The organism is uncultured Lactobacillus sp. (genome assembly GCF_946477725.1).
Taxonomy (GTDB): Bacteria; Bacillota; Bacilli; order Lactobacillales; family Lactobacillaceae; genus Lactobacillus.
Genome location: NZ_CAMKZC010000006.1, coordinates 1 through 86,630, shown reverse-complemented (window position 1 = coordinate 86,630; position 86,630 = coordinate 1). Strand labels below are relative to the sequence as shown.

General features: G+C 35.5%; 95 protein-coding genes, 1 other RNA gene, 2 pseudogenes and 1 other annotated feature. Of the genes and pseudogenes, 16 read left to right on the top strand and 82 right to left on the bottom strand.

The features are described from left to right. Window positions 1-71 precede the first annotated feature (71 nt). The 5 genes from Q0R51_RS04400 to Q0R51_RS04380 form a co-directional block, all read right to left on the bottom strand. Window positions 72-995, bottom strand: coding sequence for a DUF979 domain-containing protein (locus Q0R51_RS04400; RefSeq protein ID WP_294756997.1), 924 nt, complete (start codon window positions 993-995; stop codon window positions 72-74). An 8-nt stretch (window positions 996-1,003) separates the two neighbouring features. Next, a complete protein-coding gene (locus Q0R51_RS04395) occupies window positions 1,004-1,672 on the bottom strand; it encodes a DUF969 domain-containing protein (RefSeq protein WP_294756995.1) in 669 nt (222 codons plus the stop codon). 131 nt (window positions 1,673-1,803) lie between these two features. After that, on the bottom strand, window positions 1,804-3,429 hold the full coding sequence (groL, locus tag Q0R51_RS04390; protein ID WP_265666535.1) for a chaperonin GroEL: 1,626 nt from the start codon (window positions 3,427-3,429) through the stop codon (window positions 1,804-1,806). A 19-nt stretch (window positions 3,430-3,448) separates the two neighbouring features. After that, the gene (gene groES / locus Q0R51_RS04385) at window positions 3,449-3,733 is read right to left on the bottom strand and encodes a co-chaperone GroES (RefSeq protein WP_122026291.1); all 285 of its coding nucleotides are present in this window, start codon (window positions 3,731-3,733) and stop codon (window positions 3,449-3,451) included. A gap of 160 nt (window positions 3,734-3,893) precedes the next feature. After that, complete coding sequence (locus tag Q0R51_RS04380) at window positions 3,894-4,529, bottom strand: redox-sensing transcriptional repressor Rex (protein WP_046325257.1); 636 nt, start codon at window positions 4,527-4,529, stop codon at window positions 3,894-3,896. Between the two features lie 279 nt (window positions 4,530-4,808). Here Q0R51_RS04380 and Q0R51_RS04375 point away from each other — a divergent pair, with 279 nt between their 5' ends. After that, window positions 4,809-6,731, top strand: a complete 1,923-nt coding sequence (locus tag Q0R51_RS04375; protein ID WP_294756991.1) for an ABC-F family ATP-binding cassette domain-containing protein — start codon at window positions 4,809-4,811, stop codon at window positions 6,729-6,731. A gap of 1,035 nt (window positions 6,732-7,766) precedes the next feature. On the opposite strand, the gene Q0R51_RS04370 is transcribed toward Q0R51_RS04375, so the two are convergent. The 42 genes from Q0R51_RS04370 to Q0R51_RS04165 form a co-directional block, all read right to left on the bottom strand. Then, window positions 7,767-8,936, bottom strand: coding sequence for a hypothetical protein (locus Q0R51_RS04370; protein WP_294756989.1), 1,170 nt, complete (start codon window positions 8,934-8,936; stop codon window positions 7,767-7,769). Then, complete coding sequence (locus tag Q0R51_RS04365; protein ID WP_294756987.1) at window positions 8,936-10,105, bottom strand: hypothetical protein; 1,170 nt, start codon at window positions 10,103-10,105, stop codon at window positions 8,936-8,938. The genes Q0R51_RS04370 and Q0R51_RS04365 overlap by 1 nt, the downstream gene beginning before the upstream one ends. Further along, entirely contained in the window at window positions 10,102-10,722 is a 621-nt protein-coding gene (locus tag Q0R51_RS04360; RefSeq protein ID WP_294756986.1) for an ABC transporter ATP-binding protein, read from the bottom strand. The genes Q0R51_RS04365 and Q0R51_RS04360 overlap by 4 nt, the downstream gene beginning before the upstream one ends. Window positions 10,723-11,325: 603 nt before the next feature. Next, a complete protein-coding gene (gene tsaD / locus Q0R51_RS04355; protein ID WP_294756985.1) occupies window positions 11,326-12,375 on the bottom strand; it encodes a tRNA (adenosine(37)-N6)-threonylcarbamoyltransferase complex transferase subunit TsaD in 1,050 nt (349 codons plus the stop codon). Between the two features lie 16 nt (window positions 12,376-12,391). After that, window positions 12,392-12,943: a ribosomal protein S18-alanine N-acetyltransferase gene (gene rimI / locus Q0R51_RS04350; protein WP_294756983.1), complete on the bottom strand. Its 552-nt coding sequence runs from the start codon at window positions 12,941-12,943 to the stop codon at window positions 12,392-12,394. After that, window positions 12,927-13,673 (bottom strand): tRNA (adenosine(37)-N6)-threonylcarbamoyltransferase complex dimerization subunit type 1 TsaB, encoded by a 747-nt coding sequence (tsaB, locus tag Q0R51_RS04345; protein ID WP_294756981.1) that lies wholly within the window; start codon window positions 13,671-13,673, stop codon window positions 12,927-12,929. The genes rimI and tsaB overlap by 17 nt, the downstream gene beginning before the upstream one ends. 28 nt (window positions 13,674-13,701) lie before the next feature. Beyond that, window positions 13,702-14,220, bottom strand: coding sequence for a folate family ECF transporter S component (locus Q0R51_RS04340; RefSeq protein ID WP_294756980.1), 519 nt, complete (start codon window positions 14,218-14,220; stop codon window positions 13,702-13,704). Window positions 14,221-14,275: 55 nt separating this feature from the next. Continuing rightward, window positions 14,276-15,013, bottom strand: coding sequence for an acyl-[acyl-carrier-protein] thioesterase (locus tag Q0R51_RS04335; RefSeq protein WP_294756979.1), 738 nt, complete (start codon window positions 15,011-15,013; stop codon window positions 14,276-14,278). Window positions 15,014-15,021: 8 nt separating this feature from the next. Further along, a complete protein-coding gene (gene rsmI, locus Q0R51_RS04330; protein ID WP_294756978.1) occupies window positions 15,022-15,876 on the bottom strand; it encodes a 16S rRNA (cytidine(1402)-2'-O)-methyltransferase in 855 nt (284 codons plus the stop codon). A 12-nt stretch (window positions 15,877-15,888) separates the two neighbouring features. Beyond that, window positions 15,889-16,224, bottom strand: a complete 336-nt coding sequence (gene yabA / locus Q0R51_RS04325; protein ID WP_294756976.1) for a DNA replication initiation control protein YabA — start codon at window positions 16,222-16,224, stop codon at window positions 15,889-15,891. 9 nt (window positions 16,225-16,233) lie between these two features. Next, window positions 16,234-17,094 (bottom strand): DNA polymerase III subunit delta, encoded by an 861-nt coding sequence (locus Q0R51_RS04320; RefSeq protein ID WP_294756974.1) that lies wholly within the window; start codon window positions 17,092-17,094, stop codon window positions 16,234-16,236. Then, window positions 17,094-17,417, bottom strand: a complete 324-nt coding sequence (locus Q0R51_RS04315; RefSeq protein ID WP_046325268.1) for a cyclic-di-AMP receptor — start codon at window positions 17,415-17,417, stop codon at window positions 17,094-17,096. Before Q0R51_RS04315 ends, Q0R51_RS04320 begins: the two co-directional genes overlap by 1 nt. Before the next feature lie 5 nt (window positions 17,418-17,422). Further along, window positions 17,423-18,070 carry a dTMP kinase gene (tmk, locus tag Q0R51_RS04310; protein ID WP_294756972.1) on the bottom strand — a complete coding sequence of 216 codons (648 nt, stop codon included), beginning with the start codon at window positions 18,068-18,070 and terminating at the stop codon, window positions 17,423-17,425. Window positions 18,071-18,173: 103 nt separating this feature from the next. After that, complete coding sequence (locus tag Q0R51_RS04305; protein WP_122026303.1) at window positions 18,174-18,404, bottom strand: YaaL family protein; 231 nt, start codon at window positions 18,402-18,404, stop codon at window positions 18,174-18,176. Beyond that, the gene (gene recR / locus Q0R51_RS04300) at window positions 18,404-19,003 is read right to left on the bottom strand and encodes a recombination mediator RecR (RefSeq protein ID WP_046325271.1); all 600 of its coding nucleotides are present in this window, start codon (window positions 19,001-19,003) and stop codon (window positions 18,404-18,406) included. The genes Q0R51_RS04305 and recR overlap by 1 nt, the downstream gene beginning before the upstream one ends. After that, window positions 19,004-19,333 (bottom strand): YbaB/EbfC family nucleoid-associated protein, encoded by a 330-nt coding sequence (locus Q0R51_RS04295; RefSeq protein WP_046325272.1) that lies wholly within the window; start codon window positions 19,331-19,333, stop codon window positions 19,004-19,006. Between the two features lie 19 nt (window positions 19,334-19,352). Then, on the bottom strand, window positions 19,353-21,158 hold the full coding sequence (gene dnaX / locus Q0R51_RS04290; protein ID WP_294756967.1) for a DNA polymerase III subunit gamma/tau: 1,806 nt from the start codon (window positions 21,156-21,158) through the stop codon (window positions 19,353-19,355). A 54-nt stretch (window positions 21,159-21,212) separates the two neighbouring features. Beyond that, an RNA gene (ffs, locus tag Q0R51_RS04285) (signal recognition particle sRNA small type) lies at window positions 21,213-21,310 on the bottom strand. Window positions 21,311-21,337: 27 nt separating this feature from the next. Continuing rightward, a complete protein-coding gene (gene tadA, locus Q0R51_RS04280; protein ID WP_294756965.1) occupies window positions 21,338-21,847 on the bottom strand; it encodes a tRNA adenosine(34) deaminase TadA in 510 nt (169 codons plus the stop codon). Beyond that, window positions 21,847-22,467: a class I SAM-dependent methyltransferase gene (locus tag Q0R51_RS04275; protein ID WP_294756963.1), complete on the bottom strand. Its 621-nt coding sequence runs from the start codon at window positions 22,465-22,467 to the stop codon at window positions 21,847-21,849. Before Q0R51_RS04275 ends, tadA begins: the two co-directional genes overlap by 1 nt. 154 nt (window positions 22,468-22,621) lie before the next feature. Next, window positions 22,622-23,551, bottom strand: a complete 930-nt coding sequence (locus Q0R51_RS04270) for an SLAP domain-containing protein (RefSeq protein ID WP_294756962.1) — start codon at window positions 23,549-23,551, stop codon at window positions 22,622-22,624. A gap of 228 nt (window positions 23,552-23,779) precedes the next feature. Continuing rightward, window positions 23,780-24,145, bottom strand: a complete 366-nt coding sequence (gene rplL / locus Q0R51_RS04265; RefSeq protein WP_046325276.1) for a 50S ribosomal protein L7/L12 — start codon at window positions 24,143-24,145, stop codon at window positions 23,780-23,782. A 43-nt stretch (window positions 24,146-24,188) separates the two neighbouring features. Next, entirely contained in the window at window positions 24,189-24,698 is a 510-nt protein-coding gene (gene rplJ / locus Q0R51_RS04260; protein ID WP_046325277.1) for a 50S ribosomal protein L10, read from the bottom strand. 38 nt (window positions 24,699-24,736) lie between these two features. Further along, window positions 24,737-24,860 (bottom strand) — a sequence feature (ribosomal protein L10 leader region). Window positions 24,861-24,893: 33 nt separating this feature from the next. Further along, complete coding sequence (gene phoU, locus Q0R51_RS04255; protein WP_294756956.1) at window positions 24,894-25,568, bottom strand: phosphate signaling complex protein PhoU; 675 nt, start codon at window positions 25,566-25,568, stop codon at window positions 24,894-24,896. A 15-nt stretch (window positions 25,569-25,583) separates the two neighbouring features. Beyond that, window positions 25,584-26,339, bottom strand: a complete 756-nt coding sequence (gene pstB / locus Q0R51_RS04250) for a phosphate ABC transporter ATP-binding protein PstB (RefSeq protein ID WP_046325279.1) — start codon at window positions 26,337-26,339, stop codon at window positions 25,584-25,586. Window positions 26,340-26,353: 14 nt separating this feature from the next. After that, entirely contained in the window at window positions 26,354-27,154 is an 801-nt protein-coding gene (pstB, locus tag Q0R51_RS04245) for a phosphate ABC transporter ATP-binding protein PstB (protein ID WP_046325280.1), read from the bottom strand. 10 nt (window positions 27,155-27,164) lie between these two features. Further along, window positions 27,165-28,058: a phosphate ABC transporter permease PstA gene (gene pstA / locus Q0R51_RS04240; RefSeq protein WP_046325281.1), complete on the bottom strand. Its 894-nt coding sequence runs from the start codon at window positions 28,056-28,058 to the stop codon at window positions 27,165-27,167. Between the two features lie 7 nt (window positions 28,059-28,065). Then, the gene (pstC, locus tag Q0R51_RS04235) at window positions 28,066-29,058 is read right to left on the bottom strand and encodes a phosphate ABC transporter permease subunit PstC (protein WP_046325282.1); all 993 of its coding nucleotides are present in this window, start codon (window positions 29,056-29,058) and stop codon (window positions 28,066-28,068) included. 1 nt (window position 29,059) lies between these two features. Then, complete coding sequence (locus tag Q0R51_RS04230) at window positions 29,060-29,926, bottom strand: phosphate ABC transporter substrate-binding protein (RefSeq protein ID WP_294756949.1); 867 nt, start codon at window positions 29,924-29,926, stop codon at window positions 29,060-29,062. 137 nt (window positions 29,927-30,063) lie between these two features. After that, the gene (gene rplA, locus Q0R51_RS04225) at window positions 30,064-30,756 is read right to left on the bottom strand and encodes a 50S ribosomal protein L1 (protein ID WP_038523574.1); all 693 of its coding nucleotides are present in this window, start codon (window positions 30,754-30,756) and stop codon (window positions 30,064-30,066) included. Between the two features lie 70 nt (window positions 30,757-30,826). Continuing rightward, window positions 30,827-31,252, bottom strand: a complete 426-nt coding sequence (gene rplK / locus Q0R51_RS04220; RefSeq protein ID WP_046325284.1) for a 50S ribosomal protein L11 — start codon at window positions 31,250-31,252, stop codon at window positions 30,827-30,829. Window positions 31,253-31,379: 127 nt separating this feature from the next. Continuing rightward, window positions 31,380-31,928 (bottom strand): transcription termination/antitermination protein NusG, encoded by a 549-nt coding sequence (nusG, locus tag Q0R51_RS04215; protein WP_038523578.1) that lies wholly within the window; start codon window positions 31,926-31,928, stop codon window positions 31,380-31,382. 102 nt (window positions 31,929-32,030) lie between these two features. Next, on the bottom strand, window positions 32,031-32,201 hold the full coding sequence (gene secE, locus Q0R51_RS04210) for a preprotein translocase subunit SecE (protein WP_110446374.1): 171 nt from the start codon (window positions 32,199-32,201) through the stop codon (window positions 32,031-32,033). Window positions 32,202-32,204: 3 nt separating this feature from the next. Next, window positions 32,205-32,354, bottom strand: coding sequence for a 50S ribosomal protein L33 (gene rpmG / locus Q0R51_RS04205; protein WP_110446375.1), 150 nt, complete (start codon window positions 32,352-32,354; stop codon window positions 32,205-32,207). 192 nt (window positions 32,355-32,546) lie between these two features. After that, entirely contained in the window at window positions 32,547-32,765 is a 219-nt protein-coding gene (locus Q0R51_RS04200; protein ID WP_110446376.1) for a hypothetical protein, read from the bottom strand. A 72-nt stretch (window positions 32,766-32,837) separates the two neighbouring features. Continuing rightward, window positions 32,838-33,413 carry a sigma-70 family RNA polymerase sigma factor gene (locus Q0R51_RS04195; RefSeq protein ID WP_294756941.1) on the bottom strand — a complete coding sequence of 192 codons (576 nt, stop codon included), beginning with the start codon at window positions 33,411-33,413 and terminating at the stop codon, window positions 32,838-32,840. 209 nt (window positions 33,414-33,622) lie between these two features. After that, window positions 33,623-34,378, bottom strand: coding sequence for a 23S rRNA (guanosine(2251)-2'-O)-methyltransferase RlmB (rlmB, locus tag Q0R51_RS04190; protein ID WP_294756939.1), 756 nt, complete (start codon window positions 34,376-34,378; stop codon window positions 33,623-33,625). Then, a complete protein-coding gene (locus Q0R51_RS04185) occupies window positions 34,365-34,808 on the bottom strand; it encodes a Mini-ribonuclease 3 (protein ID WP_046325289.1) in 444 nt (147 codons plus the stop codon). The genes rlmB and Q0R51_RS04185 overlap by 14 nt, the downstream gene beginning before the upstream one ends. After that, the gene (gene cysS, locus Q0R51_RS04180) at window positions 34,801-36,225 is read right to left on the bottom strand and encodes a cysteine--tRNA ligase (RefSeq protein ID WP_294756936.1); all 1,425 of its coding nucleotides are present in this window, start codon (window positions 36,223-36,225) and stop codon (window positions 34,801-34,803) included. The genes Q0R51_RS04185 and cysS overlap by 8 nt, the downstream gene beginning before the upstream one ends. Before the next feature lie 164 nt (window positions 36,226-36,389). Next, a complete protein-coding gene (gene gltX, locus Q0R51_RS04175; protein WP_294756933.1) occupies window positions 36,390-37,889 on the bottom strand; it encodes a glutamate--tRNA ligase in 1,500 nt (499 codons plus the stop codon). Between the two features lie 74 nt (window positions 37,890-37,963). Further along, window positions 37,964-39,340 carry a DNA repair protein RadA gene (gene radA, locus Q0R51_RS04170; protein ID WP_122052719.1) on the bottom strand — a complete coding sequence of 459 codons (1,377 nt, stop codon included), beginning with the start codon at window positions 39,338-39,340 and terminating at the stop codon, window positions 37,964-37,966. Next, complete coding sequence (locus Q0R51_RS04165) at window positions 39,341-39,892, bottom strand: dUTP diphosphatase (RefSeq protein ID WP_046325293.1); 552 nt, start codon at window positions 39,890-39,892, stop codon at window positions 39,341-39,343. A 119-nt stretch (window positions 39,893-40,011) separates the two neighbouring features. On the opposite strand from Q0R51_RS04165, the gene Q0R51_RS04160 reads away from it, so the two are divergent. Further along, window positions 40,012-40,326 carry a hypothetical protein gene (locus Q0R51_RS04160; RefSeq protein WP_122052720.1) on the top strand — a complete coding sequence of 105 codons (315 nt, stop codon included), beginning with the start codon at window positions 40,012-40,014 and terminating at the stop codon, window positions 40,324-40,326. 129 nt (window positions 40,327-40,455) lie between these two features. Next, complete coding sequence (gene pepC / locus Q0R51_RS04155; RefSeq protein ID WP_122052721.1) at window positions 40,456-41,802, top strand: aminopeptidase C; 1,347 nt, start codon at window positions 40,456-40,458, stop codon at window positions 41,800-41,802. Between the two features lie 115 nt (window positions 41,803-41,917). Here the strand turns inward: pepC and Q0R51_RS04150 are convergent, their stop codons facing one another. From Q0R51_RS04150 to Q0R51_RS04095, 12 genes are all read right to left on the bottom strand, one after another. Continuing rightward, entirely contained in the window at window positions 41,918-42,523 is a 606-nt protein-coding gene (locus Q0R51_RS04150; protein ID WP_122052722.1) for an ATP-binding cassette domain-containing protein, read from the bottom strand. Window positions 42,524-43,119: 596 nt separating this feature from the next. Further along, a complete protein-coding gene (locus Q0R51_RS04145) occupies window positions 43,120-43,947 on the bottom strand; it encodes a hypothetical protein (RefSeq protein ID WP_122052724.1) in 828 nt (275 codons plus the stop codon). Window positions 43,948-44,117: 170 nt separating this feature from the next. Then, window positions 44,118-45,596: a UDP-glucose--hexose-1-phosphate uridylyltransferase gene (gene galT / locus Q0R51_RS04140; protein WP_122052725.1), complete on the bottom strand. Its 1,479-nt coding sequence runs from the start codon at window positions 45,594-45,596 to the stop codon at window positions 44,118-44,120. Window positions 45,597-45,611: 15 nt separating this feature from the next. Then, the gene (locus tag Q0R51_RS04135) at window positions 45,612-46,775 is read right to left on the bottom strand and encodes a galactokinase (protein WP_122052726.1); all 1,164 of its coding nucleotides are present in this window, start codon (window positions 46,773-46,775) and stop codon (window positions 45,612-45,614) included. Window positions 46,776-46,915: 140 nt separating this feature from the next. Next, a complete protein-coding gene (locus Q0R51_RS04130; protein WP_046325301.1) occupies window positions 46,916-47,851 on the bottom strand; it encodes an AAA family ATPase in 936 nt (311 codons plus the stop codon). 85 nt (window positions 47,852-47,936) lie between these two features. Next, window positions 47,937-48,617: a 2,3-diphosphoglycerate-dependent phosphoglycerate mutase gene (locus tag Q0R51_RS04125; protein WP_122052727.1), complete on the bottom strand. Its 681-nt coding sequence runs from the start codon at window positions 48,615-48,617 to the stop codon at window positions 47,937-47,939. Between the two features lies 1 nt (window position 48,618). Next, window positions 48,619-48,795, bottom strand: coding sequence for a hypothetical protein (locus Q0R51_RS04120; protein ID WP_233558047.1), 177 nt, complete (start codon window positions 48,793-48,795; stop codon window positions 48,619-48,621). Window positions 48,796-48,812: 17 nt separating this feature from the next. Next, entirely contained in the window at window positions 48,813-49,694 is an 882-nt protein-coding gene (locus tag Q0R51_RS04115; RefSeq protein ID WP_122052728.1) for a cation diffusion facilitator family transporter, read from the bottom strand. Window positions 49,695-49,747: 53 nt separating this feature from the next. Further along, window positions 49,748-50,428, bottom strand: coding sequence for a histidine phosphatase family protein (locus Q0R51_RS04110; protein ID WP_122052729.1), 681 nt, complete (start codon window positions 50,426-50,428; stop codon window positions 49,748-49,750). Between the two features lie 34 nt (window positions 50,429-50,462). Beyond that, the gene (locus Q0R51_RS04105) at window positions 50,463-51,224 is read right to left on the bottom strand and encodes a sulfite exporter TauE/SafE family protein (RefSeq protein ID WP_122052730.1); all 762 of its coding nucleotides are present in this window, start codon (window positions 51,222-51,224) and stop codon (window positions 50,463-50,465) included. Between the two features lie 254 nt (window positions 51,225-51,478). Continuing rightward, a complete protein-coding gene (locus Q0R51_RS04100; protein ID WP_158595206.1) occupies window positions 51,479-52,114 on the bottom strand; it encodes an SdpI family protein in 636 nt (211 codons plus the stop codon). Then, complete coding sequence (locus tag Q0R51_RS04095) at window positions 52,101-52,379, bottom strand: autorepressor SdpR family transcription factor (protein WP_034980372.1); 279 nt, start codon at window positions 52,377-52,379, stop codon at window positions 52,101-52,103. The genes Q0R51_RS04100 and Q0R51_RS04095 overlap by 14 nt, the downstream gene beginning before the upstream one ends. A 240-nt stretch (window positions 52,380-52,619) precedes the next feature. Here Q0R51_RS04095 and Q0R51_RS04090 point away from each other — a divergent pair, with 240 nt between their 5' ends. The 5 genes from Q0R51_RS04090 (at window position 52,620) to Q0R51_RS04070 (ending at window position 55,130) form a co-directional block, all read left to right on the top strand. After that, complete coding sequence (locus tag Q0R51_RS04090; RefSeq protein WP_367178615.1) at window positions 52,620-53,294, top strand: HAD family hydrolase; 675 nt, start codon at window positions 52,620-52,622, stop codon at window positions 53,292-53,294. Window positions 53,295-53,330: 36 nt separating this feature from the next. After that, window positions 53,331-53,915: a DJ-1 family glyoxalase III gene (locus tag Q0R51_RS04085; protein ID WP_294756908.1), complete on the top strand. Its 585-nt coding sequence runs from the start codon at window positions 53,331-53,333 to the stop codon at window positions 53,913-53,915. Window positions 53,916-54,096: 181 nt separating this feature from the next. Then, window positions 54,097-54,225: a hypothetical protein gene (locus Q0R51_RS04080; RefSeq protein ID WP_294756907.1), complete on the top strand. Its 129-nt coding sequence runs from the start codon at window positions 54,097-54,099 to the stop codon at window positions 54,223-54,225. A 24-nt stretch (window positions 54,226-54,249) separates the two neighbouring features. Further along, window positions 54,250-54,372, top strand: a complete 123-nt coding sequence (locus Q0R51_RS04075; protein ID WP_294756904.1) for a hypothetical protein — start codon at window positions 54,250-54,252, stop codon at window positions 54,370-54,372. Beyond that, complete coding sequence (locus Q0R51_RS04070; RefSeq protein WP_367178617.1) at window positions 54,342-55,130, top strand: linear amide C-N hydrolase; 789 nt, start codon at window positions 54,342-54,344, stop codon at window positions 55,128-55,130. The genes Q0R51_RS04075 and Q0R51_RS04070 overlap by 31 nt, the downstream gene beginning before the upstream one ends. A gap of 339 nt (window positions 55,131-55,469) precedes the next feature. Here the strand turns inward: Q0R51_RS04070 and Q0R51_RS04065 are convergent, their stop codons facing one another. The 3 genes from Q0R51_RS04065 to Q0R51_RS04055 form a co-directional block, all read right to left on the bottom strand. Further along, entirely contained in the window at window positions 55,470-55,871 is a 402-nt protein-coding gene (locus Q0R51_RS04065; protein ID WP_294756903.1) for a hypothetical protein, read from the bottom strand. A gap of 181 nt (window positions 55,872-56,052) precedes the next feature. Beyond that, on the bottom strand, window positions 56,053-58,656 hold the full coding sequence (locus Q0R51_RS04060; RefSeq protein WP_294756901.1) for a cation-translocating P-type ATPase: 2,604 nt from the start codon (window positions 58,654-58,656) through the stop codon (window positions 56,053-56,055). Between the two features lie 635 nt (window positions 58,657-59,291). Continuing rightward, the gene (locus tag Q0R51_RS04055) at window positions 59,292-60,053 is read right to left on the bottom strand and encodes a DeoR/GlpR family DNA-binding transcription regulator (RefSeq protein WP_294756898.1); all 762 of its coding nucleotides are present in this window, start codon (window positions 60,051-60,053) and stop codon (window positions 59,292-59,294) included. 192 nt (window positions 60,054-60,245) lie between these two features. Here Q0R51_RS04055 and Q0R51_RS04050 point away from each other — a divergent pair, with 192 nt between their 5' ends. The 5 genes from Q0R51_RS04050 to hxlB are packed head-to-tail and all read left to right on the top strand — an operon-like array spanning window position 60,246 to window position 63,432. Beyond that, window positions 60,246-60,761: an RpiB/LacA/LacB family sugar-phosphate isomerase gene (locus Q0R51_RS04050; RefSeq protein WP_046325313.1), complete on the top strand. Its 516-nt coding sequence runs from the start codon at window positions 60,246-60,248 to the stop codon at window positions 60,759-60,761. Window positions 60,762-60,770: 9 nt separating this feature from the next. Further along, entirely contained in the window at window positions 60,771-62,129 is a 1,359-nt protein-coding gene (locus tag Q0R51_RS04045) for a PTS galactitol transporter subunit IIC (protein ID WP_265667616.1), read from the top strand. A gap of 18 nt (window positions 62,130-62,147) precedes the next feature. After that, the gene (locus tag Q0R51_RS04040) at window positions 62,148-62,435 is read left to right on the top strand and encodes a PTS galactitol transporter subunit IIB (protein ID WP_046325315.1); all 288 of its coding nucleotides are present in this window, start codon (window positions 62,148-62,150) and stop codon (window positions 62,433-62,435) included. Further along, window positions 62,435-62,881 carry a PTS sugar transporter subunit IIA gene (locus Q0R51_RS04035; RefSeq protein ID WP_046325316.1) on the top strand — a complete coding sequence of 149 codons (447 nt, stop codon included), beginning with the start codon at window positions 62,435-62,437 and terminating at the stop codon, window positions 62,879-62,881. The genes Q0R51_RS04040 and Q0R51_RS04035 overlap by 1 nt, the downstream gene beginning before the upstream one ends. An 8-nt stretch (window positions 62,882-62,889) precedes the next feature. After that, entirely contained in the window at window positions 62,890-63,432 is a 543-nt protein-coding gene (hxlB, locus tag Q0R51_RS04030) for a 6-phospho-3-hexuloisomerase (RefSeq protein WP_046325317.1), read from the top strand. 467 nt (window positions 63,433-63,899) lie between these two features. Here the strand turns inward: hxlB and Q0R51_RS04025 are convergent, their stop codons facing one another. From Q0R51_RS04025 to Q0R51_RS03985, 9 genes are all read right to left on the bottom strand, one after another. Continuing rightward, window positions 63,900-65,831, bottom strand: a complete 1,932-nt coding sequence (locus tag Q0R51_RS04025) for a PTS sugar transporter subunit IIA (protein WP_294756890.1) — start codon at window positions 65,829-65,831, stop codon at window positions 63,900-63,902. A 52-nt stretch (window positions 65,832-65,883) separates the two neighbouring features. Next, on the bottom strand, window positions 65,884-68,505 hold the full coding sequence (locus tag Q0R51_RS04020) for a glycoside hydrolase family 38 C-terminal domain-containing protein (protein ID WP_294756887.1): 2,622 nt from the start codon (window positions 68,503-68,505) through the stop codon (window positions 65,884-65,886). 8 nt (window positions 68,506-68,513) lie between these two features. Then, window positions 68,514-71,186, bottom strand: a complete 2,673-nt coding sequence (locus Q0R51_RS04015; protein ID WP_294756885.1) for a glycoside hydrolase family 38 C-terminal domain-containing protein — start codon at window positions 71,184-71,186, stop codon at window positions 68,514-68,516. A gap of 64 nt (window positions 71,187-71,250) precedes the next feature. Further along, the gene (locus Q0R51_RS04010; RefSeq protein ID WP_046325321.1) at window positions 71,251-72,348 is read right to left on the bottom strand and encodes a PTS fructose transporter subunit IIC; all 1,098 of its coding nucleotides are present in this window, start codon (window positions 72,346-72,348) and stop codon (window positions 71,251-71,253) included. Between the two features lies 1 nt (window position 72,349). Next, window positions 72,350-72,667, bottom strand: a complete 318-nt coding sequence (locus Q0R51_RS04005; protein WP_046325322.1) for a PTS fructose transporter subunit IIB — start codon at window positions 72,665-72,667, stop codon at window positions 72,350-72,352. Between the two features lie 3 nt (window positions 72,668-72,670). Further along, window positions 72,671-73,120: a PTS sugar transporter subunit IIA gene (locus tag Q0R51_RS04000; protein WP_294756882.1), complete on the bottom strand. Its 450-nt coding sequence runs from the start codon at window positions 73,118-73,120 to the stop codon at window positions 72,671-72,673. A 262-nt stretch (window positions 73,121-73,382) separates the two neighbouring features. Beyond that, window positions 73,383-74,249, bottom strand: a complete 867-nt coding sequence (locus tag Q0R51_RS03995) for a DUF4097 family beta strand repeat-containing protein (RefSeq protein WP_294756880.1) — start codon at window positions 74,247-74,249, stop codon at window positions 73,383-73,385. A gap of 25 nt (window positions 74,250-74,274) precedes the next feature. After that, a complete protein-coding gene (locus Q0R51_RS03990; RefSeq protein ID WP_122026336.1) occupies window positions 74,275-74,898 on the bottom strand; it encodes a DUF1700 domain-containing protein in 624 nt (207 codons plus the stop codon). Further along, window positions 74,891-75,205 (bottom strand): PadR family transcriptional regulator, encoded by a 315-nt coding sequence (locus Q0R51_RS03985; protein ID WP_158593819.1) that lies wholly within the window; start codon window positions 75,203-75,205, stop codon window positions 74,891-74,893. The genes Q0R51_RS03990 and Q0R51_RS03985 overlap by 8 nt, the downstream gene beginning before the upstream one ends. 228 nt (window positions 75,206-75,433) lie before the next feature. Here Q0R51_RS03985 and Q0R51_RS03980 point away from each other — a divergent pair, with 228 nt between their 5' ends. From Q0R51_RS03980 to Q0R51_RS03970, 3 genes are all read left to right on the top strand, one after another. Then, window positions 75,434-76,507 carry a S66 peptidase family protein gene (locus Q0R51_RS03980; RefSeq protein WP_294756875.1) on the top strand — a complete coding sequence of 358 codons (1,074 nt, stop codon included), beginning with the start codon at window positions 75,434-75,436 and terminating at the stop codon, window positions 76,505-76,507. 90 nt (window positions 76,508-76,597) lie between these two features. Next, window positions 76,598-77,281 carry an ABC transporter ATP-binding protein gene (locus Q0R51_RS03975; protein ID WP_294756872.1) on the top strand — a complete coding sequence of 228 codons (684 nt, stop codon included), beginning with the start codon at window positions 76,598-76,600 and terminating at the stop codon, window positions 77,279-77,281. Next, window positions 77,278-78,543, top strand: a complete 1,266-nt coding sequence (locus Q0R51_RS03970) for an ABC transporter permease (RefSeq protein ID WP_294756871.1) — start codon at window positions 77,278-77,280, stop codon at window positions 78,541-78,543. Before Q0R51_RS03975 ends, Q0R51_RS03970 begins: the two co-directional genes overlap by 4 nt. Before the next feature lie 68 nt (window positions 78,544-78,611). On the opposite strand, the pseudogene Q0R51_RS03965 reads toward Q0R51_RS03970, so the two are convergent. The 11 genes and pseudogenes from Q0R51_RS03965 to Q0R51_RS03915 form a co-directional block, all read right to left on the bottom strand. Beyond that, window positions 78,612-78,822, bottom strand: a pseudogene (locus Q0R51_RS03965) (IS3 family transposase); the annotation flags it as partial. Window positions 78,823-79,379: 557 nt separating this feature from the next. Continuing rightward, window positions 79,380-79,701, bottom strand: a pseudogene (locus Q0R51_RS03960) (hypothetical protein); the annotation flags it as partial. Continuing rightward, window positions 79,628-79,801, bottom strand: a complete 174-nt coding sequence (locus Q0R51_RS03955; protein ID WP_294757004.1) for a hypothetical protein — start codon at window positions 79,799-79,801, stop codon at window positions 79,628-79,630. The pseudogene Q0R51_RS03960 and the gene Q0R51_RS03955, both read right to left, overlap by 74 nt. Window positions 79,802-79,988: 187 nt before the next feature. Further along, a complete protein-coding gene (locus Q0R51_RS03950) occupies window positions 79,989-81,188 on the bottom strand; it encodes a hypothetical protein (RefSeq protein WP_294756868.1) in 1,200 nt (399 codons plus the stop codon). 94 nt (window positions 81,189-81,282) lie between these two features. Next, the gene (locus Q0R51_RS03945; RefSeq protein WP_294756867.1) at window positions 81,283-81,933 is read right to left on the bottom strand and encodes a hypothetical protein; all 651 of its coding nucleotides are present in this window, start codon (window positions 81,931-81,933) and stop codon (window positions 81,283-81,285) included. Between the two features lie 116 nt (window positions 81,934-82,049). Continuing rightward, a complete protein-coding gene (gene rpsI / locus Q0R51_RS03940) occupies window positions 82,050-82,445 on the bottom strand; it encodes a 30S ribosomal protein S9 (RefSeq protein WP_034980394.1) in 396 nt (131 codons plus the stop codon). 11 nt (window positions 82,446-82,456) lie between these two features. After that, the gene (rplM, locus tag Q0R51_RS03935) at window positions 82,457-82,900 is read right to left on the bottom strand and encodes a 50S ribosomal protein L13 (RefSeq protein ID WP_294756864.1); all 444 of its coding nucleotides are present in this window, start codon (window positions 82,898-82,900) and stop codon (window positions 82,457-82,459) included. A gap of 106 nt (window positions 82,901-83,006) precedes the next feature. Next, complete coding sequence (gene truA / locus Q0R51_RS03930) at window positions 83,007-83,792, bottom strand: tRNA pseudouridine(38-40) synthase TruA (RefSeq protein WP_294756862.1); 786 nt, start codon at window positions 83,790-83,792, stop codon at window positions 83,007-83,009. Further along, on the bottom strand, window positions 83,792-84,589 hold the full coding sequence (locus Q0R51_RS03925; protein WP_046325338.1) for an energy-coupling factor transporter transmembrane protein EcfT: 798 nt from the start codon (window positions 84,587-84,589) through the stop codon (window positions 83,792-83,794). Before Q0R51_RS03925 ends, truA begins: the two co-directional genes overlap by 1 nt. Before the next feature lie 4 nt (window positions 84,590-84,593). Beyond that, complete coding sequence (locus tag Q0R51_RS03920; RefSeq protein WP_294756860.1) at window positions 84,594-85,439, bottom strand: energy-coupling factor transporter ATPase; 846 nt, start codon at window positions 85,437-85,439, stop codon at window positions 84,594-84,596. After that, the gene (locus Q0R51_RS03915) at window positions 85,415-86,266 is read right to left on the bottom strand and encodes an energy-coupling factor transporter ATPase (protein WP_294756858.1); all 852 of its coding nucleotides are present in this window, start codon (window positions 86,264-86,266) and stop codon (window positions 85,415-85,417) included. Before Q0R51_RS03915 ends, Q0R51_RS03920 begins: the two co-directional genes overlap by 25 nt. Window positions 86,267-86,630: the final 364 nt, after the last annotated feature.

Below are 86,630 nucleotides of genomic sequence, written 5' to 3'. Positions count from 1 at the left end.
GATTAATTTTATCTTCACCAAATGGATCAAAACCTGTTACAAGAATTTTCATTATATTTCTCCTTACTATCTTAAAATGCCAAAAAATACATTAGCATAATTTGAATAAGCAACATGCTGATTGCGATCGGAAATTGTTGTTTAATTACGCCTAGTTGATCTTTCATTTCCATAAGAGCAACGGGCAGGGTATTAAAGTTTGCCGCCATTGGTGTTAACAGTGTACCGCAATAACCCGAAGTCATCCCTAAAGCTGCAACTACAACCGGTGAACCTCCTTGTGCCACAACAAAAGGGATGCCAATCCCAGCAGTAATAACTGCAAAGGCCGCAAACGCATTACCCATGATGGCTGTAAACAAAGCCATGGCAACACAATAGAGTGTAACTCCCAATAAATGGTTTCCAATAGGAAAAAGTCCAGAAATAGCTTTAGCAGTCACTTGCCCCACACCGGAAGCTGTAAACACCACACCCAGAGTAGCAAGCAGCTGTGGTAAGATTCCCGCTGACCCTACCGAACGCACCATTCTCTGAGTATCCTCATACACAACTTTCACATTTGCTTTTGTCAAAATTTGTGCGCAAATAAGTGAAACAATTGCTGCCACACCTATACCTACTTGGCCACCTAGATTAGTAAATTGGGCTATTAATAAAGCTAAAACTGCTAGCAAGATACTTGGCAAAAAGATCCAGTTGCCAATGCGTTTAACCGTTTGTTGAGCAACTTTTTCATCCAAATCTTTTATGTGACCTACGCGAACCTGTTTAAATAGAGATAACAAGGCAATAATTATAATAATTGCACCGTTAATTGTATCCGACAGCCATTGCCCGCAGCAAAATAGTATTGCAAACAAAAACCAGAAAAGCCCGGTACCCCAACGCACAGGATTTGATTGATCACGCCAAGACTCAATTGCTGCAGCCAAGAAAAACAGCCCGATTAAGATATAGAACGCTAATAAAATATTATTGATTAAAGTATCCATTATTTCTCCTACTTTTCTTGCTGTTTGAATAATTTTTGGTCAAACACATGATTGTAACCCACACATAAAATATAACTGATGATTGCAACTGGAAAAGTATATAAAACTATGCCACTAGGATCCACCGGGTGACCCAGTGATTTCATAGTACTTGCAATAAGTAGAACACTTGAAGAAGCTACGAACAAATTTTGGGCAAAAAAATTACCAAAATTTTCTGTTGCAGCCGCCCTACCCTTAATTTGGTCAACTTCTAAAGAGGTCAATTCGCTGTTAACCTTACCTGCAGCTTGTGCCATTGGATTAATCAAAGGAGCAATAAACTGTACGTGTCCTTGTAATGAAATGCCGAAAGCACCAGCAATTTCACGAATGGCTTGGTAAATATCGAAAATACGACCTGGCGTCAATTTTTTCATTTTTTTAATCAAATTAACAGCAGCTTGCTTTAAGCCATGTCTTTCTAAAATGCCAATTGTCGGTAAAGTCAGAAAAAACAGGGAAACCATGCGATTATCCATAAATCCTTTACCCAAAATTGTCAAAAACGAGACAAAATCAATTCCTGAAACTAAGGCTGTAATTAAAGCAGCAATAATAACAACGGCTATGGTATCAAGTCCCAGCGCAAAGCCAATCACTATAACTACAATACCTAGTAAACTTAAATATTCCACTAATATTCCTTCCTATGTAAAGGCAGCAATTACTTATCAAATTCTGTAAGCAAAATTTCAAAGCAAAAATCCTACCAGCAAGCCCCACAGGATTGCTAGTAGGATTTATTAATTAACTAATAAAAACTAAATTACATCACACCTGGATTGCCAGCACCTGCATTTGGATCAGCGGCAGGTTTATCTTCTGGTATTTCGGCAACAACGGCTTCAGTAGTCAATAACAAGGCAGCAATAGACGCAGCATTTTGTAAAGCAGTACGGGTTACCTTAGTTGGGTCGATAATTCCGGCTTCAACCATGTTTTCCCATTTACCGTTAGCTGCATTGTAACCAACTTCATTTTCTTGACCTTCAAGCTTATTCAAGATAACTGAACCATCTTCACCAGCATTTTCAGCAATTTGACGAACTGGAGCAGTCAAAGCTTCTAAGACAATGTTAATACCTGTTTGTTCATCAGCATTGTCACCTTTAAGGTCCTTAACAGCGTCCTTAACATCTACTAAAGCAGTACCACCACCAGCAACATAGCCTTCATCAACGGCTGCACGAGTGGAGTTCAAAGCATCTTCAATGCGGTATCTGCGCTCTTTTAATTCAGTTTCCGTAGCAGCACCAACATGAATAACAGCAACGCCACCAGTTAATTTAGCCAGACGCTCTTGTAATTTCTTCTTGTCAAAGTCAGAAGTAGTTTCTGCAATTTGCTTTCTAATTGAGTCCTCACGGTCTTTAATTGCTTCATCTGAACCTGAACCATCAACAATAGTAGTTGAGTCCTTAGTTACAGTAATCCGGCGAGCTTGACCTAGTTGGTCAATCTTAGTGTCCTTTAATTCGAGCCCTAAGTCCTCAGTAATTACTGTACCACCAGTTAAAGCGGCAATATCTTGCAATTGTTCTTTACGACGGTCGCCAAAGCCAGGAGCCTTAACAGCAACAACATTGAATGTACCACGAATCTTGTTCAAAACTAATGTTGGCAAAGCTTCACCAGAAACATCATCGGCAATAATTAAAAGTGATTTACCTTGTTGCACAATTTCTTGTAACAATGGCAAGATGTCTTGAATATTAGAAATCTTCTTATCAGTAATTAAGATATATGGATTGTCAAGATCAGCTTCCATCTTGTCATTATCAGTTACCATGTATTGTGACAGGTAACCACGGTCAAATTGCATACCTTCAACTACTGATAATTCAGTTTCAATACCACGTGAGTCTTCAATAGTGATAACACCATCATTACCAACTTTTTCCATTGCGTCAGCGATTAAATCACCAACTTCTTTTGAAGCTGAAGAAACTGAAGCAACTTGAGCAATTTGGTCTTTTGAAGAAACAGTATGACTAATCTTGTGTAATTCATTTACTACAGCTTTTGTGGCTTTTTCAATACCGCGACGAACACCAACAGGGTTAGCACCAGCAGTAACATTCTTCATACCTTCACGAATAATTGCTTGGGTTAAAACAACCGCAGTAGTAGTACCATCACCGGCAATATCATTGGTCTTTTGTGCTGCTTCTGCAACTAACTTAGCACCCATATTCTCATAGTGGTCTTTTAATTCAATTGCCTTGGCAATTGTCACACCATCGTTAGTAATGTCTGGGTTGCCGTAAGATTGCTCCAAAACAACGTTTCTACCCTTAGGACCAATAGTAGCCTTAACAGTATCAGCTAATTTGTCAACGCCCTTTAACAGGGAACGTCTTGCTTTTTCTGAAAATTTAATTTCTTTTGCCATATTTTTATACGCTCCTTAATTACTTAACAATTGCTAAAATATCTTTTTCGTGAAGGACTAAATATTTTTGACCATCGTATTTAACATCTGTACCAGAATACTTGTCGTATAAAACAACGTCGCCTTCCTTAACAGTCATAGGTATTTTGTTGCCATTTTCAGCAAAGTTACCTTCACCAACAGCAACTACTTCACCTTCTGTCGGCTTTTGTTTAGCATTAGAAGCCAGGACGATTCCGCCTACAGTCTTTTCTTCTTCTTCTTTAACTTTTACGATCACGCGATCACCTATTGGTTGTAACACGTTTGTCCCTCCTAAAATTAAATTTTAATCTCTTTTATGTGCCATTAGCACTCCTATTTGTCAAGTGCTAACTTACATTTACGATAATAACCCCTTTTATGAAAAAATGCAAGAAAAAATTAGCACTTTGAGTAAAAAAGTGCTAATTTGCTTTTTAAAACTATTTTTTCTTATCCGAATCAAGAAAGTAAATAAGTGTCTGCAACTCAGTAGCCAAATCAACGTTTTGAATTCTAATGCCACTTGGTGCAGATAAACGAATTGGGGTGAAATTCATGATTCCCTTAATTCCAGCTTCTACCATATCATCAGCAGTTTTTTGAGCAGCCGCAGATGGCACCGTTAAAATCGCAATAGAAATTTGTTGGTCACTAAGCTGCTTTTTAAGTTCACTCATATCATAGACAGGCACACCGCTTAGAATTCTGCCGGTAATTTTCTCATCAATATCAAAAGCACAAGAAATGCGAATATTATTTGAGCGTTTAAAATTGTAATTTAATAAAGCATGACCCAAGTTACCTACGCCAACCAAAGCAACATTTGTTAAAGTGTCTTGGTTTAAAATCTTTTTAAAAAAAGAAAGTAAACTTTTTACATCGTAGCCATAACCCCTTTTGCCCAAAGCGCCGAAATAAGAAAAATCACGTCTGATTGAAGCACTGTCTACCTGAACAGCTTCAGACAATTCAGTCGAAGAAACTTTTTCTTTGCCAGCCTCATTTAAGATAATAAGATAACGGTAATATAACGGCAACCTTTTAGCCGTTGCCGTTGGTATTTTGATTTTTTCCATTTAAGAAGCCTCCAACTTAATTAAGTAACCATAATTCGTTCTTGTGAATTTCTCAGCAATCAATTCTATTTTACCTATAAATTTACGTCATTTGCAAACATTTTTTTCACAATCTTTTAAATTTTAGCAAAATGGTAACAGGCTTGATAATAGAAACTGGTATTTTTATTCATTCACGCTTAAAAAGCTGTATTTTTGCTCATTTTCTTTCATATATCCGTCAAACTCTCACACAAGAAATTCAATACGTATGCTAAAATGGTTTTTAGGTGAAAAATTATGATAATTGCACAAGGACACGATTTAGAAAAACAATTTGGTGCCAACACATTATTTAAAAATGTCAATTTTTCAATTGACGCAAATGCCAGAATAGGTCTTATTGGACCAAATGGTGTCGGTAAAACGACCCTGCTTAAGATTATGACCGGTGAAGAAGAAGCCACACATGGTGACTTCACCATCAATAAAAATATAGATGTCGGCTATATTGCCCAAGAAAATGGCTTAAATGAAAGTAAAACAATTTGGGAAGAAATGTTGTCTGTTTTTACTTCATTAATTAATATGAGCAAAAAAATTACAAGTTTACAGCAAGACATCGCTGCTAACCCTAAAAGAAGTGATTTGTTAAAACAGTATGACCAGCTACAATTCAACTTTGAGCAGCAAGGGGGCTATACCTACCAGGCTGATATCAAGAGTATTTTGAATGGCTTTAACTTTCCTGAAGCAACTTGGTCAAAAAAAATCGCAAGTCTTTCCGGAGGAGAAAAGACCAGACTTTCATTTGTTAAATTGCTACTGCGCAAACCTGCTCTGCTATTACTCGATGAGCCTACCAACTACCTTGATTTAGACACTCTGGACTGGCTGGAGAGTTATCTTAAAAATTATTCTGGTGCTATTTTAGTTGTTTCCCACGACCAGTATTTTTTAGATAATTTAGCCACACAGATTTTTGAATTGCAATTTGGCAAATTAACTGTCTTTAAGGGGAATTATTCCGCATACGTTGCTGAACGGCAGCTGCGTGATCGTCAGCAAGAAGAAGCGTATGAAAAGCAGCAAGAGCAAATCAAAAAAGACGAAGAATTTATTCAAAAAAATATTGTCAGAGCCAAAACTACTAAACGAGCACAAAGCCGCCGCAAGCAATTGGAGAAAATGGATAGGATCACTCCCCCAAAGCACAAAAATAAAGTGCGCATTAATTTCCAAAGCGAAAGGCCTTCAGGTAAAGAAGTACTAATTTTACGTGATTTAACAATTGGCTATCCAACAAAAACAATGGTGCACGATATTTCTCTGCAAATAAATAAAGGCGACCGCGTAGCCGTAATTGGTCAAAATGGTATTGGTAAATCAACTTTACTAAAAACCGTGATGAAGGAATTAAAGCCAAAAAAAGGCTCAATTAAGTACGGTGCATCCCTTGATATCGGCTACTATGATCAAGAACTGCAGGGACTTGATCCAACTAAAACGGTGATTGACACCGTTTGGGACCGTCATAAAACAATGCCTGAAAAAGATGTGAGATCGATTTTAGCCAGTTTTTTGTTTACGGCAAAAGATATTGATAAAACTGTCGGACAATTATCTGGTGGTCAAAAAGCGAGATTAACATTAACGGTTTTGTCACTTGAACATAACAACTTTCTGCTGATGGATGAACCTACTAACCATTTGGATCTTGAGGCGAAAGAAGTATTAGAAAAAGCTTTGCAGGATTTTGACGGTACTTTGTTGTTTGTGTCACATGATCGCTATTTCATTAATCAGTTAGCTAACAAAATTGTGGAGATCAAAGATAGTACTGCCCAAGTTTACGAGGGTGATTATAGCTATTATCTAGATGAAAAAAATAAGCAAAATATTGTTTCAGAGAACGAGTCGGCAGCAAATAATACGGCAGCAAAAGTAGACGAAAATAAAAATAAACTTTCTTATCAAGAGCAAAAATTGCGCGATTCACAAAAGCGTAAGTTGCAAAGAGAAGTTGAAAATACTGAAAATAAGATTGAACAGCTGGAAAAAGAGCAGGAAGACATTCAGTCTCAAATGGCTGATCCTGAAATTGCTACCAACTTCGACAAATTAGGCCCTTTGCAGGAACAGCTCACTGAAGTGCAAAATCAGCTCACTGAGGCAAATGTTGCTTGGGAAAATGCATTGACTGAACTGGATAGCTTTGACTAAAATAATCTATATTTTGGAAACGCAACAAAAATAGGAATAAATCTGCCTTCTTGTTTACTATTTCTATATTTCAACTTACAGTAAATTACCTTGTTAACTATTAATTGATTTTTTGTTTGCAAAACTTGATAAATTTCTGGCTCTATAAAAAATAAATTGGAAAGGTGTACATGGGAAAATCACGTATTACTCTTTAATTATCAATTAGTTAAGGAGGAATAAAAATGAAATATATAGCTGACTAAAATATTGCTTTAGACCAACTCATCGATTTATACACCAGCTTCGGTTGGAGTTCTTATACACAAAATTCTCGGGCAACTACAAAAGGCTGTTGCAAATTTGCTTTTTGCTATTGGCGCTTAGGATCATAGTCAATTAGTTGGATTAATCAGAGTAGTTGGTAATGGTCTGACATTCATTTATGTCCAAGAGTTACTGGTTATTCCGCTTATCAAAGACGGGGAATTGGTACGAAATTAATGAATAGCGTATTACAGAATATAATTCTGTCAGACAGAAGGTTTTGTTGACAGAAAATACCCTTAAAATGCACATGTATTATGAAAGTTGTAATTTTAATCCGTGTGACAAATAAAATTTGATTGCTTTCTACAAAGATTTTTAAGGGATATAAAGAGACTGGGAAAAAACTATCTTTTCCCAGTCTCCTTTGCTCAATATTTTATCTTTTAGTATTAAGAAGAGCTTACATCAATCTAATTAACTTTATCATGGTATGTACCTTATTACCTAGTTAGAATAGATGAGACTTTAGCACTAAAATTTACACAGCAAGGCAAGATATTATTGAATATTAAATCTGTAAATACTTGTTTAATCAAAATGGGAGACTATTTTGAAAAGAGTCTCCTATTGTGTAATGGTAAGTATGTTATTACTTGTTATATATTTTTACACTTAGTTTTAAAAGACTTTTTAGGTAAGTATAATTTAAATAAAACAAATGAACGATTTAAAGTCATGATAATACTAAATTAGAAGTAAAAACGTTGATTTAAGAAATATAAAATTTTATTCTTTATATTTTATATGACTGGATAGTGAAATCATAATAGTAATTATTAAAATTGAGCAGCACAGTGTTAAAAGCCCTGTCGTATAGTTCAATTGCACATTTTGATAATTCATTCCTAAATTGCCAGATACTATGTCAACTGCGTTCAGGTAAGTCATTGGCAACCAGGCGCAAATCTTACGCAGCGGCTCAACGATCATAGTTGCAATGTTAAGCCCAGGAACAAGTAAAATAGCGATAAGTAATGCTGATAATTTATCACGAAAAATTCGGGCAAGTAATTGAACTAAGACAACCTCGAAGATCAAGGTAAGTGCCTGCAATACAATTACTTTAATAATAAAACTGCCAGTAGATACACATTCAATAAGAGTCCTACCACCTGTATATTGACCAACGATATAAGGAAAGAACAAACTACCTGTACCAGAAATAAGGGAAGCTACAATAAATAATACTAAATTAATCGCTAAAAAACTACCAAGAGTCAGGACTATTCCTGCTATGGTATTCGAAATCATTAAATTATTTTTTTCAAGCGGTAATAACTGCGCCGTATCTAATTTTTGGTGGTAAGAATCAGTTAAAAGCAAAGTTAATAAAAACAGAGCAACAAGAGTAAATACGTAAGGCAAATATTGCTGATTTAATTGCAGTAAGAACTGCCAGCCTGTTACTGGCATATCCTGACTTTCATAAGGCAAAGGCTCATGACGTAAATAGTTAAAGAATTGCAGTTTTTTCTCTACATTTATTCTTGAATTTAGGCCTGCTAAATCTTGGCCATTTGATGAAATAGTTTGTTCTTGCTTTTTTTGTTGCCACATAATCGTGTAGGCTTTGCGCCAATTACCTTTATTTGCCGCATTTAGAACTTGTTTATCTTGCTTAACTACTTCTTGGTTTTGCTTAATAGTAGATTTAGTATCATTGTAAATCTCAGTTTTCGATTTTTGTTTATCGTGTTTAAGTAATCTTTGCTGCCGGTTAATTTCTTTTTGGCGGTATGCAATCTCTGATTTAGACAACGCCTGCAAGGAAAATTGGGAATTAGTGCGTATATTCATGAATAAGACAATACCCATTAATAAGAGTATAATTGCTAAGCAAACTGGGGTTAGCTTATTCTTAAATACTTTTTTAAGCTGAAAAGCCAGATAGGACATTATGCCAGTCTCCCATTTCTATGTGTAACAGTTGTAAGGCGATCAATTAAAAGTACCAACAACAACAATAATATAGAACTTAGTGTTAAGGTAAACACACCATTTGAAAAGTTAATAGCAGAATTGTTCATTGTATAGGCTGTTTGGTTTGAAACAATGTTTAATACTCCTAAATAAGTACCAGGAAGCCACTGCGCAATCTTCTCCAGCGGAATAATAAAAACTGTAACAAAATGACCGCCTAATAAAAGCAATAGCGAAACTAACAGAGTCGGTAACTGGTTATGAAAAATTTTAGCAATTAGCTGTACAAGCAAAACCATAAATATGAAATTTAAGAGCTGCAGTACAACTGCTTGGGGCAACAATTTGGCAGTCGGAACAATTCCCGGCACCAAGTGGTCGCTAACCAGATGGTGAATGATGTAAGGATAGTCACTGCGACCAGTACCAAAAATGCTCGCTGCTCCCCCGAAAACTAATAAGTTTAGTAAAAGAAAAATAAAGCTGACGACCACTAACCCAGCAATATTATTAGTCAAGGTATTTTGCAAGCGATTAATTGGCAAGACAGTGGAAATGTCAAGACCATTTTTATAAGAACCAGTAAATAAATAAGTCAAAATAAATATCATTACCAAACTAAATAAGATGGGCCAATAGTTTGCATTCAAATCTAACAAAAATTGTATTCCGGTAACTGCGTTATCGCTTTCATAAGGCATAGGGTGAGCTATGAGATACTTTAAACGCAGTATTACGCTTTTATATCCATCTTTTTCATCCGAGCTTAGATCAGTCAATTTGCCTTTTTGTTCCCTTTTTAATTTGGTCTCATAAACTCGCTTCCAGTGATTATGATTAATATTATCAACAAAGGCTTGATCTTTTCTTAATCCTATTTCAGTTTGTTTGATATCTTTTTCAATGGCCTTATATGATTTTCCTTGCGGTGAATATCGTTTGAGTGCTTGACGATCGGCTTGTAAAGCTTGCTTTTTCATGGCAATCTGACCCTGAGCATCTCCTTTTAAAGAACCTGTACCCATGAGCTGCGTAGACTTCATGTATAGTAAGCCAAAAGAAATTAATAATAAAATAACCAGTGAAATAATTGATAGATTGTGTTTAGTAACTTTTTTAAGTTGCAATGAAAAATATGAGCTCATTGTTCTACCTCGTGCATCATTTGTTTTTGTAAAACGAGCCGGTGTAAGTTATTCACTTTAATCTCGCTGCTATAGTGAGAGGTTAGAATAATACATTTATTATGCTGAGCTACCTCATCATTTAGTCTCTTATAAAGAATTGCGCGACTTTCTTCATCAAGACCGTTAGTGATCTCGTCCATCAAGTAATATTCGGCGCCACTAACTAGGTACATGGCTACAATCAATTTTTGTTTCATTCCAAGCGAATACTTTTTAATCGGGACTTTGACATACTTACGTACACCCAAGAAATCAAGTTCTTGATCAAGGTCGACATTAGAATGCCATTGTCTTTTCACGAATTTTAAGTAATCAAGGCTGGTTAAATTGACATTCAACCATTCATTGCTTTCAAAGAAAAAGAGCTTACGCTTATTTTTGGCATACGGCTTTCCGTCCAATAAGACTTTACCAGAAGAAGCTGGAATTAGATCCGTAACAGTACGCAAGAAACTTGTTTTACCAGAACCGTTTTCTGCGGCAATTTGATAAAATTGACCGGGTGCAAATTGATAAGAAAAATCGTGCAGGATTGGCTGCCTGGTTTTGAGCGATAGGTTTTGGACTGTTAACATCATTGTCTCCTTTTTTGAGTGGTGAATTAATTTAAAAATGATAGGGTTACTATAATTTAGCCTACCATAATTTTATTGTTTTTTGATTAGAAATTTAAACGTATCCCTATTTATTGATAGAAACTTGTTTGTATTTGAGTTTTATTAATAGTCTATCCGTATAAAATTCATAATCAAAGTGATTATCAAATTTTGTATTTTTGAACTCTTTAAAATATGCTAACAGCTAGGATCATCAATGAATGAAATAAACTAACCATTTGATTTTCTCCCTTACCTGTTTGACTTTATTATATTCAGGTAGGAAAACTAAATTAAAAAATGTCACATATGACTTTTTAAAAACATATGTGACATTTTTTATTTCTTAATACTACTGTCTAAAAGTTCTTGCAATCCGATACTGTAGCTATTCACCAGCTGTCATTTTGTATACTCTGATCATTTAGTAAGATACATAAACTTAATATTTAAGATAGTTGAACTCAAAACACATAATGATAAAAAAGAGTCTGGGAAAAACTATTTCCAGAACAACAAAAAGGCGTTGAGTTCAACGCCTTTTTTCGTAGGGATTTGGTCTTGATCCTGATATTATTTACTTTATTGCAGCATTTCGGATGCATAAGGTAGTTCTAATGATGCATCAGCATCTAAAGTTAGATCAGCAAATTTTCCTTCTTGATACAAATTGTAGGCCGCTGCACCAATCATCGCAGCATTGTCACCGCAAAGCTTTAAATCAGGCAAAATGACTTTGGGCTGAATATTTTGCGGTAAACTTGCTATTTCACTATTCATTCTGTCCCGTAAACCATGGTTAGCGGCTACACCACCCCCCATGATGAAAGTCTGCGGCTGATACTGCTTAATTGCCCTAATTGTTTTAGTTGCTAAAACATCAATCACTGCAGCTTGGAAACTAGCAGCCAAATCATATTTATTTAGGTCTTTATGAATTTGTTCGGCATGATGATAAGTATTAATAAACGCACTCTTTAAACCAGAAAAAGAAAAATCATAATCATCTTCTTTAATCATTGCCCGAGGAAAATCAAAGGTATCCTGCCCCTGGTGAGCCCATTCATCAATAGTTTTACCAGCCGGATAATTGACCCCGAGCACACGGCCGATTTTATCATAAGCCTCTCCTGCCGCGTCATCTCTAGTATCACCAACTATTTCAAAATGGGTCGGGTCTTTTAGTAAAACAATTTCAGTATGTCCACCAGAAACTTGCAGTGCAAGAGCCGGATAAGTAATCTCTTCTTTTAATTGTGCTGCCATAATGTGACCCATAATATGATCGACACCAATTAGGGGGATGCCTGTAGCCATGGAAGCAGCTTTAGCTGCACTGACACCAATTAACAGGGCTCCGACTAATCCAGGTCCATAAGTTACGGCAATAGCATCGATATCATTCCAGGTTACTTTTGCTTCACTTAACGCTTCCCTGGTAATTTGCGTTATCACTTCAATGTGATGGCGACTGGCTACTTCGGGAACGACCCCTCCAAAACGCTGGTGACTTTTAATTTGAGTTGCCACTATCAAGCTTTCAACTTCTCTGCCATTTTTAACAACAGAAGCCGAAGTCTCATCACAAGAACTTTCAAAAGCTAAAATCCGGATGTCTTTTTTATTTACCAATTTAATTTCCTTTCTTTTAGTCACTTGCCAATTTAAGCACCATGTTAAACGCGTTTTGCTTAGAGTCCTGATAATAATTGGGCCAGACGAAAGTTGTAACAAAACCTAATTTTTGATATAACTTTTGGGCATTCAAATTATCCTCTCTTACTTCCAGGCTAAGTTCCTCACAGCCTTTTTCTTGGGCAATTTCAATTACTTTTCTGATTAAATAAGTACCTATGCCTCTTTTTTGCCAAGCGGAATCAACCATTAAATTGGTAATGTGCGCCTTCCTATTATCAATTCGGACACCAATTAGCCCAACTACCAATTGCGACTGCAGCACAAGTAAATAAAGTGAATTCTTTTTGCCCAATTCAGTTTGAAAAATTGCTCCGCTCCAAGGCTCCTCTCCTTGATATAAACTTTGCTCAAGTAACAATATCGCAGAAATGTCCTCAAATTGCGCTTGTCTAATATCCAGAATAGAGTGATTGATAATGAATTTTTCAGGAATAAAGTTAACAAACTTTTTCTTTTGCGCCACAAATAAAAAAGGCCAGAAACACTTAAACTTCTTCCACATAGTTACTGTCAGGTTTGTATGCTTCTCCGGTCTTTTTATGCCAATCAATTTCAGCTTGTGTGCGCCGTAAATAGTTTGGCAACAACTGGTCAGGATCATCGGGTTGAACATCCACAGCCAGCTTGCCTATTAAGCCGCCATGAACAACATTTTGTTTTTCTGTCCCAAAATTAAAGGGAATATTTATCTTTTTGATGGCCTCTTTTTGTTTTTCAAAGCCAGAACCAACATAAATAACATTTTCCAGATTGTTATTTGCACAATATTCTGCTACTGCGCTTAAAAGTGTGTCAATATGATAGTGCCCATCAGGTATTACACATTCAGGACCCCAATCATCTTGCTTATTGACATAAGCACCCGCAAAGTAATTGTCATTACGAGCATCAATTCCAGCCACTATTAAAGTGCCTTCTTCTGCACAACTTGCAGCCAGTGCTTGTAAAGTAGATATGCCTACTACCTCTTTATGTAAAATGCTGGCAAACATTTTTACTGTCGTAACACCAATCCGTAAACCAGTGTATGAACCTGGTCCAATTGCAACGGCAAAACGGTCGATTTCTGCCAATCTTAAATTATTTTCTTTTAAAATTTCGGCAATTAATGGATCCAAATGCGCGCTGTGATTGCGCTGGTCAAATTCATTCTTTTCCTTAATTATTTTAGCATCGTCATTTAAAGCCACACTTAAATTATTTGTCGCGGTCGACATACTCAAAATTTTCATTCTAAAATATTTTTACTCTTTTCGAAAATTACCTGTTAATCCTAACTCTTGAAATTGCGTTTAAAACAAAATAACTAACAACCATTTCCACCCAGGGGGTAATGGCTTCCTTCGGAATTCGCTGAATAAGCGCGGCAGAGTAGTCCATACCATATAAAAGATGAACCCAAAGTGTATTTAAGCCTATATTAACAACAACTGTCACTAATAAAGTTGCCAAAATAATCCGCCAAATTTTGACTGGTTTTTGATAAAAAACTAAGCCATAAATAAACGGACCAATCATTGCACTGAGGGTAAAGCCGATAAAAAAGCCACCCTGATTACCAAATAGAGCCGATGAAACCAAATCACTGATTCCACCGCCAACGCTGCCCCATATAGGTCCAAATAAGTATCCCAGCATCACGCTTCCGATGAAACCCAAACTTACATGAACAACAGCTGATCCAACTGTGAAACGACTAAGAATAATCTTCATTGCGACAATAATTCCTAAGAGTACAAGATCACGCAATTCGACCTTGAATAGTTCTTTAATAGTCATTTGCAGCACTTTCTTTCTTTAATTAAATTGTGTTAGAACACAAAAAATAATTATATTATATTTTGCGCCAAGTTAGTTCACAAACAGCTTTATCATTTTTATCATCGTCTGCAATCGCATGAAATGATTTTATAATGTCTCCGTCTTCAATTACACTTACACATGCATATGGTGTTTGGGCATAACGGACTTCAAGGTTAAATTTAATATCAATAGTCTTGACAATATGATTTTTTAAAAAATCGCGGTCAAGCGTATCAAGAAACCAATTAAAATAGTGACCATTAGTCATGTGATGGTTGGTATCCAAATCATCATAGCGTACGCGATACTGCCGTTTTTTCTCGTAATTTTCCTGGACCCGCAGTCTTGGAAAACGAGGCAGCTTTTTCAAGAGGGGTATTCCCAATTCAGCCATCATTTCTTTATCAGTTGATACTAATTTGCGGGTCTTTAAATCAAATAAAACCCATTCACTTTTTACTGCTATCAACTCATTTCCAGTCTGATCGGTAAATACATAATTTCTATATTCCAAAAAACGGTTATAGCCAAATGGCTCAGTTGTAAGTATAATTTCTTCATTTGGATGGGGCAGGCGGGCAATTTCCATATGATATTGCGTCACGACCCAACCTAATCCCCTCTTGGTCAAAGCGTTAGTACTACCATTACCTGAATCTAATTGATGCTCCGAAACACTCATCATCAAATCAATCATCGCAGGTAATTTTAAATTTTTATTTTCATCACATTCATAATAATTTACAATATGTTTTTCACTGTACTTCATAATTTCACCTACTTTTGATGATAACGTTCATATAACTCATTTTTTGAAACGTGATTTTCCTGAGCAATCTCCTTAATTGCCATTTTTTTGCTTTTTCCTTTAGCAACCAACTGCTCTACTAACGCAATTAGTGCAGTCCAAGATAATTTTTCAGCTTGCTTGGTATTTGGTGAAACCAAAATCACAAATTCACCTCTTGGCGCATTTTGCTCAAAATAAGTAGTTACTTCACTGATTGTACCACGAACAAACTCCTCGTGAATCTTAGTCAGTTCTCTGGCGACAACAATTTTACGCTCAGAATCTAGAATTTCAGACAAATTATTAAGAGTTTTAACCAACCTATGTGGTGCTTCATAAAAAACAGAAGTTGCGCGTGCTTTATTCATTTGTTCAAAAAAGGACTTTTGCTCACTCTTTTTACGCGGTAAAAAGCCATAATAAGTAAATGGCTGAGCATCAAAGCCAGAGGCAATCAAGGCAGTAGTAAAGGCGGAAGCACCTGGTAAAGGGACAACTGGAATATTATTTTTGATACACTCTTGCACCAAGATATATCCCGGATCAGAAATGACGGGCATTCCAGCGTCACTAATTTCTGCGATAACTGCACCCTTCGTCATTAATTTAATCAATTCGGGCGCTCTTTCCTTTGAATTATACTTATGAAAGGAAAGCATATGATTATGGACCCCAATTTTTTCAAGTAGGATGCCACTTGTTCTGGTATCTTCAGCTGCGATATAATCAGCTTCCTGTAAAACTTTTTTTGCTCTAATCGTAATGTCTTCCAAATTACCAATCGGAGTTGGCACTAGATAAAGCTTACCATTTTCTTGGGCATAACTACTTTGCCTCTGCATTTGATCAGTCCTTTAATGTTTCTTATTTTTTTCACCGAAATTATCAAGAATATCCAGGCAAAACATGCAGTCTGTATTAGGATCACGGTGAGAGCCATAGTACATATTGCAAATATGATAACCTGAGCTGTAAATTTGCCGCAAAGATTCAAGGCCACTTTGAGTTTTTACGGTACTATTGTGGGCATTATTCATTTTGTCCATTTTTTCGCGCAGCAATTGATTCTCTACTTTTAATTCAGTATTTTCTTTTAAAGTCTCTAAAATACTATTCTCTAAACTTTCGATTGTTTTGGTCATGCTGACCATCGAATCGTGAAGCTGCTCTAACTTTGAATATGAATCCACCACGAACACCTACCGTTTCCACTGCAAAGCAAGAAAATCAAGTAAATTACGAAAACTAACATTGCTGTACTGCATCTTATCAACTTCAAGCAAATACTTTAGCATTCTTGCTCCATCATCTTGATGATTATTTTCTAATTCCTCTTGTGCCCATTTCTTAAGTAAAAAGAGAATATAATTTTGTTCACTTTTACTTCTCGCTATTTCTGCTAACTGGTGCGCACTGACAAGTGCTAATGAATTGTGCTCAATCATTTCTTGATAAAAATATTTAGTATCTTTATCTAATTTAGCCGTATCTTCCAGCTCGCTAACTTCACTGGGACTGAAGCCATTTGCTAATAATTCCGCACTTTTACCATTCTCTTTGTCATTATTCGCAAAATTAATAATCTGAGTACGTGACCGAATTGTTGGCAAAATTTGATCAGTATTATTGGTGATTAAAATTGTAACGACAGGTGCAATAGGCTCTTCTAGTAAATTAAGCAAAGCATTAGCTGCAGGCAAAGTTAACTTTTGTGCTTCATTAATAAAAAAGAAACGGACACTGCTTTGAACCGGACTTTTAGCCAATTCTTCTTTTAAAATGCGCACTTGATCGATGCCCAAAGTTTGCTTGCCTTCGGGCTTTACCAGCAAAACATCCGGGTGATTGCCTGAAATAATCTGCCGGCAGTTCTGACAAGTACCATCTGGTTTTTTACTACCACTACAATTAAAAAGACAGGCTAACCAATAGGCTGTATTTAAAGCCTGAATTTCATTAGCATCAACGAATAAGTAACTGTGCGCCAGTTTATTTTGTTCAAATGCCTGACGCAAAAATTCAGTTTGCTTCTGGCCCGCTTCCTTAATATTGACAGACATTAGAATTGCTTAAATTCTTCAACAGGCAAGACAAAGCAAGTAGCCCCACCAACTGTAATTTTTATCGGTTGACTACTAATATCAAAGCCTGTCATTACCATATTCGGATTCATATATTCTTCACGTGATTTGGATTCATCCTTGATAATACGCAAAACTTGTTTAACATGCTTATCATCTATACCGATAAGAAAGGTCGTATTACCTTCACTAAGAAATCCACCTGTTGTAGCAAGTTTAGTTGCGCGAATACTCTCTTTAACAAAGGTACGCTGCAAACGGTTAGCATCTTCTTTTTGAACAATTGCAACTATTAATTTCATCTTAATCAGTCCTTTAACAAATCTGCTGGTAATCGGTTTGCAATTATTTTAACACAATCCTCTACAACCAAATTGAGTGGTTTATTTGCATTAACTACCACTATTCTTTTAGGATAAGCTTGATTTACTTCTTGATAGCCCCAGTAAACTTTTTGATGAAAAATTAATTTTTCCTGTTCCAAACGGTCTTCTTGACCAGCTCGCTCTTTAGCAATTCTGTCTAAGCCAACTTGCGGTTTAACGTCGAGAAAAATAGTGAGATCGGGTTCAATTTTACTGGTGGCAAAATCATTAATCTGTTTCACAGCGGCAATACCCAAATCTCGTCCTGCTCCTTGATAAGCAAGTGAACTATCAACAAATCGATCAGAGAAAACTACCTTACCAGCTTTAAGAGCCGGTATCACAGTTTCAAACATGTGTTGGCTGCGAGACGCTGCATAAAGCAATGCTTCAGTTTTAGCGGACATTTCTTCATTCACAGGATCCAAAATTAATTGCCGGATTTTTTCTGCAATTTTTGAGCCTCCAGGTTCCCTAGTTACTAGATATTGTGTCTTAAGTCTAGGACCTATTTGAGCTACAACCTGCTTTAAAACTGTACTTTTTCCTGACCCATCTGGTCCTTCGAAACTGATAAAATAACTTTTCATAAAACTCTCCATGTTTCTATTTTACAAGAGTTCTCTTTATATGAACACCCCAACGTACTTTTAATTTTTGCGCAAAATAAAAAGTCCTTTCACTAAGGACTTTTTAGTCTGAAATCGCATTAGAAAAACCACTAAATCTTGTATGACGATGACGAGCTTCATTATATAAAAAAGAATATTTTGCTCTTAAAATTTTACCTGATACCACGTTATCCTCAGACATATCAAGTGTCGTTGGATCAAGATTTTTTTGAACAGCAATCTGCTCCTGCAAATCTTCAATTGTGGCCATTAATAATTCGTCACCCATTTTTTTAACTTTATTACGAGCCATTAGATTGAAGTTCTCCCTTGTACCGCTCTTTTTAAAGTAATCGAATTAGCATATTCAATATCACTACCGACAGCCAAACCAGCAGCCAGGCGGGTTACTTTAATTCCAGCAGGCTTAATTAGTTTGCTAATATACATCGCTGTTGATTCACCTTCGGGAGTTGAATTTAAAGCTAAAATAACCTCTTTGACATCATCCTGTTTTTGCAAGCGAACAATCAGTGACTTAATATTAATTTCTTCTGGCCCAATACCATCCATTGGTGATAAAACACCGTGCAGAACATGATATAGACCACTATATTCACCCATGTCTTCAAAAGCCATCACGTCTTTAGGCTGTTCAACCACCATAATAGTCGACTGGTCACGTTCAGGATTACTGCAGATTAGGCACGGATCCTTTTCCGTAATGTTGCCACAAATAGAACAGCGATGAAGCTTTTCTTTTACCTCCGTTAGTGCTGTACTAAAGCCGTGAACATCTTCATCTGGCATATCAAGAGTATAAAAAGCAAGCCTTGTTGCTGTTTTTTCACCAATACCAGGTAATTTCATATAAGAATCAATTAAATGCGCAATCGGTGCTGGATATTGCAATTAAATCATACCCTTCGTATACTTGCCTAAACTTTGCTGCGTAGCTTGATCAATTTCTTGCAGACCTTTGTTAACAGCATCAATAACTAAATCTTGCAGCATATCTGGATCATCCGGGTCGATTGCATCCTTATTAATGGTAATATTTTTTAATTTACGATCACCACTAAAAGTAGCTACAACTAAATCATCTGCAGATTTGCCCACAAATTCCTGGGCGGTAATATTTTCTTGTTCCTGAGCCATTTGCTCTTGCAATTTTTTGGCCTGTTTCATCATTTGTTGCATATTCATACCGCCCATGGCACCAAAATTAGGTCTTTTACTCATTATCTTGTCTCCTTAAATTCTAGTCTTTAACATTTACTGTGTCACCAAATAACTCTTTGGCTTTATCCACTATCTGCTTATCTGATTCAGCCTGTTCTGATTCTGAATCTTTTTGCTTTTGCTTATCAAGTAATTCTTTACCATGTTTCTGTATAAATTCTTTACGTACTGTGGCCCAATCTTCATCAGGTACTAGCACTATTTCATAACTATGCTTAGTAAATTTAGCAATTTCTTCAGTCAAAATATCTAATAAATTGCCATCTTCACTAGCTTTTTCAAACCAAAGGGTGTATTTACATTTCATTACTACTTGATTCGCACTAGCAGCAACCGGCTCAAGTACATCTAACAAAGCTCTTTGCGAAACACCCAAAACAGATTGCAAATCGGGCCAAACATTTTTGATAGCGGTGAGGTCATCCTTCGTAGCATTTTCTAACACATGATAAACCTGCTTACGATTTTGTTGATTGGCCTTTTTTCTGTTTTTACTTGCTTTTTTGGGTTTTGCGACAGACTTGGTTTTAGTACCTTTCGCACCACTTTGATTAAAGCGGTCGCTTGCAGCATTATCAAGATGAAAAATCTGATCGCTGTTTCTAGTTTGTTTTTTACTTAAACTGGCAACTTTTTTGGTTAAAGCCGTAACTTGCTTCTTTAACGCTGCTATTTCTTCCATCAAATCCGGGTCAGCATTTTGAGAATTGGCAGACCCTGATATAACATTCTTAGAGTCCGCCGTACTAGCCTTTTTCCCAGCACATTCAACTACAAATACTTCTAGCGGAATTTGCTGCTGATTAGTATAACGTAAATCATTTAATGCGGTATTAGCCGCAGAAATTAATTGAAAATAGCGTTTAGGAGCAACTTCCTTAATCTGTTCAATAAAGTCATCGTTTAAAAAGAGGTTCTGGCTACTGTCATTGGTTTTAATAACCATTAAGGCATTAGTCGCCATTTCAATAAGTTCATCTAAAATATTTTTCGTACTAGCACCATTAGCAAGTTCGGTTTGTGCTAAAGATAATGCTTTAGTTGCATCCTCATTCAATATAGCTAATAAAATCTGTTCAATTTTTTCTTTAGCGGCAAATCCAGTTATTTCAAGAGCCGAATCATACTCAACTTTGTTTTTGTCAAAACTCAACAGTTGGTCTAAGATACTCAAAGCATCCCGCATACCACCATCAGCTACCTGAGCAATCACAGCCAAAGCCTTATCTTCATAACTGATCTTTTCTTGCTCCAGTATATACTTCATTCGCTTTTCTAGGTCAGCTTGCGAGATACGTTTGAAATTGTAACGCTGAGTTCTTGATATTATTGTTGCCGGCACTTTTTGCAGTTCAGTAGTAGCTAAGATGAAAACAACGTGCTCTGGCGGTTCTTCAAGGGTTTTAAGCAAAGCATTGAATGCACCCATTGACAACATATGGACTTCATCAATGATATATACTTTGTATTTACCCTGAGTTGGTGCGTATTTTACTTTATCTCTGATGTCGCGTATTTCATCAACACCATTATTGGAAGCCGCATCAATCTCCATAATATCCGCCATTGCACCTTTATCAGCTGCCAGGCAATTAGCACATTGATTACATGGTTCACCGTCCTGCAGGTTGGTACAATTCAAAGCTTTAGCAAAGATCTTGGCACAGGAAGTTTTCCCAGTACCACGTGGCCCAGCAAATAAAAAGGCATGGGAGATTGTACCGCGCTTAATTGCATTTTTCAAAGTATCCGTAATATCATTTTGACCAATCACACTAGCAAAAGTGCGCGGTCTCCATTTGCGGTATAACGCTTGATAAGCCATTGATCAGTCTTCCCTAGTAAAAAACTCTTAACTCTTGCGAAAGAGTTAAGAGTTTGTAATTATCTAATAAAAGGCACATGCCCGAGCAACCTTAGTGCTGCTACCTTCCGGTCCTGACACGCTTTGGAGGTCAAACATTGCCCATAAGATATATTACCTTATTTTACAGTATTTTTCCACTAATTTGCGAAATTTTTACCAGAGTCTTTTGCTGCTTTCTGCTTTTGTCTGATCTCTTTGAAAAAGCTTTTCAGCATTTGACTGGCTTCTTCACGATATAGTCCCCGAATTACGTGGGGATGATGGTTAAATTTGGCTATTTCAAAAAGGTTAACCACGCTGCCAGCTGCACCAGCTTTAGGATCAAGTGCACCAAAAAAGACATTTTTAATGCGGGAATTAATAATTGCACCCGCACACATTGGACAAGGCTCTAAGGTGACAAAAAGACTGCAGTCAATTAAACGCCAGGTACCGAACTTTGAGCAAGCTTGCCTGATTGCAATCATTTCGGCATGTTGCGTCGCGTCTTGGTCTAATTCTCGCCGGTTAAACCCTTCTCCAATAACTTGCCCATCTGGCGCAATTATTACGGCGCCAATTGGAACTTCCCCAAAGCTTTGCGCTTTTTCGGCCTGTTTAAAAGCTAGTTGCATAAAATTCTTTTTGTCAGTGCTTGAAAATGGCATTACCTATTCACCGCCTGCAATACATAGTAACCTTTATCTCTTTTTAATATCACACAGTTACCAAAAGTTTTAATTAGCAATTTGCGCGCACTGGGTTCTCCCTGCTTCTTCTGAATTACGGCTAACAAAACGCCATTTTGGATAAGGTGGCTCTTGGCACCATTTAAGATATTAGAAACGACGCTCTTTCCTGCTCGAATAGGCGGATTAGTCACAATTAAACCAAATTTTGGTTCGTCAGAAACCTTTTCGTAAACATCTGACTTATAAATATTGACATTTTTTATTCCATTAACTGCAGCGTTTCCTTTTGCCAGAACCAGTCCTCGCTCGTTAATATCAACCATATCTACAGTTTGATCGGGCCAAAATTTGGCTGCAAACAGTCCAATAGGACCATAACCAGTTCCGACATCCAGAATGTTATTTTGAGGGAAAACAATGTTTGCCATTTCTTTAATTAAGACACCTGAACCGTAATCTACGCGCGTTTTGGAAAAAACTCCTGCATCAGTGGTAAATTTAAGATCAATCCCATTAACTTGATAGTCAATGACACGTTCATTATGCGCAGAAGTTGGATTTTCAGTGAAATACATTTGATTTTCTTTATCAGTCATAATTTGCTCATTTCTTAAAACCTTATCTAATTAATTTTAGCGGACAATAGTATTTTTGCAAACAAAATAAAAATCTAACTATGTTAGAAACCTATTTCAAAACATAATTAGATTTATTATTTTTATAATTAAAACTTTTATTTAAGTTTAGTAATTAATAAATTACACCAACTGAAGAATATATCTGCTCGCTTTCATTTTCTGCTATTGCACCCAGACCAATTGTTTTGGCACTCGGATCGAGTAAAATATCACGGTGACCCCAATTAGATTCAGCATCATTATAGATATATTCGTAAATCATATTGTCAGCAACTAGCGCACTGCTTGCGTTTTTCGTAGCATCAAGCAAACTATTGTCTGAGTGGTTCACGTCTACACCCCAAGGAAACATTGCTAAGCATTCTGCTGTACTGTGACGCTTGACTCCAGCTTTATTAAAGAAATCATTCAAAATGAAATTGCCAGCAGCATCAACATGTGCAAAATTATCAGGCAATAATTTTGTTCTATTTTGAACTACTTCATCAAGATTAGCATCTTCACTAACAGCATTAAGTCCACGTTGAGCTCTTTCTTCATTCAATTTTTTTAAAAATTCTTGTCTAAATTCACTAAGAGAAAAACTTTCAATTTTTGCGTTCTTTTTAGCAGTCTGAGTTGTACCTGTATTGGTCGAATTTGGTGGTGTTACTTTATCTTGGGTAGCGGAAGGGTTTGTCGGATTTGCCGGCAACTTTTGTGGTTTTTTAGCTTTCGCTTTTAAAGTAGTAACATCTTTGGCCAAAATCAGCTTATTTTTAGTCACAAAATAAAACTTCTTACCTCTTATTTTGGTGGCTTTTTTAATAACAGTTAATTTTCTGCCTTTTTTCAAAACTTTTTTCTTTAACTTGCGCCCTTTATTGTTATATAAATTTGCTTTCCTTTTGACCTTCACCCTTTTTACTGCTGGCGCCTTTAAAACAATACTGCCCGATACTGACTTAGCTGCAGTAACTCTTGAGTCAACAAATAACCCACTTGCAATACTTGTGATTGCTACTGCTGCAGCCACAAGTTTATGATAATTAATCTTTTTCATTTACTTCTCCTTTTGTTTTTCTGTACATTTTTATCTGTACATTTTTAAATCAATAATAGCACCAACCTTTTAACAAATAAATAACTATCTTTTTTATTATATTATAAGGTGTTATTAGTAGTTATGAAACCTAAATGTATAGTAAAACAATTTCCTTAGGTAATATAAAAAGGACGTACCTGCTTATCGCAAATACGTCCTTTATTAGCTTGGTTAGCTAGACTACAATTATTTAACTGTAACTGTAGCGCCAACTTCTTCAAGCTTAGATTTAATGTCATTAGCTTCGTCTTCAGAAACGCCTTCCTTAACGTTCTTAGGAGCGCCATCAACAAGATCTTTTGAGTCCTTAAGGCCAAGTCCAGTAATATCACGGACAGCCTTAATAACCTTAACCTTTTCTTGGCCAGCTTCTGTCAATTCAACATCAAATGATGTCTTAGCAGCAGCTTCGCCACCAGCAGCACCTGCAGCAGCAACTGGAGCAGCAGCAGAAACACCAAATTCATCTTCAATAGCCTTTACTAGGTCATTTAATTCAAGAATTGAAGCACCTTTTAAGTCTTCAATAATCTTATCAGTATCTAAAGCCATACTTATTTTATCCTCCAAAATTTTTAGATATAAATTACATTATTTATTCTGCAGATTCATCTTTTGAATCAGCAACAGCTTTAACAGCATATGCGAAATTGCGTACTGGAGCTTGTAATACAGAAACAAGCATTGACAGTAAACCTTCGCGTCCAGGAATGGCAGCAAGCTCTTTGATTTCTTCTTTAGAAGTCAATTTGCCTTCTAGCATACCACCCTTAATGTCGATAACATCATAATTATCTTCGTACTTAGAAACAATACGTGCTGGTTCAGTAATATCTTCAGCATTATCAGTATAAATTACAGCAGTAGGACCAACAAAAGTCTCTTCAAGGCCTTCAATACCAGCCTTAGCAGCAGCACGTCTTAAGTAAGTATTCTTAACAACCTTCATGTTAACGTCGTTTTCACGAAGTTCCTTACGCATGTTAGTAACTTCTTCAACAGTTAAGCCAAGGTAATCAATTACCAAGATTGCTTTTGCAGCTTTAAGTTCTTCAGCAAACGCGTCAACGAACTTCTCTTTTTCAGCAATAGCAGCTTTACTCACTCGATTTCACCTCCATCAAATTAATAATAAATTCCATCAGGCCCAAATAAAAACTCCATGCCAAGAAAGACATGGAGCTTCAAACTCTTCATTATCTTCTGGCCTCGGCGGGAAATTAAGGCGTCATGCCACCCGAGTCTTAGGTAGAATTTACTTTATTAAATATAACAGGATTATATTCTAAATGCAAGTTAATTATTTTTCTTTCGGATCAGGCTTAATTAATTCGAATAATTCACCCGAAGTTTTATAAATTACCCAACTCGCCAAGTTCACAATGTGATCGCTAATTCTTTCAAGTAATCTAATAATGACAAAATAGCTGGCAGAAGCCACTGCAGCATCAGGTTCTTGTTCAACTCCGTCTATAATCATTTGTCTGGCGTTTTTATAATCCTTATAAACTTTGGCATGACCAAGTACCATTTGTCTGGCATCTTTTTCATTTTCCTGAACATAAGCCGTTAATACTTGTACCAGCATTTCGCGCACCTGATGAGTCATGTTGGAAATTATCTTTTCAACATCTGGCAGACGTGGATTACCTTTAACTCTGACAGTTTCAATAGCAATGCTATTAGCATTTTCTCCTATTCTTTCTAAGTCTGTTGTAGCTTTTAAAATGCTGATAACAACTCGGAAGTCAGTCGCAACCGGCTGCTGTAAAGCCATTAGTTCCAAAGCCTTTTTTTCTATTTTAACAGCCTCTTTGGCAACTTCCTTATCTTCCGCAATCATTTGTTGCGCTGCTTTTTTATCATGTTCGACGAAAGAACGCGTACCTCTATCGATCAGGTCATTAACTAAAACTCCCATCTCCATAAACCGAGCATTCAATTTCTTCAATTCGTCTAAAAATATTTCGTGCATAATCCACCTCCAAATTTAGCCAAAACGGCCATTAAGATAATTGTTTGTCATTTCTTTCTTAGGTGACAAGAACATTTCCTGTGTCGAACCAGATTCGATCAACTCACCATTCATTAGAAAAGCTACTTGGTCTGAAACCCGACTCGCTTGTTGCAAGTTATGTGTCACCATGATGAAAGTATATTTTTGCTTTAATGCCATTAACGTTTCTTCAATTTCAGAACTTGATATTGGGTCTAAAGCAGAAGTTGGTTCATCAAGCAAAACCACTTCCGGCCTAATTGCCAGCGCCCGGGCTATGCAGATACGTTGTTGTTGTCCTCCTGAAAAAGCAAGGGCATTGCGCTGCAGGCTATCTTTTGTTTCGTTCCAAATTGCAGCTTGCTTTAAACTTTCTTCAACTCTCTGCTCAATCAGTTCCTTATCTTTGACCCCAGCTATACGCAAGCCGTAAGCGACGTTATCAAAAACTGAAAACGGAAACGGTGTTGGTTGCTGGAATACCATACCCACTTTCTTACGTAAAGCAACTAAGTCGATATGAGAATGATAGATATCTTTACCTTCTAACAAAATTTCACCGGTGATTTTAATATCATCAATATCGTCATTCATGCGATTTAGGCAACGCAAGAAGGTTGATTTGCCGCAACCAGAAGGCCCGATCAAGGCGGTCAATTTTTGGGCAGGAAATGCTAAACTAATTCCATGTAAAGCTTCAAAATTGCCGTATTTAAGTTTAACATTTTTTGCCTCCATTACATTTGTCATTAATAACGCCACCTTTATCCAAAACTACCTTGAATGTACTTTTCAGTGATTTCACCTTGAGGATTAGTAAAAATATTGGTTGTAGTATCATATTCTAGCGCATGTCCCAGATGAAAGAATGCTGTATACTCACTAATTCTTGAAGCCTGCTGCATATTGTGAGTTACCATAACCATGGTATATTTTTTGCGCAGTTGCTTCAGCGTATCTTCAAGCTTGGCAGTAGACACCGGATCCAAGGCACTGGCCGGTTCATCTAGAAGTAAAATTTCTGGTTTTAAAGCAATGGCTCGAGCAATACACAGTCTTTGCTGCTGACCCCCAGAAAGAGCTAGAGCACTCTGATCCAGCTTATCTTTGACTTCATCCCACAAAGCTGCAGCTCTAAGACTTTCCTCAACTATCTGATCTAGTTTCTTTTTGTTCTGTTGACCGTTAGCTTTCAAAGCATAAGTGATATTTTCTCTAATTGATTTAGGAAAAGGATTGGGTTTTTGAAAAACCATACCGATTGCTTTACGCAATTCATAGACATTAATTTTACTTTGGTTAACATCAAGATTATGAAACATAATGCTGCCATCAACCCGGGCTACCCGATCATTCATACGATTAAGTGAACGCAGGAAAGTTGATTTTCCTGATCCAGAAGCTCCAATTAAAGCAGTAATTGTATTTTTCTTAAAGCCCAAACTGACATCAAATAACTTCTGGACAGTACCACCATAGAAAACACTCAAATTTTTCGTTGATATTGCACACTCATCCTCAGCAAAGGTCTTAATGTAGCTTTTTTGATTTTGCCAATTTTCCATAAGAACCCTCCTACTTTATCTTGGCAGCGGTTAACCGTTTATAGATCCAGTTGCCAAGTGCACGTGCACCAAAGTTAAAGATGATAACCACAATTACTAACAGCGCTGAAGTCGCAGCAGACACCACGTTAACATCAGGAATAATACCTTCAGTATTTACTTTCCAAATGTGTACAGCTAATGTCTCAGCGGGACGCATAATATTTAAAAAACTAGTAGGACTAAACATATTCCAGTTTGAATAATCTACGGTAGAGCCGCTCTGCCCGGCTGTGTAAATTAAAGCAGCAGCTTCGCCAAAGACTCTTCCGGCGCTCAAAATCACTCCAGTAATTATTCCAGGAAGAGCAGCTGGTAAAACAATACCGTGAATAGTTTTCCAATTTGATAGCCCCAAAGCCCAGCCAGCTTCTCTTTGCGTCTGAGGAACTCCTTTAATTGCTTCTTCGATATTACTGGTCAAAGTAGGTAAATTAAAAAAAGTTAGTGCTAAAGCACCAGCAAGGATGGAAAAGCCCAAGCCAAACTGAACTACAAACAGCAGATAGCCAAAAAGACCGACAACAATTGATGGTAATGAACTCAAAATTTCGATAGTAGTTCTAATCAATTGCGTAAACCAGTTGTCTGGGGCGTATTCAGCTAAATAAATAGCAGCTCCCAGAGCGATTGGCAGGGAAATAATCAAAGTTAAAAGTAAAAGGTAGAGAGAATTAAACAGTTGGTCTCTAATTCCGCCTCCTGCTTCAAAGGATGAGGAAGCTGAACTTAAGAAATGCCAAGATAAGTGTGGGATTCCGGAAACCAAAATATTACCTAAAATTCCCACCAAAAGCAATATAACAATTCCCACTAAAAAGTAAATTACGCCAGTAGCAATTCGATTTGTTTTTTTTGCATTCATAATACTACTAACTCTTCTTTCCAATTAAATGTACTAAGAAATTGAACACCAATGACATAATTAATAGTAAAAGTGCCAATGACCATAACGCATTATTAGGTAAAGTTCCCATAACAGTATTACCCATTTGACTAGTCAATTGACTTGTTAAAGTAGCAGCCGGACTTACCAAGTTATAAGGCATTAGAACCGCATTTCCGATTGCCATTTGAACAGCCAGGGCCTCCCCAAAAGCACGAGCCATACCAAAGATAATAGCTGTCATAATACGGGAACGCGCAGCCCTTAAAACAACGTGATATATAGTCTGCCATTTTGTCGCGCCCAATGCAGAGGAAGATTTACGCAAATCCTTAGGAATCGCTTTAAACGCATCAACAGTTAGAGAAGTAATTGTCGGCAAAACCATTACAAAAAGTATTAATGTTGCTGTCAAAATACCAAAACCTGTTCCGCCAAAAATTGTTCTGACAGCCGGAACCACTACCATTAAACCAATAAAGCCGTAAACTACGGATGGTATTCCTACTAATAACTCCATTACCGATTGCAATAGTTGCACCCTTTTGCCTGATTCATATTCAGTCATAAATAGTGCTACGGCAATGGAAAAAGGTGTCGCAATTAGCGCTGCAAGTAGAGTTACTGCAAACGAAGTTACAATCATTGCTGCTGCCCCAACGTGGTTCTTACCAGCACCGGGATTCCAGTCAGTAGAAAAAAGAAAATGAAAGATATTTACCTTATTATCAATGAAAGTGGCCAAGCCATGCATCCCAACAAAGCCAATAATTGCAATAATTAGTATGCCAATTAAGATAATTGCTAAAAATGTTAGTCCTCTGCCCCACCACTCTTGTCGGGTCTCTTTTGATGGCTTGGTCAGACGATCAACATCAATATTTTTAGGATCAATGCCTTTAAACTTAACGTGAGGTACTTTTTGTTCGGCAATTGCATTTTCAACCACTTGCTGTAAGTCTTGTTCTTTTTTTGCCATTTTATTTACCTATCTTTGTAACCTTATTTTGACTATTGCGTGTTACTTTCATTTCGTGAACACTTATATAGCCTATTTTGGGAACCAAATCTTTTTGTACTTTTTTACTTAGTACATATTTGATAAAAGCGGCCGTTGCCTTATTGGGCTTGCCTTTTGTATACATATGCTCATAGGACCAAAGCGGCCACTTATTCGTAGGAATATTTTTATTTTCGGGCTGAACATGATTTATACTTATTTTTTGAATATTTTGGTCATTTGCGTAGGGAAAAGAAATATAAGAAATAGTACCAGGTGTTGAATTAACAATCTTTTTAACCGTACCGTTAGAATCTTGCTCTTGAGAATTTACCGCGTCTTTTCCTTTTAAAATCAAATCTTCAAATGTAGATCTTGTACCACTGCCACGTGAACGATTAATCACAATGATTGACTGATTTTTGCCACCTACTTGACGCCAGTTTGTAATTTTGCCGGTAAAAATATCAGAAAGCTGTTTCGGTGATAAATTTTTAACCCCAACGCCTTTATTAGCAATCGGAACAATTCCCACTACAGCGACTGGATAATCTTCCAGTTTTTTGGCATCAATACCTTTTTGTGTTTCCGCATAAACATCTGAAGTACCCACTTCAACAGCTCCGGCTTGCACTTGACTTAAACCGGTACCGGAACCTCCGCCCTGAACCACAATATTGCTGCTCATATGGGCCAGGTGATAATCATTACCTGCTTGTTCTATTAAAGGCTGTAAGGCACTGGAGCCAACTATAGTAATTTTTTCCCGGTTTTGACTGCAGCCAGTTAAAAAAAGGGGTATAAACAAGATTAATGCTAGCAGTACACCCAAATTACTTTTTTTCATAATAATTCCCTCAATTAGACAAATAAATTCAGCTTTAGTTTATCAAAACTTTCACCATAGACCAATCATAAATACTTGCAAAGAGAAAAAAAGCAACTTGCCAAGATAGCAAAGTTGCTTTAGTTAACTATTTTGTTTTAGTCCAAATTTAATGGATCAAGTTTAATTCCAGGGCCAAAGGTTGCAGCCACAGCTACGCTCTTAATGTATTGACCCTTAGCTGCTGATGGACGTGCACGTAAAATAACGTCACGCAGCGCATCAAAGTTTTCAATTAACTGTTCATCAGTAAATGAAACTTTTCCGATAGCAGCATGAATAGCAGCTTGACGGTCAACACGGTATTCAACCTGACCAGCCTTAACATTCTTAACGGCTTTTTCAATATCCATTGTTACAGTACCGGTCTTAGGGTTTGGCATCAAGCCTTTAGGTCCTAAAATACGACCTAAGCGACCAACTTTAGCCATCATTGTTGGTGTAGCAACAACAACATCAAAGTCTAAGTAGCCATTTTGTACTTTTTCAACCAGATCGTCAGAACCAACTTCGTCAGCTCCAGCCGCTTTAGCTTGTTCAGCTTGTGGACCATCGGCAAAAACAATCACCTTTTGGGTCTTACCAGTACCGTTAGGCAATACCAGTGAACCACGAATTTGTTGGTCAGCCTGTTTAGGGTCAACGCTTAAGTTGTATGAAACCTCAACTGATGCATCAAAGCCTGCATATGAAGTTTCTTTAACTAATTTAATTGCTTCAGCAACTGAATATAATTTCTTTGAATCTACTTTTTTAGCAGCTTCTAAATATTTTTTACCATGCTTTGGCATGTGATTTCCTCCTTAATATGTGGTCAAGCGAGTTTAAACTCTCCCACCTAAATTGTTATAAATAACAGGATTAGTCTTCGACTTCGATACCCATGCTTCTAGCAGTACCTTCGATCATCCGCATAGCAGCTTCGACATCAGCAGCGTTAAGGTCCTTCATCTTTGTTTCAGCAATTTCCTTAACTTGATCCTTGGTAACCTTACCAACTTTCTTGGTATTAGGTTCACCAGATGCCTTATCGATCTTAGCAGCTTGTTTCAAAAGAACTGGAGCTGGTGGAGTCTTAGTTACGAAGTCGAATGAACGATCTTCGTAGACTGTGATGACTACAGGAATTATCATGCCTTTTTGGTCAGCAGTTCTAGCATTGAAGTCCTTAGTAAAACCAACAATGTTAATACCTGCTTGACCTAAAGCTGGACCAACTGGTGGAGCGGGTGTTGCAGCACCAGCTGGAATTTGTAATTTAACAACATTTACAACTTTCTTTGCCACGGTCAAAACCTCCTTGATTCCGTGCGTGGTTAAAATGGAAAAGTTACCTACTTTTCCTCCCACAATAATAAAAGTACTTTAATATACTATCATCAATTTAGCAATTTTGCAATAATTGACCTATTTATTAACTAATCTTCTTCACTTGATCATAGTCAAGCTCAGTGGTAGTAGCACGGCCAAACATGTCAACCGAAACAAACAACTTATATTTATCAGGCTGAATTTCAGTAATTTTGCCTTCAACGCCATTAAAAGCGCCATCAATAATAGTAACAGTTTCCCCAACTTCAAAGTCAATTTGTGGTCTTTTAGCCGGTTCACCTTGTTGACGTAAGAGTCTATTTACTTCTTCTTCTAAAAGAGGAGATGGTTTGGAGCCACCACCGTGTGAACCCACAAAGCCAGTTACATTTGGCGTATTACGCACGACAAACCAGCTTTCATCCGTCATTACCATCTCCACCAGAACATATCCCGGAAAGATTTTTTCTTCTACTTCTTTTTTCTTATTATTTACTTTTTCAATTTTTTCTTGCTCAGGAACCATAACGCGAAAGATATAATCTTGCATTCCCATACTTTGTGCACGTGATAATAGATCCGATTTAACTTTATCTTCATATCCTGAGTAAGTATGAAGTACATACCACTGCTTCTTAGTTGTTTCTACCATTATTAGAAATTCTCCTTTTATTTTTGGCAAACAAAAAAGCCTCTTGCGTCAGAGGACTTTTATAACTTATTTCATTGTACCACAAACAGAGAAACTGTGCTATTACATAACAATTTGAGTAATATTGGTTAGCAATAAATCAAGCAAACCTAAATATGCTGCAAACAAAATTGAGGAAACAATTACGATTGCTGTGTCATGACGATTTTGTTTAGCAGTTGGCCAAGTAACCAAACGCATTTCTTCAACTACACTTTTAAAAAATTTAACCATAACTTACCTCGTTTCCTTATGTATAGTCATTTTACCGCAATGCTTACAAAACTTTTTCAATTCAAGCCGCTGAGTGCGATTTTTACTTGCGGTGATTGAGTAATTACGAGAGCCGCAAATACTGCAGGCCAAAGATGCTTTTTTCACTGCCATAATCTCACTTCCAAACTATTGTATTTTAGCAAAAATTAATTGCTTAAGCAATTAATTTAATAATTACCTATAAAATTGATTAAGTTCAAGCTTACAAAAATATAATAAAAGCAGTTGCTTCTTCAAGCAGCTGCTTTATAGTGGCCAAACTATTGCGTGACCACTGTGCGTAGAACATTGTATTAGTCGGATTTACTTCTTAAGATTTTCGTTTACGAAGGATTCGATTTTATCGTCAGTATCTTTTAGGAATGGGAGCATAGCTTCCTCAGTCTTAATGGTATCTTTACCATTCTTTTCCATAAAATAATCCCAAAGAGCATCTCTAACTGGAAGATCTGAATCACTCCAGTCAAAAACTTCTTTCATGTGACGATCTAACAATGCAGTCTTCATAACATCTTCTGCCATCTTAACTACCTCCTAAAAATTATTCTACAAGTAAAATTATACCGCATTTTCTAAATGTATACTATAAAAATACTAATTGAGCAATGTTTGGCGCATTTTTTGGACAAGGCGCGAGCGCGCTCTCGCTAAAGTTAGCTGGCTGATCTTTAAATTGTTGATTACATCTTCTTGTTCCTTAATGCCTAATCCCACTAGCAGCGCATTAATTTCCAAATCAGATAATCTTGCGGTTAAAATTGCAATATTTTCACTTAAAGGTATTTCTGGTATGGAGGCAAAGGATTTATTTAGGGGTAAAATATGATTTTTCTTTGCCGTTTCTAAAGAAATTGATTGTTTCAACGCCTGTCTGCGATAAGCATTGTCATACCTAACCAAAGATCGCGCATGGTTGGTAAGCCTGGTCTTATAATAGCTGCTGAATTTTCCCTTATTTAAGTCAAAACTTGTTGCCGACTCATGACAAATAATCATTGCATCCTGCTCCCAATCCTGATTATCATAGTAGCGAACATGATACATACTCTTAATTTTATTAATCAAAGGTTTATAAAGCTGGCATAAATTTATTAGCGCCGCATCATCCCCTTCTTTAATTTGTCGAATTAATTCCGCCTCACTTTTAATTGCTTTTTCGGTATCCTTCATTTAATTTCTCCTTTTGGTAAATTTTTCTGAAGAATACAACAACCAAAATATCCTAAAAATCGAACTTAGGTTCAAATTCAGCAACTATTTTTTTGTGTTAACTTAGCCATGACAAAAAGTTAAATTTGTTAAAGCTGCATTAAACTTAAAAAAGTTTTTTAGAATTTTGCAATAAAAAAACACTCTGGTTAAACCAAAGTGTTAAGAAATTATGGGAGTGGATTTCTACTATTAAGCATCTGATAAAGCAAAACACCTGTGGCGACGCTGGCATTAAGTGATTGTACATGACCGACCATGGGTAAAGTCAACATCTGATCCATCTGCTCTTTAAGCAGTCGTGATATTCCTTTGCCTTCATTGCCGATTACCAAAACTGTTTTACCATTACTATTCCATTGACGATAATCTGTGCCTTTCATATCAGTACCAAAAAGCCAATAGCCTCGCTTTTTAAGCATCTTTGCAGTTTGTACAAGATTGTTTACCCGTGCTACTGGCACATAATCAATCGCACCAGTCGAAGTTTTGGCCACTACAGAAGTTAAACCGGTAGCTCTTCTTTTAGGAATGATAATTGCATCAACCCCAGTTGCATCGGCTGTTCTTAAAATAGAGCCTAAATTGTGCGGATCTTCAATTGAATCAAGCATTAATAAAAATGGATCCTCTTTGGTATTTGCAAATTGCTCTAATAATTGTTCCAAATTAGCATATTCGAAACTCGCAACTGTTAAAACTAGTCCTTGATGATTCTCACCCTGAACTAACTTATCCAATTTACTTTTAGGAACAGTTTGTATAATTAAGCCCTTTTGCTTAGCCAGAGCAAAAACCTCATTAGCAAAATTTTCCTTTATTCCTTGTTGCAAGAAAATTTTGTTAATGTGATCAGCATCTTGTGTTCTTAAATAATCCAGTCCAGCATGCCGGCCATAGACAAAATCCTTGTCACTTGAAGTCATACTTTTCAATGCCCCCATTCTCAATGGTTTTAATACACCACTCAGTTAATTCTTCAATGCGATTTCTTTTGTTTAAAAGTTCCAAGTAGCCCCAAACTGCCTCAAAACCTGTAGATAATTGGTAAGTGGCTAAACTGGTGTTTTTGGCTTTCGTATAAGTTTTTGAATTTCTTCCGCGATGAAAAGTTGCAATTTCATCTGCTGTCAGCAGATTATCTTCTTGCAGTTTGGTAATTAATGCTGCCTGTGCCTTAGCCGAAACATAATGGGTTGCCCGTCTTTGCAAAGATTGGGGTTTAACAATGCCACATTTGATGAGGTGACGCCTAATAAATATTTCATAAACAGCATCACCGAGATAAGCTAAAGTTTGCCCATTTAACGTTTCTGGATTAACATCATTTTCTATCATTATTTTAGTTTTACTCACGTAGCCACCTCGTTCCTTGCGGGGTATCTTCAACTGTGATGCCCATTTGCTTTAATTCATCACGCAGCGCATCGCTTTGTGCCCAATCTTTATTTTTACGTGCTTTTTCACGTTTTTTAATTAGTCGCAGAACTTGCTCATCCTCATTTTGATTTTCAGTGGTAATTAAGCGCTGTACATCTATTCCAAAAACAGCCAGCCAGCTTGTTAAAAGCTTAGCCGCTTTTTTAAGAGCACCTTTATCAGCATTTTTAGCATTAATATTAGCATTTATTTCTGGTAATAAATCGTAAATGGCAGTTAAAGCATTTTGCACATTAAAGTCATCGTCCATAGCTGTGACAAATTTTTGCTCAGTATCTTTAATTTTAGCGGCTAGAAATTCTGACTTTTCACTAGTTGAATCATCTTTTAGGCGGTATTCCAGGTTATTAAATGTATTTTTGAACCGCTGTAAAATAATTTGCGCCTGTTTTAGATTTTCCGCTGAATAGTTAATTTGTCTGCGATATTGAACGCTTGCCATAAAAAAGCGCAATACTTGTGGATCCACTTCTTGCAGTAAATCGTGGACAGTCACGAAATTGTGCAGTGACTTAGACATTTTTTCTGCATCTGCCCCGACTGTCACAAAACCATTGTGCATCCAGTAATGAACAAAGGTTTTTCCTGTTACAGCTTCACTTTGTGCAATTTCATTTTCGTGATGGGGAAATTCCAGGTCTTGGCCCCCACCATGAATATCAATGGTTTCTCCCAAATATTTAATAGCCATCACTGAACATTCTATGTGCCAACCAGGCCGACCCATTCCCCAAGGCGATTTCCAAGCTATTTCAGCTGAACTTTTTTGCTTTTTCCATAAGGCAAAATCAATCGGGTCTTTTTTTCGCTCTTGTTCTGCAGCATTAATATGCTTAGAAGCCCCTTCTTCAAGTTCGGAAATGTTTTGACTACTAAGTTGACCATAGTGCTTAAATTTCCGGGCATGATAATAGACATCCCCATCTGATTCATAGGCATATCCTTTATCAATTAGTTTTTGGATAAATTTGATAATCGCAGTGATTTCATGCGTAGCACGAGGATTTTTAGTAGCAGGCTCAACATTTAAAGCAGCAATATCTGCTAGGTAAGCTTTAATATATCTTGCAGCCAAATCAGGGACAGTCAGATGTTCAGTTTGAGCTTCAGCAATCATCTTGTCATCTACATCTGTAAAATTGGACACATAGTTAACCTTGAACCCACGAAATTCTAAATAACGTCTGATTGTGTCAAAAGCAATGACGCTTCTGGCATTACCAATATGAATGTAATTATATACCGTTGGTCCACAAACATACATTGTCACTTGTCCTGGGACTATCGGCTTAAATTCTTCCTTTGTATTAGTTAAAGTATTATAAATTTTCACAGCGGCTGACTTGCCTTTCTAAAATCTTATATTCTCATTTTACCAGAAACCGTGACAAATCCTAACAAGCAAAAGATTTAATCTTAATGTAGCCAAGTTTCTTTCAAATGTACACTAAAACAGCGTATTACTCATTCAATAACGGAATAATACGCTGCTTTTATTTACAAGCCATTTTCACTCATTTGTTTTAATGTTAAGTCCAGATGCTCTAATACACGTTTTTTGCCTAAGAGCTCCATCGCTTCGCCAATTCCTGGTCCTACCATTGACCTGGTAGTAGCAATTCGAATTGGCATAAACAAGCGTCTGCCCTTAATCCCAGTTGCTTGACGAGTTGCTTGTACCGCATTCATAATTTGCGGTGCAGTAAAACGGGGAATTAAATCAATTTGTTTTTTAAATTCCTCAATTACTGGTCTGGCTTCATCCTGACGAATTTCCGCAATTTCTTTTTCACTTAAATCTTTAGGTGCGTTGAAGAAGATCTTAGCCAAATCCACAATTTGTTTTGTATAAGACATTTGTACAGAATAAATATTAACCAATTGCCTTACCCATTCCATCTTTTCCGGATTGGGATCTTTTTCAACCAAACCAGCTTCCTGCAGATTGTTAAGTGCTAAATCCAAAAGAGTGTCCCGGTCAGCTTTCTTAATATACTGGTTGTTAATCCATTCCAGTTTTTTCTGGTCAAAAGCAGCAGGAGAATTTGACAAACGCGCAGGATCAAATTGCTTAATTAATTCTCGTTGACTGAAAATTTCACTTTCGCCTACCGGAGACCAGCCCAATAAAGTAATAAAGTTAAACATTGCATCAGGCAAATAGCCTAAATCTCTATATTGCTCAATGAATTGTAAAACTGATTCATCACGCTTAGAAAGTTTCTTACCAGTTTCAGAATTAATAATCAAAGTCATATGACCAAACTTTGGTGGCTCCCAGCCTAAAGCTTCATAAACTGCTAATTGTTTTGGGGTATTTGAAACGTGATCATCTCCCCGCAAAACATGAGTGATTTCCATCAGGTGATCATCAACAACAACAGCGAAGTTATAAGTTGGCATACCATCGCGCTTTTGAATGACAAAATCGCCACCAATGGTATCAGATTCGAAACTTAGATGTCCCTTAACAATATCATCCCAAGAATATGTTTCCATTTCAGGAATGTGGATACGAACAACCGGCTTTAAGCCCTTCTTTTCTGCTTCTTCTTGCTTTTGAGCAATTTCAGCAGCTGTCATGCCTTCATATTCGTAGGTATAGTGGGGCGCAATGCCCATTGCCCGCTGTTCTTCACGCTGCTCTTCCAATTCTTCTTCAGTTTTATAAGAATAATAGGCTTTACCCTCATCAATCAGCTGTTTAATATATTTATTGTAAATATCCTTACGCTCAGATTGACGGTATGGGCCATAAGCGCCACCTTTATCAGGACCTTCATCCCAATCGATGCCGAGCCAGTGCAGGTTTTCCATTTGCGACTCTGAGCCGCCTGCAACATTACGTTTCTGGTCCGTATCCTCAATTCTTAAAACAAAAGTTCCCTTATTATGCCGCGCGAATAAGTAATTAAATAGCGCAGTCCGTGCATTACCAATATGTAAATGCCCCGTTGGACTTGGGGCATATCTTACCCGAATTTTTTGTTTAGCCAAAATTCATGCCTCTTTCAAAAAGTAAATATAAACAATTTAAGTTTACGCGTAATAGTCAAAAAGTTCAATATTCGTTAGCCTAAAACCAGTTTTAATGCTTGCGGAATACTTGAAACCGGAATAATTTCAATATCGGCCTTTTTCAGGCTGGTATGCATATTATGTTTGGGAATAAAAATACGCTTAAACCCAGTTTTAGCTGCTTCCTTAATTCGCGCATCTATTTGATTAACTCGCCTTACTTCACCAGTTAAACCGACTTCGCCTACAAAACAATCTGTGGGCAAAATTTCCTGATTTTTATAGCTTGACGCGATAGCCATCACTACAGCCAAATCGACAGCGGGTTCGTTAAGGCGTATTCCACCGGTAGCTGTTAAATAGACGTCCTGATTTTGCAACATCAAGTTGCCTCGTTTTTCTAGAACAGCCAGCAATAATCCCGCACGATTATAGTCAATACCAGATGTAGTTCTTTTAGCATAGCCAAAAGCAGTGGGTGTAACTAATGCCTGAATCTCTGCCAAAATAGGACGAGTCCCTTCGAGTGAAACGACTATAGCAGACCCGGTTGACTTCGGTAAACGCTCATCCAAAAAAATAGCAGACGGGTTAGTAACTTCTTTTAAACCATTATTAACCATTTCAAACATGCCGATTTCATTAGCTGCGCCAAATCTGTTTTTAACGGAATGCAAAATACGGTAGGCATGGTGTTCATCACCTTCAAAATAAAGAACAGTGTCAACCATGTGCTCCAAAATTTTAGGGCCGGCAATTGCTCCTTCCTTTGTAACATGGCCGATAACAAAAACGGTAATAGCATCCATTTTGGCTATTTTCATTAACTCACTTGTAACTTCCCTTACTTGTGATGCTGAACCCGTCATTGAGTCTAAGCTAGGTTCATTCATAGTTTGAATTGAGTCAATGACAACAAAGTCAGGTGCTAAATCGGCAATTTGCTGGCGAATATCTTCCATATCAGTTTCTGGATAAAGCATCATATCATTAGCCGGCAGTCCCAAGCGATCTGCTCTTAACTTGATTTGATTAGCTGATTCTTCACCGGAAACGTACAATACTTTATATTTACCAGCTAGTTCGCTCATGATTTGCAACATTAAAGTCGACTTGCCAATTCCTGGATCACCACCGATTAAGACTAGGGATCCTGGCACAATTCCTCCACCTAAAACCCTGTTCAATTCTTCCATACTAGTCTGAATGCGTTCTTCTTTTTCAGCCTTAACGTTTTCCAGCTTAACCGGTTCACTTATTCCGGTTTTCTTGATCAAGCGACTAGGACTGCCTTTAGTTGAACGATTTTGCACCGCTTCAGTTTCCTTTTCAAACTGATTCCAGGCACCGCAATTAGGACAGCGTCCTAAATAGCTGGCAGAAATATAGCCACAAGAACGACATTTATACTTTGTTTTAAGTTTTGCCATTTAGCTTTCCTTCTTATTAGTTGAGCCAAAACCGCTTAGCCTTTGCCTGTCAATAGGCAAGTCATTGTCGGTTTTTAAATAATGCACAAAAATTCCCTGACCAATACGATCCCCCTTGTGAATCTGAATTGGTCTAACACCATAATTAATTAACTGCACGAAAATTTCACCTTCATTGTCATCATTATTGTAATAATCCGCATCGATGACGCCCACGCCATTTGGCAAAGAAAGATTTTTTTTAAAAGTATTTGAAGAGCGGTTAGCCAATATTAACACTTCATCTTCAGGCATATAAGCCTTTACACCTGTCGGAATCAAAAACGGCTTGAGCACATGTTCGGCCATTTCATAGTCTTGTTCGTATAGCTGATGACCATTACGAATTAACCGAAAAATACGCACAAAATTAAGCCGCCAAATACTGGGAATTAAAACGTCTTTTGCTGCTGCTAAATCATAGCCTGCGCTGGCAATTGTTTGTCTTCTAGGTAACGCCACATTTTTATTTTTATATTTAGATACAATTTCAAAGCCCCGAATTTTCTCCATGTTATCTCCTTTAAAAATCTTTAAACACTATTTTACATTAATTTACTGCTGTGTTTTAAAATCTTATATAATTAGTTTGGTAAAATTAGCTGAAATATTAAAGTTTGAAGGAAGAATAAATGTTTAACTTAGATAACCCTCACCAATTTTTTCGCGAAGATGATGATAATGGCGAAACTATTTGCAGCTGGACCATGGATAAAATTAAGCGCAAAGACGCTGCTGTCTGGATAATGAACCATTTCTTTATCAACCCCAAAATAGACAGTAACAAGATTTTACACAAACAAATGGCAACAGTAATGTTTATTGCTCAAGAATCTCACTTACCTGTTTGGCCACTTGATCCTTTAGTTATTAAATACTTTGAGAAGCATTCGGAATTTCATTCGATCTGGTATCATAAGCCAAATCCAGCAAACAAAAATATATAAACATTTCAGATTAAATAGGTAAAGCAAAAGCAAATATATTTTTAACAATAATTAAATTTTCAAAGATAGACTACTTTATTTAGTTAGGCTAAAATAGTATTAGTTTGTTTAAGGAGGATTTTAATATAAATGACAAAAGAAATTACAAGTGCAGCCATTGATAAATTTACAAAAGACTTATCAAATCATGCTGGAATTAATATTGCCAGTCATGCTGCTCAAGAAAACGGCATTTTTAAGGCAAGTCAAAATTTGCAATCAAAAATTGATTTAACACCTACTTTTTCCGTAGAGATTGATACCGGTAAACCTGCTGATCAAAAGCAGTCTGGTCGCTGCTGGATGTTTTCTGCATTAAATACTATGCGTCACCCATTGCAAAAAGAATATAAGATTAAGGATTTTGAATTATCCCAAAATTACACTAATTTTTGGGACAAATTTGAAAAATCAAACTTCTTCTTTGAAAATGTTATTTCGTCAGCAAAGAAACCGCTCGGTGACCGTAAAGTCAGCTTCCTGTTCGCAACCCCGCAACAAGATGGTGGTCAATGGGACATGTTATGTGGATTAGTTGAAAAGTATGGTATTGTTCCTAAGTCTGTTTATCCAGAAACTGCCAATTCGAACAATTCTGGCGCTTTAAACGATACTTTAAACACTCTGTTGCGCAAAGATGGCTTAGAACTACGTGCTTTAGTCAACGCAGGTAAGTCAGAAGACGAGATTGAGCAACGCAAAAATGAATTTTTAAACGATGTTTTCCGCATTTTAGCTATTTCATTAGGCGTACCACCAAAGAAATTTGACTTTGAATATAAAGATGATGAAGGTAATTACCACCGTGAAGCCGGTATTACTCCTAAAGAATTCTTTGATAGATTTGTAGGCATGAACTTGGAAGATCATGTTTCACTCATTAACTCTCCTACTGATGACAAGCCATATCACCAAGTCTTTTCAGTTGAATACTTAGGTAATGTTGTTGGCGGCAGACAAGTACGTCACCTTAACGTCAAAATTTCTGAAATGAAAGACTTGATTATTAAACAACTGAAAGCCGGAGAAGTTGTTTGGTTTGGTTCAAATGTTGGTAAGGATTCAGAAAGACAGCTAGGCTTGCTTGATACCAATATTTACAAACGTGATGAATTATTTGACGTTGATTTTTCAATGTCTAAGGGTGATAAACTTGATTCTAGCGAAAGCATGATGGATCATGCTATGGTTATTACCGGTGTCGACTTAGTAGATGATAAGCCAACTAAGTGGAAGATTGAAAATTCATGGGGAGAAAAGCCAGGCTTTAAGGGCTATTTTGTAATGAGTGACTCATGGTTTGACCAATTTGTCTACCAAGCAGTTATTAACAAGAAATTCTTACCTGATGATTTAAGAACAGCCTTTGATGAAGGAGCTAAAGATCCGATTCAATTATTACCATGGGATCCAATGGGCGCTTTGGCTTTTAAATAAAGTTATTATTTCCGTTCAAAAAGTTAAATATTAAAAAGCATTGAGAAATTTGGTGGTTATATCACCTAGCAGTTTTCCCAATGCTTTTTTATACACTTTGAATAAGTACTTAAAGCTATTTTTGCTTTTCTCGCAGTATTCCCTTCTTCAATACAAATTGACGATCATATTTAAGCTCATTAATTTGATCATGGCTGGCAACCACTATAATTTTATTTTGCTGTCTTAATTTTTTAAGCATAGCTACAAATAAGCCAATACTCTCTTGATCAATTCCACGTGTCGGCTCATCAAGCAAAATAATATTTTGGTTTTCCATCACAGCCTGGATGATGCCCACCTTTTGCCTCATACCAACAGAATACTTGACTATGGGTTCCGGATTGTCAGGATCAAGCATAAAGTACTGTAGTAAATCCCTAACTTCTTTCTCATTAAAGCGCTTGTTAAGATTAGCCAGAAAATGAAGGTTAGACATGGCTGACTCATATTCCAAAAAATTGGGATTTTCAATTAATGCCCCAACAATATCATTTTCATCCAGCTTAATTTCACCGCTGTCAGCCTTTAACAAGCCGGTAATAATCTTAAAAATGGTAGACTTTCCAGAACCGTTAATACCTGAAATATGAATTAGTTCTCCTGGCTTAGCTGTCAAAGATACGCTTTTTAAAACCAGCTTCTGACCAAATGACTTTTTTATCTGCTTAAGCTCTAACATTATTTCTCCTTAAAAGCCACCATAAATTTCATGGATAGCCCGATATAACTCGTCATACACGGGACTATAATTTATTAAAATATTTTTTTCTATATAGTAGTGATAAATTAAATCTATGATTATCGCCATTAGCAATAATAAATAAGGGCTATGCCAGTTATAGCCACCGACTAACAGCCAAAGTAGAAGCAAAAAAACCAGGACATGTAGTAGTATGAGTTCAATGCCCACAATTGGATTACCAAATTTAAATAAAGGGTAATCAGTAAAAAAATACGGAACAAAAAGACCTAATACAAAAATTAAACAATAAATTGTAGCCAGTACTATTAAGTACATGATCATCGACTTATTCTTTTTTCGCACCGTCACAAACACGTTGATGTTACGAAAAGTAAGTATCTGCTTATAAAATAGCAAGAGGACCGCTGGCTGCAAATACAGTGATACCATGTGAAAATTGAGGTATTCGTTTGGCAATTCCATGGTTTCCGGTGAACCTGTTTTTATAAGTATAATGCTTCCCATTAGTCCTATAAAAAATACGATAAAACCATTTAAAACAAGTCTAAGAGATATTCGCTTTAAGCGCATAATTAGCCCAGCTTTCTTTTCTGCTGCCACAGTTTGATTAAGTAAGCAGCAAATAACAGATAAAGCAATGCAACCAAAACAAAAAGCAAATATGAATTAATCGGTGGCAAGCGAGATCCTAACGCAAACTGTCCCGGTGCAAGTACAGCAAATGGAAACCACAAATACGAGAGGAAGAGCAAAAATTCATTGCCAAGCCGCGATATTATGATCGACAATAAGGTTAAACCCATCCCTACACACGGTCCTAAAACTAGGTAAATACTATTTTTTGATACAAAAAGACCAATACTGAAAATTAAAATAGCAAAAATACCCCAGCCTATAGCGGCTAAGGTAACGTATGAACATAAGTCGATTAGCTGGTTAGTAGAAAAATATCCTGGTCTGGCACCAATGTATAATTCTATAGGTCTGGTTTTAAAGAAAAATGGATAATAAAATAAATTAATTAATGCTAACTGGTAAAAATTAGTTAATAAAGAAAATACCACCCCAATAATAAAGGAGTTAATAATCCCTGCTTTGATAAAGCCATGATATCCGACTCTTTGCTGGACAGCGCTAAACATATTATTATTTTTAAAATAGATTAAGAGACCGGCTCCAAAGATAGGTACCAAGGCCAACAAAATAACTAAATTTATAATATTTTCGTTCCAACCATTCGGTTGAATTGAAAAGAAAAGCATAACAGAAATTTCAACTGCTTTGCCCTTTAATGGTATTAATCCTGCTTCAGATTTAGCGGCTATAAAAAACTGCCAGGTAATCAAAAGAAAATAAATAATTAGAAAAATAAGAATAAATTTTTGGGTTCGTTTTAGCATTAGCAGAAGTCCTCTTAACAAATATATCTTTGAATAACTATATCATGTATAATATCAATTATAAACTAAAATAGTATGAAAAAAAGTTAAAAAAAAACTAATTTTCCCCTATTAAAAAATGCTCTTATTGTTGCCTTTATTCATATGATTACTTAAATAAAATTAAAAACTTAACATAGACCTACTTTCTTAACAAAACGCATAAAAGCTGCTTTGCCCTCTAAAGTTTGTTTGAAAACTCCTGCGTCTTCCAAAACGCGAGCAAAAACAAGACCTAGTTCTTTTTGCAGAATTTGATCTACATTTGCATTAGTGACTTCATACTTACGGCTAATTTCCTTAGCCCACTCAAGATGCATAGGTGCAATACTGTTAGGCTGGTTAAGCAAAAATTTTTTAACCTCAAGCAACTCTGGCTTCAAACGCGGCGGAAAAATTGCTAATCCCATTACTTCAATTAAGCCGATATTTTCTTTTTTAATGTGTTGTACATCAGCATGGGGATGAAAAATTCCATCAGGATATTTATCTGAAGTTTGATTGTCTCTTAGAACTAAATCAAGTTCATAAGTTTGTCCATGTAATCGAGCAATTGGAGTAATAGTATGGTGAGGTATACTGTTAGTAAATGCCCGAACTGCTACTTTTTCATCACTATAATCACGCCAGTTTATTAAAATTTTATTTGCTAATTTGATTAAGTTATTTTTATTCAGACCGCGTAAACGGATCACAGACATAGGCCACTTGACAATACCCGCCTTGACATCATCAAATCCCTTAAAGTTAAGTTCTTTAACAATTGGTGCTTTCTCCATCGGAAAGCGATGCTTGCCCCCCTGATAATGTTCGTGCGCTAAAATTGAACCGCCTACGATTGGCAAATCCGCATTGCTACCAACAAAATAGCCCGGAAATTTAGCCACAATTTCCAGCAAATTGGCAAAAGTTTGTTTATTGATTACCATTAGCTCATGCTTTGGCGCTAAGAAAATGCAGTGCTCATTAAAATATGCATAAGGAGAATATTGAAAGCCCCAGGTTTCATCTCCTAAATGAAAGCGAATGATACGGTGATTGGTGCGCGCAGGATAATTTATATGACCAAGGTAACCCTCATTCTCCATACATAATTGGCACTTTGGATATGATTTTACTTTGGCATTTTTAGCTGCAGCAATTTCTTTAGGATCTTTTTCCGGTTTGGAAAGATTAATCGTAATTTCTAGATCGCCATATTTACTTGCAGCTGTAAAATAAATATTTTTTGCAATAGCTCTAGTTTTAATATAATCACTATCTTTACCCATTTGGTAAAAATCAGCTATCGCTTTTTGTGGTGAGCTCTCATAAGTTTGCCAAAAGTCGTGGTTAACAATGCTTGGTCTGGGGACAATCAAATTCATTAATTGTGCATCAAGTACATCCCGAGCGGAATTATTAGCTGGGCACTTTCCTGAATTTTGAGCAGCTTGAATCAACTCGTCTTTAAGATCCAGTAGATCTTCCTTATTGGTTGTTACTTTTCTGACTTCATCACCAACAAGGGCCAAAATTCTATTTCTCAAATAAATACGATCAAGTTCAGTAAAATCGCTGTGGGCAATAACTTGCGTAATAAAATTATCAATTAGATTCGTTTTATCCATCTCAACTTTCCAACATTATAAAACTTTTGTACCATCAGCAGTGTCTGCAATATAAAATGAAGGTAAATAGCCAATTTCTTCTTGATAAATATCAGCGACATTTTTTTCAAAAGCTTCAACTTTATTTTTGGCAACTAAAGCTATTGCACAGCCACCAAAACCGGCACCAGTCATTCTTGCACCTAAAACTCCAGGCTGTTTCCAGGCAGTATGAACCAATGTATCAAGTTCTTTACCCGTCACTTCATAGTCATACTCTAAAGAGACGTGTGAAGCATTCATTAAGTGACCAAATTCATTTAAATCACCCTTTTGCAGTGCTTTTTCAGCGTTTAATGTGCGTTCATTTTCCCAGACTGCGTGACGGCAGCGTTTCAGCAGGTTTTTTGTTGGCAAAAGATAACTATTCTCATCAAAAGTTAAATTATCCAATTCACCAAGCGACTGAATTGACAGTTTCTCCTGCAAAAAGTGCAGTCCCTTTTCACATTCTGCTCTACGTTCATTATATTTTGAATCTGCTAAGGTCCTCTTCTTGTTCGTATTCATAATAACAATGACATTATCTTTCAAGTCAAGTGGTACCAGCTCAGACTCTACCTTTTCAGTATCAAGCAGAATGGCGTGATCTTTTTTACTCATAGCAACTGCATATTGATCCATAATGCCAGAATTGACGCCAATAAAGTCATTTTCGGTTTTGACTCCCAGCTTGACGATTTCTAACTTAGAAAAAGTTAGTTTAAACTGATCCTGCAATAAAATGCCAATTAACATTTCTAAGGCTGCAGACGAAGATAATCCGGCACCATCAGGAATATTGCCATTAATATAAATATTAAGACCATGATCAATCTTTGCCCCATCTTCGAGCATAAAATGAAGCATCCCTTTTGCGTAGTTTGCCCATGAATCTTCCTTTGCAAACTGCAGCTGGCGCATATCAGTTTCTACTACGCCCATATCGGCAAAATTAGCAGAATAAAAGCAAAATCTTTCATCAGTCCGCGGACTGGCTGCACCATAAATTCCTAAAGATATTGCACAAGGGAACACATGACCTCCATTATAATCTGTGTGCTCACCAATTAAGTTAATTCTACCAGGCGAAAAATAACAGCTGATTGGTTCTTGGTGATAAATTTTACTAAATTCTTGCTTGAGTTCTTTAATTTTCATTTGTATCCATTTCCTTTTAAAAGCGCTATCAACATACTGACAATTAAATTATACTTCATTATAATTTACCAGCAAGGCTTGAAAAGGAATTCTCAATATTAAAAAAGAGTTTCGTTTGGTCGAAACTCTTTTCAAGGCTATTACCAAATATGTAATAATCTATCCGGATGTAATTTACATAAATTAAACTGGTGCACATGCTGCGGCCGGCTTTGGGGAAATTGCTCCAAAAAATCAGCCGGATTAGCTAGTCCCGTAGAATATGACCAAACACTTTTAACCTTTTTAATAGGATCAAGCATTTCATTTCTAACCGGATAAGCAGAAATCAAAAAATGTTTGTGATGAAATTTAAATACAAAAAACGGTAAGCGAAACTGATTGACAACTTCATCCTTGGTTTTCCCAATCGTAACTACATTACGATATGTACCATACTTTTCTGTAAATAAATCATTAAAAGAAAAATAAAAATTGGAAATATGCACATGAGGAAAGTTCTCTTCTGTAACTTTATCAGGAATTGCGATGACGTGAGCAAAATGATCCAAATTACTTTCCTTTTGCGATAATGCTTTACCTAACTGATTAGGGCTTATCACATGCGCCCACTCAGGCACATCAAAGTTATCTTGATATGATAAAAACATTTCCCTAATCACATTAGGCTTAACCCAATCATACTGTCTGCGAATTTCATTACGATTCAATAAATTTCGCAAAGTTTTATGATACATTAAATCAACGACAAATAACTCATAATGATAACGCTCGACCCAGGGTTGATAATGTTCGATGTTTTCCGTAAAAATATGCGTACTATCTACAATAACTGTTTCGCCACGTTTCATTTTTTCTTCTACGAGGTAATCCACCACTTTTTCCGTTTGCTCGTTTGCATAACGGGGAATAACTTGATGTAAGCAATCTGTTTCTTCTTCATAATAATAGGTTAGATTCGCCAATAACAATCTGATCTGATCACGACTAATTGCATATGGCTGTAAGTGATGACGAGAAATAAATGAAGATTTACCGGAGCCGGGTGCGCCTCGTAATAAAAATATTTTACGCATGCCTCTACTCCAAACTAAAAATGTAAAATTTAAATGATATCGTATTAAATTTTAACATATAATTGCAGAAATCCTTACTATTGAACTAAAAGCTGCGTAAAATCTTTTTATCAATAATTTTTAAATGTTGATCAAAAGTATAAATTATGGGCTCTGCATTTGGCACCTCAAGCTTGATAATATCGTGATCATTGATATTCTCCAATTTTTTAATTAGTGCGCGCAAACTTGAACCATGAGCCACGACTAATTGATCCTCACCCATTTTTAACCTGGTGGCTACATTATCTTGATAATAAGGTAACACTCTCTTTTGTGTTTGATAAAGACTTTCAGCTCTTGGCAAGAGGTGAATGTCACAACTGGCATAGCGTCTTGAAATCACTTTTTCACCCAAAGGAGGAACAGCGTAAAAGCCACGTCGCCATTCTAACACTTGCTGTTTACCAAATATTCTGCGTGACTCATCTTTATTTATTCCACGCAATTTGCCATAATGTCTTTCGTTTAAACGCCAAGTCTTAGTAACAGGTAAATATAAAAAATGACAAATATCAGCTACTATATTAGCTGTCACAATTGCCCGAGTTAAAACAGAAGTATGGATATGAGTAGGCTTAAAATCGGTAATTTCTCTAATCAAATTGCCGGCGGATTCTGCTTGTTTTCGTCCTTTAACAGTTAAACCAACATCGTTCCAGCCTGTATATACATTAGACTTATTGGCTGTACTTTCACCATGTCTTAACAATACCAACTTAACCATTTTACTTTACCCAGTGCATTATGATTAAAATCAAACCGCTAATAGTAAAAATGATGCCTAATATCATAAAAGGAGTTACTCCTCGATTATGATTGCGGTACCGTCTGTTATAAGCATAGGCAATATCATATAAGCCGACTATCAAAACGATAACAGCAGTAAAAATACTGATTTTCAAAATTATCTTTCTCCTACTTACTCTCGATCAGTTACAATCATTTTATCATTTTTTCCGCGTTCACATTCAACTTGAAAATTAATATGGTTAATACCTAATTTTTGCAATTTTGCACTAATTTTTTGAGTCAGTAATTCAAACTTTCTAGCAGTCAAATCAGGATCAACATTAACGTGCGCATCAAGCATGATATAACGATCGCTATAACGCCACAGATGTACATGATGAATGTTTTTTATTTCTGGAAACGATAAAACAATTCTATTAACTTCTTCCAGGTCAATATCGGGATTGGATTCCATTAAGACATTTGCTGCTTTGGCTGTTATTTCACAAGCTTCATGAAACACAAAAACTGAAACCAGTAAGGTCATTAACGGATCAATCCAGCTAATATGCCAGTAGTAAATAAAAATGGCACCTATTACCACTGCTACGCTTGAAAGAGCATCACTCAGCATATGCATAAATGTAGAGCGCACATTTAAATTCTGCTCGCTACCTTGATTCATCACGAGCATTGAAATTACATTTGACACGAGTCCAATAATGGCAACGATAAGCATAACGCCACCACTAATTTTGGTAGGTGTCCAAAATCTTTCAATCGCTTCAATAAATAGGACGATACTGATTAATATTAAGATAATACCATTGGTAAAAGCAGCCAAAGTTTCAGCCCGCTCATAACCAAAAGTTTTGTTCCTATTATTGCGCCTATTGCTGATAATGTGAGCTACAAACGAAATAATTATTGCACCAACATCGCTGAGATTATGAACTGCGTCTGATAATAAGGATAAAGACCCCGAAACAAATCCACCAATAAATTCAGCGGCCGTAATAACAACATTCAACCCAGTTACATACGCAAATTTTTTTGTAGTGTGATCCTTCATAAATTTCCTTTCAATGCCTAAGGGCGAAAAAAGTCCTACTTTTAAGCAGGACTTTACATATCTTCAGCATTTATATTATAATCTATAATTTCAAAATTGCCATCTTCACGAAGTATTCCCCGAGTTACACTACCATTATTGGGAAAATTAATATCATGAAGACCGTCACTCTGGTTCCAATACTTAATTGCCAGAGTTTTTAAAAAATCACCATGGGAGACTAACAAAACTCTCTTCTCATTTTTAGTTAGTTCATGAAGAACATTGATAGCTCGCACCATTCGTTCGTCCAGCTCTTTTTTATTTTCAGCTAAATGACGTGGATCGGCCTTTTTGGTTGCTTCGCGAAACTCATAAATACCAACTTGATTGATAATTTTAGTTACATCTGTCTGTGGTCCAACACCTGCTGCTAGTGCAACCTGTCTCCATGTGTCCTCAATATCATCACCTTCAAAGGAGCCAAAAAATACTTCTCGAAATTCAGGTAATTTTTTAATTTTACCGATTTCTGAAACTTGATTGGCATCTTTCATCAAGTGAACTGTATCAATTGCACGTTTTAAATCAGAAGAATACATATTGTCAAAACGAACTTGACTTAAAGCTCGCGCAGTAATCTTCAGATCATTAATTCCTTTAACCGTTAAGGGAGAATCACACCATCCTTGAACCTTGTTTAACTGATTAAACATTGTTTCGCCGTGGCGGACAAAATAAATTTCTGTTGCCAATTTGCATTCTCCTTCCTTTATAACGTGTTTTAAACTATAACATATATGCTTTGTAAAAGAAATACCCAGCTTGAATAAAAGCTAAAGTTGCAATAAAGATGCGGATATATTTGGCCGGAACCTTGCGCAAAATGTCCATCCCCAAATAACCACCAATGAACATGCCGATAGCAAGAGGAATGGCCTGCAGCCAATATATTCGCGAGGTAAAAATAAAAACAATTAGTGCTACCAGATTAGCCAGGCCGCAGATGACATTTTTGATTGCATTAACGACAATAAACTTTTCATCAGTAATATATGTTAATAAAACTAGCACAATTACTCCACCAGCTGCTCCAAAATACCCAGTGTAGATGCCCATCCCTAATAATGCAACAATATAAAAAATCTCCTGCCAAAGTGGTCTTTTATGCGGTTCTAAACTATGATGCTTACCTGAAACAATTACCATAACACCAGAGCCAGCAATAAAAATTGGTACCACTTTTTCAAAAACACTAGATGGAAAAGCTAACAATAAACGACAGCCAATTAAAGAACCTACAACCGTAAATATCGAGTAAAAGGCAACTTGGTGCCAATGTCCTTTAAGTTCCTTTGTCGAAGAAATAGTAGAACCAATACTAGTCCAAATCAAGGCAGCATCATTTGTGACGTTGGCGTAAACTGGTGGAATACCAACTGCTAGTAATACCGGATATGAAGCAAGAGAAGCCATTGAAGCTACTGACGACAACAACCCACTGGCCACGCCTCCAATTAAGATAAAAATCACTGAAAAAATAGCTGCCATTCAAATTAGCTCCCTTTTAAAAGTTAATTTCTATTATAATGCTCTTGCAAAATAATTTAAGCAGGTATTTTAATTCTGACCAATTATCTATTTAATAATGAAGTTTGATTTAACAAATTAGTCTCTAACTAATAATTACTGAAACATTATAGTTTTTGCACGCAAAAAGAATTAACTTTAGTCGATAATAAAGCCAATTCTTCTCTAAAATAAATATTTTGTTTTAAATTCATCTCTCAGTTTCTTAAGTTACTTTAATATCCTTTCTTACTCAACAGATACGAGTAACAAGTTGGAATCAAAATAACTATAATAGTGACGGATATAACCGTCCAATACATTTCCCAATAAGAAGTTAGAAGCAGAATAATGCCGCTGATAAAAAAGATCCATCCGGCAAATCTGTGTGTTTTACGCCAATTTTCCGTATTATTCAAAGTCCATGGTAATTTAATGCCAACGACATGATTGGGACTTACTTTAGGCAGATAATTACCAAAAATAATAAAGAACAGTCCCAAAAAAGCACTAAGCATAAAGGAGCCTTTTACTTTATGACCCAGTGCATAGGCATAAAGTGACAGATTTACGATATTAGTAATAACAGGAACAAGCCAAAGGGTAATATTAACTATCTTAAAATCAAGATTTTTGGTTTCTTTTTGATTGTGTAATATAAAAAAAACCATTACTTGAAGCATAATTCCCAAAAAAGGCAGACCAATAATAACCCATAATTTATTGCTAAAAGCATTTGGCATATCAGTCATCCCAAAGTGTGTGGCCATTTTTTGCGGCAAACGATTATATAAAAATGCTCCGGTCAAAATTGGAAATAAGATTAGCAGAAGCGAGATTAATTCTGTTAGACGAATACTATTCTTTTTCATCATGATCTCCTTTCAGATCAACCAACCAACCCATAATTTCTTCTATAATAGAAGTATTTAGCGAATAATAAATAAAGTTTTTTTCGTGTTCCTCTTCAATTAAATCAGCCTTTTTCAGCATATTAAGGTGGTAGGAAATAGTAGCTTTAGTCATATTAAAATGATTAGCAATATCTCCTGCCGACATTGGTCCATTTTTTAAAAGCTGCAATATTTTGCGGCGCACTGGATCTGACAAGGCCTTAAAACTAGACTCAAAGCTCACATTAGTTTCCTTTCTATTTAGACAAATATCTAATTAGATATTTGTCTAAATAGTATCACAATTTTTACAAAAAACAATAATTTTTAACATGTTAATCAAAAATCCTTGAACTATAGTAAAAATAATAAAACTATTCAGGTGGCTGTGTGAGAACTCAGAAAAATTATGAGTAAAAACTTGTTCATAAATATTTGTCTTTAATTTAGCTTAGCTAATCGTTATAATGCAGAGGGTTAGTTAATGAAAGGAAAAGTACACTTGGCAAAATATGAAACTTTAATTTTTATTCTTGAAGGAAGCTTATTAAACGAAAAAGTTGCAGAACTAAATGCACTTAGTCAGACTTTGAAGTTGGCAGGCAGAGAATTTGGTCCAGCTCAGCGCATACAATATAACTCAGTACAGGAAAAGATTAAATTACTAGGATTTGATGAACGCATTAAATTAACTTTGCAGGAATTCTTTAAAAATGACTGGATTTCGGCGAAAGGCACTTTTTATAACCAGTTGCAAAAACAAGATCAGTTAAATAAAGATGTCTTGCCTTTTTTAGATGAAGTGAAAAATAAAGTTAACCTGATTTTGCTGACAAAAGAAAAAAAGGACGTGGCTTCATCCCGCATGCAAAATACAGAACTAATAAATTATTTTTCCGCGGTTTATTTTAAAGATGACTTGACTAGTAAATTACCAGATAAAAAGGTTTTGACAACAATATTGCAGCAGCAAAATCTACCGTCAGCAACTTGTCTAGTAATTGGGACAAACTTGGTCGATGAAATTCAGGGTGCCGCAAATGCTAACCTAGATTCCCTTTGGCTCGCGCCCAAGAAAGTAAAAATGCCAATTAGCCCTCACCCAACCTTACATTTAAATAAATTAAGTGATTTATTATTTTACCTGGAATTAAGCTAGTTTATAATAAAGTAAAAGGATTGTGAGGTAAAACAAATGAATAAAGTAGCTGTAGTTTTTGCCGATGGTTGTGAAGAAGTAGAAGGCTTAAGCATTATCGATGTGTTGCGCCGTTTAGGTGTACAAGCGGATATGGTTGGGCTTACTAGTACAACTGTCAATGGTGCGCACAATATCAAACTTACCTGTGATAAAACTGTTGCTGATAGTCTATTGGATTATGACATAGTAGCTCTTCCAGGTGGAACAACCGGAGCGGAAAATTTACGTGATAATGAAAAACTGGCCGATCTAATGATAAAACGGCATAACGCTGGCAAATGGGATGCTGCAATGTGTGCCGCCCCTATTGCTCTTGCCCGTTATGGCGTTTTAGCTGACGCTGATTATACTTGTTACCCTGGCTTTGAAAAGCAAACCGAAAAAGATGCACCAAGTGGTCACTTCAAGGAGGATATTACTGTAACTGATGTTGAACATAAAGTCATTACTAGTCGCGGTCCGGCAACTGCTTGGGCATTTGCATATGCAATTGCGGAAGTGCTAGGAATTGACACCAAGGATCTGAAAGCCGGCATGTTATACAATTATTTAGCTGACAATATTCAAGACAGTTTATAATTTAACACCAATAATAAAGGTGAAGCTTAACTGCTTCACCCTTTTATTTTGCCATTATGATTATTCAATACTTTACTAACTTTTTCAGTCAAAACCAGAAACAAAGCACTCAATTGCCTAGCTTTAAATAAACATGATAGAATTAAATTACACTTAAAATTTAATAACAGGAGGTATTAAAATGTGTACAACTATTGCAATTAAATCTGATAGTGGTGACGTATTTTGGGGACGGACAATGGACTTTACATTTGATCCCTTTAAACCTAGTGCAGATAGCAAAATGACTACTTTTCCTGCAAACTATTAATTAAAGGGTTTGCACCAAAGCTGGATGACCAAATATCCGTTTATGGGTATCAACGTCAATGATTCGCTTTTCTTTAACGATGGCATTAATAGTGCTGGAATCGTAGGAGATGCACAATTTTTAGAAAGGCCTCTTGGGATACAGTAGAAAATCTTAAAAAGCGCGGATTAAAGCCAATCATTGGTGAAGAAGTTGTTGCCTATGTTTTAAGTAATTTTGGCAGTATCACTGAAATAAAAGAAGCTTTTAAGCATCTTGGTCAAGAGAAAACGAATTATCCTGATTGGGAAAATGCAGACACAGGCATCCCTACCCCAATTCCAATGCATTATACCTTTAGTGATCCTAGCGGTAAAAGCGTAATCTTAGAACCAGTTAACAATGGTGCCTTCAAAATTTATGATGGCATTGGTGTGATGACGAATAGTCCGGAATATCCATGGCATCTTGATAATTTGCGGAATTACTTGCATTTAACTAATCACAATTTGGGTCATCACCAAATAAGCGATCAACTAGACATTAAACAAATTGAAAGTGGTTCGGGTCTACTGGGATTACCCGGTGATTACACTGCACCATCACGTTTTGTTCGTGGCACATTTATTTCTAAATTCCTAGCACCATTCCACTCTGATCAAGGAATTCCACAATTATATAATGTCTTTAAATCCGTCATGATTCCACGGGGACTAGAACATCTTCACGAGGGTGAAGACAAATGTGATTATTCTGGTTACTGGGCAGGATATGATGTTTCAGGCAGAAGTTTATATATTCAACCCGAAGACTGCCCAACAATGACCAAGTTTGTTCTGGACCCTGACACAACGTCTAAAATCACTCAACCTATTCAACACGACTTTAAAGTATTAGAAACTAAAAGACAAAAAGCTCTAGCTTAAAATTGTTTACCAGTTGATTTGAGTCATTAGTCTTTTAATTGTTCTATTTGAAACAAAATGCGTGTAAAAGTTTGATACTTTTACACGCATTTTTATAAACAACAACCATTTACCAACTAATAGTGATGGATATTGTGTATACGCTAAATCACCTTTATAAGCAAACCAGTCTTTTATTTCCTTTATTGATTTATTGGCAATTTTTTCGTTTTGACCGTGTAGCTTTTAGCCTCATTTTTAATTTGAATTAGTGATGGCTTTTTGCCTTCAAACGGTAAATCCATGACTTTTAATTCGGCTTTGATCAGTGGCTGTAAGGCTTTTTTCTTAAAATTTATATTATATTAAAGAAGTTAACCCAACCTTGATTTTGCCACTTTGATCAACTATGTGAGCAACCAATTCAACCCTACTGGTACCAAATTCAGTAATCTTAAATTTTATATTTTTATCTGCCATTTTCTTAACCCAGCTTCTGCCAATTAGTTTAGAAGTATCATTGATAACATCATTAACTGTGGGATAAACAATAGCATTCCGAGCCAATTTAAATACATAGCCTTCTTTAGAAAACCGTTTAGCAGACGTAACGGTCATACCCGGGTCTGTTGCCCGATTAATTGCTGCTGACTTAGCAGTATCATTATTCTCAGCTTTAACTATAGTTGAGTTAGCCAGCGCTGTAAAAGAAAAAAGGATGACTGCAGAACATAAAACTGTTCTCAAATACTTGTATTTCATTTTCTAAACTCAAAAACAAACTATATTAATTACTTGTAACAAAACTGTAATTTTATTACATTTATATGTCAATAATAAATATTTATTTAACTATCAAAAAGCAAAATGATTATCAATTTTTGCCAAATAAATAAGCCCTAAAAGTAAGACAACTTTCAAGACTTATTTTGAAATCAATTCTTTAGCAACTATTTTTTTCTACTTCCATTTTAATGTTGCTAGTCAAACGTTTATTCATTTCCAAAACAAAAATAGGAATTAAACTACCAATCAAAACGACCAGCCAGCCTTGAACGGGTAGCAAGGCAAAGTGCAAAAACTGTCGCAAACGAGGTAAGAGTGTCAGTGATAAAACCAGTATCATACTTAGTAACAGTCCCCAATTAAGCATTTTATTCGATCTAAAAGTTTGCATAGTAATTGGTTGCGAATCTTTAATAGCGTAGATATCAATCATGGAGCCAAGGGCTAAAACTAAAAAGACTAAAGTCATACTCACTTGCGCGTCATTAGCAGAAATAATAAATTTGCCATAGGCATAAACTCCCAGAGTTAAAACCGTGAAAGTTGTCGCTCTAACAATCATTCTTTGCATTAATCCGCGTCCAAGAAGACTCTCCTCATTACCTATTGGATCTTGATCCATTATATTTGGTTCACCCGGTTCTTTACTAATAAAGAATCCTGGTATCCCATCAGCAAGCACATTGATAATTAATAATTGTTCAGCTAATAGTGGTGCACCCCAACCCAAAATTGTACTAATAACCATTAAGAACATTTGAGCAAAATTAACACCAATTAAGAACTCTACCGCTTTAATAATATTTTGGTAGACTGTTCTACCCTCCGCCACAGCTTTAATAATTGTAGCAAAGTTATCATCAGTCAGAACCATATCCGCAGATTCTTTTGCCACTTCTGTGCCTGTGATACCCATGGCAATACCAACATCCGCAGCCTTCAAAGCAGGTGCATCGTTCACACCATCACCTGTCATGGCAACTGTTTTATTAAGTTCTTGCCAAGCTTGAACTATCCGAATTTTATCACTGGGAGTAACACGAGCATAAACACTGATATCTTGAATACAATTTTTTAATTCAGTGTCCGACATTTTCTGTAAATCGGTTCCTGTAATTGCTTTTTGGCCTGATTCCAAAATGCCAATTTCTTTAGCAATTGCTTCAGCGGTCACAAGATGGTCGCCAGTTATCATTATGGTTTTGATACCTGCTTGTTTTGCTCTATAAACAGCCGCTCTTGCTTCCGGCCGAGGTGGGTCAATTAAGCCAATCATACCTGCAAGCTGCAAGTTAGAGTTATTTTCATTCCAATTGGTTGGATCAGCAGTAGCAGGAATTATTTTATATCCTACTGCCAGCACCCTTAGCGCTGCTCTAGCCAGATCATCATGAGCCTTTTGGCCCGCTTTAATTGGTTCTTTTTCATCTAAGGGTAGTCTATCCCAAGCCCCTTTGACAATTACCAATTGGTTGCCATTATCTAGACGATGGACAGTAGACATCATTTTTTTATCAGAATCAAACGGATCTTCCGCTATCCGAGGGGCTTTTTCTTCTAACAGCTGGCGAGAACTTCCCTGCGCGTGTAACCAGTTCACAATTGCAACTTCAGTAGCATCACCAACAACTTCTTCTGAACCGTCTTTTTCCATGATTTTAGCATTATTAGCTAAACCTAACATCTTTAACAAATTTTGACCAGCTTCTGGTAAATCATCCGCTTTTTTAATGGCGGTTTCTGGAGTCCAATAATTAGTGATAGTCATTTTATTTTGAGTTAAGGTACCTGTTTTATCAGTCGCAATAACGTCAACATTGCCAATTGTTTCTACGGCACCAATCTGTCTGATAATAGCATTGCGGTTAGCCATTCTTTTGACACCGCGGGATAAACTGATAGTAACAATAATTGGCAAAGTTTCAGGTACAGCCGCAACTGCTAAAGATAGTCCAATCATTAAACTATCAGTTAAACTATTATTTTGCAGTCCTATGCTTAAGGCAAAAATCATCAGTCCACCTAGGCCAGCAAAAAATGTCATCCATTTTGACAGACTGTCTAACTTACCTTGAAGAGGAGTTTCCCGTTTATGAGTCTCATTTAAAAGATTGGCAATTTTGCCAAGCTCAGTTGCCATACCAATTGCATTAACTTGAACAAATGCCCGGCCACTAACAACTGAAGTTCCGGAGTAGACGCGCTCATCACTAGTCAAACTAGTTTTTGATTGAAAGCTTTTTTTAGAAACAGGTAAACTTTCACCAGTTAAAATTGCTTCATCAACAGCTAAATTAGTTTCATCTAAAATCACAGCATCTGCTGGAACCTGATCACCAGTGTTCAGATAAATCAAATCTCCGGGCACTAGTTCTGCAGCAGCGATTGTCACATCGTGCCCATCACGCCGACCATTAGCTGTTGGCAAACTCATTTCTTTGAGAGCTGCAAGTGATCTTTCCGCAGAAGCTTCCTGGTACAGTCCAATTACCACATTAATGACCAAAATTAGGCTGATTACAATGGTTTTGGTCCAACCACCGTTTTGAAAAACAGCTATATATGTCGCTAGAATTATTGCTAATAAAAGCACAAGAGATGAAATATCTTTAAGATGATGCCATATTTTTCTATACAATGGAACCGGGCGTTTTTCGAGCAACTCATTAGTGCCGAATTCACCACGCTTTTGTTCTACTTCAGCAGCAGTTAAACCGGACTTGGGGGTTTTCGTGAATAGTAGTTCTGACTTTTGGGACATGCTATCTCCTCCATTATTCGCTTATGAAATAAATTACAGTTAAGCTGTTTGTATAGATAAGTTAATTTACTGAAGTTATATGGCTCTTTATAGACCTAAATTTAATTTTATGTATTAAAGACAATGAGTTATTTACTTTTAAAAAAGCAGAAAGCCTCTGATAGCTATCCGAAGTTTTCTGCTCATTTAGTATTTAAAAGGTAGTTGTTAATTAACAACGTTTTTTATAAATTGTCTTTAGCTTAAAAATTTAATTTCTAAACTAAGCATCCTCTTTTCCTATACAAGCTTATTATTATTTTACATGAATTGTTATTTTTGAGCTACTTTAATGCTTATACTGTTAGCATTATAAGGCTGAAAAAGCTCAGTTTTTTGCTAAATAATTAATTTTGTTATTTAAAGCGTTTTATAAGGTACTTTTTATAATCTGACTAATAGTCAACCTACTATTTTGTTAACACAGCTAAAGCAAAAATTCTTACTTCATTTTTAAGCCGTTAACAGTGATTATGTACAAATAAGATTACAACACGATTGTAGTTGATTAAAAACTAAATTTATTAAAATAACCAGCCACTTTTGCATTGACTGGCTATTTTCTATCTTCTTAATTTTCAAATTATCTTTTTCACTTAAGTATTTTTTGCTTGAATAATATTAGTTAAAGAAGCCAAACTATCTACTTGAGCTTTCGAAATTACATTAGTTATTAAGGCAGTTATATTTTCCCAATTTGTTATTTGATAAAGACTCGATCCTTCAAATTTAGTAGAATCAGCTAGAACATATTTTTTATTTGAATGCTCTAATAAAAGCTTATCAACACCATAATCAGAATATGAAGGCGTCGTTGGACCGTTATGACCAGCAAAATTATCTGAACCTATAAAACACATATTAGCTTTTATACTATTAATTGCTTCATTAGTCCATCCCCCATAAACCGAGGACGATTTAGCTCTAATCTTGCCACCAAAAAAATAAAGTTCGTTGTCTGAATTTGCTAACGCAGTTGCTACAGGAAAAGAATCAGTATAAATTTTTAAATTCTTTTTAGCTACTAATAATTTTGCCAACTCTAAAACTGTGCTACCTGACCCAAGAATAATCGACGAATTATCTAATATAAGTTTGAATGCTGCAACTGCTATTAATTTTTTTAATTTGATTTGCTTTTCTTGTCTCACAGTAAACGAGTTTTCAATAAGACTATTTAAGGCTGTCGCTCCACCATGTTCTTTAATAATGTAACCTTTTTGGTCTAGGAAAGTTAAATCTTTACGGATAGTCTCGTAGCTAACTGAAAATTCGTTTGAAAGGTGATGAACTGTAACACTACCTTTCTTTATGATTTCAGTTAAAATATCATTTCTTCTTTTATTCGTTAATTTCATTTATTTACTCACCTTTTAAACTTTTTACTCAAGAATATCATAGATTATAATTTTTGTTACTTCTATGCTATAAAAATTGGTTTTAATTGCTTTTAATTACTAAAAAAGTATATTTTTGCGGTTGACACCAATTAAAACAAATTTTATAATTGGCTTTGTAATAACATTAAGCGTTTACAGAAAGGAAATTGTATGAAAAAAATAGCAATAGCATGTGATGATATTGGTTTCGAGCGGAAAGAAGCCATCAAGAAATACTTGGAGGAAGAAAAGAATTACAGAGTCGTTTGGGATCCCGTTAAAAAGCCTGAAGATGGCAAGAATACTTTTGCTAAATTAGCTGATAAGATGGCAGAAGTTATTCAAAAAGATGAGTGCAGATTAGGTGTATATATATGTGGCACAGGAATTGGTTTTACTATGCAGGCTAATAAACACTGGGGTATAAGAGCAACAGCAGTAACTAATCCGTACTCTGCTAAAAGGGCAAGGTTAAGCAACAATGTCCAAATCATAGGCTTGGGAGCGAGAGTAAATGGTTTACCTTACATGGAAATGGTACTTGATGCTTTCTTAGATGAACCATTTGATTTTAAAAATTCCAGACCAAATTCTAGAGCAAACTTATTGGAAGCCAAAAAAGATGATGACCGTAATCTGAAAAAGCCTGATTATGTAGCTTGGAACATGGGTTTCACGGAAGAATAGGAGTTAAAAATGGAAATAATTACTCAATTTATTAATAATCTTGGTAACTTTATTTTTATTCCTTTAATATTTTTAGTGTTAATGAAAGCTGTAGGTCGGTCATGGGCAGAATCAATTTCTTCTGCCATGAAAGTTGGTATTGGTTTTATAGCTTTGACCATGGTCACTTCTTTCATGCTTGATAAAATGCAACCAGCAATTACTGGCTTAGCTAAAAGAACTGGCTCTTCATTGCAAGCAATTGACGTTGGTGGCGCAGCGACAGCAGTTATGGGTTTCGGCTCAAAAGTCGGAGCAGTTATAATTCCTTTGTGCGTAGGTATTAATATTATTTTATTACTGTTAAAATTGACAGACTGTATAAATGTTGATGTTTTCAACCTACACCAGAACGCCTCAATGGGCGCGATTGTATATGCTTACTCTGGTAATTTCTGGTATGGTTTACTTACCGCTGGTATTTTTCATATGTGGGCATTATTTATGGCTGATTTAGGAGCTAAGCAGAATGAAAAATTCTTTAATTTACCTGAAGGAGTTTCTATTTCACACCCCGTTGCAAATACATATATGATTTTTGCCTACCCTATGAATTGGATTTTTGATCATATTCCAGGAGTCAGAAAATGGAATGTAACCGCTGAAACTATTCAGAAAAAATTTGGCGTGTTTGGTGACCCCACTATTGTAGGTTTTATCATTGGTGTTCTCTTGGGATTTGCAGGTTATAGCTGGTCAAATCCTGGCGATACAATAATTCAAAGTTTACATTTAGGTATGTACCTAGCAGCCGTTATGCTCTTGTTACCAAAAATGACTTCCATCATGATGGAAGGTCTGGTGCCTTTATCAAATGCTGTTCGAAAGAAAATGACTAAAGCCTTCAAAGGCCGTGATATTACAGTAGGTATGGATACTGCACTAGTAATAGGAAATCCTGACGTAATTGCACCAGCCTTGCTTTTAATCCCAGTCATCGAAATTATTGCAGTCTTTCTTCCTGGCAATAAAGTCATGCCGATGGGTGACTTATCCCAATTTGTATTCTTTATTGCATGTATGGTTCCTATTTTTCATGGCAACATTATTAGAACTTGGATTACTTCAATTTTAATGTTTACTCCAGGATTATATATAGCTTCTTGGATGGCCAAACCAACAACCCAAGTATTCAGAGAATTTGGCAGTGGTGCTAAAAATGGCGTTATGTATTCATCATTAAATCCATCAGCTAATCCATTTACAGGTTTGTTTGCTGAAGCTTCTCGTCTTGGCTTGTGGTCATATATTGTGATTGCCGTGATAATAGTTGCTTTTGGTTATTGGCTTAAAAAGTATGAACGTAGACAAAATTCTTTAGCTAAATAGAAATTAAGGAGATATATCATGAAAAAAGTGTTAGTAGTTTGTGGAAATGGAATTGCATCATCTTCTGTTATGTTGGCAGAACTACAAGATTATTTGAATGACCAAAGCGTTTCTGACGTGAATTTAGATAAAAAATCTTTGATGGACTGCACAGATGATGTTTTCAATGGCTATGATTTAATCGTTTCATCCACTAAATTGGATAAGCCAAATGTTACAACACCAATAATTGTAGGAACTGCCCTTTTAACGGGTATAAATGAGGACTCAGTTTTAGAAGAAATAAAAGACGAGCTGACCAAATAATGAAAATCTTTGTACAATCAAATAATGATATTATTCCAGACTATCAAAAAGCTATCAAAATTGCTGGAAAACCGTTATTAGCTGAAAAATTAATATCTAATGAATTTACTAAGGCCTGCATTGAAAGGGAAAAAGATTTTCCTACAGGATTACAAGTTAATTCTGATTTAGGCATTGCGATTCCACATGGAAATCAAAACTTTGTCAACACAAGCAGTGTTAGCTTTGTTCGATTTTCTCATCCAGTAAAATTTGGTCGCATGGATGATAAATCAAAAGATGTGAAATGTAGTTTTATTTTTAATTTAGCTTTAGCAAAAGGTGATGAACATTTAACCATGTTGCGTACCCTTATGAAACTATTTCAAAATAAAGATTTTCTACAAAGTGTTAAAAATAAGAAAGATAAAGAGTTAGAAGAATATCTTTATCAAAAATTGAATTAGGAAAATATATGGCATTTGAATTAAAAAAAATATGCGAAGAAATCAATAATGTTGATGATCCAGTAGATGAAAAAACTTTAAATAGAATCTGTCAATTAATAATAAATAGTAATCATATCTATTTTTCAGGTTCAGGTCGTTCAGGCTTAATGATAAAATCCTTTGCTAACAGGTTACTGCAATTGGGACTAGAAGTTAGCGTTGTTGGAGAAATTTCTTCTCCTCATACACATTCAAATGACTTATTAATATTTAATTCTGCTTCGGGAAAATCAGAGAAACTAATAGCCCAGGCGAAGATAGCAAAAAATAACGGTTTAAAAGAAATTCTCTTTACTGTTGATAACAATAGTCCATTAGCGCAATTTTGTGAAATAGTTGTGCAAATTAATGCCCAATCTAAATTTGAGCACAATAAATCTATTCAACCAATGGGAGCTTTGTTTGAACAGTTTTCACTACTTCTATTTGACAGCATCGTTTTGAGATTAATGAAAGAACTTAATATTACAGAGGAACAAATGATACAAAACCATGCCGATATTGAATGATTAAAAATTGAAACTCATATATAAATAAAAGTCAATAAATATTGGTATGAACCCCCAAAGTCTATGACAAATTTGGGGGTATTTTTATGGTTAAAAACCATGGAACTTAAAACAATTTCCTTGATGATGGGTTAACTGAAGGTACTTTAACATATCTTAAAAATGCTTTGTGGTTTTGAAAAATTCTATAAATTTAATTAGGTACTACCTTTAGTACTATAATTAGAAACAGATACGATCAAGGCGAATTAACTTTAAATCAGGTTTAAATTTCAGTAATATACAAACAAAGAGCACAAGTTGGAAATCCAAATCTTGTGCTTTTATTAATTATATAAATTGTTTGCTAATGTACTTACATTAACCAAGGAATATTACGATCCTCTAAAATAAATAATTAAAAATGTTGTAATGCCTGTTGACAAAAAGCCATTATTTTCTAGTTAATTATTTAAAATCAGATCATCTCAATAACTATTTTGAATCAATTTACTGATTGCTGTTTTAACATCTTTAGGAGTAGAGCTTTTATCAATAATATCTCTAAATGTAGAATTAGTCTGTAAATCGACAATAAAATCAAATAATTTTTGAATACTTAAATAGTCCTGTCGAGCAATTGCTAATAAAAAAACGTATTTCACTTCATTTTTTTCATCCCACATAATCGGCTGTGAAAGACGTGCAAAACAAACCTTAGATTTATTGGTAGCATAGCCTAAAGAGTGCGGTATTGCAATTTTACCACCAACTGCTGTTGAGTACATTTTTTCTCTTTCATATACTTTTTCTTTGAAGTCTTTATTGACGATCTTTTTTTGCTCTAATTTTTTAATTAACATATTTAAGAGTTCATTTTTAGACAATTTCTCTTTTAATAGATAAATATTATCTTCATCAAACAACTTATCAATTGTCCGATATGGATTATTGAGAGATTTTAAATAATCTGATAATTGTAACATATCATTGTGAAAATTTGCTAAATCTATTTGTATTACTGGCACGGCAGCATTGTTAATAGGTACCATTGAAATCAAAAAATCGTTATTATTTGCTTTGCCTTCTAAGTATTCATCATAAGTATAAGTACCGGTAATGTTCAAAAACGAGGCAAACTGTGTTTCCAATTTTGCCCTTACCAAAACTGCAGTTGATACTCCAGAACCACAGATCAATGCAGCATTCTTTTTTGAAGAACGATTGCCTTGTCTTTCAATTGAAGCACCAATATGAAGAGTTATAAAAGACAACTCATCGTCATCTAATTTAAGATCTAGCATGTGTTCCAAAATGGGAGCAGAATAGGCAGTAATTTCATAGGCATACGGAAAGGTCGACAAGATCACATTTAATAATGGGTTTTTACGCTTACCATTTACTTTTTTAATCTTAACTAAATTCGTCAAATGCTGAATTAAATTCACCCGCAATTCTTGATCGTTTAATAGGTTGATAGCAAATTCACTCTTAATATTTTGCAGGAAAAAGGTGACCGCTTTTGCAATACTTTCTTTAGCATTAGACTTATTGGTATAAATAACACATTCAGGAAAGTTTAATGCAAAATGATATACCAAATCATCTTTTTCTTTTTGATTTAGTTTAATTGCAAATTTACTTTCTATTTTTACAAATAATTCTTTTAAATTTTTCAGTACATCCTTTTTGATATTTGCATGTGTACTTGCTTCCAAGTGAAAGTTTAATTTGATTCGTGAAATAGTTAATGCGAAATGCAAAATAATATTTTTAGTGTTAATGTCAGAAATATGATAACTATAATGTCTTAAAAACGCATGGATAAGTTTTTTTAACTTATCTAGATCGACATTAGCTAAAATGGTTCTTTCTTTTTCAGTGAAGTCAATAATATAATTATCTGATTTTTTATTAATTAACTTTGCAATAATAAAGTTTCGTTTATCTGCTTCAGAACCTTTTACTCTATAAACATCATTTGATTTATTTACTTTAAGATTAAATTTACTAAATTCTTTTTTAATAGTTACAAGGTATGAAAAAAAGGTATTATCACTAATGAAAAACTTTTCCACTAAATCTGATAATTTTACCCTATCATTTACCAGTAAATATTGCTCAACTGCAGCAATACGCTCCTCTGACCTAGTAACCGGCAAATCACTTTTAGCAACTTTGAGTAACTTAGCTCTAGTTTCTGCATCTACATTTGTTAAATAAAAACCAGCACCCCGTTTATTTTTGATAGTCACCTTAAAAATAGTTAATTCTTTATTTAAAGCTTGAATATCGGATCTGATAGTCCTCGTGCTTACATTACACTTTTGTGCTAAAAAGGAGGTTGAAACGTAGCGATTGGCAGAATCATTCAATAAAAGTTCAAGAATTTGTCCTAATCGTTTATAGGATAGTTTCAAATTATCACCTCATTTTCATTTGCACTTCTTTCAGTAAATACTTGCGCTTAACCTAGATCTTTTTTATTAAAGTAATCATGTCATAAGGCGCAATTTTAAAATCTTGTGCAATAATTTTTTCTAAGCCATCAACTTCAATAAAATCTTTTTCTTTAAGATATGAAACATCTTTTTCTGTGTTAGTCATATTAGACAGACGCAGTACCAAATGTTTTTTTATTGTATAAGACAAATAAAGTGCAGAAACTTCAATGTCACTATTAATATTCAGCCAATTTTCGGTTTTCTTAAGTTGAGGCAAATTTGGTGCAAATTCTACATCCCACAATTTGTTATCTAGCCTATTTATGAACAGATTATGTTTTTGCATTTGGTAACTGACTGCAGGAGAATACCATCTAGAAATAACTTGAGACAGATTTTCTTCTCTTAATTGACTTCCGCTTGGAACATATAAGCCAAAATTAAACTCATTAACACCCAACTCTTGTGCCATTGGAGTAGGCATCATCACATGGCCAACGGATGTAGTGTCACCAGAAGCTCTACCTGGTCGCCATAATAAGTTCGGTTTCCCCAGCTGACCGGTTGTAGCCATTAAAGTAATAAAAAGTGAATCATCCTTTTTTTCATATTCTTTTTGACCTTCTCCTAAAAAGTACAATCCTACCTTTGAATTATTTAAACCGACACAACGATCAAAAATATAAATATTCACCGGTTTTTCAACAAATTCATCGTTCCAGTTATCAGCAATTTTTTCATTAGTTGTTTTTCTAAATCCACCCTGGATTTGTGCATGAACATTATCTGTTTCAAGACCAGTTTTCAATCTAAGTCTTAAGCGGTGAGAAAGAGCCTGATTATCCACTATCAACTTAGCTGATATCACTGGAGAATTAGCAACCATAGTCAAAGTAAGCTGGAAATTTACCGCTACTTGCTTCGCATTTTGACTGTTAGCTCTGTCCTCTAAATCGTAAGGTAATGACCAGGAACCACTTAATTGCAGTGTCTCGATGTCTTTTGCCTTAGCAACCTTAATTTTTCCCTGCCACGGAAGGCGCATTTCGCGATCATTTCTTAGCGGTGAAAAATCATATGTGTCACCATCATTTGCTTGATCATAAACACTGATGACATCCGTAAAAGTTTTATTTTTAGTAACTAAATTAAATTTGCCATCCAGATAATTAACTGTGGCTTCCTTATTTGCGATTGAACTGCCCTTTTGTAGCCTAAGCTTAGGCACTACGCTCTCACTATTCTCAAAATGAATAACCTGATATCCTAATCCCTTCATTTCGATATATAAACTAACTTTTAATTTGAAATAGCCAGATTCATCTTTAAATTCATAACCATTAGGAGTTAACTGCATAATATGAGGTCTAGATTTGACTACTTTACAGTCCACAATGACTGCTTTATTTTGAGTTGGAAACTTAACATTAGCAGAACTGGAAATAATTTCTACGACTTTTCGTCCCTTAAAGCTATAAGGATCAGTATTAAAAACCAAAACGTCATGATCTGATAATGAAAGCCGTTGAGCCAACCTTTTCTTAATGTAATTTTCTAAACCATCTGCTATTTCAAAAGCCTGTTTGTAGCGCTCATTGATATCTAACGCCACGTTATCAGTAACACTGCCACCCATCGTATCGTGTGGTTGCGCTTTGAACAACAATTTCCATAACTTAATAACTATGCCATTTGAAATTGGAATACCTGCATATTGGGCGATTACCATTAAAGGTTCCAAACGCCGAGTTATAACTTGCTCAAGTTTAAAGTTTTTACGTTTATTTCTAGATCTGACAGAGCAAATGGTTCTATGGACTCTGGAATAAGTGGGGTATCTCAGTTCTCCTTGAAACTCAGGTAATTTTTTCGTCCGCAATTTTTGCATAAATTCGGGGTATGAACTAATTACAACTTCATGTTTAGAATACTGATTTACTTGAGCAATTGTCTTTGAAAGATCATGAATTATATTCATTTGGTCTATGCCGGAAGGTACAAGGACTTCAGAATTATTGCCATGTAATGCTTCAAAATCTATCCCTTTATCCAGCCGGTTTTTGACAAAATCCTTTAAATTGCGCTTTGATTCCAGATCTATTTGCCCAGTAAAATAGCCTAAAGGGAAATTGGCAGCAAATACTGCTTTTCCACCTAATGCTTTCCATTTAAAATAGACGGATTTAGTTTGTCTCTTAAAATTCGTACCGCGCCACGATAGAAAGTCATGAATTCCGACTTGATTTAAAATCATCGGTAAATTTGCGTTGAAACCAAAGGTATCTGGTAAATAACCTAATAGCATCGGTTCACCATAATTTTGTCTGGCATCTAAAATTCCGATAATCAGATTTCTTATTAAAGATTCAGCATTAGGGGCAAGAGCGTCTGTTTGAGTATACCAAGGCCCAATGAAGAGTTGTCCCCGATTAACTAATTTATGAATTCTACCTTTGGCTTCAGGATGAATCTCAACGTATTCATCTACAATAGACATCTGACCATCAAGAGTAAAATTAGCCTCCGGATGTTCTTCAAGTTCGTTCAATACTTCTGTAAATAATTGATCGCTCAATACCTGTGCATCTTGCGTAGTAAAGTACCATTCACGATCCCAATGAGTGTGATTAACAAAATATGCTTTAACCATAATATCTCCTAAAACTCAAAATAAATTGTCATAAACTTAGCGTGTCCAATTTTTGGTAAAATTACTTGCTTATTCTTAATTTTTAAATCTTGTAAAATATGCTCCCTTAAATCAACTAGTTGAACTATCTTAGGCTGTTTAACAAAAGTGATTTGTTCACTCACTTGGTGAAATTTGGGGTTATAGAGTCGTAAACAATATCCTAGACCAGAACTTGATCTTTCAATTGTACTTACTGTCAACTTGTTTTCAGTTTTAAATAAGCTAAATTCAGGTTCTAAAAACTGTCTACACGGATTCAATGGAAAAGTTAGCCTACCGTTTAAAAATTCTGCATATTCATAGACTTGCAAAGGAGATTCGTAGTCTTTAACTTCATTAGCTAAATTTGACTGATCATAACTGGATTGTCCTGTAGTCAGTGCAAATTTAAATTCCAATTTATGATTTAATTGCGCGTTAGGCGTCGGGACTGTTTCATCCCCGGAGGCGCGACCAGGACGATATAATAAATCACTTTTGCCTAGCATGCCAAAAGTGCGGAAAAGAGTTAGCCTTATAACAGAATCTTTTTTACTAGTACACTCATATTCTCTGACCGTTTGAGGAATAACAGCTATATTTCTTTTAGCATTTGAAAGACACACAAAACTTTGCATTGTATTGATAGAAATTGGTTTTTCTTGCCATTTTTCTTGATTTTGCGCCCAATCTGCTAAGTCTTTCTCTTTTGCAAGAGGACGTTTGATTGTGCCAAATTGAATATCTGCAATACTAAAATTAGTATCAAGTTGACTAGCAAAATCAACGCAGAGCCTGTGACTCAACGGCTTAGTATTGTCAACTTGAACTTTAAACTTAATCATTTTAGCGGACTTGGTTAATTTAACAACCATTTTTACAGGCATTTCAGTGTCGGTTATTCCCTGACTTCTCATTTCCAAATTTTTAGGAACCATGTAATTAAACAAGATAATTAATTTATCTTGCAATTTGCCATGCGATACCTGCACCTGATGTTTTTGACTAGTCGAATAAGTTATTAAATCTTTTTTTGCAGGTGAATAATTATATGAATCTCCCCCGTCACCGTTTTCTTCTAGAATTGCTTGATTTGAATAAAGCTTTTTATTCAGTTTATCTAAAATATTCAAACTGCCATCTGTGTTAACAGAAATTTGATAATACTCATTTTCAATTTTCGTATCAGCAATTGCTAATTTATTTAACTCTATTTCCTTGTCCTCAAGTGGTATTAGGTAAAATTGCTTATAACCATAAGGCGGAATTTCACCAAAATCAATATTCAAGTTGATACAGTAAACTTTTTTCGGGGTATAAATATTTTCTCCCGGATTTAGTTGGATAGTGGCACCCTTTATCAAATTAGTGTTATCTTTGATTGAATTAATTTCGTATGCTATCTCATTGTTTTCATAATCGACAATCTTAAAATTGCGACTTGGAATATACAGAGTCTTATTAATTACTTCGTCTCTTACAAAGGGCAATGTATTAAATACTGTCAAAGTAATCGGATGCTTTTCACTTTTAATAAGTGTAGAAATGAAACGTAAAGTCGAATCAACTAGGCTTTCAGCAGTATCTTTCACTTCCAGATACCGCATTTTTATCGCATTGTTAACTCTATCAGATACACAATTACCCATTGAATCGTGTGCCGCATTTTTACCCATTTTTTGCCACAAGCTTTTTATTGCTGCAAAAGGATAATCTAGACCAAAATAACTGCCCATGGACAAAACAGGCTGCACAATGTTAGTGAGATAATTTTGTAATTCCGTATTTAATTTTTTGATATCTGCTCGAGAAGAATAGATCGACTTGTGAACACGCATATCTTTGCCACAATCCTGCTCACCTCTAACCACTGCCAGGTCAGGCTTATCTTTTTTCACTGCGTCAATATATTCTGGCAACGATGCTACCTTAAATCGGTATTCTTTCTCATTAGCATCATTTAACTTTGTAATTAAATCTGGCAAGTCATGTCTTAATGGAGCCATATCTGAACCATTCGGAAATAAAATGTTATTTGTTGTTGCTTGTTGGACTACAGTTTTGAAGGGTTCAGTTTTCATTAATGCTGATAACTTATTTTCATCAATTACGCCCCCGATAAAATAGCCACAAGCCATGCGAAACACATTGATTCGGGAACCATCTTCACCCTGCCAAATAAATTCAGATTTTTTAGTGTCCGCCATTGAAAAGCCACGATATAAAACTGCATCTTTGATGCCAAAACTAGAGTATATTTGCGGCAAACTTGACTCTTGACCAAACGAGTCCGGTACATAAGCTACATTCATGTATCCGCCTAAATCGGATGCGGCACTTGTCCCGATTCTGAGGTTATTAATGATACTTTCACCAGCTGCCATGAACTGATCAGTTTGGGTATACCATGGTCCTAAGAAAAGTTTCTTTTCTTTAACTAATTTTTTTACACGCTCAATATCTTGCGGATGCCAAGATAAATAATCTTCAATTAAAGAAGTTTGACCATCTAATAAAAAACTACCGTACTTTTCGTTTTTTTCTAAATGATCAATTACATCTTTTAAGTCTTTAATTAAATATGCTTTAGCTCGTTCTGAAGTAAAAAACCATTCTCTGTCCCAGTGAGTATGCGGGACAACAAAAACTTTTTTTATCATTCTGTCTCCTAAATAAAAAAACTATAGCTTAAAAGGAATATTTTCTTAAACTATAGTTTTATTTCTACTGAATATTTAACTTGATGTCGTCGTCACTCACTGATTCATCACCAGATGAATCCTTATCTGTAAAGTCAGCAATTAATGGTGCAACTATAGCTATAAATAAAGCACAAACAAAAATACCAGCAAGATAAGCAAAAATATTATCTGCAGTCAAAATTCCGGGTAAACCGCCTAAAGGTGGAATATGGGATTTCACTCCTAAAAATGCACCTGTGGCCGAACCTAGAGCTCCACCAAGTACATTAACAATTATCAGTTGTGGGGCCTTCATCATGAATGGAATCGCACCTTCAGTAATACCAAAAGTTCCCATAATTAAGTTGTTATGTCCCATTTCTAATAATTCGGCAGAAAATCGCTTCTTAGGCCAAATGAAACTCATAAGCGCATAACCCATTGGAATAGCGCAAATAGCAATGTTGGTATATAAACATGGCTGATAAATGCCTTCTATAAAGAAGAAGTTTCCTACCCCCCAAGCTGCTTTATTAACTGGTCCACCCAGGTCAACACCGATCATGCCTCCCATAATGGCAGCTAATAAGACAGCATTAGTCTTTTGTTCGACCATATACTTAACCCAAGATGTTAAGCCATTATTAATCCAAGCTAGTGGTGGCGTTAAAATAACACCTACAAAGAGCGCCACTGAGCCAACAGTTAAAAGCGGCATGACAATAAGTTCAATTGCCGAATTCCATTTATCTGGAACTTTAATCTTGCGGCACCAACGTGCTACATAGCCGGCAATGAGTCCAGCAGCGATGGCTCCAATAAAGCCAAGTTGATTATTAGTAGCTAACTGACCACCGATAAAACCAGCACCTAAAGCTGGTTTGTCACCGAGAGCGTAAGCAATATAGCCACCAATTACCAAGTTAACTAAGCCAATACCAATCCAACCTACTGAGTTTATTTGATAAAGAATATGGAAAAAGCCACCGGTTTTAGCAAACTTAGATAAATTACCATATCCAAAGCACATACCAATCAATTGCGGTACACCAACAACAAGTGCACCACCGATAACAGTTGGGATCATGTATGAGATCCCACTCATGATTGCTCCTTCCCACTCTTTCAAAATTCTTTTCATACTAATTCTCCTTCTTAATTGCAGCAGCACATTTCTTCAAAACAGCTTTAGGTGCCTTAATGCAAGTGTTAATATCTACTCGAATAACTGGCTTGCCCTTAAATCTGTCCATACTAGTTATTTTTTGATCAGAAGCAATTAAGACAAAATCAGCTGCATCTGCTTCTTTCTGGGAAATAGCGTTAACTGGTCCCATCATTCCTTGTTGCTCAATTTTGACATTCCAATTTAATTCCTTACCAGCTTTTTCTAAAGCCTTAGCTGCCATTGGGGTATGGGCCAAGCCTGCTGGACAAGCAGAAACTCCTACTACATTCATTTTTTATTCTCCAATCTTTTCATTAATAAATTGTGCAATCATTTCTTTAGAAGAAAGGCTGCGTAATTTTTCTTTAAAATCTTTTTCCAACAATGCCGTTGATAAATTGGCCAGCATTTGCAAATGTTTGTCTCCTGCATTTTCGGGTGGGACCATCAATGCAAAAACATCAGTGACTGGCTTTTTATCATATGTCTTCCAGTTTAAAGGCTGACTTAATCTAAAATAAAGAAAACCCGGTTTTTTAACCGCTGTTGCTTTAGCATGCGGAATTGCAAAGCCATCTTCAAGTCCTGTTGAAAATTCTTGCTCTCTTGCCAAAAAACTTTGATCTAATTTTTCAATGTCATTGGTATAGCCTGCGTCATATGCCGCTTTGGCTGCATATTGTAAAAAGTCTTCTACGCTAGCTTCATTGACATCTAAAAAAACATCATCGGCAGAAAATTTCATTTATGTCTTCACTTCTTTTCTTATTTGAAAACCTTTTCAATAAATATATTATCTTTTAATAATTAATTTGTAAGTATCAGTATTTTCCGTTTAAATTGGAAAAATCATATTTAATGTAGTCATAATCCTGTTTAACTAGGTTTGTTTAATACAAGCTGTTTTACAATCTAAGTTTTTTCTAAAAGTTTAACTATAAAAATAGCCCCGAAAGTTATTTGACTTTCAGGACTTAGTTTGATGATAAAAGAGCCTGCTATAATTTTTACTTAATAGTAATAGTTCCTTCTGTTGAATCAACCAAAAGAAAATTTTTCTTGGAGTTCTTTTTGATGAAGTTTTCATAGGGCTTTGAACCCTTATACCTAATTGCTTTGCCATCTGCTGTCAACTGGTAACTTAGGTTAGGCTTATTTTTAATTACTAAACTGCTACTTTGTAAAGTAAAAGAATTTCTATTGCTGAGTTGCGAGTTGTTAATTGTAATATTAGCGTTAGAAGCATCCAGAGTCATTGTTGAACGACAATTTAAAAGTCTGCACCAACCTCCATCTATTTTAACTTCTGCATTACCCAGATCAGAGTTATTGAGTGTTAATCTATGGTTGCTACCAGTTATTAAACTTGTATTTTTCGTGTCAATATTATCAATATCTAAATAACCATCCATACAACTCACAAAATTTGCATTAGCTTTCAGGTCTTTTAATCTGATGTTTCCGTGATCACTGTCGCTATCAAATTCGGTATAGTGAACATTTTGAGGAACAGTTACGTCAATTCTGGAACCAATTTTACGCCAATTGATTGCAATAGGTCTGGGCTCATAGATATCCAAACGGTTATTTGCTAATTTGACTTGTACTGCATCTGGATTAACTCCAGTAACATTAACTTGGTATTTTTTGCCCGAATGAAGAAAAACATCAGAGGAATCAGTTTGAATAAAAACTTTATTAAATTTGTGGTTTGAAATATATGTACGTGTGAGCTTAGAATCATCAATAGCGGTCAAAGTAAAGTGGTTATGATTAGCAATTATTGGTCTTACACCGTTATTAGACCAGCCAACGAGCATCATAACAAGACCAACAGTTATGGCCAATCCACATATACGATAAAACTTTTTCATAATTAATCCAGTCCTCCTCACTCATCTAAACATTGGTTTTATAGTAACGCTGCTTAAAAATTTTCCGGCCAATGTGTTGAAAAAAAGCAGCACATTCTGCAGTTAGGAAGCGAATAAACTTCATAATTACTGGGAATAGCATTAAGCTAACACATGTTAAAACTAAACCTCCTCCAACATAGAAAAAGCCTGAAGCCCAGTAGCCACCAAAAAGCAGTCCAAACGATCTAATCAATATAAAAGCACCAGCGATGAATAAAGAGGTAATAATGATAGCTAAAGCAATAAAGATTGCGGCCAATGCAATCAATACTGCTACCATAACTATTACTGCTGCTAATGCTAATGGTATGCCGATGGGTGCAGCCAGAACTCCCAATAAAATAACCCAAATGGTTTTTAAGTTAGACTTGGAGCTGGTTTTGTGTGCCTCTTCTCTTTCAGGTATTGAAACTGAATAGTCCGCCATAATTTTGCGTGCTAATTGCTTGGGAGTCCCTAACTCAGCAATTATCTCTGATTCATTATGGTAATTGCCGTCAAGTAAAAACTCATGATAAAATTCCACAACATCTTGCATATCAGAATTAGGCAAATTAACAAGATTTTGCTTTAACTGCAAAATATAATTATCAATAACTTTATTCATTTTCTTCTCCCATAATTTGATATATCTTAGTGCTAAAACTGTACCACTCTTTTTTAATTGTTTTTAATTCTGCTTTACCTGAAGCAGTAATTTGATAGTAATTCCTGCTTCTTCCCTGAAAAAGCCTGGTACCAACTAATAAGAATTTGTTTTCCCCTAATCTTTTCAAGACAGGATAGATGGCAGACTCAGAAATACCAAAAGTTGCTTTAGCCCAGTTTGTTATTCCACGACTATAACCACTGTTTTCTTTAATAAAAGCTAAGACAACTCCATCCAGAAGACGATTTGGAATTACTATCGTCATAATTATTTCTTCCATTATTATATTATATATAATATTGTAGAGCTTAATCAAAATGCTTTCAAGCAATTAATGGAACTTTCACTGAATTATTTTTGCATTCTCAAATTTTGCAAACCTTTATCCCTTTGTTTGTTTCTTAAATTTACACATTCACTAAGGTTTTCTAGGCCAAGTTTTTATAGTAAGATAAAAAACTAATAACTATTTTTAATAATGGAGGTTCAATCTATGTTAATGAAACCACAACATTTACAGGTTGGAGATAAGATAGCAATAGTCAGTTTATCAGCTGGTACTCTGGGAGAGAATTTTGCTTCTCATGAACTTAAACAAGGAATTAAGCACATGAAGCAACTTGGTTTACAGCCTGTTTTTATGTCCCATGCTCTCAGCGGTATTAAATACATCAAAAGTCATCCTGCTGAACGCGCTGCCGATTTAAAAGCAGCATTTTTAGAACCAGATATCAAAGGAATCATTGCCGCAATTGGTGGGGATGATACCTACAAGACACTGCCTTATTTAATGGCAGATCAGGAATTTAAAACTGCTGTTTTTGAGCATCCCAAGTTGTTTAGTGGTTTTTCTGATACCACGAATAATCATTTAATGTTTTACAGGTTAGGAATGCAAACTTTTTATGGTCCAAGCTTTTTAACTGATTTAGCAGAGCTAGAAAACGAACTTTTACCTTACACCAAAAAAACTTTAAATCATTATTTTGAGAATTCACCTGCAACCATCATTCCTGCTAGTGAAACTTGGTATGAAGAAAGAACTGATTATGCAATCAGCCAAGTTGGCAAAAAAAGGATAAACCACCAAGATACTGGTTATGAGGTGCTACGCGGTCACGGAAAAATTCTGGGAAGACTATGGGGTGGTTGTATTGATAGCCTTTACGATGACTTAGTCCCTAATCGTTATGAAGACGAACCGCCTATCGCCAGTCAATATCATCTCATGCTTACAGAGGAAGAAGCTCAAGATAAAATATTATTTATAGAAACATGCGAAGAAAAACCAGCTCCTGAATTTTATCGTAAAGAAGTAGCTAAATTGGCTGAAGTGGGTATTTTAGGCAATGTGCGGGCTATTTTAGTTGGTAAACCGCAGGATAAAAAATATTTTTCTGAGTATAAAAAAGTCTTACTGGAAGAGACTGCTACCTTTAATACACCAATTTTATATAATGTAAATATTGGACATGCTTATCCCCGTGCTGCACTGCCATACGGCGCGCTAACACAAATTGATTTTGAAAAACCAGAGATAAAAGTTATGGAACCCTGGTTTGCCTAATCTAAAATTATTTTAAAAAAATATTTGCCTTTTTTTAGTCATGGTGTATTATATATATATTACAGCGATACAAAGAAAGAAGGAAAATCTATGAGTTTACTTGAAACTCGTGGTGTAACTCGCACCTATGGCAAAGGTGCAACAAAGTTTGATGCCTTACGTGGAATAAATTTACAGATTAACAAAGGTGATTCGGTGGCTATCATTGGCAAAAGTGGTTCGGGTAAGTCTACCTTGATGCACATCCTGGCACTTCTTGACCACCCCACTACTGGCAGCGTCTTTTTAAATAATAAACCCACAAGTAAAATTAAGAATAAAGCATTAAATAAGCTGCGCAATCAAACATTTGGTTTTGTTTTTCAACAGTTTTTCTTAAACGCTCAAGACAGCGTATTGGAAAATGTCATGCTTCCTCTAAAAATAGCTGGAATCACAGGCAGAGAGCGCCGTACAAAAGCTCTAGCAGCAATCAAGGCAGTTGGATTAGAAAGTAAAGTCAAAAATAAGGCTAGTGCTCTATCAGGGGGACAAAAGCAACGGGTCTGTATTGCACGTGCTTTAGTCAATGATCCCCAAATCATTTTTGCTGATGAGCCGACAGGAAATTTGGATTCAGCTACCAGCGAGAATATTGAAAATATTTTATTTAAATTACATCAAGAAAAAAATATCACTTTAATAATTGTTACCCACGATCCGGATTTAGCCAAAAAGTGTGAACGTCAGATTCAGATTAAAGATGGTCAAGTGGTAGGAGGAACACAGCAATGAGATTTCATGATATTCTTAACTCGGCGGCTACAAACTTATGGCACAATAAAGGAAGGACATTCCTAACCATTATTGCTGTTTTTATTGGTTCCCTAACTATTGCCATTACTATGGGTATTAATAATGGTGTTAATGATTATTTGAAAAAGCAAGTCGGCAATGTTGGTAAAACTGAGCAAATGTCAATTTTGCCTGGGAGTTCCAGTCAAGATACGAATGAACCTCAAAAATATAATACCAAGAAGAGCAGTCAAAACGCTGATGGTATGATGGACAAAAACGACGTTAAAAAAATCAAATCTGTTAAAGGCTTAAAAGATTTTAAAGCGTTAAAGGACTGTGATGTTGACTATGTCCAAGGCCCTAATAAAACTAAATATCTTTTAATTGCGCAAATAACGGAAGGAATCAATTACGACCTGAAAGTTGGTCACCAAGTTGCAACTAGCGGAAAAAAGGCCCAGATTTTAATCACTAAACCAATGGTTAAATCTTATGGCTTCAAAAATGCTCAAGATGCACTCGGTAAAAAAGTTACTTTAGTGACAAAATCACCCGTTACCAGGAAAAAAACAAAAATATCTGCTACGGTTGTTGGAGTCAGAAACGATAGTATAGTATCAAAAGGTTTTGCTATTTACAGTAATGGCTTAGGGCAAAAAATAATTGCCGCCAACCAAAAAGGTCTTCCGCATGCATTAAAAGATAAGTATGTTAGTGTTATTGCTACTCCTGTTAACAAGAGTGCCAGCAGCATTAAGAAAATTGAGGATGATTTAACTAAAAAAGGATATTCCGGTATGACTCTTAAGGAAGCAGTCAATGAACTTTTCCTAACATTCAACGCAGTCACTGGGGTTTTAATTGTTTTTGGAGCTATCGCATTAGTAGCTGCCTGCTTTGGAGTAATTAATACCCTGTACATGTCAGTGAGAGATCGTACAAAAGAAATTGGTCTTATGAAGGCATTAGGGCTTAGCAAAGGTAAAGTATTTTCCATCTTCAGCTGCGAAGCGATCTTAATTGGTTTGTTTGGCTCTTCATTGGGATTATTACTGGCAATGGGCTTAGGTAGTGCCATAAACAATTTTGCTGCTAAGTCATTCTTAAAAGGGCTGGATGGTTTTACTTTAATTCAGTTCAACTGGACTAGTAGCTTACTAATTATTGGCATCATCTGTATAATTACCTTTTTAGCAGGAACATTGCCTGCCAAACGAGCAGCAAAGCTTGATCCCATCACTGCTTTAAGATATGAATAAATAATTGCAACATTAAAAAACGCCAGATAATTTATATGAAGCCTAAAACCGGGATATTCTATCACTTACTAATTGAGGACTAACTGTCGATATTCAATTGAAGTTAGTTCTTTTAGTTTGATTTTGATTCTTTTCTGATTGTAATATTCAATATAGTCTTTGATTATGTCTTCCAGTTCATTCAGATTTTTAAACTGTTTTTCAAAACCGCAAAACCTTTCTCGTTTTTAGTATTTTGAAGAAACTTTCCATTAAACCATTATCAAGGGAATTACCCTTGAGTAACTGCTAGGGTTATTTCCGAGGCTTGTGGTTCTTGGTTCGCTGGTCGACTAAGACGCTTAATTTTTTACAAATTCGTTCTCGATTTTCAGCTTTAAGTGCTTCTGGCGTAAGCGTTTGTTCTTTTGCTTGAGTCGCTGGTTTTACTGTTTGATTAGCTGTTCTCTTTTGGTCATGGGATGGTCGTTTTCTCTGCTTATTAATGATATTATACCCACTTTTGCGATATTCGCGCAGTCAATTGTGAAACATGTCCCGACTTTTTAAACCTAAATTTAGTGCTACTCAATAGACAATTTCATGGTCAAATACGATTCGCATAAGGCTCTAATCCTTAAAATCATTGTTATAAACTGTGTAGAGTTGCTCTAAAATAAATAGGCCGTGTGATGCACAAGTAATAAATACTAGACTTTCTAAGCTGATAATGTTAACTTAATTTCAGTAGCTATAATTTAACATTCATGCCAAAGATGATAGATTTCAGTTTTATCTTTTTTAGATAATTTAAATATAAAAATATGGCATCTGAAATCTTTTAATTTGAAGTGCAACTAATAAAGTAGACATTTTAATATTACACAAACCCCCAATGCACGATTCCGATATTTGATCAGAGTCGTATATTTTAGTTCGTTTGATCTTCAATATAGTTGAACCGATAAACGTAATCATACAGTATTGGTCGCATTCTGTTAGTGAACTGGTCTTAACTCGGTTAAGCTTCTACCGTTTCATTAGGTTGAAGATTATTTCTCCCAGTGCATTATTGTTGCAGTTGCCCTTGCGCGCCATGCTTTTCTTAATATTCATATGCCTTAGCTTGGCTTGATAGTCGCAATGGCGGTATTAAAAGACATTGTCTGATTGTAGTATGGTCAAGGTTATATTCCCATTTTAATCTAGCTAAAGTTTCTTGGTGAGACAAGCACTTATTGAAAATTTCGATTTTCAAAGCAGTCGGATATTTAGTCACGAAAAACGCTCCAATTAGTTAGATTTATGCCTAACTATTAGGAGCACTACATTTCATGGTTCATACCATATATCTGACGTTTTTTTCTATATATCCAATAATATATCTTAGTTCAATAAGAACTCGGTACCTATAATATGCAATAGACTGACAATACAGGTAAATATAAATTATATAAGGAAAGTCTCTATTTTTTTATTTCTAACTCAAAGATATCAAGAGCATCCAACCAACTTTGTAAATGTTTTGATTCCATACGAGTATTTTTTTCTGCTATTTTTTCTTGACTAAGTTTTAAACTATTCAAAGCATTTTTATAAAGACTTTGAGCATAAAAAATTTTATTTTTCATCACTTGTATTCTACTCTTGAAATCTCCAGTGCTTTCCATTTCTTTAAGAATTAAAGTTATACTTTCCCAATATTGCTGATAGAAATCAAGTTCAGATAAAGGACTTTTGTTCTTAAATTCTTTATCGTTTTTTGTACCACTCAAAATCATTTCATAGGTTAAACCATTTGGCTTGACCATATCTCTTAGGTGATTCTCTGGCATACAACTTAATAGCGGAATACTTGTATAATTTCTTGTTTTTCGGGCATATGGTAAATTCTTAGGATCAAACATTGATTCCGTAAATCTTCTCAATTTTTTAAACCAGCCCGAAGCAACAAAATCACAATTTAACACTGAAAATATAATTGAATTCAAAAAACAATAGCCTAAAATAAATTTAAATCCGTTTTTCTGCAATTTGTAAATTGCATACAAAATATTACTTAAACACAGAGGATCTACCTCTTTGTTTTTCTTTGGTTCATAACAAATAATCAAATATACATATTTCTTCTTATGAACATTATTTGTAAGATCTTCAATAAGTTTATCAACTTTTTGTTTATCACTAAAAAAGGAAACACTAATTATTAATGATAAAGCAAATGTATTAAATTTTGAAATATATTTTTTTACACAGTCATTATATAAATCAATAGAATTATAAAAATGCCAATCCAAATCTTTCATGTAAAAGCCTGGTGTAATTAAAGTTTCTGAAATACCTTTCGTATTTTCTGAATGCTTTTCTAAAAAGTTATCAATTTTATAACTATAAGGTTTAAAATCATTACTGGTAATATTAAAGTTAAAATCTGGATAACTTTTAATATTTTTAATAATACCATTATTAAATGTATAATAATAAAATTGGGGATCTAAAAAAGTATTTTCCTGGTTCAAATATTTTGAATTCCCAACATATTTTTTTATAGACTGAATCTTATAATCCTTAGGTGAAAAAATGGCACCTTGCAAGTTTCCTTTTTCTAAACCATATGTTATTTTTTCACCTCTCTGTGAACCATCTTGCGCTATAAGTTTTGTCAATTACTTACCTCCTGTATATAAATTTAAATTACCAAAAAGCTATAAAAGATTTATTTAGAATTTTTAACAATAATTATAAGAAAACTTTATTTTTCTATTCAGATATTACATCCGTCTTTACGATGTTTAAAAGTCTAACATAATTTTTAATTTCCTTTGATTGTCTAGCTTTTAAAAGTGTAATTTTTTTTGATTTTGAAACACCAATTAGACCTATACCATTTGTTGTCATCAGTAATCTTTTCTTTAACAATTTTCTCGCTATTTCTAATGGGAAGACTAAATAACTATAGTCTACAAATTCTTTGTTGCTCTTCGCTTGATAAAAGGCTTTGTTAAAATCTCTTAACTTTGCTTCATACCCCGTAACAACAACTTTAGGTAAATTAAATTCTTCTTTTCTTAAAAAAAATCCCTTTTTATTTATTTTTATTAAACCTGTATTTTTAAGACTACAAAGTGTATGCTCAAATGTAGATTTGCTTAACCCTACTTCTTTTTTTAATGTAGTTGCTGACACAGGACGTTTGTTTTTTATTTTTGTATAAACTAAGGCGGCAGAAGGCTTGGACAAAACCTTGACTTGTTCATCATTAAAAGGAAGACTATAATTTTTTATACTGACTATATCAATATTCCCAAACCGAATTGGTGATTCAACAACAATTCTTTCACAATCATGTTTACTATACAACAACAAAAAATTATCAACTAGCTCTGATTCTAATTTAAAAGATAAATTCATATTTTTATCCTTACCATATATTGTAACACACTGTTAAAATAATAAAAATATTCTTATTAATTTAATGAAAAAAAGCGTTTCACTTTTTCGTGAAACACTTTTTTACTAAAAAATAACTAACGCTTACTAAATTGTGAAGCTTTACGAGCCTTCTTAAGACCTGGCTTCTTACGTTCAACCATTCTTGGATCACGAGTCAAGAAACCTGCTTTCTTTAATGGACCACGAAAATCAGGGTCTACTTCAAGAAGAGCTCGTGCAATTCCTAAACGAATAGCTCCAGCTTGACCTGAGAAACCTCCACCATTGACGTTAACCTTAACATCATATTGATTTTCAGTTTCAGTTAGGGTCAGTGGTTGCTTCAAATCCTTAACTAAATTAGGAAAAGGAATGTATTGATCAATATCTTTATTATTAGCGGTAATTTTACCACTACCTGGTACTAAACGAACACGAGCAACAGAATTCTTGCGCCGACCAGTACCTGCATATGCAACTTGTTGTGCCATTATTTAACCTCCTAGATTAATTTGTTAATGTCTAATTCTTCAGGCTTTTGTGCTTCGTGCTTGTGATCAGCACCAGCATAAACATGCATCTTCATAAATTCTTGGTGACCAAGAGTGTTTTTAGGAAGCATACCCTTAACTGACAATTCAACTAATCTAACTGGATTATTATCCAGCAAGTCTCCGGCTGGAGTGGCCTTTATGCCACCACGGTAATCAGAGTGATGGTAGTAAATCTTGTCAGTAGCTTTCTTACCTGTTAACTTTAGTTTAGCGGCATTAATAATAATGACGTTATCCCCAGTGTCAACGTTTGGTGTATATTGAGGCTTGTTCTTACCTCTTAAAATAGTTGCTACTGCTGTTGACAGACGACCTAAAGATACATCTGTTGCGTCAATAACATACCACTTACGTTCAATTTCATTAGGTTTCGCTAATTGTGTAGTACGCAATTTAATTTCCTCCGTTTATACGTTGTTTGAAAACAATAAGATTCCGGGGCCTATCGTGGACAAACATACTTAAATATAATAATTCTTTTCAACTAAAAAGTCAATATTATTCCCTGTCGAGCCTATATTTTTTAGGTATATCATCATAAAAAACATGGTATAAGAATAATCCACTGGCTTGAGCAGTTTCTCTTACCTGCTCTCGATCCTGTGCCATTATTACCCGGGGAATATCATTGACAGGGCGTTTGCCTCTACCAATTTCTAACAACATTGCTACCAAAATACGGACCATATTATAAAGAAAGCCTGAACAAATAAAATCAAAGATAATTTCATTATTCTGCTTATCTTTTTGGATATTTACATAAAACATCGTGCGAACCTTGTTCTTAATTTGGCCACCACTAGCTGCAAAGCTGGTAAAATCATGTGTTCCCAGTAAATCAAGAGAAGCCTTTTTCATTTTTTCCACATCAACTGGATAAGGATAATGTCCCGTATATAGACGCTTAAAGGGGTCGACAAATCTGTCTAAACTAACGCGATAGCGATACCACTTACCTTTAGCGCTATATCGCACATGAAAATTTTCATCTACGATGTCACATTTTTTAAAAACAATGTCGAGCGGCATGAGCGAATTTAACGCACAAATCATTCTTTCTGGTGGAATTTGTTTATCAGGATAGTCAAAATGAATTACCTGCCCCAATGCATGAACTCCTGCATCAGTACGACCTGAACCCTCAACAACCACATTTTTGCCCTTAGTCATTTTAGATAAGGCAGTTTCAATCGTTCCTTGCACAGTTCTTTGATGTGGTTGATACTGGAAGCCATGGAAAAGGTGTCCGTCATAAGCAACCGTCATTTTATATCTTGTTGTCATTAATGTGTCCTAAATATTAATAAAAGCCCTAATAGTAAAATGAAATAACACAAGTTAATAAGATCAACATTGGACCATTTTAAGATTCTGAATTTTGTCCTGCCTTGATCTCCCCGATAACCACGCGATTCCATCGCAGTTGATAAATCGATTGCTGTTTCTAACGAATTAATAAATAGCGGAACCAGGAGAGGAGTAATCGCCTTTGCCCTGGTAACAAGTCCGCCATTATTAAAATCTGCGCCTCGTGAACGTTGGGCATTCATAATTTTTAAAGTTTCATCAAATAAAGTTGGTACAAATCGTAAAGCTATTGACATTATTAGAGCAATTTTATCGACTGGAACATGAACTATTTTCAACGGTTTTAATAGCCATTCAATAGCATCAGCAATTTCAAGTGGTTTAGTAGTAACAGTCATTACTGTAGAAATTAAGATGATCACTGTAAAGCGGATAAAAATATAAATAGCATTAGTGATACCATAACTAGACAATGCAAAAATTGTCCACTGCCAATAGACGGTTCCACCAACTGAGAAAAACAACTGCAAAAAGGATGTGAACAAAATTAACCAAATTAGGGGTTTAACTCCATCCCAAAAGACTTTTGGTTTTAGCTTAGTGGCAGCTACAGCAGCTATACTAAAAATGGTTACAATTAGATAAGAAACTGGATTATTGGCTAAAAATACGAATAAAATAAAAATAATAGTTGCTAGTAATTTTCCTCTTGGATCCATACGATAAATTATCGAATCACCAGCTACATACCGGCCAATTAAGATTTTACTCACATTCTCACTCCTTTAAATTGGTTTCTATATCTTTTACCAAGTCAGCTATAGTTAATGGTAATTTTGCAAACTGATAGTTTTGCAATTTAGTTGCAAACAAGGATGGCTTAGGCTCTTCTAAATGATGCTCTTGTAACCAATTACGATCTTTAAAAATCTCTCTTGGTGCAGCTTGTTTAATCATTTTACCGTGCTCCATGACTAAAACATTTTCAGCATAATTAGCTACATCATCCATATTATGAGTAACTAATATTACAGTATGTCCTTCTTTTTGATACTCAGAAAAAAGAGCCATCATTTGTTTACGTGCTTCAGGATCAAGACCAGCGGCTGGTTCATCTAAACAGAGAATATCTGGCTCATAAGCCATAACACCAGCTATCGCTACCCTTCTCATTTGTCCGCCAGATAACTCAAAAGGTGATCGTTTACCAATCTCTTCAGGTAAACCAACTTTTTTTAGCCAAAACCTGGCACTTGCAAGGGCTTTTTCATTATCATAACCAAAGTTTTTAGGTCCAAAAGCAATATCATCTATTACTGTATTTTCAAATAGCTGTGCTTCTGGAAATTGAAAAACCAGACTAACATGTCTTCTCAATTCTTTTAAATTTTTATTGGTAGTTTCTGGTGTGATAGTTGTGCCAGCTATTTCTATTTTCCCAGATGTAGGTCTAATTAGAGCATTGAAATGTTGCATAAGTGTCGATTTACCACTACCAGTATGACCAATTATTGCATTAAAAGAACCATCTTGCAGCTTAAAAGAAACATTGTCTAAACCTTTTTTTTCAAGTGGTGTTTCTGGAGAATAAATGTAACTTACATGTTCGAATTTAATTGACATAAGTAATTGATCAACTCTTTTTCTGAATCTATACTAGCTGGAATTTTAACAGAGTCAGCCAGTAACTTTGCTTTGACTTGCTCATAAAATGGTACATCCAAGCCCAACTTTTTCAACAGATCAACTTGACTAAAGACATCTTTAGTACTGCCCTTAGTAATTAATTTACCATCATTCATTACTAATACCTGGTCAGCCATATTAGCTTCATCAATATCATGCGTAATTGAAATTACTGTCAAGTCATATTTATTCTTCATCGCTTGCACTATTGATAATATTTGGTCCCTACCTTCAGGATCAAGCATTGACGTAGCTTCATCCAGCACAATAATCTTAGGTTTAATAGCCAGAATCCCAGCAATTGCTACTCTTTGTTTTTGTCCTCCTGAAAGATTTGCAGGTTCAGCATTAATGTATTCGCTCATCCCCACCGCTTTAATTGCTTCAGGAACAATCTTTACCATTTCAGAGTGAGAAACACCGCGATTCTCTAGGCCAAATGCGACATCATCAGCCACTGTAGCTCCCACAAATTGATTGTCAGGATTTTGAAAGACAATTCCAACTTTGTTTCGAACTTCCCAAACGGTATCATCATTTAGTTTTAAGCCGTCCACTTCAATTTCAGGTTTTCCTTTTTCATCAGGTACCAGTAAACCATTAATCAGGCGGATAATTGTCGACTTGCCACTGCCATTATGGCCAATAATTGATGTCCATGAACCCCGTTTAATATCAAGACTAATGTTGTCTATAGCGGGAGTTTCTGACTCTGGATACGTAAAGCTTACATTTTTTATTTTGATAATACTGTCAGTTGTCATACTCTCACCGTCCTAAAAAGTCTGATTCAATTGTACCAAAAATATTATGATTTCTGAACAAAGTTTGCAATCTTTCTATTTTTATCATTACTATCTGGCTTTTTTTTAATAAATTTTAGCAATATCAAAAGGAGTAGCTTTTAATTAAGTGATTTTTACTTTGTTTGCAGCAGTGTAATTCATTTTGCCTCACTAAATTAAAGTATTAAAACTGAATATGAGGTAAAAGTCAATTAAGTTTTATTTGTACATTTTCAATTAAGTAAAATCTAAAGCAAAAAAAATCATCCATGAGGAGGGATAAATTACATTATCTAAGCTAGACTAAACTTTCGTCATCATCTTAACGCTTATTCTCACTCTC

What these genes read in the sequence shown, in the direction of transcription:
- Q0R51_RS04400 (WP_294756997.1), bottom strand. Translation starts at nt 995, where the DNA reads ATGGATACTTTAATCAATAATATTTTATTAGCGTTCTATATCTTAATC.
- groL (WP_265666535.1), bottom strand. Translation starts at nt 3,429, where the DNA reads ATGGCAAAAGAAATTAAATTTTCAGAAAAAGCAAGACGTTCCCTGTTA.
- Q0R51_RS04380 (WP_046325257.1), bottom strand. Translation starts at nt 4,529, where the DNA reads ATGGAAAAAATCAAAATACCAACGGCAACGGCTAAAAGGTTGCCGTTA.
- Q0R51_RS04375 (WP_294756991.1), top strand. Translation starts at nt 4,809, where the DNA reads ATGATAATTGCACAAGGACACGATTTAGAAAAACAATTTGGTGCCAAC.
- Q0R51_RS04370 (WP_294756989.1), bottom strand. Translation starts at nt 8,936, where the DNA reads ATGTCCTATCTGGCTTTTCAGCTTAAAAAAGTATTTAAGAATAAGCTA.
- Q0R51_RS04365 (WP_294756987.1), bottom strand. Translation starts at nt 10,105, where the DNA reads ATGAGCTCATATTTTTCATTGCAACTTAAAAAAGTTACTAAACACAAT.
- Q0R51_RS04360 (WP_294756986.1), bottom strand. Translation starts at nt 10,722, where the DNA reads ATGTTAACAGTCCAAAACCTATCGCTCAAAACCAGGCAGCCAATCCTG.
- rimI (WP_294756983.1), bottom strand. Translation starts at nt 12,943, where the DNA reads ATGTGGAAGAAGTTTAAGTGTTTCTGGCCTTTTTTATTTGTGGCGCAA.
- tsaB (WP_294756981.1), bottom strand. Translation starts at nt 13,673, where the DNA reads ATGAAAATTTTGAGTATGTCGACCGCGACAAATAATTTAAGTGTGGCT.
- Q0R51_RS04340 (WP_294756980.1), bottom strand. Translation starts at nt 14,220, where the DNA reads ATGACTATTAAAGAACTATTCAAGGTCGAATTGCGTGATCTTGTACTC.
- Q0R51_RS04335 (WP_294756979.1), bottom strand. Translation starts at nt 15,013, where the DNA reads ATGAAGTACAGTGAAAAACATATTGTAAATTATTATGAATGTGATGAA.
- rsmI (WP_294756978.1), bottom strand. Translation starts at nt 15,876, where the DNA reads ATGCAGAGGCAAAGTAGTTATGCCCAAGAAAATGGTAAGCTTTATCTA.
- Q0R51_RS04320 (WP_294756974.1), bottom strand. Translation starts at nt 17,094, where the DNA reads ATGTCTGTCAATATTAAGGAAGCGGGCCAGAAGCAAACTGAATTTTTG.
- Q0R51_RS04315 (WP_046325268.1), bottom strand. Translation starts at nt 17,417, where the DNA reads ATGAAATTAATAGTTGCAATTGTTCAAAAAGAAGATGCTAACCGTTTG.
- tmk (WP_294756972.1), bottom strand. Translation starts at nt 18,070, where the DNA reads ATGAAAAGTTATTTTATCAGTTTCGAAGGACCAGATGGGTCAGGAAAA.
- Q0R51_RS04305 (WP_122026303.1), bottom strand. Translation starts at nt 18,404, where the DNA reads ATGGCTCGTAATAAAGTTAAAAAAATGGGTGACGAATTATTAATGGCC.
- Q0R51_RS04295 (WP_046325272.1), bottom strand. Translation starts at nt 19,333, where the DNA reads ATGAGTAAAAGACCTAATTTTGGTGCCATGGGCGGTATGAATATGCAA.
- dnaX (WP_294756967.1), bottom strand. Translation starts at nt 21,158, where the DNA reads ATGGCTTATCAAGCGTTATACCGCAAATGGAGACCGCGCACTTTTGCT.
- tadA (WP_294756965.1), bottom strand. Translation starts at nt 21,847, where the DNA reads ATGCCATTTTCAAGCACTGACAAAAAGAATTTTATGCAACTAGCTTTT.
- Q0R51_RS04275 (WP_294756963.1), bottom strand. Translation starts at nt 22,467, where the DNA reads ATGACTGATAAAGAAAATCAAATGTATTTCACTGAAAATCCAACTTCT.
- Q0R51_RS04270 (WP_294756962.1), bottom strand. Translation starts at nt 23,551, where the DNA reads ATGAAAAAGATTAATTATCATAAACTTGTGGCTGCAGCAGTAGCAATC.
- rplL (WP_046325276.1), bottom strand. Translation starts at nt 24,145, where the DNA reads ATGGCTTTAGATACTGATAAGATTATTGAAGACTTAAAAGGTGCTTCA.
- phoU (WP_294756956.1), bottom strand. Translation starts at nt 25,568, where the DNA reads ATGCACGAAATATTTTTAGACGAATTGAAGAAATTGAATGCTCGGTTT.
- pstB (WP_046325279.1), bottom strand. Translation starts at nt 26,339, where the DNA reads ATGACAAATGTAATGGAGGCAAAAAATGTTAAACTTAAATACGGCAAT.
- pstB (WP_046325280.1), bottom strand. Translation starts at nt 27,154, where the DNA reads ATGGAAAATTGGCAAAATCAAAAAAGCTACATTAAGACCTTTGCTGAG.
- pstA (WP_046325281.1), bottom strand. Translation starts at nt 28,058, where the DNA reads ATGAATGCAAAAAAAACAAATCGAATTGCTACTGGCGTAATTTACTTT.
- pstC (WP_046325282.1), bottom strand. Translation starts at nt 29,058, where the DNA reads ATGGCAAAAAAAGAACAAGACTTACAGCAAGTGGTTGAAAATGCAATT.
- Q0R51_RS04230 (WP_294756949.1), bottom strand. Translation starts at nt 29,926, where the DNA reads ATGAAAAAAAGTAATTTGGGTGTACTGCTAGCATTAATCTTGTTTATA.
- rplA (WP_038523574.1), bottom strand. Translation starts at nt 30,756, where the DNA reads ATGCCAAAGCATGGTAAAAAATATTTAGAAGCTGCTAAAAAAGTAGAT.
- nusG (WP_038523578.1), bottom strand. Translation starts at nt 31,928, where the DNA reads ATGGTAGAAACAACTAAGAAGCAGTGGTATGTACTTCATACTTACTCA.
- secE (WP_110446374.1), bottom strand. Translation starts at nt 32,201, where the DNA reads ATGGTTAAATTTTTTAAAAGTGTAGTTGAAGAAATGCGTTTGGTTACT.
- rpmG (WP_110446375.1), bottom strand. Translation starts at nt 32,354, where the DNA reads ATGGCAGTGAAAAAAGCATCTTTGGCCTGCAGTATTTGCGGCTCTCGT.
- Q0R51_RS04200 (WP_110446376.1), bottom strand. Translation starts at nt 32,765, where the DNA reads ATGGCAGAAGATGTTATGAAGACTGCATTGTTAGATCGTCACATGAAA.
- Q0R51_RS04195 (WP_294756941.1), bottom strand. Translation starts at nt 33,413, where the DNA reads ATGAAGGATACCGAAAAAGCAATTAAAAGTGAGGCGGAATTAATTCGA.
- rlmB (WP_294756939.1), bottom strand. Translation starts at nt 34,378, where the DNA reads ATGACTTCAAGTGACAAGGATTTTGTCTATGGCCGGCATGCTGGACTG.
- radA (WP_122052719.1), bottom strand. Translation starts at nt 39,340, where the DNA reads ATGGCAAAACTTAAAACAAAGTATAAATGTCGTTCTTGTGGCTATATT.
- Q0R51_RS04165 (WP_046325293.1), bottom strand. Translation starts at nt 39,892, where the DNA reads ATGGAGAAAATTCGGGGCTTTGAAATTGTATCTAAATATAAAAATAAA.
- Q0R51_RS04160 (WP_122052720.1), top strand. Translation starts at nt 40,012, where the DNA reads ATGTTTAACTTAGATAACCCTCACCAATTTTTTCGCGAAGATGATGAT.
- pepC (WP_122052721.1), top strand. Translation starts at nt 40,456, where the DNA reads ATGACAAAAGAAATTACAAGTGCAGCCATTGATAAATTTACAAAAGAC.
- Q0R51_RS04150 (WP_122052722.1), bottom strand. Translation starts at nt 42,523, where the DNA reads ATGTTAGAGCTTAAGCAGATAAAAAAGTCATTTGGTCAGAAGCTGGTT.
- Q0R51_RS04145 (WP_122052724.1), bottom strand. Translation starts at nt 43,947, where the DNA reads ATGCTAAAACGAACCCAAAAATTTATTCTTATTTTTCTAATTATTTAT.
- galT (WP_122052725.1), bottom strand. Translation starts at nt 45,596, where the DNA reads ATGGATAAAACGAATCTAATTGATAATTTTATTACGCAAGTTATTGCC.
- Q0R51_RS04135 (WP_122052726.1), bottom strand. Translation starts at nt 46,775, where the DNA reads ATGAAAATTAAAGAACTCAAGCAAGAATTTAGTAAAATTTATCACCAA.
- Q0R51_RS04130 (WP_046325301.1), bottom strand. Translation starts at nt 47,851, where the DNA reads ATGCGTAAAATATTTTTATTACGAGGCGCACCCGGCTCCGGTAAATCT.
- Q0R51_RS04125 (WP_122052727.1), bottom strand. Translation starts at nt 48,617, where the DNA reads ATGGTTAAGTTGGTATTGTTAAGACATGGTGAAAGTACAGCCAATAAG.
- Q0R51_RS04115 (WP_122052728.1), bottom strand. Translation starts at nt 49,694, where the DNA reads ATGAAGGATCACACTACAAAAAAATTTGCGTATGTAACTGGGTTGAAT.
- Q0R51_RS04105 (WP_122052730.1), bottom strand. Translation starts at nt 51,224, where the DNA reads ATGGCAGCTATTTTTTCAGTGATTTTTATCTTAATTGGAGGCGTGGCC.
- Q0R51_RS04100 (WP_158595206.1), bottom strand. Translation starts at nt 52,114, where the DNA reads ATGAAAAAGAATAGTATTCGTCTAACAGAATTAATCTCGCTTCTGCTA.
- Q0R51_RS04090 (WP_367178615.1), top strand. Translation starts at nt 52,620, where the DNA reads ATGAAAGGAAAAGTACACTTGGCAAAATATGAAACTTTAATTTTTATT.
- Q0R51_RS04085 (WP_294756908.1), top strand. Translation starts at nt 53,331, where the DNA reads ATGAATAAAGTAGCTGTAGTTTTTGCCGATGGTTGTGAAGAAGTAGAA.
- Q0R51_RS04080 (WP_294756907.1), top strand. Translation starts at nt 54,097, where the DNA reads ATGTGTACAACTATTGCAATTAAATCTGATAGTGGTGACGTATTTTGG.
- Q0R51_RS04075 (WP_294756904.1), top strand. Translation starts at nt 54,250, where the DNA reads ATGACCAAATATCCGTTTATGGGTATCAACGTCAATGATTCGCTTTTC.
- Q0R51_RS04065 (WP_294756903.1), bottom strand. Translation starts at nt 55,871, where the DNA reads ATGAAATACAAGTATTTGAGAACAGTTTTATGTTCTGCAGTCATCCTT.
- Q0R51_RS04060 (WP_294756901.1), bottom strand. Translation starts at nt 58,656, where the DNA reads ATGTCCCAAAAGTCAGAACTACTATTCACGAAAACCCCCAAGTCCGGT.
- Q0R51_RS04055 (WP_294756898.1), bottom strand. Translation starts at nt 60,053, where the DNA reads ATGAAATTAACGAATAAAAGAAGAAATGATATTTTAACTGAAATCATA.
- Q0R51_RS04050 (WP_046325313.1), top strand. Translation starts at nt 60,246, where the DNA reads ATGAAAAAAATAGCAATAGCATGTGATGATATTGGTTTCGAGCGGAAA.
- Q0R51_RS04045 (WP_265667616.1), top strand. Translation starts at nt 60,771, where the DNA reads ATGGAAATAATTACTCAATTTATTAATAATCTTGGTAACTTTATTTTT.
- Q0R51_RS04040 (WP_046325315.1), top strand. Translation starts at nt 62,148, where the DNA reads ATGAAAAAAGTGTTAGTAGTTTGTGGAAATGGAATTGCATCATCTTCT.
- Q0R51_RS04035 (WP_046325316.1), top strand. Translation starts at nt 62,435, where the DNA reads ATGAAAATCTTTGTACAATCAAATAATGATATTATTCCAGACTATCAA.
- hxlB (WP_046325317.1), top strand. Translation starts at nt 62,890, where the DNA reads ATGGCATTTGAATTAAAAAAAATATGCGAAGAAATCAATAATGTTGAT.
- Q0R51_RS04020 (WP_294756887.1), bottom strand. Translation starts at nt 68,505, where the DNA reads ATGGTTAAAGCATATTTTGTTAATCACACTCATTGGGATCGTGAATGG.
- Q0R51_RS04015 (WP_294756885.1), bottom strand. Translation starts at nt 71,186, where the DNA reads ATGATAAAAAAAGTTTTTGTTGTCCCGCATACTCACTGGGACAGAGAA.
- Q0R51_RS04010 (WP_046325321.1), bottom strand. Translation starts at nt 72,348, where the DNA reads ATGAAAAGAATTTTGAAAGAGTGGGAAGGAGCAATCATGAGTGGGATC.
- Q0R51_RS04005 (WP_046325322.1), bottom strand. Translation starts at nt 72,667, where the DNA reads ATGAATGTAGTAGGAGTTTCTGCTTGTCCAGCAGGCTTGGCCCATACC.
- Q0R51_RS04000 (WP_294756882.1), bottom strand. Translation starts at nt 73,120, where the DNA reads ATGAAATTTTCTGCCGATGATGTTTTTTTAGATGTCAATGAAGCTAGC.
- Q0R51_RS03995 (WP_294756880.1), bottom strand. Translation starts at nt 74,249, where the DNA reads ATGAAAAAGTTTTATCGTATATGTGGATTGGCCATAACTGTTGGTCTT.
- Q0R51_RS03990 (WP_122026336.1), bottom strand. Translation starts at nt 74,898, where the DNA reads ATGAATAAAGTTATTGATAATTATATTTTGCAGTTAAAGCAAAATCTT.
- Q0R51_RS03985 (WP_158593819.1), bottom strand. Translation starts at nt 75,205, where the DNA reads ATGACGATAGTAATTCCAAATCGTCTTCTGGATGGAGTTGTCTTAGCT.
- Q0R51_RS03980 (WP_294756875.1), top strand. Translation starts at nt 75,434, where the DNA reads ATGTTAATGAAACCACAACATTTACAGGTTGGAGATAAGATAGCAATA.
- Q0R51_RS03975 (WP_294756872.1), top strand. Translation starts at nt 76,598, where the DNA reads ATGAGTTTACTTGAAACTCGTGGTGTAACTCGCACCTATGGCAAAGGT.
- Q0R51_RS03970 (WP_294756871.1), top strand. Translation starts at nt 77,278, where the DNA reads ATGAGATTTCATGATATTCTTAACTCGGCGGCTACAAACTTATGGCAC.
- Q0R51_RS03945 (WP_294756867.1), bottom strand. Translation starts at nt 81,933, where the DNA reads ATGAATTTATCTTTTAAATTAGAATCAGAGCTAGTTGATAATTTTTTG.
- rpsI (WP_034980394.1), bottom strand. Translation starts at nt 82,445, where the DNA reads ATGGCACAACAAGTTGCATATGCAGGTACTGGTCGGCGCAAGAATTCT.
- truA (WP_294756862.1), bottom strand. Translation starts at nt 83,792, where the DNA reads ATGACAACAAGATATAAAATGACGGTTGCTTATGACGGACACCTTTTC.
- Q0R51_RS03920 (WP_294756860.1), bottom strand. Translation starts at nt 85,439, where the DNA reads ATGTCAATTAAATTCGAACATGTAAGTTACATTTATTCTCCAGAAACA.
- Q0R51_RS03915 (WP_294756858.1), bottom strand. Translation starts at nt 86,266, where the DNA reads ATGACAACTGACAGTATTATCAAAATAAAAAATGTAAGCTTTACGTAT.